General features: G+C 69.4%; 96 protein-coding genes and 1 tRNA gene (1 of these 97 running past the window's edge). 39 read left to right on the top strand and 58 right to left on the bottom strand.

All coding sequences use genetic code 11. From position 1 onward, the window contains the following. From G406_RS0113420 to G406_RS0113435, 4 genes are all read right to left on the bottom strand, one after another. On the bottom strand, nt 1–233 hold the 5' end (the start) of the coding sequence (locus tag G406_RS0113420) for a GntR family transcriptional regulator (protein WP_028934239.1). The gene continues 520 nt to the left of window position 1, outside the view; only the first 233 of its 753 coding nucleotides appear in the window; it begins with the start codon at nt 231–233; the stop codon falls past the left edge of the window. Beyond that, nucleotides 194–1036 carry a tryptophan synthase subunit alpha gene (gene trpA, locus G406_RS46670; protein ID WP_051342047.1) on the bottom strand — a complete coding sequence of 281 codons (843 nt, stop codon included), beginning with the start codon at nt 1034–1036 and terminating at the stop codon, nt 194–196. Before trpA ends, G406_RS0113420 begins: the two co-directional genes overlap by 40 nt. Further along, nucleotides 1033–2208 carry a tryptophan synthase subunit beta gene (gene trpB, locus G406_RS0113430; RefSeq protein ID WP_028934240.1) on the bottom strand — a complete coding sequence of 392 codons (1176 nt, stop codon included), beginning with the start codon at nt 2206–2208 and terminating at the stop codon, nt 1033–1035. The genes trpA and trpB overlap by 4 nt, the downstream gene beginning before the upstream one ends. Before the next feature lie 817 nt (nt 2209–3025). Continuing rightward, nucleotides 3026–4351, bottom strand: a complete 1326-nt coding sequence (locus G406_RS0113435) for a cytochrome P450 (RefSeq protein WP_084216037.1) — start codon at nt 4349–4351, stop codon at nt 3026–3028. A 148-nt stretch (nt 4352–4499) separates the two neighbouring features. Between G406_RS0113435 and G406_RS46675 the strand changes: the two genes are divergently transcribed. Next, nucleotides 4500–5081: a TetR/AcrR family transcriptional regulator gene (locus G406_RS46675; RefSeq protein WP_037076516.1), complete on the top strand. Its 582-nt coding sequence runs from the start codon at nt 4500–4502 to the stop codon at nt 5079–5081. Here the strand turns inward: G406_RS46675 and G406_RS55610 are convergent. The 4 genes from G406_RS55610 to G406_RS0113460 all read right to left on the bottom strand — a co-directional run bounded on the left by G406_RS55610 (nt 5057) and on the right by G406_RS0113460 (nt 8204). After that, a complete protein-coding gene (locus G406_RS55610; RefSeq protein ID WP_211241133.1) occupies nt 5057–5536 on the bottom strand; it encodes a limonene-1,2-epoxide hydrolase family protein in 480 nt (159 codons plus the stop codon). The genes G406_RS46675 and G406_RS55610 overlap by 25 nt on opposite strands. 236 nt (nt 5537–5772) lie before the next feature. Next, the gene (locus G406_RS0113450; protein WP_028934242.1) at nt 5773–6420 is read right to left on the bottom strand and encodes a 2'-5' RNA ligase family protein; all 648 of its coding nucleotides are present in this window, start codon (nt 6418–6420) and stop codon (nt 5773–5775) included. A gap of 8 nt (nt 6421–6428) precedes the next feature. Then, the gene (locus tag G406_RS46685; protein ID WP_245607111.1) at nt 6429–7631 is read right to left on the bottom strand and encodes a helix-turn-helix domain-containing protein; all 1203 of its coding nucleotides are present in this window, start codon (nt 7629–7631) and stop codon (nt 6429–6431) included. Between the two features lie 207 nt (nt 7632–7838). Then, nucleotides 7839–8204: a GntR family transcriptional regulator gene (locus G406_RS0113460; RefSeq protein WP_028934243.1), complete on the bottom strand. Its 366-nt coding sequence runs from the start codon at nt 8202–8204 to the stop codon at nt 7839–7841. 177 nt (nt 8205–8381) lie between these two features. Here G406_RS0113460 and G406_RS0113465 point away from each other — a divergent pair, with 177 nt between their 5' ends. The 8 genes from G406_RS0113465 to G406_RS46695 all read left to right on the top strand — a co-directional run bounded on the left by G406_RS0113465 (nt 8382) and on the right by G406_RS46695 (nt 14335). Then, nucleotides 8382–8645, top strand: coding sequence for a helix-turn-helix domain-containing protein (locus G406_RS0113465; protein ID WP_245607107.1), 264 nt, complete (start codon nt 8382–8384; stop codon nt 8643–8645). After that, nucleotides 8646–9071 (top strand): hypothetical protein, encoded by a 426-nt coding sequence (locus G406_RS0113470; protein WP_028934245.1) that lies wholly within the window; start codon nt 8646–8648, stop codon nt 9069–9071. Beyond that, a complete protein-coding gene (locus tag G406_RS0113475) occupies nt 9068–9517 on the top strand; it encodes a hypothetical protein (RefSeq protein ID WP_156934841.1) in 450 nt (149 codons plus the stop codon). The genes G406_RS0113470 and G406_RS0113475 overlap by 4 nt, the downstream gene beginning before the upstream one ends. Next, on the top strand, nt 9514–9909 hold the full coding sequence (locus G406_RS0113480; protein WP_028934247.1) for a hypothetical protein: 396 nt from the start codon (nt 9514–9516) through the stop codon (nt 9907–9909). The genes G406_RS0113475 and G406_RS0113480 overlap by 4 nt, the downstream gene beginning before the upstream one ends. A gap of 214 nt (nt 9910–10123) precedes the next feature. Further along, the gene (locus G406_RS0113485; protein WP_028934248.1) at nt 10124–10318 is read left to right on the top strand and encodes a hypothetical protein; all 195 of its coding nucleotides are present in this window, start codon (nt 10124–10126) and stop codon (nt 10316–10318) included. A gap of 203 nt (nt 10319–10521) precedes the next feature. Then, nucleotides 10522–12456, top strand: coding sequence for a hypothetical protein (locus G406_RS53940; RefSeq protein WP_051342049.1), 1935 nt, complete (start codon nt 10522–10524; stop codon nt 12454–12456). A gap of 356 nt (nt 12457–12812) precedes the next feature. Beyond that, on the top strand, nt 12813–13022 hold the full coding sequence (locus tag G406_RS0113495) for an excisionase family DNA-binding protein (RefSeq protein WP_028934249.1): 210 nt from the start codon (nt 12813–12815) through the stop codon (nt 13020–13022). 17 nt (nt 13023–13039) lie between these two features. Next, a complete protein-coding gene (locus G406_RS46695; RefSeq protein ID WP_037076458.1) occupies nt 13040–14335 on the top strand; it encodes a tyrosine-type recombinase/integrase in 1296 nt (431 codons plus the stop codon). A gap of 671 nt (nt 14336–15006) precedes the next feature. Here the strand turns inward: G406_RS46695 and G406_RS0113505 are convergent. Then, a tRNA-Ser gene (locus tag G406_RS0113505) sits at nt 15007–15094 on the bottom strand. A gap of 165 nt (nt 15095–15259) precedes the next feature. On the opposite strand from G406_RS0113505, the gene G406_RS53945 reads away from it, so the two are divergent. Beyond that, nucleotides 15260–16039 carry a neutral zinc metallopeptidase gene (locus G406_RS53945; RefSeq protein ID WP_211241134.1) on the top strand — a complete coding sequence of 260 codons (780 nt, stop codon included), beginning with the start codon at nt 15260–15262 and terminating at the stop codon, nt 16037–16039. Nucleotides 16040–16094: 55 nt separating this feature from the next. Further along, nucleotides 16095–17042: a KPN_02809 family neutral zinc metallopeptidase gene (gene ypfJ / locus G406_RS0113515; RefSeq protein ID WP_028934251.1), complete on the top strand. Its 948-nt coding sequence runs from the start codon at nt 16095–16097 to the stop codon at nt 17040–17042. Nucleotides 17043–17535: 493 nt separating this feature from the next. Here the strand turns inward: ypfJ and G406_RS46705 are convergent, their stop codons facing one another. Further along, nucleotides 17536–19551 carry an Hsp70 family protein gene (locus tag G406_RS46705; protein WP_051342051.1) on the bottom strand — a complete coding sequence of 672 codons (2016 nt, stop codon included), beginning with the start codon at nt 19549–19551 and terminating at the stop codon, nt 17536–17538. Between the two features lie 287 nt (nt 19552–19838). On the opposite strand from G406_RS46705, the gene G406_RS0113525 reads away from it, so the two are divergent. The 4 genes from G406_RS0113525 (at nt 19839) to G406_RS0113540 (ending at nt 25569) form a co-directional block, all read left to right on the top strand. Then, entirely contained in the window at nt 19839–20687 is an 849-nt protein-coding gene (locus tag G406_RS0113525) for an IniB N-terminal domain-containing protein (protein WP_156934842.1), read from the top strand. 493 nt (nt 20688–21180) lie between these two features. Next, complete coding sequence (locus G406_RS0113530) at nt 21181–22014, top strand: IniB N-terminal domain-containing protein (protein ID WP_028934253.1); 834 nt, start codon at nt 21181–21183, stop codon at nt 22012–22014. A gap of 208 nt (nt 22015–22222) precedes the next feature. After that, nucleotides 22223–24088: a dynamin family protein gene (locus G406_RS0113535; RefSeq protein ID WP_028934254.1), complete on the top strand. Its 1866-nt coding sequence runs from the start codon at nt 22223–22225 to the stop codon at nt 24086–24088. Next, the gene (locus tag G406_RS0113540; protein ID WP_156934843.1) at nt 24085–25569 is read left to right on the top strand and encodes a dynamin family protein; all 1485 of its coding nucleotides are present in this window, start codon (nt 24085–24087) and stop codon (nt 25567–25569) included. The genes G406_RS0113535 and G406_RS0113540 overlap by 4 nt, the downstream gene beginning before the upstream one ends. 82 nt (nt 25570–25651) lie before the next feature. Here the strand turns inward: G406_RS0113540 and G406_RS0113545 are convergent, their stop codons facing one another. The 4 genes from G406_RS0113545 to G406_RS46710 form a co-directional block, all read right to left on the bottom strand. Next, nucleotides 25652–27241 (bottom strand): ABC transporter substrate-binding protein, encoded by a 1590-nt coding sequence (locus tag G406_RS0113545; protein ID WP_156934844.1) that lies wholly within the window; start codon nt 27239–27241, stop codon nt 25652–25654. Nucleotides 27242–27262: 21 nt separating this feature from the next. Then, nucleotides 27263–29326 carry a hypothetical protein gene (locus tag G406_RS0113550; protein WP_051342052.1) on the bottom strand — a complete coding sequence of 688 codons (2064 nt, stop codon included), beginning with the start codon at nt 29324–29326 and terminating at the stop codon, nt 27263–27265. 142 nt (nt 29327–29468) lie between these two features. Beyond that, on the bottom strand, nt 29469–32093 hold the full coding sequence (locus G406_RS0113555; RefSeq protein ID WP_245607108.1) for a helix-turn-helix transcriptional regulator: 2625 nt from the start codon (nt 32091–32093) through the stop codon (nt 29469–29471). A gap of 206 nt (nt 32094–32299) precedes the next feature. Next, nucleotides 32300–33496 carry a peptidoglycan recognition protein family protein gene (locus G406_RS46710; protein ID WP_051342054.1) on the bottom strand — a complete coding sequence of 399 codons (1197 nt, stop codon included), beginning with the start codon at nt 33494–33496 and terminating at the stop codon, nt 32300–32302. Nucleotides 33497–33712: 216 nt separating this feature from the next. Between G406_RS46710 and G406_RS0113565 the strand changes: the two genes are divergently transcribed. Next, nucleotides 33713–35560 carry an acyl-CoA dehydrogenase gene (locus tag G406_RS0113565; RefSeq protein ID WP_028934259.1) on the top strand — a complete coding sequence of 616 codons (1848 nt, stop codon included), beginning with the start codon at nt 33713–33715 and terminating at the stop codon, nt 35558–35560. Between the two features lie 57 nt (nt 35561–35617). On the opposite strand, the gene G406_RS0113570 is transcribed toward G406_RS0113565, so the two are convergent. After that, nucleotides 35618–36544, bottom strand: coding sequence for an EamA family transporter (locus G406_RS0113570; RefSeq protein WP_156934845.1), 927 nt, complete (start codon nt 36542–36544; stop codon nt 35618–35620). 82 nt (nt 36545–36626) lie between these two features. Here G406_RS0113570 and G406_RS0113575 point away from each other — a divergent pair, with 82 nt between their 5' ends. Both G406_RS0113575 and G406_RS0113580 read left to right on the top strand, forming a co-directional pair. Beyond that, entirely contained in the window at nt 36627–37202 is a 576-nt protein-coding gene (locus G406_RS0113575) for a helix-turn-helix domain-containing protein (protein WP_028934261.1), read from the top strand. A gap of 135 nt (nt 37203–37337) precedes the next feature. Further along, nucleotides 37338–37529 (top strand): DUF397 domain-containing protein, encoded by a 192-nt coding sequence (locus G406_RS0113580; protein ID WP_028934262.1) that lies wholly within the window; start codon nt 37338–37340, stop codon nt 37527–37529. A 2-nt stretch (nt 37530–37531) separates the two neighbouring features. On the opposite strand, the gene G406_RS0113585 is transcribed toward G406_RS0113580, so the two are convergent. Continuing rightward, the gene (locus tag G406_RS0113585; RefSeq protein WP_028934263.1) at nt 37532–37978 is read right to left on the bottom strand and encodes a CBS domain-containing protein; all 447 of its coding nucleotides are present in this window, start codon (nt 37976–37978) and stop codon (nt 37532–37534) included. Between the two features lie 125 nt (nt 37979–38103). Here G406_RS0113585 and G406_RS0113590 point away from each other — a divergent pair, with 125 nt between their 5' ends. Together G406_RS0113590 and G406_RS0113595 are read left to right on the top strand one after the other, a co-directional pair. Further along, nucleotides 38104–38979 (top strand): helix-turn-helix domain-containing protein, encoded by an 876-nt coding sequence (locus tag G406_RS0113590; protein ID WP_028934264.1) that lies wholly within the window; start codon nt 38104–38106, stop codon nt 38977–38979. A 67-nt stretch (nt 38980–39046) separates the two neighbouring features. Further along, nucleotides 39047–39247 (top strand): hypothetical protein, encoded by a 201-nt coding sequence (locus G406_RS0113595; RefSeq protein WP_028934265.1) that lies wholly within the window; start codon nt 39047–39049, stop codon nt 39245–39247. Here G406_RS0113595 and G406_RS46715 read toward each other — a convergent pair whose 3' ends face one another. From G406_RS46715 to G406_RS0113615, 4 genes are all read right to left on the bottom strand, one after another. Next, nucleotides 39248–41170, bottom strand: coding sequence for a VanW family protein (locus G406_RS46715; protein ID WP_156934846.1), 1923 nt, complete (start codon nt 41168–41170; stop codon nt 39248–39250). A 71-nt stretch (nt 41171–41241) separates the two neighbouring features. Then, the gene (locus tag G406_RS0113605) at nt 41242–41538 is read right to left on the bottom strand and encodes a GroES family chaperonin (protein WP_037076532.1); all 297 of its coding nucleotides are present in this window, start codon (nt 41536–41538) and stop codon (nt 41242–41244) included. Between the two features lie 451 nt (nt 41539–41989). After that, entirely contained in the window at nt 41990–43180 is a 1191-nt protein-coding gene (locus G406_RS0113610) for an ATP-binding protein (RefSeq protein ID WP_028934267.1), read from the bottom strand. 110 nt (nt 43181–43290) lie between these two features. Beyond that, nucleotides 43291–43971 (bottom strand): nitroreductase family protein, encoded by a 681-nt coding sequence (locus G406_RS0113615; protein WP_028934268.1) that lies wholly within the window; start codon nt 43969–43971, stop codon nt 43291–43293. Nucleotides 43972–44149: 178 nt separating this feature from the next. Here G406_RS0113615 and G406_RS0113620 point away from each other — a divergent pair, with 178 nt between their 5' ends. Both G406_RS0113620 and G406_RS0113625 read left to right on the top strand, forming a co-directional pair. After that, nucleotides 44150–45490, top strand: coding sequence for a 3' terminal RNA ribose 2'-O-methyltransferase Hen1 (locus G406_RS0113620; RefSeq protein ID WP_028934269.1), 1341 nt, complete (start codon nt 44150–44152; stop codon nt 45488–45490). Further along, nucleotides 45487–47985, top strand: coding sequence for a polynucleotide kinase-phosphatase (locus tag G406_RS0113625; protein WP_028934270.1), 2499 nt, complete (start codon nt 45487–45489; stop codon nt 47983–47985). The genes G406_RS0113620 and G406_RS0113625 overlap by 4 nt, the downstream gene beginning before the upstream one ends. 260 nt (nt 47986–48245) lie before the next feature. Here the strand turns inward: G406_RS0113625 and G406_RS46720 are convergent, their stop codons facing one another. Continuing rightward, nucleotides 48246–48722 carry an FxsA family protein gene (locus G406_RS46720; protein WP_051342070.1) on the bottom strand — a complete coding sequence of 159 codons (477 nt, stop codon included), beginning with the start codon at nt 48720–48722 and terminating at the stop codon, nt 48246–48248. A gap of 95 nt (nt 48723–48817) precedes the next feature. On the opposite strand from G406_RS46720, the gene G406_RS0113635 reads away from it, so the two are divergent. From G406_RS0113635 to G406_RS46725, 3 genes are all read left to right on the top strand, one after another. Further along, nucleotides 48818–49660: an alpha/beta fold hydrolase gene (locus tag G406_RS0113635; RefSeq protein WP_028934271.1), complete on the top strand. Its 843-nt coding sequence runs from the start codon at nt 48818–48820 to the stop codon at nt 49658–49660. A 514-nt stretch (nt 49661–50174) separates the two neighbouring features. Continuing rightward, nucleotides 50175–50762 (top strand): TetR/AcrR family transcriptional regulator, encoded by a 588-nt coding sequence (locus G406_RS0113640; protein ID WP_028934272.1) that lies wholly within the window; start codon nt 50175–50177, stop codon nt 50760–50762. A 16-nt stretch (nt 50763–50778) separates the two neighbouring features. Further along, nucleotides 50779–51249, top strand: coding sequence for a MerR family transcriptional regulator (locus G406_RS46725; RefSeq protein ID WP_051342057.1), 471 nt, complete (start codon nt 50779–50781; stop codon nt 51247–51249). On the opposite strand, the gene G406_RS0113650 is transcribed toward G406_RS46725, so the two are convergent. The 6 genes from G406_RS0113650 to G406_RS46730 form a co-directional block, all read right to left on the bottom strand. Then, nucleotides 51243–52586: a dihydrolipoamide acetyltransferase family protein gene (locus tag G406_RS0113650; RefSeq protein ID WP_028934273.1), complete on the bottom strand. Its 1344-nt coding sequence runs from the start codon at nt 52584–52586 to the stop codon at nt 51243–51245. The two genes, G406_RS46725 and G406_RS0113650, sit on opposite strands and share 7 nt — an antisense overlap. Nucleotides 52587–52591: 5 nt before the next feature. Beyond that, nucleotides 52592–53566: an alpha-ketoacid dehydrogenase subunit beta gene (locus tag G406_RS0113655; protein ID WP_051342058.1), complete on the bottom strand. Its 975-nt coding sequence runs from the start codon at nt 53564–53566 to the stop codon at nt 52592–52594. Nucleotides 53567–53694: 128 nt separating this feature from the next. Further along, the gene (locus G406_RS0113660; protein WP_028934275.1) at nt 53695–53943 is read right to left on the bottom strand and encodes a hypothetical protein; all 249 of its coding nucleotides are present in this window, start codon (nt 53941–53943) and stop codon (nt 53695–53697) included. 5 nt (nt 53944–53948) lie between these two features. Then, nucleotides 53949–54287: a DUF6247 family protein gene (locus G406_RS0113665; protein WP_028934276.1), complete on the bottom strand. Its 339-nt coding sequence runs from the start codon at nt 54285–54287 to the stop codon at nt 53949–53951. A gap of 20 nt (nt 54288–54307) precedes the next feature. After that, the gene (locus G406_RS0113670) at nt 54308–55486 is read right to left on the bottom strand and encodes a thiamine pyrophosphate-dependent dehydrogenase E1 component subunit alpha (protein ID WP_028934277.1); all 1179 of its coding nucleotides are present in this window, start codon (nt 55484–55486) and stop codon (nt 54308–54310) included. 181 nt (nt 55487–55667) lie between these two features. Further along, nucleotides 55668–55952 carry an antitoxin gene (locus tag G406_RS46730; RefSeq protein WP_064742917.1) on the bottom strand — a complete coding sequence of 95 codons (285 nt, stop codon included), beginning with the start codon at nt 55950–55952 and terminating at the stop codon, nt 55668–55670. A gap of 163 nt (nt 55953–56115) precedes the next feature. Here G406_RS46730 and G406_RS0113680 point away from each other — a divergent pair, with 163 nt between their 5' ends. Then, nucleotides 56116–57693 carry an FMN-binding glutamate synthase family protein gene (locus tag G406_RS0113680; protein ID WP_028934278.1) on the top strand — a complete coding sequence of 526 codons (1578 nt, stop codon included), beginning with the start codon at nt 56116–56118 and terminating at the stop codon, nt 57691–57693. 279 nt (nt 57694–57972) lie between these two features. On the opposite strand, the gene G406_RS0113685 is transcribed toward G406_RS0113680, so the two are convergent. Together G406_RS0113685 and G406_RS0113690 are read right to left on the bottom strand one after the other, a co-directional pair. Continuing rightward, complete coding sequence (locus G406_RS0113685) at nt 57973–58761, bottom strand: inositol monophosphatase family protein (protein ID WP_028934279.1); 789 nt, start codon at nt 58759–58761, stop codon at nt 57973–57975. Next, entirely contained in the window at nt 58758–59582 is an 825-nt protein-coding gene (locus tag G406_RS0113690; RefSeq protein WP_028934280.1) for a DUF5919 domain-containing protein, read from the bottom strand. Before G406_RS0113690 ends, G406_RS0113685 begins: the two co-directional genes overlap by 4 nt. 729 nt (nt 59583–60311) lie before the next feature. Between G406_RS0113690 and G406_RS0113695 the strand changes: the two genes are divergently transcribed. The 3 genes from G406_RS0113695 to G406_RS0113705 are packed head-to-tail and all read left to right on the top strand — an operon-like array spanning nt 60312 to nt 62914. Continuing rightward, on the top strand, nt 60312–61214 hold the full coding sequence (locus G406_RS0113695; protein ID WP_245607109.1) for an ABC transporter substrate-binding protein: 903 nt from the start codon (nt 60312–60314) through the stop codon (nt 61212–61214). A gap of 6 nt (nt 61215–61220) precedes the next feature. Further along, nucleotides 61221–62150 carry an amino acid ABC transporter permease gene (locus tag G406_RS0113700; RefSeq protein WP_028934282.1) on the top strand — a complete coding sequence of 310 codons (930 nt, stop codon included), beginning with the start codon at nt 61221–61223 and terminating at the stop codon, nt 62148–62150. Further along, a complete protein-coding gene (locus G406_RS0113705) occupies nt 62147–62914 on the top strand; it encodes an amino acid ABC transporter ATP-binding protein (RefSeq protein ID WP_028934283.1) in 768 nt (255 codons plus the stop codon). The genes G406_RS0113700 and G406_RS0113705 overlap by 4 nt, the downstream gene beginning before the upstream one ends. Before the next feature lie 3 nt (nt 62915–62917). Here the strand turns inward: G406_RS0113705 and G406_RS0113710 are convergent, their stop codons facing one another. Continuing rightward, nucleotides 62918–63517: a peroxidase-related enzyme gene (locus G406_RS0113710; protein ID WP_028934284.1), complete on the bottom strand. Its 600-nt coding sequence runs from the start codon at nt 63515–63517 to the stop codon at nt 62918–62920. Between the two features lie 82 nt (nt 63518–63599). Between G406_RS0113710 and G406_RS0113715 the strand changes: the two genes are divergently transcribed. Continuing rightward, nucleotides 63600–63944 (top strand): DUF3024 domain-containing protein, encoded by a 345-nt coding sequence (locus G406_RS0113715; protein WP_028934285.1) that lies wholly within the window; start codon nt 63600–63602, stop codon nt 63942–63944. 98 nt (nt 63945–64042) lie between these two features. On the opposite strand, the gene G406_RS0113720 is transcribed toward G406_RS0113715, so the two are convergent. From G406_RS0113720 to G406_RS0113745, 6 genes are all read right to left on the bottom strand, one after another. After that, nucleotides 64043–66214, bottom strand: a complete 2172-nt coding sequence (locus G406_RS0113720; RefSeq protein WP_028934286.1) for a hypothetical protein — start codon at nt 66212–66214, stop codon at nt 64043–64045. Nucleotides 66215–66326: 112 nt separating this feature from the next. Then, nucleotides 66327–67991 carry a monocarboxylate uptake permease MctP gene (gene mctP / locus G406_RS0113725; RefSeq protein ID WP_028934287.1) on the bottom strand — a complete coding sequence of 555 codons (1665 nt, stop codon included), beginning with the start codon at nt 67989–67991 and terminating at the stop codon, nt 66327–66329. Beyond that, nucleotides 67988–68233 (bottom strand): DUF3311 domain-containing protein, encoded by a 246-nt coding sequence (locus tag G406_RS0113730; RefSeq protein WP_051342072.1) that lies wholly within the window; start codon nt 68231–68233, stop codon nt 67988–67990. Before G406_RS0113730 ends, mctP begins: the two co-directional genes overlap by 4 nt. A gap of 56 nt (nt 68234–68289) precedes the next feature. After that, nucleotides 68290–69528: a hypothetical protein gene (locus G406_RS0113735; protein WP_028934289.1), complete on the bottom strand. Its 1239-nt coding sequence runs from the start codon at nt 69526–69528 to the stop codon at nt 68290–68292. Then, nucleotides 69525–70418 (bottom strand): hypothetical protein, encoded by an 894-nt coding sequence (locus G406_RS0113740; protein ID WP_156934847.1) that lies wholly within the window; start codon nt 70416–70418, stop codon nt 69525–69527. Before G406_RS0113740 ends, G406_RS0113735 begins: the two co-directional genes overlap by 4 nt. Before the next feature lie 353 nt (nt 70419–70771). Then, nucleotides 70772–72595, bottom strand: a complete 1824-nt coding sequence (locus tag G406_RS0113745; protein ID WP_028934291.1) for a phosphoenolpyruvate carboxykinase (GTP) — start codon at nt 72593–72595, stop codon at nt 70772–70774. A gap of 319 nt (nt 72596–72914) precedes the next feature. On the opposite strand from G406_RS0113745, the gene G406_RS53950 reads away from it, so the two are divergent. Next, complete coding sequence (locus tag G406_RS53950; protein ID WP_169736686.1) at nt 72915–73460, top strand: DoxX family protein; 546 nt, start codon at nt 72915–72917, stop codon at nt 73458–73460. A gap of 42 nt (nt 73461–73502) precedes the next feature. Here the strand turns inward: G406_RS53950 and G406_RS0113755 are convergent, their stop codons facing one another. From G406_RS0113755 to G406_RS0113775, 5 genes are all read right to left on the bottom strand, one after another. After that, complete coding sequence (locus G406_RS0113755; RefSeq protein ID WP_037076465.1) at nt 73503–74912, bottom strand: metallopeptidase TldD-related protein; 1410 nt, start codon at nt 74910–74912, stop codon at nt 73503–73505. Next, nucleotides 74913–76415 carry a TldD/PmbA family protein gene (locus G406_RS0113760; protein ID WP_028934293.1) on the bottom strand — a complete coding sequence of 501 codons (1503 nt, stop codon included), beginning with the start codon at nt 76413–76415 and terminating at the stop codon, nt 74913–74915. 22 nt (nt 76416–76437) lie between these two features. Continuing rightward, entirely contained in the window at nt 76438–76698 is a 261-nt protein-coding gene (locus G406_RS46740; RefSeq protein WP_037076469.1) for a hypothetical protein, read from the bottom strand. Next, on the bottom strand, nt 76698–78110 hold the full coding sequence (locus G406_RS0113770; RefSeq protein ID WP_028934294.1) for a hypothetical protein: 1413 nt from the start codon (nt 78108–78110) through the stop codon (nt 76698–76700). Before G406_RS0113770 ends, G406_RS46740 begins: the two co-directional genes overlap by 1 nt. 118 nt (nt 78111–78228) lie before the next feature. Further along, the gene (locus G406_RS0113775; RefSeq protein ID WP_051342062.1) at nt 78229–80094 is read right to left on the bottom strand and encodes a DUF2339 domain-containing protein; all 1866 of its coding nucleotides are present in this window, start codon (nt 80092–80094) and stop codon (nt 78229–78231) included. A 236-nt stretch (nt 80095–80330) separates the two neighbouring features. On the opposite strand from G406_RS0113775, the gene trmB reads away from it, so the two are divergent. Next, the gene (trmB, locus tag G406_RS0113780) at nt 80331–81017 is read left to right on the top strand and encodes a tRNA (guanosine(46)-N7)-methyltransferase TrmB (RefSeq protein ID WP_028934296.1); all 687 of its coding nucleotides are present in this window, start codon (nt 80331–80333) and stop codon (nt 81015–81017) included. Here the strand turns inward: trmB and paaI are convergent. Beyond that, nucleotides 81007–81402, bottom strand: coding sequence for a hydroxyphenylacetyl-CoA thioesterase PaaI (gene paaI / locus G406_RS0113785; RefSeq protein ID WP_211241141.1), 396 nt, complete (start codon nt 81400–81402; stop codon nt 81007–81009). The two genes, trmB and paaI, sit on opposite strands and share 11 nt — an antisense overlap. Before the next feature lie 136 nt (nt 81403–81538). Here paaI and G406_RS0113790 point away from each other — a divergent pair, with 136 nt between their 5' ends. Together G406_RS0113790 and G406_RS0113795 are read left to right on the top strand one after the other, a co-directional pair. Then, the gene (locus tag G406_RS0113790; RefSeq protein ID WP_028934298.1) at nt 81539–82156 is read left to right on the top strand and encodes an NYN domain-containing protein; all 618 of its coding nucleotides are present in this window, start codon (nt 81539–81541) and stop codon (nt 82154–82156) included. After that, nucleotides 82157–83476: an amidohydrolase family protein gene (locus tag G406_RS0113795; RefSeq protein ID WP_028934299.1), complete on the top strand. Its 1320-nt coding sequence runs from the start codon at nt 82157–82159 to the stop codon at nt 83474–83476. A 110-nt stretch (nt 83477–83586) separates the two neighbouring features. Here the strand turns inward: G406_RS0113795 and G406_RS0113800 are convergent, their stop codons facing one another. The 4 genes from G406_RS0113800 to G406_RS0113815 form a co-directional block, all read right to left on the bottom strand. Then, on the bottom strand, nt 83587–84846 hold the full coding sequence (locus G406_RS0113800; protein WP_028934300.1) for a D-arabinono-1,4-lactone oxidase: 1260 nt from the start codon (nt 84844–84846) through the stop codon (nt 83587–83589). Between the two features lie 49 nt (nt 84847–84895). Next, the gene (locus tag G406_RS0113805; protein ID WP_156934849.1) at nt 84896–86722 is read right to left on the bottom strand and encodes a hypothetical protein; all 1827 of its coding nucleotides are present in this window, start codon (nt 86720–86722) and stop codon (nt 84896–84898) included. Between the two features lie 248 nt (nt 86723–86970). Further along, a complete protein-coding gene (locus tag G406_RS0113810) occupies nt 86971–87321 on the bottom strand; it encodes a hypothetical protein (protein WP_028934302.1) in 351 nt (116 codons plus the stop codon). 200 nt (nt 87322–87521) lie between these two features. Then, on the bottom strand, nt 87522–89768 hold the full coding sequence (locus G406_RS0113815) for a hypothetical protein (RefSeq protein ID WP_028934303.1): 2247 nt from the start codon (nt 89766–89768) through the stop codon (nt 87522–87524). An 86-nt stretch (nt 89769–89854) separates the two neighbouring features. Here G406_RS0113815 and G406_RS46745 point away from each other — a divergent pair, with 86 nt between their 5' ends. Continuing rightward, nucleotides 89855–91072 (top strand): AI-2E family transporter, encoded by a 1218-nt coding sequence (locus G406_RS46745; protein WP_051342064.1) that lies wholly within the window; start codon nt 89855–89857, stop codon nt 91070–91072. Between the two features lie 363 nt (nt 91073–91435). On the opposite strand, the gene G406_RS0113825 is transcribed toward G406_RS46745, so the two are convergent. Beyond that, nucleotides 91436–92317, bottom strand: coding sequence for an aldo/keto reductase (locus G406_RS0113825; protein ID WP_028934304.1), 882 nt, complete (start codon nt 92315–92317; stop codon nt 91436–91438). Nucleotides 92318–92519: 202 nt separating this feature from the next. On the opposite strand from G406_RS0113825, the gene G406_RS0113830 reads away from it, so the two are divergent. The 4 genes from G406_RS0113830 to G406_RS0113845 are packed head-to-tail and all read left to right on the top strand — an operon-like array spanning nt 92520 to nt 98363. Next, entirely contained in the window at nt 92520–94217 is a 1698-nt protein-coding gene (locus G406_RS0113830; RefSeq protein WP_037076472.1) for an acyclic terpene utilization AtuA family protein, read from the top strand. A gap of 50 nt (nt 94218–94267) precedes the next feature. Continuing rightward, complete coding sequence (locus G406_RS0113835) at nt 94268–95803, top strand: acyl-CoA carboxylase subunit beta (RefSeq protein WP_051342065.1); 1536 nt, start codon at nt 94268–94270, stop codon at nt 95801–95803. 8 nt (nt 95804–95811) lie between these two features. Further along, a complete protein-coding gene (locus G406_RS0113840) occupies nt 95812–97752 on the top strand; it encodes an acetyl/propionyl/methylcrotonyl-CoA carboxylase subunit alpha (protein ID WP_028934307.1) in 1941 nt (646 codons plus the stop codon). Beyond that, nucleotides 97749–98363: a TetR/AcrR family transcriptional regulator gene (locus tag G406_RS0113845; protein WP_028934308.1), complete on the top strand. Its 615-nt coding sequence runs from the start codon at nt 97749–97751 to the stop codon at nt 98361–98363. Before G406_RS0113840 ends, G406_RS0113845 begins: the two co-directional genes overlap by 4 nt. Before the next feature lie 262 nt (nt 98364–98625). On the opposite strand, the gene G406_RS0113850 is transcribed toward G406_RS0113845, so the two are convergent. From G406_RS0113850 to G406_RS0113900, 11 genes are all read right to left on the bottom strand, one after another. Further along, a complete protein-coding gene (locus G406_RS0113850; RefSeq protein ID WP_156934851.1) occupies nt 98626–99285 on the bottom strand; it encodes a hypothetical protein in 660 nt (219 codons plus the stop codon). 26 nt (nt 99286–99311) lie between these two features. Next, nucleotides 99312–99935 (bottom strand): hypothetical protein, encoded by a 624-nt coding sequence (locus tag G406_RS0113855; protein ID WP_028934310.1) that lies wholly within the window; start codon nt 99933–99935, stop codon nt 99312–99314. A gap of 27 nt (nt 99936–99962) precedes the next feature. Further along, nucleotides 99963–100556, bottom strand: coding sequence for a hypothetical protein (locus tag G406_RS0113860; RefSeq protein WP_156934852.1), 594 nt, complete (start codon nt 100554–100556; stop codon nt 99963–99965). A 93-nt stretch (nt 100557–100649) separates the two neighbouring features. Beyond that, the gene (locus G406_RS46750; protein ID WP_156934853.1) at nt 100650–101270 is read right to left on the bottom strand and encodes a DUF1707 SHOCT-like domain-containing protein; all 621 of its coding nucleotides are present in this window, start codon (nt 101268–101270) and stop codon (nt 100650–100652) included. Nucleotides 101271–101286: 16 nt separating this feature from the next. Then, a complete protein-coding gene (locus tag G406_RS0113870) occupies nt 101287–102066 on the bottom strand; it encodes an alpha/beta fold hydrolase (RefSeq protein WP_245607110.1) in 780 nt (259 codons plus the stop codon). Beyond that, nucleotides 102063–102836: a CoA-transferase subunit beta gene (locus G406_RS0113875; protein WP_028934313.1), complete on the bottom strand. Its 774-nt coding sequence runs from the start codon at nt 102834–102836 to the stop codon at nt 102063–102065. Before G406_RS0113875 ends, G406_RS0113870 begins: the two co-directional genes overlap by 4 nt. After that, nucleotides 102833–103633 carry a CoA transferase subunit A gene (locus tag G406_RS0113880; protein WP_028934314.1) on the bottom strand — a complete coding sequence of 267 codons (801 nt, stop codon included), beginning with the start codon at nt 103631–103633 and terminating at the stop codon, nt 102833–102835. The genes G406_RS0113875 and G406_RS0113880 overlap by 4 nt, the downstream gene beginning before the upstream one ends. Before the next feature lie 429 nt (nt 103634–104062). Beyond that, the gene (locus G406_RS0113885) at nt 104063–105259 is read right to left on the bottom strand and encodes a PucR family transcriptional regulator (protein WP_211241136.1); all 1197 of its coding nucleotides are present in this window, start codon (nt 105257–105259) and stop codon (nt 104063–104065) included. Between the two features lie 84 nt (nt 105260–105343). Continuing rightward, nucleotides 105344–106171 carry a poly(3-hydroxyalkanoate) depolymerase gene (gene phaZ / locus G406_RS0113890; RefSeq protein ID WP_037076475.1) on the bottom strand — a complete coding sequence of 276 codons (828 nt, stop codon included), beginning with the start codon at nt 106169–106171 and terminating at the stop codon, nt 105344–105346. Further along, nucleotides 106168–107877 carry a PHA/PHB synthase family protein gene (locus tag G406_RS0113895; RefSeq protein ID WP_028934317.1) on the bottom strand — a complete coding sequence of 570 codons (1710 nt, stop codon included), beginning with the start codon at nt 107875–107877 and terminating at the stop codon, nt 106168–106170. Before G406_RS0113895 ends, phaZ begins: the two co-directional genes overlap by 4 nt. Continuing rightward, a complete protein-coding gene (locus G406_RS0113900; protein ID WP_028934318.1) occupies nt 107874–109388 on the bottom strand; it encodes a long-chain-fatty-acid--CoA ligase in 1515 nt (504 codons plus the stop codon). The genes G406_RS0113895 and G406_RS0113900 overlap by 4 nt, the downstream gene beginning before the upstream one ends. Nucleotides 109389–110041: the final 653 nt, after the last annotated feature.

Raw genomic sequence — 110041 nt, forward strand, 5'->3', positions numbered from 1 at the left:
GCTCTCGGCGCGGTGACGAACGTGCCCCTGCCCGCGTGCTGGCTGACGAGCCCGTCGTCGATCAGCACCTGCAGGGCTTGTCGCAGGGTCATCAGGGTGACGCCGTACTCGGTGCTGAGCGTGCGCTGGGCGGGGAGCGCCGCTCCGGGGGCGTACTCGCCGGACCGGATCTTGGCTTCCAGGTCGGCGGCGATCACCGAGTACTTCGTTCGGCGCCGCGCGGGATGCTCCACCCAGCTTCTCCATCGGCCGACGTCCCCTCGGCGGCGTCCAGCGCGTCACGCATCGCGGCCACCTGAGCACCGATTTCCTCCGCACCGGCGCCGGTGAGCACCCTACGCATCAACGCCGACGCCACGACCACGCCATCCGCGTAGTCGGCCGCGGCCGTCACCTGTTCCGGCGTGGACACCCCGAAACCGAGCAGCACCGGAAGGTCGGTGTGCCGTTTCAGGTCCAGGACCAGCTCCCGCCCGGTGTCGGTGAGGTCGCCGCGTTCGCCGGTGGTGCTCATCCGGCTGACCGCGTAGACGAATCCGCGACTGGCCTCGCCGATCTGGCGGCGGCGGGCCGCCCCGGTCGACGGCGCGGCCAGCAGCACCAGGGCGACGTCGTTGTTCCGCGCGGCCTCCCGCAACGGGGCCACCTCGTCGACCGGCACGTCCGGCACGATCAGGCCGCTCACCCCCGCGTCGCGCAGCCGCGAACAGAAGCGCTCCGCGCCGCGGTGGAAGACCAGGTTGGCGTACGTCATGGCGACCAGCGGCACGGCCGATCCGGCCTCGCTCAGCTCGGCGAGGATCGTGTCCACCGTGGAACCTCGGCGTAGTGCCTGGTCCGAGGCCTGCTGGATGGTCGGGCCGTCGAGCATCGGGTCGGAGAACGGCAGCCCGACCTCGATCACGTCGGCGCCGGCGCGTTCCACGGCCCGTACGTACGACGTCCAGTCCTCGGTGATGCCGCCGGTCACGTACGGGACAAGCAGCTTCCGGCCGGCGTCGCGGGTACCTCGCGTGACCGACTCCAGTGTGTTCACGACAGCTCCATCAGTGTCGACATGTCCTTGTCGCCCCGGCCGGACAACGTCAGCAGAACGGTCGAGCCCTTCGGTATCTCGCCGCTCTCGGCGGCGGCGAGCAGCCATGCGACCGCGTGCGCGGACTCCAGCGCGCACAGAATCCCTTCGGCCCGCGCCAACCGGTGGACCGCGGCCACGACCTGCTCGTCGTTGACCGTGACGTACCGCGCGCGCCCCAGCTCGGCCAGGTGTGCGTGCTCGGGCCCGATGCCCGGGTAGTCGAGGCCCGCCGAGATCGAGTGCGCCTCCTGGATCTGGCCGTGCTCGTCCTGCAGCACCATCGAACGGACGCCGTGCAGGACCCCGACCGAGCCGAAGCTGATCGCCGCGCCACCCTCGGCCTCGACCCCGATGAGCGTGGCCGGGGTGTCGAGGAACCCGGCGAACGTGCCGGCGGCGTTGGACCCGCCGCCGACACAGGCGAGGACGTAGTCGGGCGCGCCGGCGCTCAGCTCACGGGCGCACTGCGCCCTGGCTTCCTCACCGATGACCCGCTGGAACTCGCGCACCATCCACGGATAGGGGTGCGGGCCGAGCACTGAGCCCAGGCAGAAGTGGCTGTCGGACACCGAGCTGACCCAGTGCCGCATCGCCTCGCTGGTCGCGTCCTTCAACGTGCGGGTGCCGGAGGTGACCGGTACGACCTCGGCGCCCAACATGCGCATCCGGAAGACGTTGAGCTCCTGGCGCCGCATGTCGACCTCGCCCATGAACACCGTGGCCTCGAGGCCCAGCAGCGCGGCGGCGGTGGCCGTGGCGACGCCGTGCTGTCCGGCGCCGGTCTCCGCGATGAGCCGCCGCTTGCCCATCCGGGACGCGAGCAGCGCCTGACCGACCACGTTATTGATCTTGTGTGATCCGGTGTGGGCCAGGTCCTCGCGCTTGAGCAGGACGTTGACGCCCAGCTCGGCGGAAAGCCGCCACGCCGGGGTCAGCGCCGTCGGGCGCCCGGCGTACACCGCGAGCAGCCGGTCCAGCTCGGCACGGAAGGCCGGGTCGGCCCATGCCGCCCGGAACCCCTGTTCGAGCTGCTCACAGGCGGGGACTAGCGCTTCCGGTACGAACCGGCCCCCGAACTCACCGAAGCGACCGAGCCCTGACGGTTCTCGCTCGACTGTTCTAGAACTCATGCCGCTAGGTATAGCACGACTTGGGGCGAGAGTTCTAGAACAATCTGTCTCGGGCTAGCTGTGGTTGGGGTGAGTGGGGTTGGGCTAGCTGGGGTTGGGTTGGGTGGCTCGGGTTGTGGGCCTGCGGGGGTGATTGGCCTGGGTAGCTCGGGCTGTGGGGCTCTAGCGGTGGGTGGAGGTGCAGGCTGTATTGCTTGGGCCTGTTTCGCGCGCGACTTTTTTCTGTGACCACCCCGGCTCGCGCGAGCGCTCGCTGGGGTACTCCCAGAAAAAAAGGCTCGGGGACTCGCCCGGGCGCGCGCTTGTGGCCACCCTGGGAGCCGCCCTGGCAGCTGGGCGGGTTGTTGCGGACATTCACTGCCCGGCCTTCGCCGGAACTCCTTCGGAGACTTGCGGAGCCGGCTTCACAGACGCATGAGCACGCGCAGCCGAATGGGGGGCCGTGAGTGTTTTGGGTTGCCAGGGCAACCCAAAACACTCACGGCTCCTCGTTGCCTGCGCAGGTGTTCGTCGTGGGATGCGCATCGCCGCTGGGCCCCCTCACCTCGCACCGAGAATGTGGTGAGACACGGTGTGCGGGTGGCCCCGCAGAGGCGCCCGGAGGGGTTCCGCCGCAGGCGGGTAGTGCATGAGTGGCGGCTCCCAAGGTGACCACAAGCGCGCGCGTCGCCGAAGGCGACATTTTTCCGAGTGGCCCTCTCTGCCCGAAGGGTAGAGAGGGCCGCGAGGAAAAACCCCAGGCAGCGAGCCGTTAGGCGAGCCGCCTGGATCGTTCCCGGTCGGCCCGAAGGGCCTTCCGGGAACGATGGCGCGCGGGTCAGGCAATTTTACAAGCCATGCGCTTCACGACGTGGAAGAAGTTGCCGGGGGACAGTTCTGGTTCGCCGGCCACGATGTCGGGGCAGCGGGTCAGCAGCTCGATGAACAGTGCCTTGATCTGGAAGCGGGCGAGCTGGTTGCCGAGGCAGTGGTGGATTCCGCCGCCGCCGAACGAGATGTGCGGGTTCGGGTTGCGGGACAGGTCCAGCTCGTGGGCGTGGTCGATCGCGTCCTCGTCGCGGTTGGCCGAGGAGTAGAACATGACGAGCTTGTCGCCGGCACTGATCTGGACGCCGTCGAGCTCGGTGTCGTGTGCGGCGGTGCGACGGAACGTCATGATCGGCGTGGCCCAGCGCACCAGTTCCTCGACCGAGGTCTGCATGCGACCCTCGAGGTCTTCGAGCAGCCAGGCACGCTGCTCGGGGTTGGTGGTCAGTGCGCGCACGCCGTGCGCGAGTGACTGGCGGGTGGTGTCGTTGCCCGCGACGGTCAGCAGCACGAAGAACGAGCCGATCTCGTGGTCGGTGAGCATCTCGCCGTCGACCTCGGCCTGCGCGAGCGAGGTGAACAGGTCGCCGGTGGGGTTGCTCCGTCGTTCGACGACGGTTTCCTTGGACAGCTCGTGCATGAAGGTCAGTGCATTGAAGATCGCCGCGAACTTCTCTTCCTTGGTCGACCCGGTGATCTCGTCGTCGCCCCACGACATCATGACGGACATCTCGTGCGAGGTCTTCTGCCGGACGCCGTCGGGCACGCCCATCATGTCGTTGAAGTTGTGCATCGGGAGAAGCGCGCCGCATTCCTCGACGAAGTCGACCCAGCCGTCTTCGGATGCGTGGGCCTTCTCGATGAGGTTGTCGACGACCTTGGTGGCGTTGGCCTTGATCTGGTCCTCGATGCGGCGCATCTGCTTCGGGGTGAACGCGGCGGACATGAGCCTGCGCAGCTTGGTGTGCCGGGGCGGGTCCATCGCGATGATCGACTGTGCTGCCTCGAGGAACTCGGTGGGCAGGTTGTCCATCACGATGCCCGGGCCGGACAGGAAGTCCTGCGGACGCTTGGTGACCTCCGCGAGGTGCCGGTGCGTGGTGATCGCCCAGTAGCCGTAGTCGTCGTCGACCGGCATCAGCTGGTCCTCGAAGGGCGGCTGCCAGGTGATCGGCCGCTCGCGGCGCAGCACCGCGAAGCTCTCCTCGCGATCGTCCATGGTCGTGGACCAGAACGCCGTGGTCGACAGATTCACCTCGTCGTACGGCCGGTCCGGGTTGCCGCTGGAGTGCTGGGTCAGTCCGGTGCCTTGGCCTTCGAAGCCTGTGGTGGTCATCGTCGCGTCCTCCCGTAGTGATCAATCTCTCGCCGTTGAGCACCTCACTGCACACAAGGTCTCACAGCATGCCCACTTTGCACAAGTGCCTTTTTTTGTGCAGAACTTGCGTTCGACTCTGGATATGTTCAAGACTGGTGCGGTGGCCGTGACTTTCACCGAGCGAGTCCGCTCCCAGCTGCGCGACGAAGTACTCGACGCGGCCGCGGAGGCGGTGTCCGCCGGCGGCTGGGCCGCGCTTCGCATGCAGGCCGTCGCCGACCAGGTCGGTATCAGCCGCCGCACCCTGTACTACGAGTTCGGCAACAAGACCCGCCTCGCCGAGGCGCTCATCCTGCGCATCACCGGCCGGTTCCTCGACGGCGTCCACGAAGCACTCGTCCAGGCCGATGACCTGGCCACCGGCTGGGAGGCGGCGGTGCTGTCCGCGCTACGCGCCGCCGAGACCGACCCGGTGCTGTCCGCGATCCTGACCGGCACCGCTCGTGAGGACTTCCTGCCGCTGCTGACCAGCGAGGGGACCCAGGTCATCGACTACGGCACGGCGCGCATGAGCGCGGCCGCCCGCGAACGCTGGCCCGACCTGCCGCAGCGAGAGACGTCACTGGCGGCCGAGGCCACCGTGCGGCTCGCGCTCAGTCACATCGTGCGCCCCAGCGGTCCGATCGCGGCGGCGGCGCACGACATCGCCGAGCTGGCCGCCGTCTACCTCACCCGGCCACGCGCCTGAGCCACGACCTGCCGGATCCCGTGTGTGGTGGCCGTGACCAGCACCCGCCCGGCGAAGCTCGCGGAGTCGAAATACTCCCGCCAGTAGGTGATCTCGCCTCCGGTGAAGGTCAGCACCCCCGCGACCGGCGCCGACACGATGAGACCGCCGTCCGCTCGGCGCAGATGATCGACCCGTTCGGTGTGCACGGTGTCGCCCTCCACCGCCAGACCGAGGACGTCCACGTCGATGGTCTCGAGACCGAGTGTCCGGTGCGCGAGGCTCAGGAACCGGCGGGCGCCCACCGGTCCTCGGACCCGAGGTATGGGCCGCTGGTCCCACACGCAGTCCTCGGCGAGCAGGTCGAACGAGCGGAAGAACGCGTCCCGCGACCGGCCCCACTCGGCGAAGAAGTGCCGTACGACCTGCTCACGAGGCAGGCCGACGAGTTCGGCGGCGTGCACATCACTATCCACGTTCGAGCCTCCCGCTGGGCGATCACCAGCAGGCTGACACACACTGAACGTTCTTTCAATGATGGCGGAAGCGGAGGGATTCGAACCCCCGGTACCTTTCGGTACTTTCGCTTTCAAGGTCCATGACTCCCCGTCCGCGCCTGACCGACATGCCATCTACCAGGTGCTGGAGCCACGAGGGAAGCCACGGTGAAGGTGTGGATTGCGCCGGACTGAGACCCAGAATGAGACCCCTCCTACGAACCCATCGGAGCGCGCGCCGAACTGAACTCGACGGAGCCCACCGGCTCCCAGTCCCATCGACGTTCCGGTCCCCACTGGACCACGAGCGTGACCGCCTCGACAACAAATCGGTGCGCCGGGATCGAGGTGCCCAGCGCGTCAATGATCGGGGCTGCCGGTTGGTTCGCTGTGCTGTAACCGACAGTCATGTGCGGCACCCACTTTGCCGTCGCCTCGTCATCTACCTCGCCGCCGGTCAACGAACACGTAGCGCTGTCGATCTGTCTGCGGATTTCGCGCAGTGGTTCGGCGGGTTCGACGGCCAGCAGGATCGCCTCAGGGTGGTACAGCACATGCTGAAGGGCCACAGCTGGCGCTGAGACGTCACCGAGCGCAGAGCGGGTCGCGTCCAGCAGATGCGACAGACGATCGCGCGGCATCTCTTCCGTGGCTCCAGCGACGAGCATCGTCATGTGCAGCCAGTCACACGGGGTGAGGTGGAAGCCATCGAAACCAGCGAGAATCGCCTGCGTAGTACCCGCTGCCTCACGGGCCTTCGGGTATCGAGCCATCAGTGCGTGCCAGTAGACCGTTCCCCGGCCTTCCTGCGGTTCCCAGCGATTGGCCCAGCGGTCACGCATGTGCGCGGGCAGCGGATACACGCAGACTCCTATCGGGGGTCGTTCGGCAGAGCTTCCAGTGTGAAGACGCGAACATCGGACAACAAGTCACGCGCGGACCGGTCGTTGCGGAACCGTCGGTCACGCAGTCGTCGAGTCAGATTAGCCATGTAGGCCGTCACCGTAGATACCCGCAGTTCAGGTGGAAGGTCCAGCACTGGCCGCACTTCGTCGATGCCAGCCGCCAGGTCACCGCAGTCAATGTGCGCAATCCCGGCGCCGATCCGGATCTGTGCCCAGTTCGCCTTGTTCACGTGCGCACCCGTCGCCCAGCTCGCATCCGCGCTAGCAACGGCTTGGAGGGCATCGTCTGGATTTCGAGCCTGCGTGGCTACCGATAGTGCGAAAACTGCCTGCCGAGCGGCCGGGAATGACCACGCCGAGACTCCCGAGTCCTGCTCGCATTGTGACGTTTCTTCTTCGACCCGTCGAAGTACGTCTTGCGCACGACGCACGTCTCCGACGAGAGCGGCTGCGTTGGCCTCGTAGCAGCCAAGTTGCAACCGGATCGGCGCCATCGGGCTCCGGGCATAACCAGCGCGTGCCATGTCTGCGGACTCCATCAACCGGTCTGTCCATCGCAAGGTTTTCGCTAGCGCACTGCGAATAACCGCGTCATTAGCTCCGGCTTCCTCGGCGAAGGTGAGGCCAGCCATACCGTGTCGGATCGCCGCATCGTCCTGCTTGAGATCACTCAGCAAGAGGCAGGAATGAGCGAGCAACTCTGACTCAATCCGGTAGATGTCCCGAGCCTGACTGAGACGAACCGGACCGGCCAGCAACTCGTGTGCGTCGGCTCGTAGACGAAGAACCTGGCGAAGTACCGTCCGTGCCGGTGCGCGAGTGTGCATCTCCGCGAGCGCTGTAGTCGCTCGGTCTATGCGCTCGATGGCGTCCCTCGACGTGCCCGACTCGGTGATCTCTGCGAGCAGGTGTTCAACGTCAACGGTCGCCGACCGAGCAGCACCGACAACGGCCCCAGGGACGAGACCGAGATCGGCCTGACTTGCCCGATACAGCGCGCTGTAGCGCTTCCGGTTGTCCGGTGCTGGCTGATGCTCGCCCTTCTCGTGCCGCCGCACCATCTCGGCAGTGATACCGATCGCGTCGGCGACCTGTTCCTGTGTCAGCCCGCGAGCCTGCCGGTACTCAACGAGGCGTGGTTCGAGCACGGGGCGTCGTGGTCGCGCCATCGTCACCTCCCCCACCCTGTACTTGCCGAGAAGCTACCTCGGCGATGGCGTCATCTGGGGCCGAATGACGGAACTCGTCAACCCCGCACGTCTGCGGTGTTTCGCGGGGGGTTTCGTGAGGGGTTTCGTGACCTGGGGCGACTGCGGCCGAACTGGTGTTCTTGAGGCATGCCAGAAACCACAGTGACGAGGGAAAACAGCGGGGGGTCAGTCCCTAGCCTCACGCTGCTCCAGCGCGGTAACTCGCTCCAGAACCTCGTGCAGCAGGCGAATCACCTCGGCCAGGTCGCCAGTCGGACCATGCGCATCAAGCCTTGCACTCAAGGCCGCAACGTCCAGGTCCTCGCGGACAAAGCTCCCGGTGCCTCGCCTGGTGGACACGACCGCGCTGTCCCGGAGAACGGCCAGCGCGCTCTGGATGGTGCCGCTGGCAACTCCGTAGCGCTCCGCAAGCGCGGTGATGGACGGCAGTCGTTCACCAGGTGCCAGGTCCTGTCTGACGATCGCTTCCATCAGGTCGTTGGCAATCTGCACGTAGGGCGGCCGGGGTCCATTCAAGTCAAGTTTTCCCACGTCGACAGCCTATCCACTACGCCAGTCAGGTTACCAAGTATGGCAGGTAAGTTGACACACTTGACATACCTCGCTAGCGTCTCAGTCGTTGCAGGCACTTCGGAGCTTGCTGAGCAAGAAGCCCCGACCGGTGCGGGAACACCAGCCGGGGCACACATCGAAACCTCTGGAGAAACGATGCAGTCGCAGGTTACGCGCATGTACCGGGTGAAGGCAGTAGCCGAGATGTTCGACGTCTCGGTGGCCACGATCTACCGAGCGATCGAGTCTGGCCAGCTGACCGCGTTGCGGATCGGCGGTGGCACGGGCGCGGTTCGTATCCCGGAGTACGCGCTCAAGCCGTTCGTGGATGCCTGCATGAGTGCGGCCCAGCAGGCTCCGACCGGGAAGGCGGCGGACGCCGGACAGGCCGACGACGTGGTGTCGGGGGAGGTGGCCTGAATGCGTGAGATCAGGACGAACGTGGTGTTCGGTTCGCACGATGTACCGGGTCTGTTGCTGGATCACAGCACCAGCCGCGAGTACTACCCGGCGGTGTTCGTATCGGCACCGGTTCCGTTGAGCGTGGACGATGTCGCGTCGGTCCTCTACATCGTGCTGGAACCGCAGGAGACCGCCGACGTGTCGGCACCCGAGGCGCGCAGCCTGGTCTGTGACATCACGATCAACGCCGGTTTGCAGGGCGTGGCCGACATGGTGGACACCGTGGCCAAGGACCGGCGGATCGGCGATGAGGCGGCGGTTGAGCACTGGGCGGAGTGCAGCCGGTTGGCCGTGGCTGCGATCGCACCGGCCACCCGTCCGGTTTCAGCTGACATTCCGGCCGCGCGGTCCGCGCTGGCCCTGGCCGCCGGGAGCACCCGATGAGGACGATGACGACGGTGCACGCGACGAGCAGCAGGGCACGTGACAGTTTCCGGATCACCTTCAGCCGGGGTCGCCGGTCTGTGGTGTTCCGCAGTATCGCCCCGGTATCGGCGGCGTTGGGTCTGTCCGATGGACGCGTCCGGGCGGACATGGACCCGCAGGAGGCGGCTGAGCTGGTCATGGACGCGGTGGACCGTCACGGTGTCGAGCGGCTGGAACACCTGGAGCGGTGGAACCGGCGGGTGAGCCTGCTCGACCGGTCCGGGCTGGCCGACCCGCACGAGCTGCGCGAGCAGCGCGCGTTGTGGACACATCGGCACTGGCAGGTGTGTGTGGACGTGGCCGACACCCTGGCCACGGCCGCCGGGCGTGGCCGGCTAGCCGGTCCACCGGCGATCCCGGCCGCCCGCTCCGCTCTCGCCCTGGCCGCTGGTGGTGCCCGATGAGCACCGGCCGCGAGAACATCAGCCACGACGCCGACCGGGAGCACGCCCGGCTGGTGGCCAACTCCAAGCGCATCTTCCGGGCCTGGCAAGGCCTGGACGGCTTCGACTGGGCACCGGGCTGGCGGCCGGGACCGCTCAACGAGACACCGGCATCGGTGTTCCCGCCCTACCTCGAGGAACGGGACGCCCCGGATACCCCGATGGACCACGCCGCCGCGCTGGTCGATGCCCTACACGGCCTCGATCTGGGCTTCGTCGACGCCGACGTCATCAGCGCGCTGGCCCGCTACTGCGACACCCCGGTAGTGGCCGGTCTGGTGTCCCTGATTCACCGCGCACGCTTGGCCGGACCGATCCCGGGCCGCGCACGCCCTGGCCACCGACCGCGCTAGCAGCGCGTCTCAGGGCCGCCTGAACGCCTCGTAGACGGCCTTTCCGCCCCGCCTGGACCGGCGGGCACCCCTCCACCACCAACCCACCACGGCCCCGCCGTGTCACTGGGTGTCTTCACCCTGCCCGCCGGTCGGCTCCCAACCACCACCAGCAACCCCGCAGACGTCCAGGACACCCCAGTCCTGGCGCACACCGGAAGAGAAGGAAGCCCTGATGAAGAAAATCAAGCTCAAGGACCTCAAGCCCGGCATGGTCCTGGTCGGCAACCAGATCGGCCCGTTCTTCGACGGCGAGACCAACACCGTCGCCAAGGTCACCAAGACTCCGGGCGGCAAGTACCGGGTCACCGACGTCGACGGCCTGTCCTCACCCGAGTGGCCCGCCACGTTCGTCTTCCACGTCCGCTAGCCCGCACCAGGCCAACGCCAGAGCGCTCGCGAGTCCCGGCCCGGTGGTCCCTCCACCAAGACGTGCCACCGGGCCGGGTCTCCCGACCACCAGCTCAATCCCCCCCATGCTCCAGCCGTCTGTTTCCGCAGTTCAGCGCTACCGCACGCCAGTTCGCGAGGTATGCGGCACCGACCAGTCACCCGACGTTTGGGAGTTCACTCGTGGCAACCCCTCACCGAGCCGGACCCGGCCACCTCACCGCCGTTCACGAGCCCGGCACGAACATCCCGCACGAACCGGCACGAGCAGACGTTCACGACCAGCACGAGCCGGGCGCCGTGCCGACGTTCGAGCCGCCCGAGCTTGAGCATGAGGAGGGCGGCACATCCGGCGCCAAGGTGTCGGTAGCAACCCAGCTCGTACGGCTGGCCGAGGACGGCTACAACCTCGGCTGCACCGCCGACGGCGACACGTTCGCGTTGGCCAAGCACGGACCGCAGATCGTGCGCCAGCTACGCGGCGGCCGCTCGTCGCTGCGCGCGGAGCTGGCGCACGCTCACTACGACCGCACCGGCACCGCCGCATCACAGTCCGCGCTTGCCGACGCGTGCGCGGTACTCGAAGGCAAAGCAGCACGGACCGAACCGGCCGAGCTGAACCTGCGGGTTGCCGAGCATAACGGGGACCTGGTGCTTGACCTCGGTGACGCGACCGGCCGCGCGGTGCTGATCACCCCACACATGTGGAAGCTCACCGACACCCCGCCCGTGCTGTTCCGCCGGACCGCGCTGACCGGGCCGCTACCCGAACCGGTCGGCGGCTGCGGGTTCAGCGGCCTGTGGGAAGCACTGAACGTCGCCGACCGCTACCAGCCCATCGTGCTCGCGGTCCTGATCGCCGCGCTGATCCCGAGCATCCCGCACCCGGTCGTACTGCTCACCGGAGAGCAGGGCACCGGCAAGTCCACCGCCACCGCACGACTCGCCTCGGTCATCGACCCATCCCCCGCACAGCTGCGCAAAGCACCACGTGACGTCGAAGCCTGGACCACCGCCGCCGCCGGATCGTGGATCGTGCCGATAGACAACCTCTCAGCGGTCACTGAGTGGCTCTCTGACGCCCTGTGCCGGGCCTGCACCGGCGACGGGGACGTCCGGCGCACCCTCTACAGCAACGGCGACCTGTACGTCATCTCCTTCCGCCGCATACCGCTCATCAACGGCATCGACGTCGGCGCGCTGCGCGGCGACCTCGCTGACCGCCTGGTCCATCTGGCGTTGGAACGCATCCCGGACACCGCGCGGCGCCGGGAACAGGAAATGGCCCAGCACTGGACCCGCACCCACCCTCGCGTCCTCGGTGCCCTGCTCGATCTCGCCGTCCAGGTCCTGGCGGTGCTGCCCACGATCGAGCTGGACAGCGCACCACGCATGGCCGACTTCGCCCGCGTCCTGGCCGCCGTCGACCACGTGTGCCGAACCGACGGCCTCGCCACCTACCTCGGATTGCGCGACGAGCTCGCCGAGGACGCCGCCGGTTCCGACCCCGTCCTGATGGCCCTCGGCGCGAACGTCACCGGCGAGTTCACCGGCACCGCCGCCGAACTGGTCACGCTGCTGCACCCGGTCGACGGCGACGGCCAGCCGGTCGCAGACAGGGCGCTCGCCAAGGGCTGGCCGACGACCGCCCGGCAACTGACCGCCGTGCTCACCCGGCAAGCACCGACCCTGCGCCAGCTCGGTTGGGACGTGCTCAAGCTCGAACGCGGGTCCGACCCGCACATCAAGGCGGTCCGGTGGCACCTCGTCCCGCCCGCCGACGCCCCGGGCCGGGGCGATGGCGAACCGAGAAGGGCCGTAAACGGTGCCGCTGATGCCGCCGATGCCCCAATCGGCCTGCTTCCGCAGGTCAACGTCGGTATCCGGGTTGCGGCATCAGGTGCGGCATCACTGCGGCATCCCGGCCACGATGCCGCACACCGGCCGGGCGGGCGCGACTCTGCGGCATCAGCACCGGTCCTCAGTCGTGATGCCGCAAGCGATGCCGCAACCCACACACCCATCCTGACCAGCGAAAACGAAGATCATGCGGCATTGGCGGCATCAGCGGCACCGAATACCTACCTTCTCGGTCCATCACCCCGGGCCGCGTCATGACCCTCACCCAACCGCGCCCGGTCGTGGGCCGGGTGGCCGCGCTGCCCCCGGCTTCAGCGTCTCGGCCCCGCCCGACCGCCCTCCCCGTCACGCACGGTAATGACGAGACGGGCAGGGAAGCGCGAGGGAGGCAGGGAGTTCTCCCTCAACCCCTCCCTCGCCTGCCTCCCCGGACTGACCAGCCGCGATGCACCGAGGGAGGCGAGGGAGGCAGCACAAGACAGACCAGCAAGAACCTCGAAACCGGCGGTTTCCGGGACTGTCGAGCGCCTCCCTCCCTCGTCCTGCCCTCGACACCGACCCAACGCAGCGTCACCAACTCGCCAGTCACTCACTGCCAAGGAGAACCGCACCTGATGGACACCACCATCATCAGCGCCCCGCGCGTCCTACTCACCGTCGAGGCGGCAGCCCGACAGCTCTCGATCGGCCGCACTCGCATGTACGAGCTGCTGAAGGCCGGAGAGGTGACCAGTGTCCGTGTCGGCCGACTCCGGCGAATCCCTGCCGATGCCCTGGCCGACTACGTCATGCGGTTGACCGCCGAACAGCCGACCGCCGCCTGAATACGAAAGGACTTCAAATGCCTCGTAAGAAACGACCCGAAGGAACACGCGCACCCAATGGCGCAAGCTCGATTTACTTCAGCGAATATGACGGAAAATGGCACGGCCGCGTCACCATTGGAGTGAAAGACAGCGGAAAGCCGGACCGACGACACGTGAAAAGAGCGTCAGAGGCGGAGGTGATAGACGAAGTGCGCAAACTCGAACGAGCCCGTGACGATGGGAAAGTGCGTAATCCGGGCCGCGCCTGGACAGTGGAGAAGTGGCTGCGGCATTGGGTTGAGAATATCGCCGCGCCAACTGTGCGACGAAATACTCTGGTCGGATATCGAGCAGCCGTATACGGCTACCTCATCCCCGGGGTGGGCGCGCACCGACTCGACAAGTTGCGACCGGAACACCTGGAGAGCCTGTACCGGACACTCGGAACGACGAAGAGCAGGCGAGGAAAGAACCTTCGACCAGCAACGATCCACCAGGCGCACCGAACGATCCGCACCGCGCTCAGCGAAGCGGTGCGCCGCAACCACATCACTGAGAATCCAGCGAAGATCGCCAGGGCGCCACGGATTCCCGAAGAGGAGATAATTCCATTCTCGCAGGCGGAAGCTGCGCAGATTCTGCGAGCATGCAAAGATCGCCACAATGGGACCCGCTTTGTGGTTGCCTTGACGTTGGGCCTCAGGAAGGGAGAAGCACTCGGCCTGCAGTGGCGGGATATCGACCTCACAAAGCGCACTATGAATGTCCGGCGCTCAATTCAGCCGGTTCCCTGGCAGCACGGATGCACCTCAGGTACGTCCACATGTGGCCATCGGTATGCCGGCCATTGTCCGCAACGGCACAGTGGCGGCGCGATCGCGCAGGAGGTCAAGTCGAAAGCTGGCAGGCGGACACTCGGAATTCCGGCACAGCTTGTCACTGCACTGAAAGCGCACCGGAAGGCGCAGGAGAAGCAGCGCGAAGAAACCGGTGACCTATGGCGCGATGAGGGTTGGGTCTTCACCAACTACCGGGGTCAGGTGGTCCATCCCCGAACCGACCACAACGAGTGGAAGGAGCTACTCAAAGCGGCCGGGGTCCGTGACGCCCGGCTGCACGACGCCCGGCACACAGCCGCGACGATGCTGCTCGTCCTCGGCGTGCCGTCGCGCGCCGTCATGGACGTCATGGGCTGGTCTCAGATCGCCATGACCACCCGGTACCAGCACATCACCAGCGAGCTGACGGTCTCGATCGCCGATCAGGTCGGCGGCCACTACTGGCCGGATGAGGAGGAGGACGGCGGCAGCGCCGCCCCTGTTCCAGCCTGACCGGACGTCAGTGGATGGACCAGTGGATCGCGGGTGGCCAAGTGGATTCCCACTTGGCCACCCACTGACCGCATCCACTGGCCGTGAGCTGGCCAGATGTCCGTTAAGTGGGTCAGTGGGTGGTAGCCGGCCAGGCCTGAAAACGCCCTCCAGGAGAGGTTTTGCACCGAGCCCGGCTATCCACTCACTGACCGTCGGCGCTCCTGGCCCGAGGAACCCGCCGCTAGAACCGAGGGTCTAGTTCTAGGGGCAGGGGGCCCTAGGTCTAGGGGCAGCCTCTAGACCCTCAGACTGGCGCTGAGCAGCCCTCTAGTGGCTCTAGGCCCCGTGGGGCCTTCGGTGGCCGGCGCAGCCCTGGCGGCCCTTCACCGGCTCCGGCGCCGGGCTCTAGGAGTCAGTTAGGTGCAGAGTTAGACCGGCCGGGGCGAGTTAGATTTCTAACTGAGGCGCCTAACCCGCGTCTTGGCCGGTTGACCTGCGGGAAGTTAGAAAGTTAGGTGAGTTAGCTCGGGTCCACGGACGGCTGAAACACGCGCCAGAGCGGCCCTCAGGGGGTTCTCGCCGAGCTAACTAACTCGGGCCCGAACGGGTCGAATGAGACCCAAACTGAGACCCAGACGGCCACCGGCAGGCCTCCGCAGACCAGGGCCACGGCATCGTGCCTGGTCAGATGGCGGAAGCGGAGGGATTCGAACCCCCGGTACCTTTCGGTACTTTCGCTTTCAAGGCGAATGCATTCGGCCGCTCTGCCACGCTTCCGTGCACCAGGGTAGCGACTGCCGCCGCCGGGCACTGTGATGGGATCGCAGGGTGGACCCGAGGCCGGAAACCGAACCCGGGACCGACCCCTCGACGGAGCCGATCCCGAAGGTACGCGACGCTGCCCGCCGTGGCTGGTCGAACGGCCAGGTGGCAGTCCTGCTCGTGAGTATCGCCGTGGTCGGAGCGCTGGTGTTCGTGCTGACCACGGTCGCTCCGCCGCACTGGCTGACCCACTTCGGTGGCGGCAGCGGCTTCAGTGACGTCGGTTCGGGCCAGCAGGTGACCGACGACCAGCTGCGTTGGAAGTGTCAGGCCGCCGCAAACCCGGACACCGACGCGCACTGCGAGGCCGTGGCGCTGCTCGACTCGATCCAGACGCTGTGGAAGGGCGAGGCGGGCGCGCGGTACAAGCCGGTTCCGGTGGTCTTCTTCCGGGGCCGTCCGCAGTCGGCCTGCCAGCTCGCCGGGCACAGCGGGCTGCCGTTCTACTGCCACACCGACCGCACGGTGTACATCGACCTCGACTTCTACGACAGCCTCGACAACCGTCTGGCCAGGGGTTACGTGCTGGCCCACGAGTACGCGCACAGCCAGCAGCCCGGCACGCTGAGCGGCGACCGGTCGACCGAGCTGCAAGCCGACTGCGAGGCCGGCGCCTGGGCCAGCCATTCGACGCTGCTCAGCACCGTCTCCGGGCAGCCGCTGCTGGCGAACGTGAGCGAGGAGGACATCGCCGCGGCACTGGCCGCCGCAGGTCGGATCGACGACCACGACAACCTCCCGCCGCTGGAGCAGAAGGCCGTCGGTGACGAGTTCAACCGTCGCATCGAGATCGTGCCGAGGAAGGACTTCTCGCACGGCACCGCGCAGGACCGGGAGAACGCGCTGCGGACCGGCCTGAGCGCCGGCGTGCTGAAGAAATGCCCCACCACCGGCTGGTGACACCCGCCGAGTTACTCCGCTGGATCACCGGCGATCGCTGTGGTGGGATCGCGGCGTGGACTTCAACCGCGATGCTGAGCTGGACACCTCACAGGTCGAGGATCTCCGGGGTTCCGGCGGAGGAGGCGGCGGCCTGGGCGGCCGGGTCGCCATCGGTGGTGGCGGCGTCAGCATCGTCGGCGTCATCCTCTACCTGCTGATGTCGCAGCTCGGCGGGGGCGGCGGGTCGTCACTCCCCGACATGACGCAACTCGGCTCCGGCTTCGACCAGCTCCAGTCGGGCCAGCAGGTCGATGACAACACTCTGAAGAACAGCTGCAAGACCGGCCAGGACGCGAGTGACCGACGGGACTGCGAAGCCGTCGCCGTGATCAACTCACTTCAGTCGTTCTGGTCCGCCAAGCTGGGCCGGCAGTACCGGCCGGCGGACACGCGGTTCTTCAGGGGCAGTGTCCGTACCGACGGCTGCGGAGGCGCTACCTCCGCGAGCGGGCCGTTCTACTGCCCGGCCGACGGCAAGGTGTACATCGACCTCGACTTCTACGACGAGCTCGAGCAGCAGTTCCATGCGGAGGGCGGGCGGTTCGCCAGGGCGTACGTGTTGGCGCACGAGTACGGCCACCACGTCCAGAACCTGATCGGGACGCCGTCCAAGGCGCGCTCCATGGCTGCGGCCACCGGCCCCACGGGCAGCTCGGTACGCCTTGAGCTGCAGGCCGACTGCTACGCGGGAGTGTGGGCGAACCACGCGGCCACCACGACCGACAAGTCCGGTCACACGTTGATCAGCGGGATCAGCCAGGACGACATCAACGCGGCGCTGGACACCGCCGAGAAGATCGGCGACGACAACATCCAGTCGGAGATCGCACACCAGCAGGTCGACCAGAGCCAGTTCACCCACGGCAGTTCGGCGCAGCGACAGAAATGGCTGACCCGAGGACTCAGCACGGGTGACACGAAGCAGTGCGACACGATTTCGCGGGGCGTCAACCTCGGGTGACCCGGGGACGCGGTGTACGAGAAGAAGAATTCCGGTGGTGTCCGGGGCCGGGCGGGGGCTCCCGTTCCACTGCCGGCCCCGGACACTCTGATCTGGTAACGAGACGGCGCCGATAGAGATGCGGCCGGGTGCCCCCCAGTTATCCCCGAATGCCTCCTGAACCGGGGCCATTAGGGGCAGATCATCGGGTTATCGGTCCACTAAGAGATCACGACCGGCTGATCACGTGCGCCGAGCTGCTGGCCACACCATCGTGGCTGGCCGGGCGGTCGTCACACACCGCCACTGGGCTCGTGCGGGGAGCGGTCGAGTGGACACTTCGTTACGCATCAATCACCCGTCCGGAAGTTTCTGACGCTCACCGACGATAAGCAACCATCGGCCGCTGTTATTGCACCCCGGGAGCACTTATCCCAGCTCAGGGCACTAAATGCAGAAATCCCCTAATCACTGCCGGGGCAGCGATTAGGGGATTTCGGTACTTAGGGTGGGCTCAGCTGGCGGGAGTTGTCACCGCGACTTGGCTGTTGCGCCACATGGCGTTCGACTGCGAGCCGGACTGGGTGTAACTGTTCGGCTGCACCCAACCGCCGCCGGACTGCTGCTGACCGGGCTGGCTCCAGCCGGGACCGTCGGCGCCACCGGCGGCGGGCTGCTGCTGCACGTCCGCCGTCGGGGTCGTCTGCTCCTGGTTGAGCGTGCTGTTCCGGCTGTTGCTCGGTGTGTCGGTGCTCGCGCCGTTCGTGTCCCCGGCGCCCGAGTTGGGCCTGTTCGCATCGCTCGGCGACGAGTCGTCGTCCTCGCCGGTGCTCGGCTTGGGCGAGTCGGAGGGCTTCTTCGGCGTCGTCTCGTGCGACGTCGTTGGCTTCGACTCCCTGGTGCTCGTCGTCGGCGGGTTGTTCTTGGTGACCGGCGGCGGGACCGCCTTCGTCGCCTTCGGCGTGGTGTGGTGGGTCGGCGCCGTCGACTTCTCGGTCTCGGCCGGAGCGCTGCTCGTCGTCGGCGCGGACGGCGTCAGGTCGGTGCTGCTCCCGGTGCTACCGGTCGAGCTGCTGTCCCACGGCTTGAACACCAGCGCGAGGATCACCGCGATGGCGATGACACCGCCGATCCCGATGAACATGCCGGTCTGCTTGCGCTTCTCCGGCTCGGCGTAGTAGGCGTCGCCGCCGTACGAGGCCGCCTGCGGACCGGCGTCCGGACGGGGCGGCGGTTCGGCGCGCTGCATCGCGGGCCGGGGCGGACCGCCCATCCCGCCACCGGGTCCACCGGGTCCACCGGGACGACCGGGGCCCGCCGCGTACGCGGCGACACCGGCGGCGCCGGCTCCAGCGGCCGCGGCACCCGGACGGACCGGCGGCATGCCACCGGTGCGGTGCGCGGGCGGCGGACCGCTCGGCGCGGGCGGTGCCTGCTGAGGGGCCTGCTGCTGGGGCTGCGGTGAGATGGCGAGTGCCGCGCCCATCGCGATCGCCGTCTTCGGGTCGGCGTCGACCGCGACCGGTCGGCCCAGCTCGTCGGACACCAGCTGGGACACGAGCGGAATCCGCGACGAGCCACCGACCAGCAGGACCGCGCTCAGGTCGTCGGGCGTGAGACCGGCGGAGCCGACGGCGCGGCGCAGTGCCGTGATCGTCTCCTCCAGCGCGGGCCGGATCATCGCCTCGAACTCGCCACGGACGATGCGGGTCTGGGTGCGCAGGTCGGGCAGCAGCACCGGGATGGTCGCCTCGGTGTCGCTGGACAGCGCTTCCTTGGCGTCGACGCATTCACGGCGCAGCCGGGCGACGGCGCTCAGTACGTCCGGGTCCTCCGGGTCGAGCGAGTCCAGCTTGTCGCCGATGGCCTCCCGCACGTGGGCGAAGACGACCTCGTCGAAGTCGATACCGCCGAGGTGCTCGAGGCCCTCGGGCTGGCCGAGCAGCTCGAACGAGCCTCGGCCGGTGTTGCGGACCACCGCGGCGTCGAACGTGCCGCCACCGAGGTCGTACACGGCGACGGCGGCACCCTGGTCGATGCGCTCGGCGGAGGCGTAGCTGACCGCGGCGGCCTGGGGTTCGGCCAGGAAGGTGACCGACAGCCCGACCGTGCGCAGCGCGTTGTTGAGCAGGTCCTTCTTGTACTGGCCCCAGCTCGCCGGATGGGTGACCGCGATGCGCCGGGGTGGGCCGCCCTCGCGCTCGGAGACCAGGTCGACGACCCAGCGCACCAGGCGGGCACCGAGCTCGTGTGCCTGGTACTGCCTGCCGCCGATCATCAGCGGGACGTCGTCGCCGATGCGCCGCTTGAACTCTCGCACCACCCGGTCTGGGTCGGTCAGCGAACGGCGCTCGGCCGCCTCTCCGACCAGTACCGAACCGTCATCGGCCAGGTACATCACCGAGGCCACGGTCGCGGACCGGGCGCCCAGCGTGACGACATCGACCCCGGCAGGCGCCCGCTCGGTGGCGCGACTGATCGCCGCCGCGGTATAGGTGGTGCCCAGGTCGATCCCGAGCTGGTAGCTCATCCGCTGCTTCTCCCTCACCCTGCGAGCACAGTGTCCTCAATTCCCCTGCCATCTTCCCGCAGGGGATCGCAACCGCCCGCTGACTTGTTAGACCCGCAAGCAAAGGTTGACCGGATCGAGGGACGGATCCCCCAATCCCCCAACGCGCAGACTCCCATACCCCGTATCGACGCCCCCAGGGACCCTGTGCGATCCCCGATGCAGTGTGCCGGTCCAGGACATAGCGTTACGACCAGCGTCGAATGGGCTCACTCGCACGCCGGCCCGCACACCATAGGAGACGACCCATGACCGCTTCGACTTCATTGCTGGACTGGATCCTCAGTTTGCTGCGTGATCCGGACGCTCGGGCCGACTTCCAGGCCGACCCGAGTGGCTACGCGGCGGACCACGGGTTCGACGGACTCACCTCCGCCGACGTTCACGACGCGCTGTGCCTGATCGCGGACAACGGCTCGGCCAGCTACGACCACAAGTCGTTCAACGACCACAACCACGTGCACTACCCGCCGCCACCACCGCACGAGCACAGCCACCACGACGCCCCGCACTACCTCAACCACTACATCACCAACAACTACACAACGGTCGAAGACCACAGCACCGACATCGATAATTCAGTGCACCAGAACATCGACACCCACGGTGGCGACTTCGACCAGGTCATCGACAACGACCCGGTGGTCGCGTCCGGCGACGGCGCGGTGGCCTCCGGTGGCGACATCGACGGCAGCACCGTGACGACCGGCGACCACAACGTCGTGGGTGACGATAATCACGCCGTCACGGGCGACGACAACACGACGTCGTTCGGTTCCGGCGACGCCAACAACACCGACGTCAGCCACTCAAGCTTCGGCGACGGCAGCGCGCTGGCCGCCGGCGGCGACGCGGCGGGCCACAGCACCGACACCGACACCACGACGGCCGTGCACAACTCCGGCTCCGGCGAGACGTCGGTCAACGCGGCGGGTGACCACGGCTACGCGGACACCTACGCCGACCAGAGCGAGCACGACGACAGCGCGAAGAGCAACTACGAGGATCACTCGTCGTCGGACAGCCACGACCAGGTCGCGTCGCACAACGACTCGTCCTACAGCGACAGCAACGACTACGACACCCACCACGCCTGATCCCACCCGTGAGTGGCGAGGGGCCCTACCCCGAAGGGGCGCCGAAGGCGTAGCAACCCGGGGCACTCACGACAGCTTTACCGTCGTGAGTGCCCCGGGTTGCTATAGGACCCCTCGCCACTCACGGGGTAGTAGAGCCGGCACCGCACTACGAGGTGCCGGCTTTTTGCTTTTCTGCTACAGGGTCAATTTGCGCACCTGCTAGCGTGTCTGGCGTCTCCGTTGCGTCGGGTACCGGGTTCACGGCATCAGCCGAGGTCACGAGCACTACAGGGCGCACCGGAACACCGGGTACGGACAGGGCTTGCACCAATCCCCAGTACGACCAAGCCCCCCAACCCCCCAACAGGTCCGGCTCCCCATCCCTAGACCCGGCCCCGAGGGAACCCTGTCCGATCCCCGATGTCCTGGGCCACCCGTGGCCGTAGCTTTTGCCTCAACGCCGGAGCACCCGCCCGGCAGCTGACAGAAGAACCACCGAAGCATCCTGGAGATGAACACCATGGCTACCTCGACCTCGCTGCTGGACTGGCTGCTCGATCTGCTGCGTGACCCGGAGGCCCGCGAGGCCTTCGAGCGTGACCCGCAGGGCTACCTGAACGACTGCGGCTTCCACGACGTGTCGGGTCGGGACATCCACGAGGCACTGACCCTCATCTCGGATGACGACGACCGGCACGGCAGCCACGGCCACCACTACCCGCCGCCCCGCGAGTACCACCACGGCGACGGCCCCGACACGGTTCTGAAGAACTACGTCACGAACAACTACACGACCATCGAGGACCACAGCACCAACATCGACAACTCGGTCCACCAGGACATCGACACCCACGGTGGCGACTTCAGCCAGGTCATCGACAACGACCCGGTGGTCGCGTCCGGTGACGGCTCGGTCGCGGCGGGTGGCGACATCCGGGACAGCACGCTGACCACCGGCAACGGCAACGTGGTCGGTGACAACAACCAGGCCGTGACCGGTGACGGCAACACCAGCTCGTTCGGTTCGGGCGACGCCAACAACACCGACATCAGCCACTCCAGCTTCGGTGACGGCAGCGCGGTGTCCGGCGGCGGCGACGCCTACGGCCACAGCACCGACAACGACACCACCACCGCCGTGCACAACTCCGGTTCGGGTGAGACCTCCGTCAACGCCGCTGGCGACCACGGCTACGCGGACAACTACTCCGACCAGAGCGCGCACGACGACAGCACCCGCAGCAACTACGAGGACCACTCGTCGAGCGACAGCCACGACGACGTCAACTCGCACAACAGCGGTTCCTACGAGGACTCCCACGACGTGGACGTCCACCACGCGTGACGTAGCGTGCGGCGGGCCGTCCACCTAGTCGCGGTAGACAACGTACGAGCCGCGCATGCTTGTAGTGTCACTGTCACAACGGCCGGCTCCACAACCCTCCGGGTCGTGGGGTCGGCTGTTTGCGTGTCGGATGCATGCGACAAGATCCGGACAGGCGCATTGCGCAATGCAGGCCCGAGGGATTTCAACAGCGAGGAGGTAGGTCCGCGTGGCGCTACCCGATGCGGTTGCACTGGTGGACCTCGCCCTGAAGGCGACCACCGCCTACGACCGCCCCGACCTGGGCAAGCGGCTGCGGGCCACGCGTGCCCGTCTCGCGGATCCCGATGTCCGGGTGCTGATCGTCGGTGAGTTCAAGCAGGGCAAGAGCCAGCTGCTGAACGCGCTGGTCAACGCCCCGGTCTGCCCGGTGGACGACGACATCGCGACGTCGCTGCCGACCGTGGTCAAGTACGCGGAGAAGGCCGGCGTGACGCTGGTGCGGGAGAGCGAGTCGGACTCCGGCGAGCCGCAGATGCCGCAGCGCACCGAGGTCGAGGTCGAGCAGCTCGCCCAGTACGTCTCCGAGGCGGGCAACCCGAACAACCGCCGCCAGCTGACCTACGCCGAGGTCGGTATCCCGCGCAGGCTGCTGTCCGACGGTCTGGTGCTGGTCGACACCCCCGGGGTGGGCGGTCTGGGTTCCAAGCACGGCGCGGCGACCATGGGTGCGCTGCCCAGGGCGGACGCGGTGCTGCTGGTCTCCGACGCCGCGCAGGAGTACACCGCGCCGGAGTTGGAGTTCATGGACACCGCGCGCCGGCTGTGCCCGAACGTCGCGTGCGTGATCACCAAGACCGACCTGTACCCGCAGTGGCGCCGGATCGTCGACCTGGACCAGGGGCACCTGTCGCGGGCCGGCGCGAACGCGCGGGTGTTCCCGGTGTCCTCGACGCTGCGGCTGCACGCGCTGCGCACCGAGAACTCCGAGATGGCCACCTCGCTCATGGACGAGTCGGGTTTCGTCGACCTGATCGGGTTCCTGCAGCGCGACGTCGTCGGCCGCGCGGACGACCTGGACCGGCGTTCGACCGGTCAGGACGTGCAGGCGGTCGCCGAGCAGCTCGCCGCGTCGATGGCGTCGGAGCTGTCCGCTCAGGAGGACCCGGAGAAGGCCGCCGCGCTGATCGAGCAGCTCAACGAGGCCAAGAGCAAGGCCGACGCGCTGCGGCAGCGGTCCGCGCGCTGGCAGCAGACGCTCAACGACGGTGTGCAGGACCTGACCTCCGACATCGAGTACGACCTGCGCGACCGGCTGCGCACGGTGTCCAAGGACGCCGAGCACGTCATCGACCAGGAAGACCCGAAGGACACCTGGGACCAGCTGGTCACCTGGGTGGAGCAGCAGGTCTCGCAGGCGCTCACGCAGAACTTCGTGTGGGCCATCCAGCGCGCGCAGTACCTGGCCGAGCAGGTCGCCGAGCACTTCGGCTCCAGCGCGGACCTGCTGCCGAAGCTCAACTACGGTCCGGAGGACTTCCACCAGACGCAGTTGAGCGCGATGGAACGACCCGACCTGGAGGTCGTCGGCATCGGCAACAAGCTGTTCAGCGGAATCCGGGGCGGTTACTCCGGCTTCATGATGGGCGGCATGGCCATGACCCTGGCCGCCGGCGCCTCGATCCTGAACCCGGTCGCCGCCGCCGGTGGTCTGCTGTTCGGTGGCAAGACGCTGCACGACGAGCTGAAGCGCGCGAAGGACCGTCGTCAGTCCGAGGCGAAGCAGGCCGTCCGCAAGCACATCGACGAGGCGACGTTCCAGATGGGCAAGGAGGTGCGGGACATGCTGCGGCAGGTCCAGCGCATCCTGCGGGACCATTTCACCTCCATCGCCGAGGAGATGCACACCTCGCTCACCGAGGCCGCGTCCTCGGCGGCGAAGGCCGTGCAGATGGACGAGTCGCAGCGCTCCAAGCGCATCCGTGACCTGCGCGCCGAGCTGGAGCGGGTCGAGAACCTCGGTCAGCGCGCGAAGGCGCTGGCCACCTCGGCGGCCGGGGTCGGTCTGCCGTCGCTACCCGAGGCGGTCCGGTGAGCGCTCCCCAGATGCAGGTGCCGCTCGGCGCCTCGGTCCGCATGCTGCTGACCAACGCGATCGACGTCTACTCGGACAGCCCGCAGGCGGCCGGCTGGCTGCGCATGTACCTGGCCCGGTTCGACGAGCCGCTGCGCGTGGCGATCGCGGGCAAGGTCAAGGCCGGTAAGTCGACGCTGCTCAACGCCCTGGTCGGTGAGCCGGTCGCGCCGACCGACGCGGGGGAGTGCACCCGGGTCGTCACCTGGTACCAGGACGGTCCGGCGCCGAAGGTGATGCTGTACCCGAAGGGTTCGCAGCCGCACCAGCTGACGATCCACCGCAACGACGGCGCGCTGGCCTTCGACCTGGCGGGCACTCCGGCCGACCGGGTGGACCGGCTGGTCGTCGACTGGCCGTCGCAGAGCCTGCGTGGCCGCACCCTGATCGACACCCCCGGTATCGACTCGCTGTCCACGGACGTCTCGCAGCGCAGCCACACGTTCCTCGCGCCGGACGACGCCCCCAGCGCCGCCGACGCGGTCGTGTACCTGATGCGTCACCTGCACTCCGGTGACGTGCGGTTCCTGGAGTCGTTCCACGACCAGGGCGTCGCGAAGGCAACCTCGGTCAACACGATCGCGGTGCTGTCGCGCGCCGACGAGATCGGCGTGGGCCGGCTGGACGCGCTGATGTCCGCGAAGCGCATCGCCAGCCGCTACCGGGCCGACGAGAAGCTGCGCGACCTGTGCCAGACGGTCGTCGCGGTCGCCGGGCTGCTCGCCCAGACCGGCCGCACGATGCGTCAGGTCGAGTACAACGCGCTCACCGAGCTGTCCACGCTGCCCCGCGAGGACATGGACGACCTGCTGCTGTCCGCCGACCGGTTCGTGAAGTCCGAGACAAAGGCGGCGCTGGACAGCAACGCTCGCGGCCAGCTGCTCGACCGGTTCGGCCTGTTCGGTGTGCGCCTGGGCGTCACGCTGATCCGCCAGGGCGTGGCCGACCCGACCAGACTGTCCGCCGAGCTGGTCCGTCGTTCCGGCCTTGACGACCTGCGCGAGGTCCTGAACATCCAGTTCACCGAGCGGCGTGACCTGCTGAAGTCCCGCTCCGCGTTGCTGGCGCTGGACCTGGTGCTGCGCCGCGAACCGCGGCCGCAGTCCGGTCCGCTCTCGGTGGAGCTGGAACGGATCATGTCCGGCGCGCACGAGTTCGCCGAGCTGCGCCAGCTGACCGCGCTGCGGTCCGGTGCGGTGAAGGTGCCGGAGGACGCCAGGGTGGAGGCGGAACGCCTCCTGGGCGGCGAGGGCGGCGCACCCAACGCCCGCCTGGGCCTGGACCTGAACGCCAACCCCACGGACAGCAGAGGCGCCGCGATGGACGCCCTCTCCAGGTGGCGCCGCAGGGCCGAGAACCCCCTGTCCTCCAGGGGCCTGCAAGACACGGCGAGGATCGTCGTCCGCTCCTGCGAAGGAATCCTGGCAACCCTCCCCCGCTAGCCCGGAGCTCGCACAGAGCTTGTCGACGCCGCACAGAGGCTGGAGCCTCTGTGCGGCGTGTACGCGGTCTGTGCGAGCTGGGCTACCTGCAGCCTCGGGTCGAGACCTCCTGCGGTTTGCCGGTTGGCCACAGGAGTCGCTGCGGGACCGCGCCGCCGGAGGGCGTGATCATGATCAGTGGGACGGGGCGGTGGGTCGCGTTACCGTTGCTCTCCTTGCTGAACGCGATCGGACCGCTCGCGCCGGCCACCGGAGCGTTGCAGTTGATCCCGGTGAACGCGTCCGCAACGGTGCCTGGGTTGTTGACCGCCGAGTCGACGCTCCGGGCCGCGGTGGCCGCGGTGAGCACGGCATCGTGGTTGACCATCGCGTAACCATCCGGCAGGTCGGGCTCCGCGCCGACCTTCGGCGCGCCCAACGTACGGCCGGTGAACGCCGACACGAAGTCCTGGTAGTTGCGCGCGTACGACCGGTACTCGGCTGACTCCTCCGGCGTGCTCCCGTTCCACTGGTTCACCGTGGCCTCGCCCGTGTAGACGACGGTCACCGATGCGGAGCCGATCATCGGGACCGGACTACCGAGGATCGCGGTCGCGTCATCTCCCGTGACGATCGTCATGGGCTTGAGATTGCAGTCGCCACCCTTCGCCAGCGCGGCCAGCAGGGCACTCAGATCGACGCCCCTGCCCGCGAAATAGAGCACATCCGGCTTGTTGAGGCAGATCTGCAGGCGTGGGCTCCCGCCGAGCATGTTCGTCATGTGAGCCCGGCGCTTCGAGTCGTTCAGCGGCTCGTCGGGCGATCGATAGGTCACCGAGTTCGGTGGAGGTTGAGTGGGGAACCTCACTGCGTACGACTTGGTGAAGGCGATCGCGAGAGACCGAGCGTAGTTGTCCGACCTGTTGGTGTCCTCCACCAGAACGACGTTGCCGCCCGGGGGCAGGGTCGACACGGCCGCTTCGGCCTGCTGGGTGTTGTTCGCCGCGATGCGGTGAAAACGCTCGATCGGCTGCCCGTCGAGGCCCAGGTTCATGTCGTCACCGGTCACCAGGGAAGCAACGACGGCGATGTGCGCGTCGGACAGATCGCTCGCGGCCTTTCGGGTGGTCTGCAGACTCTGCCCGAAGTCGGTGACGGCGACGATGTGCTCCGTGTTGCGCGCCTCGATGATCGCATCGACAGCCTGCTGCGCGGAGCTTCCCTGGCTCCCGTAGTTGGCAAGCAGAAGTTTGATCTTGACGGTCGCCTTCTGCGGATCGTCGGAGTGACCACTGCCGTTGGCCACCGGGGTGTGGTTCGCCCGCCACTGGCCGGTGATGGCTCCCGCGACAGCATGCTGAACGGTCTGGACGGCGACGCTGTCCCTCGACGGGTCCGGCGTCAGGTTGTCGAGCAGGACGATCGTGACGTAGTCGCCGGTGATGTCCGCGTTCTGCTTCGCAAGGATCTTCTCCAGCTTCGTGAACTCCTCGCCTGCCCCGAAGCTCGTCGAGTCCAGGTTGAGCCCGACACACCCGTCCGACGATCCGTCCTCTGGGGAGCGCAGCCCGTTTCCGCACCTCGGCCACAGCACCCACACGACCACAGCGACCAGCAGGACGACACACGCGGCGAGGTAGTACCGATAAGGCCACCAACTCGGCCTCGGCATGACGGGTTGCGTCCGGGTCATCGACGTTCACCTTTCTCCGAGTCAGAGAATTCCTCTGGTCGCCTTCGCCGCGGCCGTGTTCAGCGCGGAGACATCCGGACGGCGGGATTTGCCGGGCAGGCGCCGGTATTCCTCCGCTATGGCATGCCACTGCGCGGGATCGGGCATGGTGAACGGGCTCCTCGCCAGCCACAGTCCGGCGACGAGGCGCGTCACGACGTTGCGGACGTCGGTCCGCTCCGGGTGCTGTTCGGCGTCGGAGTTGACCAGCTGGTCGAACAGGACGGCCGTCGGGTGGTCGTGCGGCTGGCTGCTCGGCGCTGTCGCGACAAGACGGAGGCGGTCGATCCACTCCTGGTGCGGACCCCGATCGAAGTGCGCGGTGAAGTACGACACCACGTCGCTGAACCGGCCGAGTGCGAGCCAGCAGTACGCGATGCGCACGAGATCATCCTCGGTTCGCTCGCCGTCATCGCTCTGATCGGCCAGCAACTTGGTGAACTGGGTCGGGTAGTCGTGGGTGAGCGATCTCGGCCGGGCTGCCAGCGCGGACACCAGGGTCTGCGCGACCCAGGGGTGCAGCTCGGCGTGGTTCGCGGTGGCTCCGCCCTCCACCGGGGCGGTGACCCACAGCGCGGCGCGCAGCTCGGTGAGGATCTGCCCGACTCTCGGCGCGGTGATCAGGCTCGGAGCGCTGTCCGGTATGAGCCACGGCGCGGTGGCGAACGGGGCCGCCGAAACGAAGTCGCTGATGCTGAGGCCGTCGAACTGTGTGTGCAGACGAAGTTTGACCAGCCGTTCATGCCACGGATCGGCCTCTCTCGGCTCGTCCCCGGGAAACTGCTGCCGCACGGAGGACGGTCCGAGCAGGGTCCGGGATCCGGGATCGAGCCGCCCGCCCCGCAGCAGCGGCCTGAGCACCTCCACCGCCATCGGCAGGCCTCCGGTGGCTCGCCGTGCCAGAACGCATCGAGGATCAGCGGTCGCGTCGATGTCGAGCAGTCGCGCGGTCTCCTGGAGGTCGAGCGGTTCCAGCAGCACCGGGTAGTACACGGGAGGCACCGGCTGCGCGGTCGAGGCGGCCCAGTGCTGGTATTTGGCGGCGCCGCACCGCGGGATCGTCGCCAGGCCGTCGTGCCCGATCGGCGCGGCCCTCCAGGGCACTCGCCAGTCGGACTCCCAGTCCGCGTTCCATCGGCCGCTGGACGCAACGATCAGCAGCGCGTCGTGGTCGTCGGGATGGTGGTCGGTGTGACGCTGGCGGGCGTTCGCGAGGTCCGCCACGAACTCGGCGCCGCCGGGATGATCGAGGTTGTCCAGCAGCAGCACCCAGGCATGCTGGTGACGGCGCGGTTCCTGACAGGAACAGGGCGCACCGGGCTCGGTTCTCGCCATCCTGGGGTGGCTTTCCCTGGCGTCGGCGAGGAACGCCTGGGTCAGCCACGAGGTCATGGTCGCTACGTCGCGGCGGGCGATGTCGTGCAGAGTGAGCAGGGCGTCCTTCGGTGTTGCGCCCTGGGCCTCCGGGATGTCGGCGTGCCATTGGTGAGCCCCGCGAAGAGGCTTACGGACAACGGTCCTGATCAGTTCCGGCAGCGTCGGCCTCAATGCCCGTACGACCGACTCGGGTACACCGGGAATCGCTTCCGCGGCATCCAGCAGTGCCCCGACCAGGTCGGCGGTGCGGTCCGCGTGTGGAACCCGGGACCAGTCCCGGATCAGGGCGCCCAGCTCGTCACTGGCCTTGCTGTGGTCATTACTCAGCTTCGCCTGCACCGCGAGAAGGCCCAGCGCCAGCCGGGTGAAGCGCGCTGGACCGCGGTTCGCCCATTTCCGGGAGAGTTGGTAGGCCAGGTCGCTCAGCACCTCGACGGTGGTCACCGGTTCGGTGCGCGCGGGCGCCGAGGCGAAGTCGAACCGGGCATGCACGACGCCGGGCCCGCAGTCCTCGGAGATCGCCCGCAGGGACCTGGTCTTTCCCGAACCGGCCGGTCCGAGCAACACCACGACCGGCTGTCTGCGCGGGCGAGGTTCGTCGACGGTGCGACTCACCAGCAGCCGTCGGTAGAGCAGCTCCGCACTCGACAGGGGAACCTGATCCGACATCAGCCCCAGCCTTCGTAGGTCGCCAAGATCGAATCCGGCTTTACTATATTGTCCACAGAGGACTATATAGCAACGATTGGCCGCGTGCTTCCTGATATCGCGGTTCGCCCTGACGCCGGGTGGGGCGCCCGATGCGGTCTACCTAGTTGGACCGGGGAGTAATGATCATCCTGAGGTGGGCCATCAGCTCGCTGCGGCTGTTCGAGCCCAGGCGCTGGCGCATCCGGGCCACGTGGTGTTCCACCGTCTTGGCCGAGATGAACAGGCGTTCGCCGATCTGCTTGTAGGTGAGGCCGCCGAGGACCAGCTCCGCCACCTCCCGCTCGCGGTCGCTCAACGCGCCGGTGGGCTCGTTGTCGGACTGGGGCGCCGCCGAGGACGGCGCCGGAGAGACCGGGGCGACCGGTGTGACCGACTCAGCGGCAGGCTCGGAGCCGTTCGTGGGTGAGGTGCTCTGCAGGCCCCGCGCGCACTGCAGCAGCGCCGACATCGCCTTGCGGTCCGTCGTGCGGATCGCGCCCTGGCCGGCGAGCTTCCCGCCGTCCCAGGACAGTCCCACCGCGTGCAGCCCGCGAGCGGCCGACTCCACCGAGGCCTGGTCGACGTCCCCGTGCAGCACCGCGAGCCAGCTGCGCGCCGCGACGGCCATCGCGGCCGCGTAGCGGCTGCCACCCGACGACGCGGCTTCCAACGCGGCGGCCTGACGCTCCGCCTCGGCCCACTCCTCCGCCTGCAGGGCGGCGTGCAGCTCCGACCAGTACAGCGACGCCGACCACAGGACCGGGTAGTTCAGCTGTTCCAGCAGCGCATGCGCCTCCTGCAGGTGCGGGCGCACCCAGGGCTGTTCACGCAGCCTGGCCGAGGCCACGATGAGCTCGCCGAGCGGCTGCAACACATAGAGGTCGACCGGGTGGCGCACGATCGCCTCGCGGGCCCGTCCCCAGGCGGGCATGAGCGCCGCGAGGTCACCGGCGCGCCGGGCCAGCCCGACCTCCAGCGCGGACGCGACGAGCTCGTCGCGCGGTTCGAGCCTGCCGGTGGCGTCGACCTCGGTGAGCAGGCTCCTGGCCAGGCTCGTCGCGCCTCGGGACATGGCGATCCAGGCCTGCAGCAGGCGGTGGCGGCTCGCCGCCGACCGGCCGCCGAGCCCGGCCGTCACCGCGCGGTCCAGCACCGACTGCGCGACGTCCAGCTCACCGCAGTGCGCGGCGACCAACGCGGCCAGCGCGGCCGGGGTGTCCGGGAGCAGCGCGCCCGCACCGGTCGGTTCCAGCAGTGCGGCGGCTCTGGCCAGCTGGGACAGCGCGGCGGTCGGGGAGCCGACGATCGTGTCGTACACGCCTCGCGCCATGAGCTGCTCGGCACCGGCGAGCAGTGTCGGCGGGCGTCTCGGCGCGGAGGACGGAACGGCCGGCGGCGGTTCCAGGAGGGCTCGCGCCTCGTCCAGCGCCCCGGTACCGAGCAGGGCGGGCACCGCGACCACCGCGTTCGCCCCGAGCGACTCGGCGCCCAGCCAGCGGTACAGCTCGGCACTGCGCGCGAGCAGACCGCGCTGGGCCAGTGCGGCGGCGGCCACGCTGACCGCGCGCGCCCGGTCGGCCTCGGTGAAGCCCTCGGGATCGGCGAGCACCTGGTCGGCCAGCTCCAGCGCGCGGTCGAGATCGCCCGCACGGGCGGCCGCCTCGGCGCCGCGCGCGGCGAGGCTCGCCGCTGAGGCGCCCGCCGCGATCGCCGCGTCCAGCAGCCTGCCCGCCAGCGGTGAGCCGTCCTTCAGCGCTTCGTCGGCCGCGACCTCGAACACCGAGGCGACCCTGCTGCCGGACGCTCCGGTGTCGAGCAGGTTGCGCGCGGCGGTGAGTACCGAACCGCCACGGTCGAGCTGGACCTCGGCGAGCCGCCGCCGGGTCGCGAGCCGGCGCACCGCGGGGGTCCGGCGCAGCACCGAGGTGGCGAGGATCGGGCGCAGCGCACCGCCGTCGGTGAGCAGACCGGCGGCTCGGGCCTGCTCGGACAACGCCACCACGTCCTCGTCGGTCGCGTCGAGCAACGGGGACAGCACCTCGGCGTCCATCGGCGCGCCGACGGCCAGCGCCAGTGCCAGCTCGCGCAGCTGCTCGGGCTGACGGTCCAGCTCGTAGTAGAGCTGTTCGACCAGCCCGGCCGGGATCGCCCCGTCGCCCTTGAGACCGCCGGAGTCGCGCAGTGCGGACAGCAGGCGGTCGACGAGCACCGGAAGGCCGTCGGTCTGCTGGGCGACCAGCTCGACCAACGGCACCGGCGGACGGCCTTCGGTCAGCTGCGCGGCCCGGCCCGCGATGCCGGAGCGGTCCAGGTTGCCCAGCACCAGCGGCGCCCGACCCCTGGTCAGCACGGCTCCCAGTGCGTCGAGCGCGGCGGACCTCGGCCAGGGCCGTTGCGCCACCACCAGGCGCGCGCCCGGTTCGGCGGCCCGCGCGCGCAGCGCGTCCAGCTCGGCGGCGCTCAGCCGGTGGGCGTCGTCCATCAGCAGCACCGAACCCGCGTCGGCCGAGGACACGTCCCGACAGACCGTCACACCGGCCTGGGCGTACAGCTCGGCGAGCGCGTCCAGCAGCACGGTCTTGCCGCAGCCACCGACGCCGACCACGCTGAGCAGTAGCGGCTCCCCGGGCTTCGCGGCGATCTCCCGGTACAGGCGGCGCGCGGCCGGCGAACCGGTCAACCGGGCCTCACCTCGGAGGTCGCCGGTCAGATCGGTCCGCGCCGGCATGCGGGTGCCAACGCTCACACACCTCTCCCCTCGCTGGTGAGCACGTGGGCTATCTCGCGCTCACCCGATAGTGACGAGTTCACTGAGACTACTGCGCCGGGTAATTGCGCTGTGACGGTGTCCACGACACTGTCACGGATCCCGCCGCGCTGTCGCCGCATTACACCCGTGAGTGGCGAGTGGTCTCCGCGGACCACTCGCCACTCACGGGTGGTGAGCTGGGGTTATGTGGGGGTGGCGGCCGACGAGAGCAGCTGCTTCCACTCGGTGGCCGTGATCGTGGACGGCAGCCGGGCACCGGGCCAGGTGCGCTTGCCCCCGCTGGTGAGGGCGTGCACCGCCGCGTCCCGCTCACCGCCCTGCCCGATCCGGACCGGCACCGCGAGCAACGGCCACGACCCGCCGCCGATCATGCCGTTCGCCGCCATGCCGTGCTGCCGCTGGAACGCCATGACGCCGTCCGCGGTGGCGCGGCCGAACTCGCCGTCGGCGGGCACGCTGGTCACTCCGGCGCCGCGCAGCAGATGCTGCGCCGCCAGCACGGTGGAGCCCTTGTCCGCGATCCGCAGCAGCGGCCAGCTGGGCTGGTGGTACGCGGTGGAGGCCAGCTGGTCGCCGCCCCGGTCCTTGCCGGACCCGGGCTTCTCGCCGAGCAGCTGACCGACCTGGCTGCGCAGCGTCGGCAGCAGCGCGTAGAACTTGTCGCCGGGGCAGGCGGTGTCCCAGAAGTCCCGGTGGCCGTACAGGTCGGACGCGGTCAGTCCGTACTGCTTGCAGATGAACACGCACAGGTTGCGCAGCGTGGTGAACTGGCCGACCGGCGGGTTGATCTGGGTGTACGTGCCCTGGTTCTCGATGCCGATCGAGCTCTCGTTCTGGTTGACGCAGTGCGCACCCTCGATGAACTTGTCGCCCTCCAGCAGGGTTTCCAGGCTGCGGTGGCGGCCCTCGGCGATCAGCCCGCCTCGGTTGATGGTGAAGTGCTGGCCGGTGTCGATCCAGCCGTTGGTCTTCATGTGGAAGGTCTGGATGGACCTGGCGAGGATGCCGAGGTCGGGGACGGTCACGTCGTTCGAGTTGGTCGTCGCGGTGTGATGCACGATGATCTTGGACGGCTTGTCGTCCAGTTCCTTGACCGGGGAGGACGGCTTCCGTGCGCCCCAGGACTCGCAGTCGTAGATCGCGGGCTGACCGGCGACCTGCTGTCCGTCGGCGAGCCGGTTCACCGGCTGGGCGGCGAACATCCCGGGTAGTACCGCGCTCCCACCGAGTGCCAGGCCGCCGGCCAGGGTGATGAGCCCCCGCCGCGACATCCGCCCGAAGCCGGGAGGGGGTTCGGGGGGCAGCGGCTCCGGTTCGACCGGGAGACCGTATTCGTCGAGCTCGGTGACTCTCAGCGACGCGCGGTAGGACTCGCTCACACACGCCCCCTGACAGAACGACGAGAGATCGGAATAGTTTCCGGCTCAACGGCCATCACGATCGCTCACCGTTATCCAACATGCCACCACCCACCCCCTAGTGGGTGATCATCGTGGCGTGTCGGGACTCAGCGCATTCACAGCCGCCAAACCCGGCTTGCCATTGTTACTGGTGGGTAATATCCTGGTGTTACTAGCGAGTAGGGAGCCTCGACCATGGGTCACTACAAGACCAATGTCCGTGATCAGGAATTCAACCTCTTCGAGGTTTTCCGCATTCAGGACAGACTGAACGCGGGCGCGTTCGGCGAGGACGGAGCCGACGAGGACACCGCGCGCGGTGTCCTCCACGAGCTCGCGACGCTGGCCACCGGGCCGCTCGGCGAGTCGTTCGTGGACGCCGACCGTAACCCGCCGGTGTTCGACCCGGCCACCCATTCGGTGACCCTGCCGGACTCACTGAAGAAGTCGTTCAAAGCACTGTGGGACGGCGAGTGGTACCGCCTCGGCCTGCCCGCCGAGCTGGGCGGATACGGCATCCCGCCGTCGATCCAGTGGGCCGGAGCCGAGCTGATCCTCGGGTCCAACCCGGCCGCGTTCATGTACATGGCCGGTCCGAGCTTCGCCGCCGTGGTGCACCGCAACGGCACCGAGCAGCAGAAGCACTGGGCCGAGCTGATGATCGAGCGGGCCTGGGGCGCGACCATGGTGCTCACCGAGCCGGACGCCGGTTCGGACGTCGGCGCCGGCGTCACGAAGGCCTACCAGCAGGACGACGGCACCTGGCACATCGACGGCGTCAAGAGGTTCATCACCTCGGCCGACCAGGACATCACCGAGAACATCATGCACCTGGTGCTCGCCCGTCCCCAGGGCGAAGGCCTGAACCGGCCGGGCACCAAGGGCCTGAGCCTGTTCCTGGTGCCGAAGTTCCACTTCGACCCGGAAACCGGTGAGCCCGGCGAGCGCAACGGTGCCTTCGTCACGAACGTCGAGCACAAGATGGGCCTCAAGGCGTCCACCACGTGCGAGCTGACGTTCGGTGCGCACGGTGTGCCCGCGGTCGGCTGGCTGCTCGGCGAGGAGCACAACGGCATCGCGCAGATGTTCGAGGTCATCGAGCACGCGCGGATGATGGTCGGCACGAAGGCCATCGGCACGCTGTCGGCCGGCTACCTGACCGCACTGGACTACGCGAAGTCCCGCGTCCAGGGCGCCGACCTGCCGAAGATGATGGACAAGACCGCGCCGCGCGTCACCATCACCCACCACCCGGACGTGCGCCGCATCCTGATGCTGCAGAAGTCCTACGCCGAGGGCCTGCGCGCGGTGTACACGTACGCGGCGACGTTCCAGGACGAGATCAAGGCGGGCAAGATCAGCGGCGCCGAGACGCAGCTGGCCGAGCGGGTCAACGACCTGCTACTGCCGATCGTCAAGGGTGTCGGTTCGGAACGCGCCTACGAGATGCTGACGCTGTCGCTGCAGACCCTGGGCGGCTCGGGTTACCTCCAGGACTACCCGATCGAGCAGTACATCCGGGACGCCAAGATCGACAGCCTGTACGAGGGCACGACCGCGATCCAGTCGCTCGACTTCTTCTTCCGGAAGATCGTCAAGGACCAGGGCGGCGCGCTGACCCACGTGGCCGGCGAGATTCAACAGTTCCTCGACTCCGAGGCCGGCAACGGCCGGCTCAAGGAGGAGCGGGCGCTGCTGCGGACCGCGCTCGAGGACACCCAGGCGATGCTCGGTTCGCTGTTCGGCTACGCCAGCGCCTCGCTGGAGGAGCCGACGTCGGTGTACAAGGTCGGCCAGCACAGCGTGCGGCTGCTGATGAGCGTCGGCGACCTGCTGATCGGCTGGCTGCTGCTGCGTCAGGCGGAGGTGGCCCAGCAGGCCCTCGACGCCGGTGCGTCCGCGAAGGATGTGCCGTTCTACCAGGGCAAGATCGGTGCGGCCCGCTTCTTCGCGGCGACCGTGCTGCCGGAGCTGACCTCGCGTCGCAAGATCGTCGAGACGGCCGACAACGCCCTGATGGAACTGGACGAAGCAGCCTTCTGATCGAACCTCGTGAGTGTTGAGTATGGCTATGGCCATACTCAACACTCACGAGTCTTTTCAGCCGCCGCTGACCATGATCAGCGCGGGGACCGCAAGGAGCAGGCCCACCCGCTGCAGGGGGCCGATCTTTTCGCCGTGCAGCCAGCGAGCCAGCAGGACCGTCGACGCCGGGTACAGGGCGACGATCGCGCCCACCACGGACAGCTGCCCGCCGCCGTGCACGGACAGCAGGTACACGCCGTTGGACAGCCCGTCCAGGACGCCGCACAGGACCGCGAGCCGCCATCCGGTGCCGGTCCGCTGAAGCCAGCCGCGGCCGGACTCCAACCCTTGCGGCACGCCGAGCGTCAACCCGCCCGCGCGCAGCGCGAACAGCAGACCGACCCCCGCGACGAGGCTGCCGGACACCTTCGCGGTCGCCACCGGCCACAGCCCGGCGCCCGGGGTGGCCTGCGCGAGCAGCACGAAGAACCCGCCGAAACACGTGCCGGCGAACAGTGCGAGCAACACTCCCCGAGCCATCTGCCGTGACGGTGCGAGCGACTCGCCGACCGGCTCACCGGAGCCGATGGTCACACCGACCAGCACCCCGGCGACCACCGCGAGCGCGATGCCGATCCAGGCCACCATCGAGGGCCGCTCGCCCATCGCGGCACCCGCGATGACCGGGACCGCGGCCGATGTCAGCGCGGTCAGCGGAGCGACGACGTTCATCGGCCCCTCGGCCAGGCCCTTGTACATGAGCGGCACGCCGATACCACCGGCGAGACCGGCGAGGATGCCCCAGCCGAGCGCGCTGGGCACCGCGACCGCGGGCATGAGCGAGGCCGGGATCGCGACCAGCACGATCAGCAGCGCGCCGAGGCCGGCGAGCTGCGCCAGCATCGCCACCACGGCGGCCGGCGCTCGTCGGGCTGCTGTACCACCCAGGAAGTCCGCCACTCCGAACGCCGCCGCGGCCACTCCGGCCAGCACAACAGGCACCACACACCCCTCTCGTCAGACAGAAGTCTAGTACATTCTGTTGTACTATCCGTGCCATTAAAGCGACCGAGTGAGAGAGAACATGTCCGAGCACGACACGAGCACCGAGGTCGCCAGGGCGGTCGCCGCGAACCTGCGCGCCTTACGCGCCCGACGCGGCTGGAGCCTGGAGACCCTGGCCCAGCGCTCCGGGGTCAGCAAGGGAGCGCTGGTCGCCCTCGAAGGCGAACGCGGCAACCCCAGCCTCAACACCCTGTGCCGGATCACCGACGCGTTCGCGGTCTCCCTGTCCGACCTGATCGACGCCGGCCGGCCGACCACCCTGCGCCGGATCACGATCGCCGACGCGACGGTGCTGTGGCGCGGCCCCTCCGGTGGCACCGGCCGGCTGATTCTCTCCACCGACCCGCCGAACCCGGTGGAGCTGTGGACCTGGCGCCTGGAACCCGGCGAACGCAGGGACAGCGAGGCGCACGCCGCCGGGACGCAGGAGGTCTACCTGGTGTCCTCAGGCGTGCTGACCGTCCACACCGACGGCCAGACCGTCACCACCCAGCCCGGCATCGCGGTCACCTTCCCCGGCACGACACCACACTCGTACTACAACGAAGGCACCGAGCCGGCCGAGTTCCTGCAGTTCACGACCGTCCCCCAGTAATCAGCCGCTCCAGCACCGGGAGAAACCAGCTCGCACAGACCGAGTACACGCCGCACAAAGGCCCCGGCCTCTGTGCGGCGTAGAGAACCTCTGTGCGAGCGGCTCGGGCTACTTGCGGCGGCTGTCGCGGATGGCGTGAACGCAGCGGCGGCGGAACTACGGCAGTTCCGCAAGTCGACCTACAGCGGACAGAACGGCTCATGCGTCGAGGTCGCCACGGCGCCCGGCTGGGTCGGCGTCCGGGACAGCAAGCTTGGTGTGGACAGCCCCGTCCTGGTGATCAGCGCGCTTGAGTGGCGCGCGCTGATCACCAGGCTCCGGGGTTAGCTCTACGAACCTGCCGCCAGGTACTGGTGCAGGTGATCGCGCTCGTCCTCCAGCTCGCCGATCCGCGCCTTGACCATGTCGCCGATACTGACGATGCCGACGAGTGATCCGTCGACGACCACCGGGAGGTGGCGGATGCGGCGTTCGGTCATGGTGCGCATCAGGTTGTCGACCTCGTCCTCGGGTACACAGCTGACGACGTCGGTGCTCATGATCTCCGAGACCGGTGTGCTGAGCAGCTGACCACCGTGTCCGTGCACGCAGTGCACCACGTCGCGTTCACTGACGATGCCGATCACGGTGCCGTCCCGCGCACCGCCCTCGGTGACGACCACGGCGCCGATATTGCGATCCACCAGCAGCTCGAGCAGTGCGGATACCTGCATGTCCGCGCTGATGGTGACGACCTCGGAACCCTTGTTACGTAGCACATCGGAAATCCGGCTCATCTGCCACCCCGTTCAACTAGGCGTCTCGTTCCGAGAGTAGGTGACGGGCACCACAGATCTGAAGGGCTAGACGTTGCTGATTGGTCACCTATCCGGGCACAGTCGCCAAAACGTAGAATCTACCGGTGCCGTCGTCCCGCTATGACCCCACGGTTCTGCGCTGGTACATCGCCCTGGAGCTGAGCAGGCTGCGCAAGCAGACCGACTTCACGCTCAAGGACGTCGCCGCGCGGCTCGGGTGTTCGGTCGCGCACGTCGGACACCTGGAGACCGGCCGCAACCTGCCGTCGCGCGCCGAGCTCGAGGTCGTGCTGGAGCTCTACCGGGTCGGCGCGCGCATCCCGTCGTTCGTGGAGCTGCTGGACGCGGCGCGGCGCGGCAAGGACTGGTGGCTGCCGTTCCGGGACGTGACACCGAGCTGGTTCGAGCTGATGCTCGGTTTGGAGACCGCGGCGGCGCGGATCGAGTGCTACGACTCGCAGGTGATCAACGGGCTGTTCCAGACCCCGACGTACAGCGAGGCGCTCATCCGCGCCGTCGAGCCCCGGCTGCTCGAGACGGAGATCGCCCGGCGGGTCGAGCTGTGGCAGGCCCGTCAGTCGATCCTGACCCGCGAGATCGATCCGCCCCAGGCGTCGTCGGTGCTCGACGAGTCGGCGCTGTACGGCACGGCGGCCGAGCCCGAGATCCTGTACGAGCAGCTGGAGCACCTGATCGCGCTGTCCGACCTGCCGAACGTCAGCATCCTGGTGCTGCCGATGAGTGCCCGGCCGCACGCGGGAGTGGACGGCTCGTTCCGGATCATGTCCTTCGCCGACCTGCCCGGTGCCCCGTCGGTCGCGTACACCGACGGCATGATCCGGGGCAGCTACCACCAGGGCGCCGCGGAGGTGGCGCGGTTCCGCATGGCGGTGGACTCGCTGTACGCCCTCGCCCGGGACCCGCGGACGTCCCGCGTCACCGTCCACCATCGGGCAACTCAGCTTGCGCAGTCCCAATAACCCCACAAAGCTCACTAGTAACTTTCGTAACAGCGAAGGTCACTGTTGATGGGGAAGGTCTCCTCTCATGGCACTGGGCACACAACTGACCACCGCCACCTGTCTGATCGCCGGCACGCTGCTGCTGGGGCCGGGCCTCGCGCAGGCCGCCCCCGAGTCGAAGGACCCGCACAACGCGGTTGAGGGTTCCCTCCAAGGACCGACCTGCGAGGACCCGGAGGCCTCACTCGTCTCTGTGTGTACGAACCGCCCGGTAGACGGCCGCTGATCAGCCAGGCGGCTCGGCCTCGTCGTGCGAGTCCTCCGAGTGGTCCTCGGGTTCGGGCGCGGCGGCGGGCGGAGGCGCGGCACCGGCGCACACGACCTTCGGCGACGGCTTGTACCGGACCGTGCGGGTCTTGCTGGTGCTCTGCCCGGTGGTGACGTCCTTCATCGTGCGCGTGTCGGTCGTGGTGAAACCGGGACCGCCCGCGCTCGGTGAGCACTTCTCGCCCGCCGGGATGGTCAACGTCTGCTGCGGGACCGGCTTGGTCCTCGGACCGGGTGTCGAGGTGACCTCGAACTTCTTGGTACCCCAGAACTGCACCGTGATGCTCGACGGCGTCCACACGGTCTGGATCAGCACACCGGTCGGCAGGTCGTTGCGGAACTGCAGGTCGATCGCGCCCTCGAACACCGTCGCCTCGCGCGCCGGGGGATAGCGGCTGATGTAGTAGCTGTGCTCGCGGTGTCCCACGTCGGTCATGCCGGCGAAGTACGCCGCGTTGTACAGCGTCGTGGCCAGCTGCGACACGCCACCGCCGACGCCGCGCGCCGGGTGACCGTCCTCGATGATGCCGGCCGGGACGTAGCCCTGCGGGGCTTCACGGGTGCCGGTCGCGTTGTTCAGGCTGAACGTCTCGCCGGGCTGCAGGATCTTGCCGTTGATCGTCTCGGCGGCACGCTTGATGTTCTGCCCGGAGTCGGCCGCGAACCCGCCGGTGCTGAACTTGCTGATCACGCCCTTGATGCCGAGCTTCTCCACCTTGTCGGTGGTGAGCTTGGCCGGTTGGTCGCCGTAGATCGCGGTGACCGTGCGGTTGTCGGTCCGTGCCAACACCTCGGCGAGGTCGGCGAACGTCTTCTCGTAGTCCACGCCCCGGCCGTTGGAGGACGGCGTGACGCTCGGTGTGGCGCCGACGAGCGACACCGAGGCGTCCTTCGCGGGCTGTTCGGTGGAGGCCAGCTGCGGCTTGACCGCGTCGGTGATCGCCGGGATGTCCACGACCGGCTTGAGCCCGCCGCGCCCGTCCGGTGCGAAGCTCAGCGCCCCGGCGATGGTGCGCGGCGTGATCGTGGCTTCCTTGCCCTCGCCGATCACCTTGACGTCGTCGGCCACGGCGGGCTTGGCCAGCTCGGTGACGGCGGTGGCGATCGCGTCATCGGTCACGTGACCTGCGGGTTCGACCTGGATGATCGGCAGCTGGACAGTGTTGCCGCTGGTCCAGTCGCGCAGGATCGCGGTGGTGGCGCCCGCGTTGTCCAGGTTCGTGCCGGGTACGGCCGACACGGCCTTCGGGGTGAGACCGTCGAAGCGGATCGTGCCGTCGGCCGGTTCCTTGCGCACGAGGCTGTTGATGCCGTCGAGTGCGTCGCTCAGCGCCTCGTTGTTCGCCTGCGTGACCACGTCGACCTGGCGCCGGGAGCCGAACAGGGAGGTCACCCGGGTGAACGGGTTGAGCGGCTGGTCGTCGGCGTCCGCGAGGGTCGTGTCCCAGTCGATGTGCAGGCCGGCTGCCTCCGGGGTCAGCGTGGTGCGGACGCTGCCGGCCTGGATCGGGATGCCTTTGCCCTTCTCGGGTTCGAGCCGGGAACGCAGGGTCTGTTCGGCCGCGGACGTGCTCATGCCGCCGACCTCGATACCGCCGACCTCCGTGCCACGCGGCATCTTGCCGCTGCTCAACGCCAGGTCGCCGAGGTAGATCAGGGCGAGCGCACCGGCGGCTGCCGCGGGGATGAGCCACGGCTTGCGGCGGAGGCCCGGCTCGTGCGGCTCCTGAGGCGGTGTGGGCGGCGGGCCCTGCGATGCGCGCGGCCGCGCGGGCGGCGGGCCCTGCGGCGCGATCCGCTCGGTGCGCGGTTCTGGCCGGCCGGGCATGCGCTCGGTGTGCTGGCTACCCCAGTCGGGCCGTCGCTCATGGGGTGGGGGCACGGCTGTTTCTCCTCGTTCGGCGCCCAGGTTGTCATCGGCGCAGCAGTCAGCCGCGCTCCGGCTGCAGCTGGTTACAGGTAGAGACCGGTGCCGTGCTCCGCCGGCTCGGCGGCGGCGACCGCGTGCAGGTCGCGTTCCCGCATCACCAGGAACGTCTGGGCCTGCACCTCGAACTCGAACTGGTCCTCCGGGTTGAACAGCACCCGGTCCCCCACCTTGACCTGACGGACGTGGTTGCCCACGCCGAAGACCTCACCCCAGGTCAGTCTCTTGGCCATCTGGGCGGTCGCCGGGATCACGATCCCCGCGCTGCTGCGCCGCTCACCCGCGCCCGGCACGACCCGCACCATGACTCGGTCGTGCAACATCTGGATCTCGAGCTTCGAGTCCGGGTCCGCCACTCGGTAGATGCTACGGACTCACCCAAGCGCAGTGATGCTGGGGCATGAAAGAACCCCGCGGGGCTGTCAGGTCGGGGGTCCAACAGCGCCACGGGGCTATCCAGCTTGTCGACGGGGGTCCGAATGGCGTTACAACCTCCGACGAAAACATCTTGGCTTCACCCGTCAGAGTGATGTAGCGGCCACGAGCCCGCGTTCCGACGACCGGCTTGGGCTCCTGCCAGTCTCCGATAGGAGTTCCGGCGAAGGCCGGCGCCTTGGATGTCCGCAAGCAGGCTCCCAGACCGGACGGCGGCTCCCGGGCCGCAAGGAAGCGCACGATTGCCCGACGAAGTCGGGCTGTTTTCTGAAGACACCCCCGGAGCGAAGCGGAGCGGGGTGGCGGCAGAAAACTACCGTGCGGAACAGGCCCAAGAAGCTACTCCTGGGCAAGGAGATAGCGACCGAAATGGGGCACGGTGAACGCGATGTGGCCGCGCTGCGCCGAGTAGACCAGGCCTTTCTTCAGCAGGCTGTCCCTGGCCGGTGACAGCGAGGACGGTTTCCGCGCCAGGTGTTCGGCGACCGTCGCGGTGCCGACCGGTTCGTCCTTGCCGCCGGACAGCTCGGCCATCGCGCGCAGGTACTCGCGCTCGCCGGGGGTCGCCCGCTCGTAGCGGGAGCCGAAGAACCCGACGGCCAGCTCGACCTCGGCCTCGGGCGCGGCGACCGTCACGTCGACCGTGGTGATCGGGCTCATCGGCGCGGCGTCCCAGGCGGCCTTGCCGTAGGCCTGCACGAAGTACGGGTAGCCGCCGGACGCGACGTACAGCGCTTCGAGGGCGTCCTCGGAGAACTCGGCATCCTCCCGTTCGGCGGGCGCGATCAGCGCGCGGTCGGCCTCGGTGCGTTCCAGGCGGTCGATGCGCATGTAGCGGAACAGCCGCTCTGAGTAGGACTTCGACGCGGACAGCACCGAGGGCAGGTGCGGCAGGCCGGCGCCGACGACGACCAGCGGCGCGCGGTTCTGGGACAGCTCGTGGCACGCGGCGCACAGCGCGGACACGTCGTCGGGGCGCAGGTCCTGCATCTCGTCGATCAGCAGCGCGACACCGGAACCGACGTCCCCGGCCAGCTCGGCGACCTCGGAGAACAGTTCGACCAGGTCGATCTCCATGTCGCCGGAGTCGGCGCGGCCGGTGACGGTCGGTGCGTCGATGCCCGGCTGCCAGCGGTCGCGCAGCTTCGCGTCGGCCGGGGCGGCACGCAGCGCGAACGCCTTCAGGACGCCGAGCACGTGCTCGACCCGGTCCGGGGCGCGGTGCCGGACCGCGAGGTCCCGCACCGCGCGGTGCAGCGCGGCGGACAGCGGCCTGCGCAGGTCCGCGTCCGGCCGCGCCTCGACCTTGCCTGCGCCCCAGCCGGCGCGCAGGGCCATCGATCGCAGCTCACCGAGCATGACGGTCTTGCCGACGCCACGCAGTCCGGTCAGGACCAGCGAGCGCTCCGGCCGGCCGCGCGCGACGCGTTCGAGCACGACGTCGAACGCGTCCAGCTCGCGATCCCGGCCGGCCAGCTCAGGGGGTCGCTGACCAGCGCCGGGGGCAAACGGGTTCCGCACCGGGTCCATGCCATCGGACTGTATCCGCCCGTATTGCTCCGACCCTAGATTTGGCTAGTTTCCGCTAGCCGTGTCCAAGAGTCGTGAGTGAGTTGGGCTGCCAGGGCAACCCAACTCACTCACGGGGTGAACGGGGTGCCGTCGAAGCGGTCGGTGGTGGTGAACTCCTCGACCTGGGCCCTGCGCAGCTTGGTGATCACCTTCTGGGGGTGGCCCAGCGCCAGGAGGCCGGCCAGACCGTGGCCCTCGGGGATGTTGAGCAGCTCGCGGACCGTCGTCTCCTCGCGGGCCAGTACCGAGGTGAGGACACCGCCGAGGCCCTCGTTGCGGGCGGCGAGCAGCAGGTTGTGGCAGAACGGGTAGATCGAGCCGCCGCCGATGATGCTCTGCCGGTCGAGGCCGTTGTCCACGCACGCGAGCCGCCCCAGCTCGGCGACGATCAGCAGCAGGGCGGGGACGTGCTCCAGGTTGTCGCCGAACTCGTTGGGCGCCGGGGTGTTCCTGGCCTCGGCGAGATCGACGGCGGGGCCGGTCCAGCGGCCGTTGTCCCTCGGCGCGAACGGGACCAGCCCCTCCCGGACGTGGGCGGTGTACTCCCGCCAGCCCACCTGGTACAGCTCGCGGACCCGGCGGCGGATCTCCGGGTCCTTGAGGATGATCACGTGCCAGCCCTGCCGGTTGCCGCCGTTGGGCGCGAACCTCGCGTGGTCCAGCATCCGGTGCAGGACGGCGTCGTCGACTGGCTCGTCGGTGTACGCCCGCGTGGCGGGCGTGGTGCGCATTGCGTCGTAGAGCTCCACGTCCGCGATGATCCGCCCCAGCGCGTTCCCTTGCCAGATATACAGCTTTCTACGTCACACACTAGAGAGCTTGATAAAGGTCTTGTCAGGCTTTTATCAAGCTCTCTACCGGAGTGGCTAGATACGGCTAGAAAGAAATAGGAACCGCTGAGCGGGCGCAGCTGCCAAACTCTTCCGCGTGTTATTGACGATCACCACGACGCACGAACCCGCTGACGAGCTGGGCTATCTGCTGGCCAAGCACCCCGACCGGGTGCATCGCGCCGAGCTGGGATTCGGTACCGCGACCGTGTGCTTCCCCGAGGTCGGTCCGGCGCGGACGACCGCGGCGCTGATCGTCGACGTCGACCCGGTCGGGCTGGTGCGCCGTGCGGCCGGCGTCAGCGGCGCGACACCGGACGGGTTCTCGCTGGGCCAGCACGTCAACGACCGGCCGTACTCGGCGTCCTCGCTGCTGTCCGTGGCGATCTCCCGTTGCCTGGGCAGCGCACTCGGTGGCCGGTCGCGGGAACGTCCCGAGCTCGCCGAGACCCCGATCCCGCTGGAGCTGGGTGTGCCGGCGGTGCGTGACGCCGACGACCTCGCCGCCGCGTTGTTCGAGCCGCTGGGCTGGACGGTCGAGCGCACACCGGTCGGCCCGGTGCACGCGGCGCTGTCGCTGCGCGGCACACATCGGCTGGCGGAGGCGTTGTCGCAGGTCTACGTCCTGCTGCCGGTACTGGACGACACAAAGCACTACCCGGTGGGTGCCGACGAGGCGGAGAAGCTGCTGCGGTCGGGCGGCGACTGGCTGGCCGGGCACCCGGAGCGAGAGCTGATCACCCGGCGCTACCTGCGCTACCGGCGACGGCTGACCTCACCGCTGTTGGAAACGCTCGGAATCGCGGAGGACCAGGAGGTTCCGGCGACGCCGCTGCGCGAGCTGCGCAGGGACGCCGTGCTCGCCCAGCTGCGTCGCGCGGGCGCGCACCGGGTGCTCGACCTGGGCTGTGGTGACGGTGCGCTGCTCGCCGAGCTGGTCAAGGACATCGGGTTCACCGAGATCGTCGGGGTGGACGCGTCGAGCGGATCGCTGACCCGTGCCGAGCGCAGGCTGCGGCTCGACGAGCTGGCGCCGTCCGCGCGCGAGCGGCTCACCCTCCTGCACGGCGCGCTCACCTACGCCGACCAGCGGCTCGCCGGGTACGACGCGGCGGTGCTGATGGAGGTCATCGAGCACGTCGACGAGCCGAGGCTGCCCGCGCTGACCGCGTCGGTCTTCGGTACGGCGGCGCCGACCACCGTGCTGGTGACCACCCCGAACCGGGAGTACAACGTGCGCTACCCCGACCTGCCGGCCGGGGCGTTCCGGCATTCGGACCACCGCTTCGAATGGGACCGAGCGCGGTTCGCGGCCTGGTGCTCGGCGACGGCTCAGGAGTACGGCTACCGGGTCGAACAGCTCGGCATCGGCGAGCACGATGCCGCGCTCGGTTCACCGACCCAGCTCGCGGTGTTCAGCAAGGGGGTGGCGGCATGACCGAACTGCGCATCCCCGAGATGTCCCTCGTGCTGCTCGTCGGGGTCAGCGGCTCCGGCAAGTCGACGTTCGCGGCGCGGCACTTCGCGCCGACCGAGGTGCTGTCCTCGGACGTGTTCCGCGGTCTGGTCAGCGACGATCCGGACAGCCAGGACGCCACCGGCGACGCGTTCGACGCACTGCACCACCTCGCCGGGATCCGGCTGCGGCGCGGACGTCTCACCGTCGTCGACGCGACGAACACGCAGCGCGCCGCGCGGGCGAGCCTGCTCGCGCTGGCCCGTGAGCACGACGTGCTGCCGGTCGCGATCGTGCTGAACCCGCCGGAGAAACTGGCCGCCGCACGGTCCCGGTACGGGCCGAAGGTCGTCGGTCGCCAGTACGGGGAGCTGGCCCGGAGCCTGCGGAAGCTGCGCGCCGAGGGGTTCCGGAGCGTCCACCTGCTGGGCAGCGCCGAGGAGATCGACTCGGCGGTCGTCGAGCGCACGCCGTCCTACAACGACCGGCGTGATCTGCACGGGCCGTTCGACCTGATCGGCGACGTGCACGGCTGCCTGACCGAGCTGACCGCGCTGCTGGAGAAGCTGGGCTGGCAGCTCGTCGGTCCCGACGGCTCGCCGACCTCGGCGCGGCACCCGGCCGGGCGGACCGCGGTGTTCCTCGGCGATCTCGTCGACCGGGGCCCGGACACGCCGGGGGTGCTGCGGCTGGCGATGGGGATGGTCGCCGACGGTGTGGCGTTCGCGATCATGGGCAACCACGAGCAGAAGCTGGTCAGGGCGCTGCGCGGGCGGGACGTGCAGCGTTCGCACGGGGTCGTCGAGTCACTGGAGCAGCTCGCCGCGCGGCCCGAGGAGTTCGTCGCCGCCGCGACCGAGTTCATGGACGGGCTGCGCGCGCACTACGTCCTGGACGACGGAAACCTCGTCGTCGCACACGCGGGGCTGCGGGAACGGTTCCACGGTCGGGCGTCCAAGCGGGTGCGTGCGTTCGCGCTGTACGGCGAGACGACGGGGGAGACCGACGAGTTCGGGCTGCCGGTGCGGTACCCGTGGGCGACGGAGTACCGGGGCGCCGCGCTCGTCGCCTACGGGCACACGCCGGTGCCGGAGACCGAATGGGTCAACAACACGATCTGCCTGGACACCGGCTGCGTGTTCGGTGGTTCGCTGACCGCGCTGCGCTACCCGGAACGGGAGACCGTGGCGGTCGCGGCGCAGAAGACCTGGTTCGAGCCGATCCGCCCGCTGACGGCGCCCACCGCCTCGGCCGAGGAACGTCCGGCCGACCAGCTGGACGTCTCCGACGTCTTGGGCAAACGCGGCGTGACCACCGGTGAGCACGGCAGGATCACCATCCCCGCCGAGAACTCGGCGGCCGCGCTGGAGGTCCTCAGCCGGTACGCCGTGCACCCGCGCTGGCTGGTGTACCTGCCGCCGACCATGGCGCCGGTCGGCGAGCTGCCCGAACACCCGACGCAGGCCTTCGACGCGTTCGCCGGCATGGGCGTGGCGCGGGTCGTCATGCAGGCCAAGCACATGGGGTCCCGCGCGGTCGTACTGGTCTGTCGTAGCGAGGACGCTGCCGCCGCACGCTTCGGCGCGACGTCCGGGGAGACCGGGATCGTGCTGTCCCGTACCGGTCGGCGACTGCTCGACGACCCGTCGCAGCTGTTGACCGCGCTGCGCGGGGCGTGCGAGACGACCGGGCTGTGGGACTCGCTCGGCACGGACTGGCTCGCACTGGACTGCGAGCTGCTGCCCTGGACCGCCGCCGGAACCGGCCTCGTCGGTGACCGGTACGAGCCGATGGCGGCTGCCGCGCTCGCGGACACCTCAGCCGTGGCCGCTGTTCTGTCCGCCGCTGTCTCGCGTGGCGTCGACCTGACGGAGGAGCTGGCGGCGGCGCGCGATCGGTCGCTGGACGCCGTCGGGTTCGACACCGCGTGGCGGCGCTACGCCGGACTGGGCGAGCCGGCTCGGCTCGCGCCGTTCTGCGTGCTCGCCGGCGCGGGGGAGGTCTGCGCGGGCCGACCGGTCAGCTGGCAGCTGGACATCCTGGATCGGCTGGTCGCGGCCGCTCCCGAACACCTGGTGCGCACCGAGCGGTTCACGGTCGACGTCGACGATCCGGCGTCTCGTTCGGCCGGCGCGAACTGGTGGCAGGCGCTGGTGGATTCCGGCGGTGAAGGTGCCGTGGTCAAGCCCGCCGACGGCCTGGTGCGCGGCCCGAGGGGCCTGGTCCAGCCGGGTCTGAAGGTCCGAGGGCCCGACTACCTACGGCTGGTCTACGGGCCGCACTACCGGGAGGACGCGAACCTGACGCGGCTGGCGCGCCGCAACGTCGGCCGTAAACGTTCCCTCGCGCTGCGCGAGTACGCCCTGGGTCTGGAGTCGCTGCACCGCTTCGTCGCGGGCGAACCCCTGTGGCGGGTCCACGAGGCAGCAGCCGCGGTCCTGGCCCTGGAATCCGACCCGGTGGACCCGCGCCTCTAGTTTGGGCCTGTTCCGCGCGGAGTTTTTCCGTGACCACCCCCCTCGCCTTCGGCGTTGGGGGGTGCTCCCGGAAAAACAAGCCTCCTTCGTCGGCCGGGCGCGCGCTTGTTGCCGACCTGGGAGCCGACCTGGTAGCCGACGAGATTGGTCGCTGACATTCACCACGCCGGCCTTCGCCGGAACTCCTTCGGAGACTCGCGGAGCCGACTTAGCTGTTGTCAGGTGAGTCACGGGATTCCGCGGCGCGAGTCGGGGGATTGTCAGCCCTCCAGGGGGCGGCGGGCCGTCGGAGGGCTCGGCGGCTTGGGGCCCGTGTCAACCACGGTTCCCTCTACCACCGTTCCGTCTATCACAGGGCCGCCGGTGCGGATGCGGACGTTGCGCAGCAGCGGCGAGCGCTGCTCGGCCTGACGGACCAACCGGCCGCGCACCAGCGCCCGGACCGGCGGCAACACCAGCAGCAGACCGAGCACGTCGCTGACCACGCCCGGCACCAGGATCAGCAGACCGGCAACACCGATCAGTGCACCGTCGGTCAGCTCGGCGTGCGCCGTCCGGCCACCACGTACGGCCTCGGCCGTCGCCAGCGCGGCACGGGCGCCCTCCCGGCGCACCAACCACATCCCGAGCATCGCCCCGGCCAGCAACAACAGCAACGTCCAGCCGAAACCGAGCCAGGCGACCACGGCGGCAAGCGCCACCACCTCGACCACCGCGTACATCAGGAACCAGCGCATCTCCACGACCTCCTACCCCTCCAACGTTCGATCAAGCGCTTGTGCTCCCGAATGAGGGATTCCGTGCACGATCGGAACATGACAGGGTCGGTGTCATGGTTCAGGCAACGCAGATCACCCGCGACGGGCTGGCATTCAACGTCACCGAATCCGGTCCCGTCGACGGCGAACCGGTGTTGCTGCTGCACGGCTTCCCCCAGCACGCGGACAGCTGGGACGCACTCGTACCGCTGCTCAACGACGCCGGCTACCGCACTCTCGCGATGACCCAGCGCGGCTACTCCCCGGGCGCCCGGCCGAAGAGCAGGCGCGCCTACCGGATCAGCGAGCTGGTCGCCGACGCGGTCGCGGTGATCGACCACTACGGCGGCAAGGTGCACGTCGTCGGCCACGACTGGGGTTCCGCGGTGGCCTGGGGACTCGGCGCGAACAACCCGGAGAAGCTGTACAGCCTGACCGCGGTGTCCGTCCCGCACCCCGGTGCGTTCCTGCGCGCGATGGTGACCAGCGTGCAGGGGCTCAAGTCCTGGTACATGTACTTCTTCCAGCTGCCGTTCCTGCCCGAGTTCGTGCTGCGCCGGCTCATGGTCACCGGTCTGGTGCGCAGCGGCCAGACCGACGAACGGGCCCGCCGCGACGCGGCCGCGTTCACCGGTACCGACGCGCTGACCGGAGCCGTGAACTGGTACCGCGCCATGCCGTTCCTCGACCCGAGGCATGCGGGCGACCCGGTGCGGACGCCGACGCTGTTCATCTGGAGCGACAACGACACGTTCGTCCACCCCACCGGCGTCCAGGGCTGCGCGAAGTACGTGGACGCCCCGTACCAGCTGGAGACCCTGCACGGCGTCAGCCACTGGATCCCCGACGAGGCCCCCGCCGAAACGGCCGCGCTGCTCCTCCCGCACTTCGCGTCTTTTGGGCCTGTTTCGCGCTGAGCGAGTTGTTGCGGACATTCACTGCCCGGCCTTCGCCGGAACTCCTTCGGAGACTCGCGGAGCCGGCTTCACAGACACACGTACACCCGCAGCTGGAAAGGAGCCGTGAGTGTTTTGGGTTGCCAGGGCAACCCAAAACACTCACGGCTCCTTGTGTGCCCGCGCAGGTGTCGTGTGGGATGCGCATCGCATCTGCACCCCTCGCCTCACACCGGGAATGTGACGAGGCCCGGTGCGTAGCAGGCCCCGCAGAGGCGCCCGAAGGGGTTCCGCCGAAGGCGGGTAGTGCATGAGTGGCGGCTCCCAGGGTGACCCCAAGCGCGCGCGTCGCCGAAGGCGACATTTTTCCGAGTGGTCCCCCATGCCCGAAGGGTATGGGGGACCACTCGGAAAAACCTCCATGCAGAGGCCCGCCAGGGCCTCCGCCTGGGATCGTTCCCGGTCGGCCCGGAGGGCCTTCCGGGAACGATGGCGCGCGAAACAGGCAAGTCTAGCAGTGCTAGGGTTTCGCCCCATGGCCGCCCAGGATCGGCGCGAGCGGCAACGCGCCGAGCGACATCAACTGATCATCGACACCGCACGCGGGATCGCCGAGTCGGAAGGGTGGGACGCGGTCACCACGCGCCGCCTCGCGGATCGCATCGAGTACAGCCAGCCGGTCCTCTACAGCCATTTCGCGGGCAAGGACGCGATCGTCGGCGCCGTGGCGCTGCAGGGCTTCGTCGAGTTCGCCGACACCCTGCGTGCCGACGTGTCCGCCGCGCCGGACTCGGCCAGTGCCCTGGGCGCGCTGGCACGGGGCTATCTACGGTTCGCCGAACTGCGCCCCGCTGTCTATGCCGCCATGTTCAGCATGGACACCGACCTGACCTTCGCCAGAGCCGACACACCACCGGCACTGCGCACCGCCTTCGAGGTCATGCGCGACACGCTCGGCGCCGCGACCGGAACAGCTCACCTGGAGACCCGCACCGAACTGGCCTGGGCCACGCTGCACGGCCTCGCCACCCTGACCGCGGGCAACCGGCTACGCCCCGAGCAGGCCCACGAGCGCCTGACCCTGCTGGTCGAGCACTGGCGAGCCGCCGCACCACACAGTTGAAGTACGCTTCAAGCTCATGGGGAAGACCTGGGACATCGGTGAAGTCGCGGAACTGACCGGTCTCGCCCCGTCCGCGCTGCGCCATTACGAGCGTGAAGGCCTGCTCCACCCGGCGGGCCGCGCCGGTGGTCGCCGCTTCTACGACGCGACCGGTCTGCGTCAGCTGGCCACGATCGACCACTGGCAGCGCGCCGGCCTGACCCTGCGCGAGATGTCCGAGCTGTTCCACCGGGACGCGGGCGACGTCGCCAGGATGAAGGAGCTCGCACTCATCCGGATCGCCGAGCTGGACCGGCTCATCGCCCATGCGACGCAGGTCAGGGAGATGCTGTCGCACACGACGGTGTGCACGCACCAGCGAATGGACGAGTGCCCTGAGTACCGCAAGCACATCGATGCCGCCGTCGAGCAGCTGCTCGGCGGCGACCTGCGCGACCAGCCGCCACCGCTGCAGCCGATGCGCCGGCCCACCAGGGCCGATCAGTAGGTGATGGCGACCGCGGGGTTGGCCAGCAGCGCGCCGACGTCGGCCAGGAACCGCGACCCCTGCTCACCGTCGACGAGGCGATGGTCGAAGGACAAGGCGAGCTGACAGACGGTCCGGACCGCGAGCTGCCCGTCCACCACCCAGGGCGCCTGTTTGACCGCGCCGAGCGCCAGGATCGCGGCCTCGCCCGGGTTCAGGATCGGGGTACCGGTGTCCACCCCGAACACCCCGACGTTCGTGATGGTGAACGTGCCGCCCACCATGTCCGACGGTGGTGTCTTGCCCGATCGCGCGGTCGCGGTCAGCTCCGCGAGCGCACCGGCCAGCTCCACCAGCGACAACGTGTCCGCGTCCCGAATCTTCGGCACGACGAGACCACGCGGTGTCGCGGCGGCGATCCCCAGCTGCACGTGGTCGTAGTAGACGATCTCCTGGGCGTCGTCGTCCCAGTGCGCGTTGACCTCCGGGGTGCGCCGCGCGGCGAGACACACGGCCTTGGCCGCGAACACCAGCGGGCTGAGCTTCACGTCGCGAAACGCGGCCGTGGTGCGCAGCTGGTCACGCAGCTCGATCATCGGCGTGACGTCCACCGTCAGGAACTCGGTGACGTGCGGTGCGCTGAACGCACTGTCGACCATCGCCGCCGCGGTGGCCTTGCGGACGCCCTTGATCGGCACCCGACGCTCCCCACCCGAGGCAACCGGCGGCGCCGACGAGGTGCTCTGCCGCACGTCATCCCGGGTGATCGTGCCACCAGGCCCGCTCCCGTCAACCCCCTGAAGATCAACCCCCAGCTCCCGAGCCAGCTTCCGCACCGGCGGCTTGGCCAACGGCACGGTCCGCCGCTCCGATTCCGACGGCACGAATGTGGCTTTAGGGACGTTCACCGTCTCCATAGCCACATTCGTGCCACCGGCTGGGGTGGCTGTAGGGGCTGGGGTGGCTGGCTTGCGGGGGCGGCGGGTGACTGAGCCGGGGCGGGGGCCGTAGCCGACCAGGTTGGCGATGCGGCCGTCCGCGCCGGGTTCGCCGATCTTCGCGCCGGCCGGTTCGTCAGCGGGAGCCGGCGCGGGAGCTGTCTGGGTGCTCGGCTCGTCGGCGCCGTCGCTGATCGCGATGATCGGGGTGCCGACCTCGACCGTCGTCCCAGGTTCGACCAGCAGCTCGGCGACCGTGCCGGCATACGGCGAAGGCAGCTCCACGGCGGCTTTCGCCGTCTCGATCTCCACGATGATCTGGTTGACCGCCACCGTGTCGCCCACCGCGACCTGCCAGGACAGGATCTCGGCCTCGGTCAGTCCCTCACCGGCGTCGGGGAGCCGGAACACCTGGCGCATGCCGCTCACCAGGCCAGCGAGCGGTCGACGGCGTCGAGCACCCGGTCGAGGTCGGGCAGATAGTCCTCTTCGCAGCGCGACGGTGGATAGGGCGTGTCGAAGCCCGTCACCCGCAGCACCGGGGCTTCGAGGGAGTAGAAGCAGTCCTGCTGCACCCTGGCCGCGACCTCGGCGGCAACCGACACCTCGGACGGTGCCTCGGCCACCACGACGAGCCGGCCGGTGCGCCGGACCGACTCGTACACCGGACCGAGGTCGAGCGGGGACAGCGACCGCAGGTCGATCACTTCGAGCTCGCGCCCGTCCTGCGCGGCGGCGACGGCCGCGTCCAGGCAGGTCCGGGCCATCGGCCCGTAGCCAGCCACCGTCACCGCGTCCCCGGAGCGCAGCACGCGTGAGGTGAACAGCGGCGGCGGCTCGGTGTCGAGGTCCAGCTCCGCCTTCTCCCAGTACCGCCGCTTCGGTTCGAAGAAGATCACCGGGTCGTCGCACTCGATCGCCTGCTGGATCATCCAGTAGGCGTCGACCGGGTTGCCGCACGCCACCACCTTCAGGCCCGGGACGTGCGCGAACAGCGACTCCGGCGACTCCGAGTGGTGCTCGACCGCGCCGATCCCGCCGCCGAACGGGATGCGCACGACGACCGGCATCGGCACCCGCCCCTGTGAGCGGTACCGCAGCTTCGCCAGCTGGGAGACGATCTGATCGAACCCGGGGAACACGAACCCGTCGAACTGGATTTCACACACCGGCCGGAACCCTCGGATCGCCAGCCCGATGGCGGTGCCGATGATGCCCGACTCGGCGAGTGGCGTGTCGAGCACGCGCTGCTCACCGAAGTCCTTCTGCAGCCCGTCGGTGATCCGGAAGACGCCGCCGAGCTTGCCGACGTCCTCACCCATCACCAGAACCTTCGGGTCGCGCTCCATCGCCGCGCGTAACCCGTTGTTGAGCGCCTTCGCCATGGTGATCGTCGCCATCGGGCATCCTCCCAGCGCGGCCGCTCGTGACGGCGCGGACGAACTCGGGCCCGGCATCCCGCGTCAGGTGAGACGCGAGCTGACCGTTGCCGCCCATCCTGGCACGGCCGGTGTCGTCCCGCGGGCCGTCAGCCCAGCCACACTACTTCGAGCAGATCGACTCTGTGCTGGTCCTCGAGAATCAAGAAGGTGAGGATGCAGTCGTCGCCGAGCAGGATCGTTCGAACGGCGCCTGACGGGTTGTCCTCGTTGATCGGCGGGCAATTCCACGGCGTCAGTTCAAGCATGGCGATCGCCTCCGCCAGAGCGTTGAGCAGCGAGGCAGGAAGTGCACTGATCTGCGCTTCAAGAGTCGGATCAACATCAACGTGGTACACGACTTCTACAGGCCGAGTCTCGCCTTAATCTCGCTCCATGGCACCGCGCCCTCGGCTCGTTCCCCCGTACGTAGGCGCCGCGCAGCACTTTCCAGCATCGTCCGGTAGGCATCTGGCCCTTTGGCCTGCGTCACTATCGCGGTTCGGCGCCAGGAATCAAGAACCGCGTGCACCTCGGTGAGATCCAGCTCGTGGACCGCACGCATCAGCGCTTCGCGCCAGTCCTCGTCGAACTGGGCGGCCTCTTCTGGAATCAGGCACGCACGCACCTCGGCCGGGGACGCGGTCAGCAGCCAGCGCAGGCCGCCGCGCGGCGAGTGATCATCGACTCTGGCTGCTGTCATCGGGTCATCGTAGCGCGACATCAGCTGGTTTCGAAGGAGGCGTGATATCGGAGGAACGCCTCCCGCTGGGCCTCCAGCGGAGCTGACGACTCGGCGTAGACCTGCGAAAACATCCGTTCCGGGCCGGGCTCGGGCATCGTCGAGCAGTACTCGCGCAGCCTCGCGGCGAGCTCGTCGGACTCGGCGCCGATGCCGTCGAAGTAGGACTGTTCGACCTGGTGTTCACGGACCAGGTTGACCCGGACCCGTTCGATCGGATCCTTCAGCTTCCACAGCTCCAGCTCGTCGGCGAGGCGGTAGCGGGTGGGGTCGTCGGAGCTGGTGTGCGCGTCCATGCGGTAGGTGAACGCCTCGATCAGCACCGGCCCGTTGCCGGAGCGGCACTCGTCCAGGGCCCACCGGGTGACCGCCAGCGTGGCCAGGACATCGTTGCCGTCGACCCGGATGCCGGGGAAGCCGTAGCCGCGGGCGCGTTGGTAGAGCGGAACCCTGGTCTGGCGTTCGAGGGGCTCGGAGATGGCCCACTGGTTGTTCTGGCAGAAGAACACCACGGGCGCGTCGTAGACCGCCGACCAGACGAAACCCTCGTGCACGTCGCCCTGCGAGGTGGCGCCGTCGCCGAAGAAGCAGATGGTGGCTTCGCCGGTCTCGCTGTCCCCGACCTTGCCTTCGAACTTCTGGCCCATCGCATAGCCGGCGGCGTTGAGGCACTGGTTGCCGATGACGATCGTGTACAGGTGGAAACCGGTCTCGGCCGGGTCCCAGCTGCCGTGGTCGGTGCCCCGGAAGATGCCGAGCAGCTGCGTCGGGTCGATACCTCGGCACCACGCGACGCCGTGCTCGCGGTAGCTCGGAAAAGCCATGTCCCGCGCGGCGAGTGCCCGGCCGGCGCCGATCTGCGCGGCCTCTTGGCCGAGCAGCGGCACCCAGATGCCGAGCTGGCCCTGCCGCTGCAACGCGCTGGCTTCCCGGTCGACCCGGCGCACCAGCACCATGTCCCGGTAGAGGTCCTTGAGCTGGTCGACCCCGATGTCGCCCAGGTGCTCGTCCACCCAGGGCACCTGCAGCCGGATGCCTTCCGGGGTGAGGACCTGGACGAGGTCCTCGCTGCCTTCGTCGGTACCGCGCAAACCGGCGATGACCTGCTCGGCGGTCGGCGCGGGCTCAGGAAAACCGGGGAATCCGGGCGGAGTGGACATCGCGGCTCCTCAGCGTCTGGTCCCCGGGCCGCTTGTGGCGGCCCAGGGAGCTTCGGCAGCGATCCGAACCCGGCGCCCAGGTCAGGGCGGAGTCCGAGAGGTCACCCGTCCCGTCAACGCCGACGAGATGATGACCAACTCGCTACCGGCCATCCTGGCACGTGCGCGCCGCCCGGGCGACTCAGCCGCGCTTGTACGGCGTGGGCCTCGGCGCGCCCGACGGGGTGACCGGGTCGATCACCGCGGTCGCCTGTACCGGAGGCGGCTGCTCGGAGAACCCCCCGACGTCGGCGAGCTTGCGCTTGGCCGAGTCGATCTGGTTGCTGTACTTGCCCTTGGTGCGCTGGTCGGCGAACTGGGCGGCCTTGTCGGCGAACTCCCGGGCCTTGTCCGGGTTCTTCTGCGCGTAGCGGCGGGCGGCCTCGGCGGCGGCTCCGAGCACGGCCAGCTTCTTGATCAGCGACATGGCGAAATCCCTTCTGACTGCTCTCCCCTGGGGACAACGTATCGGACGGTGTCTCAGGTTCCGGGCCGGGTCCGTTAGGAGATATAACGAAATAACCTGTGGGTTTATCAATTTCGAGTGGTGGCCGAGCGGGGTCGCGGTGTGAGGAATAGCGTGGTCATCCGTGACGCGCTTCACCACATTCGCGCTGGTCGTGCTGCTTGCCGCCGGCAGTCTGGTTCTGACGGTCGGGGTGAGCCCCTGGTGGGGTTTCGCCGCCGTACCGCTGCTCGCGGTGTGCCTGCTCGGTGTGTACGACGTCGTGCAGCGTGAGCATTCGATTCTGCGGAACTATCCGGTCGCCGGCCATATGCGGTTTCTGATGGAATCGATCCGCCCGGAAATCCAGCAGTACTTCATCGAGAGCAACACCGACGGCGAGCCGTTCGACCGGGAGGCGCGGTCGCTGGTCTACCAGCGGGCGAAGGCCACCGAGGCGGAGGAGCCGTTCGGCACCGAGCGCGAGGTGTACGCGACCGGCTACGAGCACTTCGTGCACGCGATGTGTCCGCTGCCGACGCCGGAGGAGCCACCGAGGGTCCGCATCGGCGGACCGGAGTGCCGCCGGCCGTACGACATGTCGCTGCTCAACGTGTCCGCGATGTCGTTCGGCTCGCTGTCCTCGAACGCGATCCTGGCGCTGAACACCGGCGCCGCGCGCGGCGGGTTCGCGCACGACACCGGCGAGGGCGGGCTGTCCGAGTACCACCTTCGCCCCGGCGGCGACCTGATCTGGGAGATCGGCACCGGCTACTTCGGCTGTCGTACCGAGGGCGGCGACTTCGACCCGGTGATGTTCGCCGCGAAGGCCGCCCAACCGAGCGTCCGCTGCGTGTCGCTGAAGCTGTCCCAGGGCGCCAAACCGGGCCTCGGCGGCGTGCTGCCCGGCCCGAAGGTCAACGCCGAGATCGCCGCCGTGCGTGGGGTGCCGCAGGGCAAGACGGTCATCTCGCCGCCGTCGCACCGGGTGTTCTCCACGCCGGTCGAGCTGATCGCGTTCATGGCGCAGCTGCGTGAGCTGACCGACGGCAAACCGGTCGGTTTCAAGCTGTGCGTGACCTCGCGCCGCGACATGCTGGCGATCTGCAAGGCCATGCTGGAGGTCGGTACCGCGCCCGACTTCATCATCGTCGACGGTTCCGAGGGCGGCACCGGGGCAGCGCCGCTGGAGTTCCTCGACCACATCGGCACGCCGCTCACCGAGGGGCTGATCACGGTGCACAACGCGCTGGTCGGCACGGGGCTGCGCAGCCGCGTCAAGATCGGTGCGTCGGGCAAGGTGTCCAGCGGGTCGGACATCGTGAAGCGCCTCATCCAGGGCGCCGACTACACCAACGCCGCCCGCGCGATGATGTTCGCCGTCGGCTGCATCCAGGCCCAGACCTGCCACACCAACACCTGCCCGGTCGGCGTCGCCACCCAGGACCCGCGCCGCGCCCGCGCGCTCGACGTCGCCGACAAGTCGATGCGGGTCGAGCGATTTCAGCGCGCGACGGTCCGCAGCGCCACCCAGATCATGGCGTCACTGGGCATCCACAACCCCGACGAGCTGCACCCCGGCCTGCTACGCCGCCGCATCGCCCCCACCGAGATGCGCAGCTACGCCGAGCTCTACGACTGGCTGGAGCCCGAAGAGCTGCTCACCGACCCCCCGGCCGCCTGGGCAACGGACTGGAAGGCCGCGACCCCCGACTACTTCTGAGTTCTCTGGCCGGCTCTTCGCGCGTCCAAGTTTCCGGTCGGGACCCCTCATCGGCTTCGCCTCGAGGGGCCCGCGACCGGAAACTTACGGCGGCTTCGCCGGTCGCTTCGCTCCGGCTTCGCTGCCGTCGCTGACGCGCGGCCGACTGTTCGCGTTCTGCTTCGCCCGTTGCGTTTCTTGCAGTGCTCGCACTGAACCCCCTCCGGGGAGACCTGCGGAGCCGACTATGAGCGGCCGGCCTTCACACCGCCCGGCCCCACGGCATCCGCTTCCTGAGCGTCACCCGTCGAGCCTGTCGAACAGCTCGACCAGTCCATCAGCGATTCCCGGCGCCACTGCGACCGTCGCCGTCGATGCCGCCGTGTGCGCCTGACCCGCCAGGTCGATCACGGCCGCACCCGCCTCCCGCGCGATGATCACGCCCGCGTTCACGTCCCAGGGCTTGTTCGACAGCGCGACACACGCGTCGAGCAGCCCCTCGGCGACCCAGACCAGGTCGATCGCGGCGGAACCCAGCATGCGGATGCGCTGCACCCGCTCCACCAGCAGCTGAGTAAGCGCGAACCGCCGAACGTTCTTGCGGGACGCGAGTGGGCCCACCGCGTAGTCCCCGATCGCCACGATGGCGTCCGTGAGCTGATCGGTACCGCTCGCCCGAATCGGTACGCCGTTGCGGTGGGCGCCCTCACCCTGTGCCGCTGAGTAGGTACGACCCAGCATCGGCAGCGAGACGACGCCAACCACCGGTGTACCTCGACGGACCAACGCCAGTGAGACGGCGCAGAGCGGAACTCCGTGGACGAAGTTCGCGGTACCGTCAACGGGGTCGAGCGTCCAGATCCACTCGCTGTCAGCTTCCTCGCCGCCGTCCTCCTCACCCAGAAAGCCGACGTCCGGGGTCTCGTCGCGAAGGAAGGCCCGCAGCGTGCGCTCCACCTCGAAATCGACCTCGCTGGCCATGTCGCGGTCCCCTTTGAGCGCCACCTGTCCGGGGGCGCGGGATGTCACGACGTCCGCACCGACAGCGACCGCGCGCAACGCGACTGAGAGGCCCTCGGCAGGCTTCATGTCCGCCGCCCCGCTTCCCACAGCGCGGTGTAGGTCTGTTGGAAGGTCTCGAAGAGGCCGGTCTCGCTGATCCGGCGGTCGGTGACGAAGGTCGGCGACTCGACACCTCGCGCGAACGGTAGATAGGGCTGTGCGATGCACAACCACTCGTCGACGATCGTGATGTTGAAGCGCAACGGGCCGCCATAGGTCCGCAGCTCCAGCCTGTCCCGAGCCTCATCGGAAAGCTGAGTGCTTAGACGGCGCAACACCTGAATGTTCAGTCTGGTCAGCGAACGCAGATGTCCCTCAGCGTGACCCTCCTCCTGCTCGCGGAGCTCGATCTCCTCGCCTTCCGGGTCCAGGAACAGACACTCGACCGTCGCGCCACCCTCCACGATCGCTCGGAGACCCGCGTCGGAGTACTGCTGGCAGATCAGATTGAGCGACAGACCACAACAGCGCAGCCTGCGTGCGCCGTCGAAGATCACACTCGGTGGCATCGCCTGGGTGAACTCGGCACGTGTCCGGAAAACCCCCGTTAGGTCGAGAGTGCTCGGTACGACGGCACCTGCGGTCGGCTCGACGGCCGAGGGTTCGAACAGTTCGAGAGCCGAACGCCCGGGGAACATCTTCTCCAGGATGAGGCAGTGGTCGGCGTAGGGCAGACCAGCCAGATCACCGGCCAGCCACCGGTAGAACTGAGCTTTGCCCGGCCACTTACCGACCAACGAACGGTCCAGTGACCGCGCTACCCGGTCGTACTCACGGCAGAACGCTCGATGCCCCTGCAGGTGCCTGTGCCGGAGCAACTGTTTGAGAAGGGTCCCGTGCGGCTCCACGGGCGGAACCTAGCAGCCGATGAGACAAAGACGAGACCAATCGAGCACCGGAGGTCCCAGAGGAGACACACAAGTCGCCTCTACGAGACGAATTCGCCCCGACGCTAGCGGTCGACAGTGATCGTTCGATCCGGGGGAAAACCAGTGCAGGCCCGAGACTCACATCCGAGCAACGCCGGCCAGAACGGCGCTACCAGCCGGTTCGTACTGTGGATGACCAGCTCACAGTCCGCCCGCGAACATTGCGTCACCTTGGACGAAATGGCCAAGGAGATCGAGGCACGCAGCGGCTGGTACCTGGCGATCTGCGACACGTGGCTGACGCCTGCTGCCATGACCGCGCCACCAGGCCCTCGATGCGCCCGTTGCAGAGAACTGCGCCGCGGTCCGCCACCAGTACGCGGTTCTTGGACGCGCTTCGCCTTCCAGTTCCGCAGGCGCTGACGAACCCGGCAGCTCCCGACTCCGTCGGGACCGAGCCCGGAGTCCGAGATCATCACCGTCTGAAGGCTGATTCGTTGGGGTGAATCAGCCGTGAGGCGGTGGTGATCTTGAGGATCGTCTCGGCGGGCTAGCCTGGGAGCCCCGATTTCTCCTGCCGGAACCGGGCTCCGACCTCAAATCTTCGTCAAGCCGGTTTCCATTTGGCGACTGATCGGAGCAAACGCTTACCTGAATGGGCGCAGTTTGGCACGATGCGGTGAACTTCACCCCAACTTCGGAGAAGAGGTGGCCGTGATCCGTCGAGGACGTCACAGTCTGCTCGCACTCGGCCTCGCATCGGCCGTCCTTCTGCTCAGCGCCTGCGGTGCCGGTGGCAGCGGTGCCCCGACCAGCGACAGCGCCGCGCCGGCCGCCGCCAAGGACGACGCGCTGGCGAAGCTCGTCCCGGCGGACATCGCGGCCGACGGCAAGATCGTGGTCGGCTCCGACGCGTCGTACCCGCCGAGCGAGTTCGTCGACACCGACGGCCGGACGATCATCGGGCTGGACGCGGACCTCGGCAAGGCCATCGCGCAGAAGCTCGGGCTCACCGCGGAGTTCCAGAACTCCCAGTTCGACGGCATCCTCCCCGGCCTCAACGCCGGCAAGTACGAGTGGGGCATGTCCTCGTTCTTCATCAACCCCGAACGTCTGAAGAGCGTCGACATGGTCAGCTACTTCAACGCGGGGACCAAGCTCGGCTCGCTCAAGGGCAACCCGGAGAACCTCAACGTGGACGACCTGTGCGGCCGCAACATCGGCGTGCAGCTGGGTACCGCCCAGGTCCAGGAGCTGTCCGAACGCAGCGCCAAGTGCACCACCGAAGGCAAGCCGGCCATCAACGTGACGTCACTGCAGCAGCAGACCGACGTGACGCTGGCGCTCACCGCGCACCGGATCTCGGGCATGCTCGCCGACTCGGCGGTGGTGTCCTACGCCGAGACGACCACCGACGGGGCGGTCGCCACGGTCGGGCAGCAGTACGGCACGACCCCGTACGGCATCGCCATCGCCAAGGGCAAGGGTGACTTCGGCAAGGCCATCCAGGGTGCTGTGCAGGCGCTCATCGCGGACGGCACGTACGCCACCATCCTGAAGAAGTGGAACCTGTCCGACGGGGCGCTCGCCACCTCGCAGTGGGAGAAGTGATCCGTCGTGGTCCAGGCATCAGCTCCCGCTCCGGAACAGCCAACCACTGAGCCGATCGAGGCGGTCCCGGTCCGGCACACCGGGCGGTGGATCGCGGCCGCGGTCTTCGTGGTGCTCGCCGCGCAGCTGGTGCACACGCTGTTCACCAACCCCCGGTTCCACTGGGACACCGTCGGTCAGTACCTGTTCTCCGCGCCGATCATGGCGGGGCTGCGCAACACCCTGCTGCTGACCGCGTTGGCGATGCTGATCGCGGTCGTCGGTGGCCTGCTGCTGGCGGTCATGCGGCTGTCCCCGAACCCGGTGCTGAGCAGCGTCTCGTCCACCTACATCTGGTTCTTCCGGGGCGTTCCACCGATCACCCAGCTGATCTTCTGGAACTTCCTGGCCGCGCTGTTCCCGACTCTCGGGCTGGGCATCCCGTTCGGACCGGAGTTCGTCACGTTCGACACGAACAAACTGATCGTGCAGTTCACCGCGTGTCTGCTGGGTCTCGGGCTGTACGAGGCCGCGTACATGGCCGAGATCGTGCGCGGCGGCATCCTGTCGATCGACCCAGGGCAGACCGAGGCGGCCGGCGCGCTGGGCATGAGCAGGGTTCAGACGCTGCGCCGGATCGTCCTGCCGCAGGCCATGCGGGTGATCATCCCGCCGACCGGCAATGAGACGATCTCCATGCTGAAGACCACGTCGCTGGTCGTGGTCATCGGCTACTACGAACTGCAGACCGCGGCGCAGACGATCTACTCGCGCAACCTGCAGACCATCCCGCTGCTGCTCGTGGTCGCACTCTGGTACCTGGTGCTGACCTCGATCCTGACCGTCGGCCAGTCCTACCTGGAGCGGTACTACGGCCGGGGCACCACCCGCACGGAGACGCCGGGGCTGCCGTCCCGGCTGTTCGGGATCGGCCGGACGAAGGGGGACCGGGCATGAGTGATCGACCGATGGTGAAGGCCGAGCAGGTGTGCAAGAGCTTCGGCAGCAACCAGGTGCTGTGCGGCATCGACCTGGAGGTCATGCCGAGGGAGGTCATGTGCATCATCGGCCCGTCCGGATCTGGGAAGTCGACGTTCCTGCGCTGCATCAACCACCTGGACAAGGTCAGCGCGGGCCGGCTGTACGTCGATGGTGAGCTGGTCGGCTACCGCGAGCACGGCGGGAAGCTGCACGAGCTGCGCGAGTCCGAGGTGGCGGTGCGCCGCCGGGACATCGGCATGGTGTTCCAGCGGTTCAACCTGTTCCCGCACCGCACGGCGGCGGAGAACATCATGGAAGCTCCCATGACGGTGCGCCGCGAGTCCCGTGCGACGGCCCGCAAGCGCGCCACCGAGCTGCTCGAACAGGTCGGGTTGGGCGACAAGCTGGACCACTACCCGACGGAGCTGTCCGGCGGGCAGCAGCAGCGGGTGGCGATCGCCCGTGCGCTGGCGATGAAGCCGAAGCTCATGCTGTTCGACGAACCGACCTCGGCGCTCGACCCCGAGCTGGTCGGCGATGTGCTGTCGGTCATGCGTCAGCTCGCCGAGGACGGCATGACCATGATCGTCGTGACGCACGAGATGGGCTTCGCGCGTGAGGTCGGCGACTCGCTGGTCTTCATGGACGGCGGGGTCGTCGTCGAAGCGGGCAAGCCGCGTGACGTGATCACCAATCCGGCCCACCAGCGCACCCAGACGTTCCTGTCGAAGGTGCTGTAGGGCTTATCGGGGGAGCCGGCCCATCAGGTAGAACTCGGGGTTGGGGCGCAGGGCGGTCAGGTGCGCGAGGCGGTTGGACATCGCGAACAGCGCGGTGATCGCCCCGACGTCCCAGATCTCGTCGTCGGTGAGGCCGGCTTCGCGCGCCAGGTCCAGGTCGGGTTCGCCGACGGTCGCGGAGTCGGTCGCCAGGTGCAGCGCCAGGTCGACGATGGCGCGGTGACGGTCGTTCAGCTCGACGCCCCACGGGTTCGCGGCGACCTGGTCGGACAGCTCCGGGTCCTTCGCGCGGATCCGCAGGATCGCGCCGTGCGCCACGATGCAGTACGTGCAGTGGTTCGCGCCGGAGGTGGCCACCACGACCAGCTCACGTTCCGCCGCGCTCAGCGTCGGCTCGGTGTCGCCGGGGGTCATGAGCGCGTCGTGGTAGTCCAGGAATGCGCGCAGCTCGGCGGGACGGCGGCCCAGCGCGCGGAAGATGTTCGGCACGAAGCCGGACTTCTCGGCGATCGCCTCGATCCGTTCCCGCAGGTCGGCCGGCAGATCCGCGGGCTCGACCACACCGAACCGGCTGACCTGACGTTCCTGCTCCTCGGCACTCATACCGTGCACGGTAGTCGGGTGCGTCGCTGTGCAATCTGTTGAGCTGCTCGCATCCTGAGGCCGATACCTGGATTATGAAGTGATGCCCATGCCGAAGGAGTACCAGCCGCTGCTCAGCCGCTGGTGCGCCGAACGTGTGCCCGAGCAGGCCAGAGGGTCTCTGCAAGTCGCCTACACCATCCACGGTGACGAAATCACCATCGTGGAACGCCGGCCCCCCACCTATCCGGAACTGAACTCGGCATGGTCGGCGACCCCGGTCGCCCGGCTGCGCTACAACGCGCCGGAGAAGGGCCTGTGGCGCATCTACCTGCCGACCGGCGGTGACGAGCCAGGCTGGAAGCGCTACGACCACTCCCCGGCCAGCACACTGGAACCGTTGCTGGACGAGATCGCCGCAGACCCAACGTCGATCTTCTGGGGCTAGCCGGGGACGCCATGATCACCACCGCCTCACGGCTGTTTTCCCGCCCGAAACAGCCCTCAGACGGTGATGATCATGATGGGTGTGCTGGGGTGACCGACTCAGTGTGCTGAGCGGCCCGACTCGCCGGTGGATTCGGCTGCCTCGGCTGCCTTGCGGTCGGTCTGCCTGGGGACGATGCCCAGGGGGAGGACCATGAACGCGGCCTCCTCCTCGGTGGGTGTCGCCTCGGGCTCCGGCTTCTTCGCCGGCTCGGGCTCGGACGGCACCGCGACGAGCTTCGGCGGCTTCGGCTCCTCCGGCCGCACCGCTGCCGGCTCGGCCTCGGGCTGCTTCGTGGTCGCCGGTTTGTCCGACCTCATCGCGTGTGCGCCGGTCGAGGTGGCGGTCACGATGACCGGCACACCCGCGCGACGCAGCACCGACAGCACCGTGTCCTCCGATGCGGACACCGGCGTCGTCGCGAAGCCGCTGCCGACGGCCAGCAGCCGGGGTGCCGCCGCGGTGACCAGCAGGTTCGCCGTCGGCAGATGGTCGGCGCCCAGCAGCAGGACCAGGTCGGCGGTGTCCGCGTCCGGTAGGCCGGTGAGCAGCTCCTCCAGTCCGACGAACCGCGCGGTGCCCTGGGTGACCGCGTGTTCCGCCTCGTCCCACGCGCTCGCCAGCTCCGGCGCGGCCTCACGCAGCCTGCCCATGAGCTCGGCGACCCGGTGCTGGTCGGCCCACTGCCGGCGCGCGGCGGACAGCTCGGACAGCGCATCCAGGTAGTCGGGCAGGTTGTGCGCGCGCAGCGGCTCGATCAGCCCCTCGAACTCCGGCGCCGCGCGGTGCTCGGAGTCCACCTCGGCCAGCGATCGCTCCAGGCCGTCCGCGAGGATGCCCAGCTGGGTGCGGGCATCGGCCATCTGGTCCGCGCCGCCGGAGGCGACGATGTTCGCGGCGACCGTCTCCGCCGTCGCCAGGTCGGGGATCGACACCGGGCTCGACGGGTGGATGAACAGCACCTCGTGACGCAGTGCCTCGACGGCGCGCACCGACTCGTCGATGCGGGTCAGCCTGCGGTTCAGCTCGGACACCGCCGGCACGTCGTTCGGCGCCGGCACGTCCAGGTTCTGGCAGGCCTGCCTGAGCTTGCCCATCGCCTCGATCAGCTCGATGAACGCGACCGCCTGGCGCAGCAGCCGGGAGTCCTTCATCGGTACGCCGTCCAGCTGCAGATGCGCCAGCGTCGGTTCGACCGCGCGTTGCTGCTGCGACCGGAAGTAGGTCTTCGCCTTGCCGCCGCCGTCCAGGTAGTCGGCGTAGCGGTTGAGCTGCTCCACGGCGTCGGAGGGCAGGTCGCCGACGACCGCCATCCGGTCCGCCGCCGTGTTCAGGGTCTCGGCGGAGGACACGATGTCGGCCGAGCGCTTCAGCAGCCGTTCGAAACCGGGGCGGGCGGAACCGAACAGGACCCGCTCCAACAGCGGGCGCGCCCAGGATGCGTCCCGGTATCCGGCGGCGCCGGTGCTCGTGGTGCTGTCCACCGAGGCCAGCGCACGTTGGAAGCGCTGAGCCGTCGAGATCAGCCCCTGCAGCCGGGTCGGGGTCAGGCCCCCGAGCAGCTCGGGGATCAGGTCGGCGGCCTCCCGAGGCGGGTAGCCCCGGCCGCCGGCGGCGCGGCACAGCTGCGCGACCCGGTCGACCGTCGGGACCAGCTGCGGCTCCGGCAGTACCTGGCCGAGCCGCTGCTGACGCTGCGGCGTCCCGGTCACCATCAACCACCGCAGCTCACGCAGCTCGGCGTCGGACAGTGGCAGCTCACCGTCGAGGCACAGCCTGCGCATCGGTTCGGGCAGCGCACCACGCACCGCGGCGAGACCGTCGACATCGGCGCCGGTGACCACGACCCTGCGGCCGTCGGTCAGCAGCCCGGCCAGGCCCTGCGCGATCCCGGCGGCGTCCGCCGCGTCCAGCACGGCACACGGGTAGCGGCGGGCCACCTCGACGACGGCATCCGGTTCACCGATCGGGGTCCTGGGCGCGGGAGCCGACCTCGGTGTGATGACCTCGGACAACCGGTACAACCCGACCGGGGTCTCACCGGCCGCGACCCTGCGGCGGATCTCCTCGGCCGCACGTGCCACCGGTGAGCTCTGACCAGCGCTCTTCTCCGCACCGTCCTGCCCGGCCGTCGGGCCGACCAGCCTTTCGACGAGTCCGATCGCGGGATCGATCGGACCGCCGACCGCTGCAGGCCTCTCGGCCTTTTCCGCAGCGCCGAGATCAAGCACTAGGCACCTCCTCTGGCCCCCGTGGCCGCTCGTCACATTCTGTATCGAACAGGGACCCAAAACGTTCCACCTTCTGGTGCAAAAAGATGGAAAAAGTTACTGAGAGCAATCGCTACGTGGTCGTCGGAACACTCTCCGCAATGGGCTTGACCCTGGGGCTGTGCTCGTCGACGTGGTAGTCCTCGGCAGCCGTCTCGTCCGTCCCGTTGGACACCGTCGTCCGCCGGAGGATCAGGCTCACCACGACAGCCACCACCAGGTTGAGCACCAGCGCCACGAACCCGACATAGATCTGCACCTTCGAGCCCGCGAACGGCTGCAGCCCGAGGAAGTCCAGCTTGTCCAGGGTCAGTGCGGACCCGCCGAAGTGCAGGCGTTTCGCCGCCGGGTTCGGAATCTGGTACAGCAGGTACAGGCCGTAGGCGAGGCCGATGAACCAACCCGCCGCCAGCGCCCATCGGTGCAGCCAGCGGGTGTACAGCGCGATCGCCACCGCCGGCAGCGTCTGGAGGATGATCACGCCGCCGATCAGCTGCAGGTCGATCGAGAACTGCGGGTCGACACCGACGATGAACAGCACCGCGCCGACCTTCACCACGAGCGAGGCCAGCTTCGCCTGCTTGGCCTCCTGTTGCGGTGTCGCGTCCCGCTTGAGGTAGGTCTTGTAGATGTTGCGGGTCCACAGGTTCGCCGCCGCGATCGACATGATCGCCGCCGGCACCAGTGCGCCGATGCCGATCGCGGCGAACGCGATCCCGGCGAACCACGAGCTGAACTCGTTCTGGAACAGCACGGCGATGACGGTGTTGGTGTCCGGCCTGCCGGTCGCGTTGTTGGTGATCGGCTTGACGCCCGCCGCGATCGCCACATATCCGAGCAGCGCGAGCAGGCCGAGCAGCAGCGAGTACGCCGGCAGCGCCACCATGTTGCGCTTCAGCACGACCCGGCCCCGGGAGGCGAGCACGCCGGTCAGCGAGTGCGGGTAGAGGAACAACGCCAGCGCCGAACCGAACGCCAGGGTGATGTACTGCAGCTGGTTCGTCGCGGTCAGCAGGACCGAGCCGGTCGGAGCACCGGTGGTCGGGCTCGGCTGGGCCAGCTTCGCGGCCGAGACGTCGAAGATGTGGCTCCAGCCGCCGAACCTCGTCGGCAGGTAGAACACCGCGACCAGGATGACCAGGTAGATCAGGATGTCCTTGACGAACGCGATCAGCGCGGGCGCGCGCAGCCCGGACTGGTAGGTGTAGAGCGCCAGCACCAGGAACGCGATGAACAGCGGAAGGTGCCCGGAGAGGCCGGAGCCGTTGAGACCGATCGTGCGCAGCACCGCTTCGAGGCCGGACAGCTGCAGCGCGATGTAGGGCATCGTCGCGGCGATGCCGGTGACCGCGATCATCAGACCGAGGATCGGGCTGCCGTAGCGGCCGGTGACGAAGTCCGCCGGGGTGACGTAGCCGTGCACGCGCGACACCGACCACAACCGCAGCACAGGTAAGAACACCATCGGATACACCAGCACTGTGTAGGGCAGCGCGTAGAAGCCGAGCGCTCCGGCGCCGAACAGCAACGCGGGCACCGCGACGAACGTGTACGCGGTGTACAGGTCACCGCCGACCAGGAACCAGGTGATCCAGGACCCGAACTTGCGCCCGCCAAGACCCCACTCGTCGAGGTGGTCCATCGTGGCGCCGGAGCGCCAGCGGGAGGCCACGAACCCCATCACCGCGACGACCACGAACAGAATGGTGAACACGGTCAGCTCGACCCAGTGGATCATCGCTGCGCTCCCTCGTCCAGCTCGTCGACACCGCCCGGCGTACCGGGCGCGGGCGGCGTGGTGTCATCCCTGGTCATCCGGAAGACCACCGCGACACAGACCACGCCGATCGGGACGAACGCGAACTGCGACCAGTAGAAGAACGGCAGGCCGAGCAGCCGAGGCTGGTCGAAGTTGAGCCACGGAGTGACCAACATCAGGAACGGAACCAGGAGCAGCAGGTTCCACCCGCTCCGGCGCATGATGTCTCCCTCGATCGGGTGTATGCCGACGCGCAAGTCTGCCTCTTCCGCGCCGGTTACGCGATCACAAGAAGATAAAGCCCGACCATGGTGTACACGATCATGATCAGGACCAGCGGGATTTCGTCCGCGAGACGTCTGCTCTCGGTCACCTGGGGGCCGTCGTGCGCAAGAACCCGGTCGTGCGCGGCGATCACGCCGACCACGTGCCCGACCAGGATCGCGGCGACCTGGATGGCCGCGATCAGCAACGGCGCCGGCAGCAACGTCGACGGACCGGCCGAGGGGTCGACCAGCTGCGCGGCCCCGCGCGGGCCCTCCACCAGCAGCAACGACGCGTAGTGCGCGATGGTGTAGCCGACGGCGATCGGGATGAGCGTGCTGACCAGGTAGGTGGCGAGCACGCCGGTGGCCAGCCGGTAGCTGACCGCGACGAGCGCGATGAGAGCTAGCAGAACAACGGTGGAGATCAGCTCGGCCGGGATGCCCGAGGCCCGCGCGAGTTTCGGGCCGGTCGTCGCCCACCACGGGGTGCCGGACACGCCGTCGAACACCGTCGAGCCCCACCAGACGGCGAGCAGCGCGACGAGCCCCGGGCCGGGTGTCACGGTGTTCAGCCCGACGAACGGGTTTCGTCGCCCCGGCCCCCTTCCCACCGGCGACAGCGACGCGACCAGCGTCGAGTAGGCCTCGAACGGATCACCTCGGTCGAACCAGCGCTGCCCGTAGACCGTGGCAGCGGCGGTGGTCAGCACGACGTAGGCGGCGATGAAGGTGCCCACGACGAACGGCTCGGCGCGGGCGTCCGGGACCAGCTCCAGCCAGACGAAGACGGTGAGCCCGAACGCGGCGGGCCAGTAGCCGGTCCGCCCCGGAAGCTCCCGGGCGCCGTCGACCGGCAACCGCAGCGCGGCCGCGACTGCCCGGTGCAGGGCTCGGAGCGGGTTGAGCGCCCGCCAGACCGGTCCGAACAGCAGCGACGCCGGGACGATGCCCACCCACAGCAGCACGTACAGGGCCCGAGGCGCCGGGTTGTGGTTCGGGTCCTGGTCACCGAGGAACGCCTGGCCCAGCAGGTAGCCGAGCAACGCGACCATGAGCCAGCGCAGGACCCAGACCGCCCTCGGCCCGCTCGCCCACGGGAGCCGAGGCGGCGTCGGGAACCGCGCCTTCCGCCAGGCCAGCCCCACCGCGAGGAACGACACGAGCACCACGAACCCACCGGCCTGCAGCACCAGCTCGCCCGGCAACGGCAGGTCCGCGCGACCCCCGATGCCGTGCGCGAGCACGATCATGCGGCGTCGCCGACCGCGGCGGGCGCGCGGCGCATGAGCAGCCAGGCGGCGAACAGCACGCCGAGGCCACCGCCGACGGTGAGCGCGATGAGCAGCCGGTCCAGATCGGCGCCCCAGGCGAACGGGATCACCGGGTCGTGGAAGCTGAACAGGTCGGCCGGCGCGATGATGATCGCCAGCAGGGCGCCGGACACACAGCACAGCAGCGGTCCGGCCGGTCGGTTCCGCGCGGTCAGCCAGGCGCCCGCCACCCCGATAGGCCAGCCGACCACGGCGAACCCGGACGCGGCGAGGAACACCCAAACCAGCCGCCCCTCGGCCACGACCAGCGCCGACCCGTACATGTGCACGATGTGCGACACCATCACCGCGGCGGTGCACACCGCCAGGCCCCATCGAGCCACCCCCGCGCCCAGCGCGACCAGCACGACCGGGACCGCGCCGACGATCACCAGCAGCAGCCACCACAGCGCGGCGTCGGGAGGTGCGGGCCAACGCTGCTCGCCGAGCACCGCCACCGCACGGTCCCCGACCGTCAGCGGAATCCGCCAGTCCAGCCGCGCATCGGCCGGGCGAGGAGTGGCGGCGGCTGCGACGACCCGGGGATCGCTCCACAGCGCGGTGTCACCGGCGTCGACGCTCGGCAAGGCGTTGATCACCGATCCCGCCGGTGGTGTCACCGCGACCCGCTGGCCGGTGTGGTTGACCAACCGCAGCCGGGCACCGGCTTCGACGACGGTCACGTCAACACCCGGCACCGCGGGCTCCACCCGCAGGACCACCGGTTCGTTGGTCGACGAGCTGAGCCCACCCGCGTGCGCCAGCGCCACCCCGTTGCTGACGACCACCCCCAGCAACCCCAACACCACAACAACAACCGCTCTAACCACGCCACCCCCTCGTGAGTGATGAGGCCGTCTACCCCGAAGGGGCGCGAAGCGTAGCCGGTCTTGCCACTCACGACAGCTTTTCCGTCGTGAGTGGCAAGACCGGCTATAGGCGGCCTCAGCACTCACGAGGGATCCGCAGGCCCGGCGGGCTGCACTCATCCTCCGTGCAGGCCCGTAGCTTCTGATCCCTCTGTGCCCCGGCTCCAAGGCATCTCGGCTTCGCCGTCGACCGTGAGTGGCGAGTGGTCCTATAGCGCCCCTCAGCACTCACGACGGAAAAGCTGTCGAGAGTGCTGAGGGGTGCTACGCCTTCGGCGCCCCTTCGGGGTAGAACCACTCGCCACTCACGGTTGCTAGCCCAGGCGCTGCTTCAGGGACTCGAACTCGTCGCGCATCGAGCTGGGGAGGGAGTCGCCGATCTGGGCGAACCACTCCTCGATCAGCGGAAGCTCTTCCTTCCACTCGTCGACGTCCACCTCGAGCGACGCGGCAACGTCCGAAGCGTCACCCTCGAGGCCGTCCAGGTCGATCTGGTCGGGCGTCGGGACGAAACCGATGGGGGTCTCGACGGCGGCGGCCTTGCCCTCGATGCGTTCGATCATCCACTTGAGGACGCGGCTGTTCTCGCCGAACCCGGGCCACAGGAAGCGGCGGTCGTCGCCACGGCGGAACCAGTTGACGCAGAAGATCTTCGGCAGCTTCGAGGCGTCCGCGCCCTTGCCGACGTCGATCCAGTGCTGGAAGTAGTCACCGACCGCGTAGCCGAGGAACGGCAGCATCGCCATCGGGTCGCGGCGCACCATGCCGACCTTGCCGGCCGCCGCGGCGGTCTTCTCCGAGGACAGCGTGGCGCCGACGAAGACGCCGTGCTGCCAGTCGCGGGACTCCGCGACCAGCGGAACGGTGGTGGCGCGGCGGCCACCGAACACGATCGCCGAGATCGGCACACCGTTCGGGTCCTGCCACTCGGGCGCCACGACCGGGCACTGCGAGATCGGCGTGGTGTAGCGCGAGTTCGGGTGCGCGGCGGCGAAGTCCGAGTCCGGCGTCCACTCCTGGCCGGTCCACGCGGTGAGGTGCTGCGGGTCTCCCTCGAGGCCCTCCCACCACACGTCACCGTCGTCGGTCAGCGCGACGTTGGTGAACAGCGAGTTGCCCTTTTCGATGGTGCGCATCGCGTTCGGGTTGGTGCTCCAGTTGGTGCCGGGCGCGACACCGAAGAAGCCGAACTCCGGGTTGACCGCGTACAGGCGGCCGTCCTTGCCGAAGCGCATCCAGGCGATGTCGTCGCCGACGGTCTGCGCGGTCCAACCGGGAACGGTCGGCTGCAGCATCGCCAGGTTCGTCTTGCCGCAGGCCGAGGGGAACGCGGCCGCGACGTAGTAGTCCTTCTTCTCCGGGCTGGTCAGCTTGAGGATCAGCATGTGCTCGGCGAGCCAGCCCTCGTCGTGCGCCATCGCCGAGGCGATGCGCAGCGCGTAGCACTTCTTGCCGAGCAGCGCGTTGCCGCCGTAGCCGGAGCCGTAGCTCCAGATCTCGCGGGTCTCCGGGAAGTGGCAGATGTACTTGGTCTCGTTGCACGGCCACGCGACGTCGGCCTGGCCGGGCTCGAGCGGCGCGCCGACGGTGTGCAGGCAGGGCACGAACTTGTCACCGGCGGGGCCGTCGAACAGCGGCAGCACGTTCGCGCCCATCCGGGTCATGATCCGCATCGAAGCGACCACGTACTCGGAGTCGGTGATCTCGACACCCAGCATCGGCTGCTCGGCGTCGGTGGGGCCCATGCAGAACGGCACGACGTACATCGTGCGGCCGCGCATCGAGCCGGCGAACAGACCCTTGAGGGTCTCCTTCATCTCCTTCGGGTCGACCCAGTTGTTGGTCGGACCGGCACCCTCAGGAGTCTCGGTACAGATGTAGGTGCGCTCTTCGACGCGCGCAACGTCCTTCGGGTCGGACGCGCACCAGTAGGAGTTCGGCTTCTTCTCCTCGTTCAGCTTCTTGAAGGTTCCGGCCTCGACGAGCGCGCTCGTCATCCGGTCCCACTCGGCCTCGGAGCCGTCGGCCCACACCACTCGCTCCGGCGTGGTGAGCTCCGCGACCTCCCGCACCCAGCTCAGTAGGCGCGGATTCTTGGTCGGGGCATCTGTGATGCCGGGAACCGTGGCTGCCGTCATGTCCAGTCTCCTCGTTGGTGCTGCCGGCCGACTCACGGAACGACTGAAATGACTCAGCGCCCGTTGCCAGCTGTGCGGCCCCGGGCGGTGTTCCGTGCGGAAGGGTGGTTTCGAAGGTTAGTCCCGTAATGCACTTCGCACAGCCCGTACCACCTGTCGGATCACTCACAGGAGCGATAAGGGAAACGATTCAGAAGAGGTAAATCTGACAGGAAGCGATATTGATCACGTGGTAACCGCTTACGTCTGTGGGGTGGACAACAGGTGGCGGGACATGGTGCTCGTCACTCATCAGCACAGGTCCCGTACTGTCGGCCAGGTGAACGCCAGTCGCGCCACCTCGCGCAGCGATGTAGCCGTCGAGTTCTTCCGGAACCGGACCAGGGGCCGGCACACCCTGGTCGCCTCGGTGATTCGAGCGCTCGCCGGTGTCGCATTCTTTTACTTCGGGATCACAAAACTGTTCGACCTGTCAGGAACGACGTCGCAGTTCGCCGCGATGGGATTTCCCGGTAACTCGACCATTCCGTTCCTGGTCGGGATGCTGGAGACGGTCGGCGGTCTGATGCTGATCGTCGGTCTCGGCACCCGGCTCGCCGCGCTCGGGCTGGCGATCAACATGGTCGGCGCGTGCATTGCGACGCTCGGGATCATGGCCGGGCATCCCACGTTCCTGCTGCTGCCGCTGCTGATGCTGGCGCTCATGCTGTACGTCCTGTGGGCGGGTCCCGGCGTCTACTCGTTGGACGAGCGGCTGGCCAACTGGCTGGACGGCAAGTTCGGCATCACCCTGGCCCCGGCGTACGACCCGGAGCTGACCGACCCGAACATCCCGCGCACCCCTCACCACCGCAGAGACCCGTGAGTGATGTGGGCTGCCAGGGCAGCCCACATCACTCACGGGTCTTTAGCTGGCCTGGCTGACCGAGGACATGTTGAAGTCGGGAATGCGCATCGGCGGCATCACCGCGCGGGTGAACCAGTCCTTGAACTCGCGGGGCAGCGTGCGTTCCGAGGCGCCGACCCGGTCGGCGCGGCGCAGCAGCTCCAGCGGCGACTCGTTGAACCGGAAGTTGTTCACCTCGCCGACCACCTCACCGCCCTCGACGAGATAGACACCGTCCCTGGTCAGCCCGGTGTAGAGCAGGTTCGCCGGGTCGACCTCGCGGATGTACCACAGGCAGGTCAGCAGCAGGCCGCGCTCGGTCGCCGTCACCAGGTCGTCGAGGGACTCGGTCGAACCGCCGGTGAGCAGCAGGTTGTCGCCGGGCGCCGCGAACTCGGTGCCGAACTCGGCGGCGGCCGCCCTCGGGTACATCAGCGCGTTGAGCCGGCCTTCGGAGATCCAGTCGACGCGGGACAGCGGAGCGCCGTTGTCGAAGACGCTCACGTCGTCGCTGGAGTGCGAGGTCGCCAGGAACGGCGCGGTCGCCAGCCCCGGCTGTCCGGTCGGGTCGCTGGTCAGCGTCAACGGCAGCTCGGTCAGCTTCTGGCCGACTTTCGTGCCTTCACCGTTCGCGGCGGAGAACGCGCTGCGGCCCTGCTGGGCGTTACGGCCGGACATGTCCCAGGCCATCATCGTGACCAGGTCGGACACGCAGGACGGCGGCAGGATCGTCGGATACCGCCCAGCGGGCAGGTCGACCCGGCGTGACCCCCAGGACAGCCGGGTGGTCAGCTCCGCGTCCAGTACGAGCAGGTCGATGTCGGTGAAATCCGAGGTGGACCGCCCGCCCCAGGCGGATCGGGCCAGGTCGGCGGTCTTCGAGTTCAGCTCGATCGAGCCGGTCGGCTGGGTCCAGCGCCTGCGCACGCCGGTGGACGTACCGAGCCAGGTCGTGGCCACCTCGTGGCTTGCGAACCCGTACAGCACCCTGGCCTGGTCACGTGCCGAACCGAACGCCTCCGCGAGCTGATCGGCCAGGCGGGAGTAGACACCGATCGTGGTCTCGCCGGCCGGATCCTCCCAGCCGTCGTTCACCCCGGCATCGGGCGCGGGCAGGTCGGCGACGTCCCTGGCCGGACCGGACTGGATCGCCGCCGCCTCGCTGGCCCGTACCGCTGCCTCGATCTCGACCACGTCGCTGACCTGCACCGATGAGCTGATCACACCTGCCGCGGTGCCGCCGGACACCCGGATCAGGGAGATCACCGACCAGTCCAGACCGACCGCGTGTCCGTTGGTGGTCATCGTGTTGTTCGCCCAGCGCAGCATCGCCTCGCTGGATTCGGTCACCAGTACGACCCGCCCGACCGCGTCGATGCCGGCACCGGCGGGTACCTCGAGCACCCGCTCGATGAGTTCCTGCGCACGCATCTACTGACCTGCCTCTCGGGCCGTGTTCAACACGTTGACCTGCTCGAACAGTGCCGATGGGCAGCCGTGGCTGACCGCCGCGACCTGCCCGGGCTGTGCCTTGCCGCAGTTCAGCGCACCACCGAGAACCCAGGTCGACGGCCCGCCAAGGCCGCGCAGCGAACCCCAGAAGTCGGTGGTGGTCGCCTGGTAGGCCACGTCGCGCAGCTGGCCGGCGAGCCGGCCGTTCTCGATGCGGTAGAACCGCTGACCGGTGAACTGGAAGTTGTAGCGCTGCATGTCGATCGACCAGGACTTGTCGCCGACCACGTAGATGCCGCGTTCCACCCCGGCGATCAGGTCATCGGTGCTGGTGTCGGCGCTCTGGTTCGGCTGCAACGACACGTTGGCCATGCGCTGGATCGGCACGTGGTGCGGCGAGTCGGCGAACGCGCAGCCGTTGGACCGGTCGAGGCCCAGCTTCGGCGCGAACGACCGGTCCAGCTGGTAGCCGACCAGAACGCCGTCGCGCACCAGATCCCACTGGCCGGTGGCCACGCCATCGTCGTCGTAGCCGACCGTGGCGAGCCCGTGCGGGATCGTGCGGTCGCCGGTGACGTGCATCAGCCCGGAGCCGTAGCGCAGCGTGCCCAACTGGTCCGGCGTGGCGAAGCTGGTACCCGCGTAGGCCGCCTCGTAGCCGATCGCCCGGTCGTACTCGGTGGCGTGCCCTACCGACTCGTGGATGGTCAGCCACAGGTTGCTCGGATCGATGACCAGGTCGTACGTGCCCGGCTCGACCGACGGCGCCTTCATCCGCTCGGCGAGCAGCTCCGGGACCGTCGCCAGCTCGGCGTCGAAGTCCCAGCCGGTGCCCAGCGCGTACTCCCAGCCACGTCCCGCCGGGGGCGCGAGCGTGCGCATCGTCTCGAACCGGCCCTCGGCGCGGTCCACGGCGGTCGCGGTGAACCTCGGCTCCAGCCGGATCCGCTGCTGCACCGTGGACGTGCCCGCGAGGTCGGCGTAGTACTTGTTCTCCTTGACCTGTGGACATGCGGCGTCGACGTGCGCGACCCCGTCGGCGGCGAGCAGCCGTTCGGACCAGTTGGCAAGGAGCGCGATCTTGTCCTGCGTCGGGACGGTGAACGGGTCGATCTCGTACGCGGAGCTCCAGCTGACCTCCGGGTACACCGGTTCGTCTGCGCGCACGACCGGCTCGCTGTTGACCGCGCGCAACGTGCGGGCGACCTCCACGGCGCGGGTCGCCGTCGCGGCGGCCGCCGTGGTGGTCAGCTCGTGCGTCGCGGCGAAACCCCAGGTGCCGTCCACGATCACCCGCACGGCCAGGCCCAGCGTCACGTCGTCCCGTGCGGTGGACACCGATCCGTCGCGCAGCGAGAGGCTCTGTTCGAGGATGCGCTCCACCCGCAGGTCCGCGTGTTCGACGCCCAGCTGTCGGGCCCGGCTCAGCGCGGCATCGGCCAACGCCCCCAGCGGCAGCGCCGCAAAATCCGCATCAACCACGCTGGGAAACTACCTCCCGAGATCACCAGTGATCCCACAGCGGGTCGGTGCACTGGTGGGCGTCGAGCCCGGTCGGCAGCCAGGGAGCGTTCGCGGCGGTGCTGATCGCCGAGTCGTCCTGCCCGATGTGCACGATCCGGTCGGCCAGCTGATCACCGTCGGTGTCGACCGCGAGCAGCACGCCGTCCGGGTCGGACAGCGGCACTGTGTCCGCGAGCCCGTTGTGGTCGGTGTCCACACCGTGAGCGGTGGTGATGCGCTCGTTCGGGTCCGGGGAGAACATCAGGCCACCGCGCGGGAAGACGCGTCCGCGAGCAACCGGTCCAGCTCGGCACCTGCCCGCCGCAGCTCGGTGAGCGGCTCGGAGTGATCGACCCGGCTCCGCTGCAGGACACGATGAGCCACGACCTCGTGCCGGCGTTGCTCGATGTCCAGCGCCACCGAACGTTCTCCGACATAACGCTCGACCAGCGGGGTCAGCCGCTGCTCGGTGAGCCGGACCCGTTCGGTCAACGTCGCCTCCACACCGATGCGCAGGTCGCCGACGACCTCGGCGACCCAGCAGCGCAACCGGGCGCGGTCGCTCATCGCACGTCGGCCCGCCACCACCAGCCAGGCCAGCCCGGCACCGATCCCCACCGCGAGCGGCACGGTCAGCGGACCGAGTGCCACCGGCAGCGCGTGCTCGGACGCCATCGCGGCCCGGCCGAGACCGAGACCGGCGGACGCGCCGAGCACCAGCATCAGCCGCGCCTCCACCACCCCGGTACGCAGGAGCGGTGTCCGCGGCCGGGGCGGTGCCGGTGTGCCCCGGTGTGCCGATGCGGCGACACCGAGACGTCCTTCGATGCCGTCCAGCGCCCGGTCGAACCCGGCGACCAGCTCCTCCGTCAACCGGATGCCTGCCGCGCCGAACCGGTCGGGGAAGGCGAGCCGACCGGCTCCGTCGAGCTGGTAGAGCTGCGCACCCGCGTCATCGCGCAGACGGCGCAACGCCTCGGCCGCGGTCGTCGACGCCACCGCTCTCGCCGCGGCCAGCTCTCCGCGCACCCGCTTGGGCAGCGTCCCCGCCGTCTCGCGACGGGCCGCGCCGAGGTCCTGCCGGTGCCGGCGCAGGGCTCGATCGACCGCGAGCTCGCGCTGCACCGCGTGCTCGCGGCGTGCCTCGCCCCGGTGGAGCTGCTCGTCGACACCGGTGCGCAGGACCCGAAGCGCGTTGCGTCCCGCGTCGGACGTCGCGCTCGCCGACAACGCGTCGACCAGGTCGTGCTGGCTGCCGGCGAGCACGTGCACCGGGTGGCCGGCAAGGCGGGGGACCTCGTGCGCGAGCCGCTCACCGTCACGCCAGCCGGTGTAGCGCGCCACCCCGGCCAATGCGAGATGGACCTCGTCGACCTCACCCGCCAGCTCACGAAACCTCGCCCAGTGCGGAGCGGCCATCGGTACGTCGGTGTGGAACACCCAGACGACCGCGCGGGTGTGGCGCAACAGCTCCTCGGCGGGTGGCGCCTCGACGGGGGCGCACACCGCCCTGCCCGGGACCCGGGCGGCCACGACCATCGCCAGCCGGCCCACCGACGGCACGTCCGGGCCGAGGATCAGCACGCCGTCCGGCGCCGAACCGGACAGTCGAGCCCTGACCCGTTCAGCGCGTTCCGGGTCGTGCCTGTGCAGGAGTTCCACGAGTTCGTCCACGCCGTGATGCTCGCCGACCCCTGCGCGCGGCGTACGGGTTTCGGGCACAAACGTTCACGGTTGCGAACGAACCCGGCCCCCCTGCCCGAAATCCCCCAACTCACACAGCGCGCTCGCGTCACCGGTGGGAACGGACCAGTCTCGCGTAGCCGCTACCGGCCGCCAGCAACAGCAGACCGGCACCGACGAACGCCGCCACCCTGGCCAGGCCGTCCAACGCGACCAGGTCGAACAGGAACAGCTTCGCCACGGCCGCCGCGACCAGCACCAGCCCGGCGACCCGCAACACCGGCCTGCGGATGCCCCGCGCCAGCAACGCGAGCGCGATGAGCGTCCAGGAGATCGTGACCAACGCGTGGCCGCCGACGAAACCGGCCTGACGAGGCACCGCCAGCAACGTGGCGGTCAGTACGACACCGGCCGCGCCGTACAGCCCGATCGCGCCGACCGGCGCCCACAGCCACGCCGACTCGACGTCCGCGCGTACCAGCCGCAGCCGGGAGCCCGCCACCAGCACGGCGATCGCGAGCAGCGTCACCAGCACCGACAGGGTCAATCCGGTCAGCAGCGCCGACGAGTTCGGGACGCCCTGCCAGGACAGGTACGGCTCGCTGGGGAACGTCACCAGCGCGCGGACCGGCGCGTCGTGGAACACCGCCAGCCCGAGGCCGATCACGCCGTAGAGACCGGCAGCCAGCAGCGGGCCGGTCCTGCCCAGGAGCCACGCGAGCACGGCCAGCACCAGCGCCTGGCCCAGCAGCACGCCGGTCAGACCGGCGCCGTGCACCGCGAGCGCGGTCGCCTGGAAGACAGCCACCCCACCGGCGACCGCCCCGGCGACCGCCACCGGCTTCGGCAGCCCGAGACGGCCACCCAGCCCGGCGATCGCCAGCAGCACGCACCCGACCGAACCGGCGAGGACCGCGCCCTGCCAGCCGTACCAGTCCTGCGCCATGCCGAGCGCCGGCAGCGGGGCAGCGACCAGGCGGGCGGCGCTGAAGCCCACCGCCCTGGCCTCGGTCACTCCGCGTGCGCTCAGTACCGCGAGCGCGGCACCGACCGCGAAGACCGCGAGCAACACGGTCGTGCTCGGCGCGCGGTCGTTCGACTCGGACAGCAACGCACCGAACACCGCGACCCAGCCGTACAGCACCGGGAACACCGACGCGACCAGCCCCAGCCACGTCCAGCCCCTGCGCACCACCGACGGCACCGCCGCGACCTGCGGGACCAGCACCAACGCGACCAGCAACGCCAGCGGACCGTCGTTGACGAACGGCAGCATCAGGCCGACTCCGACCACCACACCGCAGGCCAGCAGCTCGGAACGCCACCGGTCGGCCAGCGCGATACCCGCGACCGCGACCAGCAGCCCCAACGCCAGTCCGAGCGCGTGCGGGAGGTAGTCGTACTTCGCGGTCGCCGTGCCGACGTCCAGGTACAGCGCCGCGATGCCGGTCGCGGCCAGGGCGAGCGCCCCCGCCCGCCCGTCCTCGCGCCGGTGCAGCCGCGCCCCGATACCGACCAACGCGAGGCCGAGCGCCCCACCCAGCGCCAGCCGCAGCGGCACACCGAACCAGCCCCGGCTCGCCGCCAACGCCAGGAACAGCACCACCCCGACCAGCGTGATCGCGCCGCCGACCCAGGCGAGGATGTTCACCGCACTTTCTGGCCCGTTCCGCGCGGAGCCTCCGTCGTCGGCCGGGCGCACACTTGTCGTCGCCTCGGCAGCCGCCCTGACCGTCGGCGAGGCTGGTTGCGGACGTTCACCGCGCCGACCTTCGCCGGAACCGCTGTCGGAGACCGGCGGGAGCCCGGGCCGGGAGTGCGGCTGATCCGATTCGGTCACCCGCTCGATCTCCGGTTCGGCTCGCGCCGCCCAGGACGCCACCTCGGCCCGCGCCCGGTCCAGCCTGCCGGTCAGCTCGGCCAGCTCGTTCGCCAGCCCGGCGAGCTCGTGGGTGTCCAGCGGTGTGTGCGCCATAGCGCCCAGGGTGCACCGGGTGGCGCTCGCACGGATCCGTAGAACTACGGGGACGCCAGTATCGTTGCGCCGTGTCCGAAAGCGCCCTGTCCGAAACCGCCGTGCCCGAGACCGCTGTGCCCGAAACCGCTGTGCCCGAAACCGCCGAGCCCGAAACCGCCGAGCCCGAGACCGCCGAGCCCGAGACCGCCGAGCCCGAGACCGTCGAGTCCGACCCGGCCGAGGCCGACAGCGCGTTGGCACCGGGTCGTGGCGTGGTCAGCTTCGTGCACCGGGGCGGCCGGATGACCCACGGCCAGGATCACGCCTGGCGGCAGCACTGGGCCGAGTTCGGAATGGCGCTGACCCGCGAGCCCGGCACACCGCTGGACCTGCCCGGCTGGTTCGGCCGTACCGCGCCGGTCATCCTGGAGATCGGGTCCGGCATGGGGGAGTCCACCGCCGCGCTCGCCGCCGCCGCGCCGGACGTCGACCACCTGGCCGTCGAGGTCTACCAGCCGGGACTGGCGCAGCTGCTGATGCGCATCCGCGACAACGAGCTCGGTAACCTGCGGCTGATCAGGGGAGACGCCGTCCGGGTGCTCCAGGAATGTCTCGGCCCCGAGACGCTGGACGGCATCCGCGTGTACTTCTCCGACCCGTGGCCCAAGCGCAAACACCACAAGCGGCGGCTCATCCAGCCGGAGTTCGTCGCGTTGGCCGCCTCCCGGCTGCGCCCCGGCGGAACACTGCACCTGGCCACCGACTGGGAGAACTACGCCGAGCAGATGCTCGAGGTGTGCCAGGCCGAGCCGGCGCTGCGCAACACGCACACCGACTGGACACCCCGCCCGGACTGGCGTCCGCTGACCAAGTTCGAACAGCGCGCGGTCATCGAGGGCCGGGTCGTCCGTGATCTGATCTACGAGCGCGTCAGTCCGTGACCCCCGGCGGGTGCGACATCGACGGCACCGCGCGGCTGCGGCCCCGGAACTCGGCGATCACCGTGTCACCGCTGCGCACCGTCACGTCGTACACCCCGGAGCGCCCGGACTCGGACCGCAGCGTCGCCTCCGCCAGCAGCCGGTCACCCAGATGACCCGGGCGCAGGAAGACGATGTCGCCACCGGCCGCGACCGTGGGCGTGCCGAAACTGTTGCACGCGTAGGCGAACGCCGCGTCGGCCAGCAGGAACAGATAGCCGCCGTGGCAGATGCGGTGTCCGTTGACGTGCCGCTGCTCGACCGTCAGTGCGGTCACCGCGTGACCGGGTCCGACATCGACGAGCTCGACCCCGGCTCCCTGCGCCGCCGTGTCCGAAGCACGCATCGCCTCCGCGACCCGTCGCGCCAGCTGCTCTCGTTCGGCGGGAGTTCGCACATCGTCGGTCATCACCGCAGTCTGCCGGGGATCGCAATTTCGGGCGCGCCGAAAGGTTCCACACAGCAATGACTAGGGTCTACGCATGATTGAGGCCGAGTCTCCGACGGCTGGACGTGTCCTGTTGGTCTGGGACGCACCGAACATGGACATGAGCCTCGGCTCGCTGCTGGGCGCCCGGCCGACGGCCGCGTTCCGGCCGCGGTTCGACGCGGTCGGCAGATGGCTGCTCGACCTCGCCGACGAGGGCGTGGCCGAGGCGTGCGTGTTCACCAACGTGACCCCGGGCAGCACCGAGGTCGTGCGGCCCTGGGTCGAGGCGCTGCGCAACGTCGGTTTCGCGGTGTTCGCCAAGCCGAAGGTCACCGAGGACAGCGACATCGACTCGGACATGCTCGATCACATCGAGCTGCGCCGCGCCGAGGGTGGGCTGTCCCAGGTCGTCGTCGCCTCCGGCGACGGACGGGCGTTCCGTGGTCCGCTGGAGTCACTCGTGCACTCCGGTATCGGCGTCACGGTCATCGGGTTCCGCGAGTACGCACTGTTCGCGCAGGCGTCCGAGATTCTGCAGTTCCGAGACCTGGAGGACATCGAGGGTGTCTTCCGCGAACCGCTGCCCCGCATGACGCTGGACTCGCTGCCCGACGAGGGCGCCTGGCTGCCGCCGTTCCGTTCCCTGCGGTCACTGTTGGAGAAGCGATAGATGGTCAGGCTCACCGCACCGGTACTGCTGCCCTGCGACCCTGCCTGTTCGGTCATCCGTGACGGTGTGTTGGACATCGGCGCGGACGGCCGGATCCTGTGGTGCGGGCCGAGGTCCGAGGCCCCCGCCGCTCCGGATGCCGAGGTGCGGGAGCTGACCGGGATTCTGCTTCCCGGCCTGGTCAACGCGCATTGCCACACGCCGATGACGGTGCTGCGTGGTCTGGGTGGTGACCTGCCGCTCATGCGCTGGCTGCAGGAGGTGATGTGGCCGGCCGAGGGCCGCATGGACGCCGCCGACGTCCGCGCCGGGATGCTGCTGGGTTGTATCGAGATGCTGCGCGCCGGGGTCACCACGAGCGTGGAGATGTACTTCTACACCGACGCGGTCGCCGACGCTGCCCTGGACGCGGGCAGCAGGCTCGTGCTGACCCCCGGGATCATCGCGGTGCCCGGCTGGGACCGGCTGGGTACCTGGCAGCAGATGGCCGCGGAGGTCTCCGCCCGGATCGACGCGAACGGGCTGCGCTACGGGCCGGGTGAGCGCATCGAGCTGGGCTACGGCCCGCACGGCGCCTACACCTTGCCCGCCGAGGCGCTGCCCTCGGTCGCGGACGCCGCGCGAGAGCGGGGCGCGCTCATGCACATGCACCTGGCGGAGACCACGGTCGAGGACGCCGAGCAGCGCGCCCGGTACGGCTCGGTCCCCCGGATGCTCGAACAGCTGGGCGTCCTGGACCCCGCCCGCCCACTGCGGCTGCTGGCCGCGCACGGCGTGCACCTCGACGACGCCGACATCGCGCTGTTCGCCCGGCACCAGGTCACCGTCGCGCACTGCCCCGGCTCGAACGCGAAGCTGGCCGCCGGTACCGCGCGGGTTCCCGCGCTGCGCCGCGCCGGGGTGCCGCTCGCGCTGGGCACCGACGGTCCCGCCTCCTCGGACGACCTGGACATGTGGTCGGTCGCCAGGCTCACCGGCAGGATGGCACGGCTGGCCAGCGGCGACTCGGCCGAACTGACCGCCACCGACCTGCTGCTGCTGGCCACCCGCCACGGCGCCGCCGCGATCGGCCGCGACGACCTGGGCGCCCTGGAACCGGGCCGCTGGGCCGACGTCGTGCACGTGACCACCGACGATCCCGCGTTCCTGCACCTGGACGACGACACCCGGCTGATCTCCAACCTGGTCTGGGCGGGCGGCGCCCGCCTGGTCCGAGACGTCTGGGTGGCAGGCGAGCAGGTCATCGCCGACACCGAACCGACCAGGACGGACCGAGCTGAGGCCCAGTCCACGGCGCGGGCGGTCGCCGCCCGCCTGTGACCCGCGAGTCGGGGATGTAGGCACACCGAGTCGCGGGTGTCAGCACCCGTGGCCCGGTGTGCTGACATGCCCGACTCGGTGTGCTGAGAACCCCGACTCGCGGAGTTCGGTCAGCCCAGGAGCTTGTGCAGGTAGGGGTTGGTGAAGAGGCGGTTCGGGTCGAGACGGTTACGGACCTGTTGGAAGTCGGTGAGTTTCGGGTACGCCTCGGCGACCTTGGCGGCCGTCCAGGGGTGGCGTTTGCCCCAGTGGGGGCGACCGCCGTGCGCGCCGAGGACGTCGGCGGTCAGCTTCACCAGCGGCTCCGGGTCGGTCCCGGTCGCGGTGTGCACCGCGACCCAACCGGTCGGCCTGTCGTGCGCCGGATGCAGCCAGCCGCTCTCGGCGGGGCCGACGCGTACCTCGAGCGGGAAACCCACGTCCAGCCCACGGTCACTGATCGCGTCGAGAAGCTCGTGCACGCCGTCGGCCAGTGCTTCGCGCGGCAGGGCCCATTCGCTCTCGTCCCAGCGCACGATCGGCCGCGCCACCAGCACCCGGTGCGCCAGATCGGTGACCGAGCCCGAACCGTTGAAACGGGTGGCCGCGCGGTTGATGGTCGGCACGAGCCGGGGCACCGTGCGGCCCAGCGCAACACCGCCGCCGACAGCGGCCGACCGCACGACCCGACGCTCGAACGACCGCATCGCCGAGGGCGGCTGCGGTTGTTCGGTGACCTCGTCGGCCCAGCGGGCGAGCGCGTCCTGTGCGTACGGGAACACCGAGAACTCGGCCCAGCGATGCGCGTCGAGATAGTCCGGCGCCAGCGCCTCGTCGAGCGGCAATCGGGCCTGCGAGGCGCGCAGCACGAACGCGGGCAGCACCGCGAACTCCACCTCGGTGATCACCCCGAGCGCGCCGAGCCCGGTCCGCGCCGCGTCCAGCTCCGCCGAGGACACCTCTACCACGTTGCCCGTACCCTCGACCATCCGCAGGCCGGTGACCTGGGCGGACAGCGATCCGGTCCCGCTCATGCTGCCGTGGGTCCCGGTCGCGATCGCGCCGGCCACGGTCGGCGCGTCGACATCCGCCAGTGCCGCGAGTGCCAGGTCCCGCCCGGCAAGGACCGAGTTCAGCTCACCCAGCGTCGTCCCGGCCCGCACCCGGACACGGTCGCCCAGCACGCGCACGACACCGGTCAGCGCCGACAGATCGAGCGCGACGTCGTCGGTCAGCGCCAGCGGGCTGAACGAGTACCCGGACCCGACCGGACGCACCCGCTGACCACGCTCGGCCGCCCGACGCACCGCCGACCGGACGCCGGCCTCGTCCAACGGCCGAACCGTCGAGCTGGGTCGCCCCTGATAGCCACCCGACCAGTTCGTCCACATTCCGCTGAGTTTAGTGCGCTGTGCGCCCCGGAAGCGTGCTGAACGACTCCTAGGAGCGGAAGTACAGGGTTCCGTCGAGACTGCCGAGCGCCGAGCTGTCCAGCGCCGTGGTGCTCGCCGCGCTGGTGTCCTGTGCGCGGTGACCACCCACCGGCTCGCCGGCGAACTGCTGGCGGCCGACCTGCTGGCCGCCGCCGCGCGGACCGACGTTCTGACGGTTCACCGACATCGGCTCCGAGCGCTGCTGCGCGGGCTGCTCGGGGCGGTCCGACGCGAACTGCTGGCTCGCCACGGCGGCGGTACCCAGCGAGGACTCCACCGACCGGTCCTTGTACAGACCGCTGGTCGCGCGGCGCGCCGCGGCACCCAGCTCGACCTCCGGTGCGGCCTCGCCGTACGCGTAGAAGCCGGTGCCCCTGCTGCCCTCGGCCGGGCCGAGCGCGCCGATCGGTGGTCCATCGGACGGGCCCGTCGGTGCCGCGAGGGCAGCGACGTTTCCGGCGAGGAAGCCGTCCGAACCAGCGCTGTGCTGCTGGGCGCCGAACGTGGCGGGCTGGTTCACCGCCTGCTGGGGCGCCCCGAGCGGGTCGGTGCGCGGTGCCGCGCTGGTGGGGTTGATGTTGGCGCCGAACGCGAGAGCGTCCGCGTCCCGGGCCGGAGCGTCGAAGCTCGGCGCGCCGTGCCTGCCGCCGCTGGCGTCGCCGAAGGTCGACACCGCCCGCAACGGGCCCGAGGAGTCCGGCGCGGATCCGACCTGGAACCCGCCGTGGGTTCCGACGGGCTCCGGTTCCGCCCGGTAGCCGCCCGATCCGAGGACGTCCGGAACGGCCTGGTAGCCGCCGGTCCCGGTCATCTCAGCGACCAGCTGGTAGCCGTCGGTCCCGGTCATTTCGCCGGTCAGGCCCGGCCGGTACTCGGTCGCGGACTGCCGGCTCATCTCCGGGACGACCCGCAGACCGGAGCCCTGCTCGTTGTCGGGGCGACGCCTGCGACCACCGCCGCGCGGTCCGTCCTGAACCGGACGCTGGCCGATGCTGCCGATGATCTCCTCGACGCCCCGGTAACCACCGGGCTCACCGAGCGAGGAGGACTGCTCGGGTTCCGGCGCGGCGCGACGGCCGCCCGTGCTGGTGGCCGCGGCGTTCAGCGGGTCGAGTCCGGCCGGCTCCAACCGGGTCTGCTCCAGCTGGGCCGAGCCCAGGTTGGGCTGACCGAGATCCGACCGTCCCAGGTCCGACCGTCCCTGGCCCGTCGGCTCCGAGACGACACGCAGACCGACCGTGCCCTCCGAGTCCGCCGCGCTGACCGATCCCGGTGCGCCGATCGGGCCGGACGAGCTGACGGGGTTGAACCCCCCGCTGCCCAGGCTGTCGCCGAAACCGGAATCCTGCGCCGGGCGCGACGGCGCGTTCAGCGCGTCGAGCGACCCGCCGCTCCTCGGGAAACCGTCCATCGGGCCCGCCTGCGGACCGAGCGGCTGCGCGGGCGGCGGGAAGGGCTGCCGGTGTCCGCCGGACTGCTGGTTCAGCGGCGGCTGACCACCTCTCGGCTGACCCGGCTGCTGGCCGAACTGCATGGAGGAACCCGGCTGCGCCGGACGCGCGTGTCCGTTCAGCGGGGACTGGGCCGGCGGGGCCTGACCCAACGGCGACTGCCCCAGGGACGCCTGGTTCAGCGGACCGGCGGGCGGTGTGCGCGGGAAGTCACCCGAGAAGCCACCCAGGTCGGAGCCACGGTCCCGGCCGTCCGGTTTCGGCTCCGCGGACACCGGGACGAACGGTGGCACCGGACGCAACGCGGCGGCGGTACCGCTCACACCGATCAGACCTCCGGTGATCACTGCCGCGGCGAAACCCCGGTTCCCCGTGTTGTACATCCGGTCCTCCATTGCTGCCCAGACACCACTCGCCCGATCGTGCGTGCCCGACCAGTGGGAATTCGCGGCAGTGCACAGGGCGATGGACGCTCACCGAGTTCAACGCGTGGCCGCCAACCGAGTGATGGGCTCGACGGAGTGAGCCCGCGGCGCAGTTTGGTAACGATCCGTGACCGGTCCGTCCAATGCGTCGCATGTGTGTGAGAGAAGTCGGGAGTTCCGGACAGCCCACGGAACCGACGGGAGGATCAGCCGAGAGCCGTCGGCCAGTCACCGGCGCCCTCGACCGAACGCAGAACCCGGTGCCGTCCACCCGCGGGCTGGTGCACGGCGCGGTGCCCACCCCGATAGCCGGGCTCGGGCATGCGGTCGGGCCGCCTCAACGGGTCGGGGAGACGATCCTGCCGCGAGTGTGCGGCACGCCCGGCCGTTGATTCGGTACGCCCATTTGCCACCGGCCGCAGCATCATCCGGTTCGCGGACGGAGCCGGCACCGCCGCGGCGGGCAGCGGCGCGGCCAACGGGTCGCGATGGAAGTGCTCCAGCGGATCCGGCGAGGTCCGCTGCGGCTCCCGCTGCGCGGACGCCCATCGGCTCAACGCGTGAAAAATAGGGGTTAGCTCTGCTTCTTCGTTATGTAGTCCGTAATGCTGACCCAAGCCCGACTCAAACACAGGCGCGCGTACCTCCACCACTTCTCAGCTTCTGCCCCGAGCAACGGCCAGGGAGCGCGGAAGTTGCGGCCGTTCTCGGTAAGGTGTGCCGAACCAACGAAGGACCGCTCGATAGAGTGGCCTCTTTAGGATCGCTTCAGTACGCGTGCGGCCCCGCTGGCCGCCGTCGAGGCCAGGATCCACCCGACAACGACCAGGCTGCTGCTGATCCACTGAGACGCTCCCTGGGCACGCCAGTAGCCGTCCGCGCCCAGGTTGATGATCGGGATCAGGGTGTCGGCCGCGTACAGCCACGGGTTCCACACCGGGTTCTGACCGGAGTCGATCGGGGTCAGCGGATGCCCGGTGAACCACACACCGCCGAGTACCCAGAACAGGGACAGCCAACAGACCGCCAACCACGGACGGTAACCGAAGCCCACTGTCCACCGCTGCAGCTCGCCCCACACCCGGCCCGCTACCCCCAACGAGGCGTAGCGCCGCCGCTGCCGGACCATCTGCACCCGCTCGGCCTTCTCCTCCTCGCCGTCACCCCGGTAGGCGGCGGCGAGCTGCTCGTACGGCCCTGGCGCGTACACCGGCAACGCCCTGGTCAGCCAGCCCAGCCGGGTCGCCACGTCGATCTCGGTGCCCAGCGACTGGAACTCGAAGCCCTCCAGCTCCAGGCCGCCGGCGGCCTGCCACAGCTCCTCGTTGTCGGTGAACGAGCCGACGACGGCCTTGCTCAGCCGGACCCGGCCCGGCGGCGCCGAGCTGGGCCGAAGCGTCAGCTCGGGGGTGACCAGGCCGTACCCGTTGAACGCGAACTGCTCCGGTCTGCCGTCCGCCCCCACCGACACGTCGGAGATCACCACCGACTTCAGTACCTCGGCCGACCGCAGGCGGACGCCTCCCTCGGCTCGGAAGCCGTCGTTGCAGAACAGGTCCTTGCCGATCGTCGCGGCACGCAGGTCGAGCGACGGCTTGGCGCTGCCGTCCGGGCGCAACCTCGGCCGGACCAGCTGCGCCCCGGAACAGTCCAGCGACGACCCGATCCGCGCGCCCTGCAGCCGCACGGTGCCGGTGAAGCGTGCCTTGCGCAGGAACAGCATGCTGCCGACGGTCAGTGCATCGGCGAACAACGCATCGCCGCCGGGTGCGTTCAGCTCGATGCGCGACAGGCTGGCGCTGCCCCGGACCCTGGCGCCGGCCAGTCGTAGCTGACCGGTCACCCGCAGCGCACCGACACCGTCGTTGCGGCACTCCAGGTCGCCGCCGATCTCCATGCCGTCGCCGAGCAACGCCACCGCCGTCGAGGCCGGTGCGCCCTCCGGTACCCCTTCCGCGTAGCCCAGCTCGGCACCGGACAGCCGCACGTAGCCGCCGACCGCCGCGTTCGGCAGCCGCACCGTGCCGGACGAATGGAAACCGTCGTCCAGCTCCAGGTTCCCCTCCACCCGGATCCGGTCCGCGACCAGGCAGGCGGCGGCATCGATGATGCCGCGCGGCACCAGCCGCATGCTCTGCTCCACGGTGTCCGCGCGGTCCTCGGCTCCGCCGTCCGCCACTGACCCGTCGTCACCTGGTGGCCGCTCCGGTCCCAGGACAGGCAGCTCACGGCGAATCTGGGCGCCGGACAGCACGAGGTCGCCGCTGATCCGCGCGCCGGCGAGCAACATGCGGCCCTCGCTGACGAACCGGTCCTCCGGATCCGAGCTGACCACACTCGCCCGCCTACCGAACCGGTCGGCGAGGAAAGTGCCGGACACGTCTATGCCGTTGGCGTCCAACGTGTCGCCGCCCGAGTTCACCAGGCGGGAGCCGCCCAGGTTCACGTTGCCGATCACCCGCGCACCCGGAATGCGAATCTCACCCTCGGTGCGCATCTGCCTGGCGTAGAGCGCCCCCCGCACCTCCAGACGTTCACCGAACAGCGCGTAACCGCCGGGCACGCGCAACGTCGCGCGGTCGAGACGCAGGGTGCCGCCGACCTGCGCGTCGTTGAGCCGGACGGTGCCGTCGCTGACCAGACCGGTGAGCCGCAGGTTCGCCGCGACGCGCAGGTTCGCCCCGTTGAGCCCCGGCAGCCGGCAGTCCAGCAGCGACAGGCCCTCCAGGTGGGCCATCTCCAGATCCGGTGCCTCGTCGAACTCGCACGCGGTGAGCCACAGCGGTGTGCTGACCATCGCGCCGGCCAGGCGCAGCTCGCCGACGATCCGTACTCCGGCCAGCCAGGCGGCGGGGACCGCGCGGCGCGCGGCCCGGTCCTCGGTGAGGAGTTCGGCAAGCGTGTCGGCGCGCAGCTCCGGCAGTGCACCGCCCCGGGTGCCCCGCAGATCGAGCGGCTCACCGGCCCTGAACCTCTTGCGCACGGCGTCGTCCACCCGAGTCATGGCCTGGTCCTATCACGATCACGGTCGACACCGGGTCGTTATCCGAAATCCCAGGCCGAATCGATCAACCGACTACCCTTCGGGACGTGGACCCCAACGGCACCAACTCCGAGGAAGTTCCGCCGCCCGGCAAACCGCACCTCGTGGTGCCCACGGGCCTGCGGGTGGCATCGGAGATCTGCGCCCGGTTCCTGGTGATCGCCGTCGCGTTGGCGGCGGTGATCTTCATCCTGATCGAGCTGCGGATCGTCGTGATCCCGGTGGCCATCGCGCTGCTGATCGCCGCGTTGCTCGCGCCGCTGGTCAACTCCGCGATGACGCACGCGAAGCTGCCCAGGGGCATCGCCACCGGGCTGGTGCTGGTCGGGGGCATGGCGCTGTTCGGCGCGGTCATGTCGTTCGTGATCAACGCGTTCATCGCGGGTCTGCCGGACCTGCAGGCCAAGCTGGTCCAGAGCTACGAGATCACCATCAAGCCGCTGCTGGCCGGGAAGCCGCTGCGGATTCCGCTCGCCAAGCTCAACGACCTGCCCGGTGAGCTGCAGCGGTCACTGGCCGCCAACGCGGACGCGATCACCACCGGGGCGCTGACCACGGCCGCGACGCTGTCCGAGGTCGTGTCCGCGCTGCTGCTCGGGCTGTTCGTGCTGATCTTCTTCCTGTACGACGGCAGCCAGATCTGGCACTTCCTGCTGCGCGGCATCCCCCTGGCACAGCGCAACCGGGTGGACATCGCCGGGCAGCGTGGTTTCGCGTCGCTCGTCGGCTACACGCGCGCCACGGCGGTCGTCGCGGTGGTGGACGCGCTCGCCATCGGTGTCGGGCTGTGGATCATCGGGGTGCCGCTCGTGGTCCCGCTGGCCGCGTTGGTGTTCCTCGGCGCGTTCATCCCGGTGGTCGGGGCGGTGCTGTCCGGTTTCGTCGCGGTCGCCGTGGCGCTCGTGGCGAACGGACCGATCCCAGCACTGATCGTGCTCGCCGTGATCATCGGGGTGGTGCAGCTGGAGAGCCACGTGCTGCAGCCGCTCCTCATGGGGCGCGCCGTGCAGCTGCATCCCTTGGCCGTCGTGCTGTCGGTGGCCGGCGGGGTCGTGGTGGCCGGGGTGATCGGGGCGTTGCTGGCGGTGCCGCTGGCCGCCGTCATCGCCGCCGCCGTGCGGTCGCTGGCCTCGCCGGACGAACCGCAGCCCCGGGACGTCAACCCGTTGGACCCGGACTTCGCCAAGGCCGGGCCCGGGGACCCCGCCGCTCGGCGGCGGCTGTTGCGAATCGCCACCGGAATAGTCCGCCGCCCCCGCAAGTAGCCCTCGTGAGTGATGAGGGCGTCTACCCCGAAGGGGCGCGAAGCGTAGCCGGTCTACGCACTCACGACACGCTTTTCGTCGTGAGTGCGTAGACCGGCTATAGGCGGCCTCAGCACTCACGAGGACCCCGAGGCAGTGCACTCTCTGCACGCGGTCGGGACCACAGACCCCGAGGCAGTGCACTCTCCCGAGGCGCAACCCCGTACCCGACTCCAAGGCATCTCGGCTTCGCCGTCGACTCGTGAGTGGCAAGGGCGCCTATAGGCGCCCGGAACACTCACGACGAAAAGCGTGTCGTGAGTGCTCCGAGCGCCTACGCCTTCGGCGCCCCTCCGGGGTAGACACCCTTGCCACTCACGGTTGTCAGAGGGCTTCGTCTAGGGCTTCCACTGTTTTGAGGTCGAGCTTCAGGGGGGCTGCCGCGCAGTTCTCCTCCAGGTGGGCGACCGTGGAGGTGCCGGGGATCGGCAGCATGCGGGACGAGCGCTGCAGCAGCCAGGCCAGGGCGATCTGGGCGGAGGTCGCGCCGAGACGCTCGGCCGCCTCGTAGGCGGCGCCGCCCGGCTTGGCCAGGTCACCGGCGTCGATCGGGGCCCACGGGATGAACGCGATGTTGCGCTCGGTGCAGTAGCGCAGCACGTCGTCGGACTTGCGGTCGATGAGGTTGTAGCGGTTCTGCACCGACGCGATGTCGACGATCTCGGCGGCCTCGGTGATCGTGTCGACGCACACCTCGGACAGCCCGACCAGGCGAATCTTGCCTTCCTTCTGCAGGTCGGCGAGCACGCCGAACTGGTCGGCGGCGGGCACCGTCGGGTCGACGCGGTGCAGCTGGAACAGGTCGATCCGCTCGACGCCGAGGCGGCGCAGGCTCATCTCGCACTGCTGGCGCAGGTAGTCGGGGCGGCCGAAGGCGTGGAACTCGTCCGGTCCGGTGCGCAGCAACCCGGCCTTCGTGGCCAGCACGAGCTCCTCCGGATACGGGTACAGCGCTTCCCGGATCAGCTCCTCGCTGATGTTCGGGCCGTAGGAGTCGGCGGTGTCGATCAGGTTGACGCCGAGCTCGACAGCGCGCCGCAGCACCCGGATGGCCTCGTCGTGATCGGCGGGCGGCCCCCAGACGCCGGGCCCGGTGATCCGCATGGCGCCGAACCCGAGACGGTTGACCGACAGGGCGTCGCCCAGCCGAAGTTGACCGCTCTGTACAGCTGGGCGGTCGTCCACGGCGGTAGCTGAGGTGCTCACAAATATCTCCCCCGGAGACAGGTCGAACGTTGGTTGAATTAACAAGCGTGGCAGGTGGTGCGAGGGCCCGGCTCGCGTTCGTGACGAGTCAGACACGCCTAGTGCTGTGAAAGGGGTCGCATGACCCGCTGGGGGTTTCCGCACGGTAAAAACAAGCAAGCGTGCTTGATTGTTCTAGGTACCACTGGCACTCTTTCCTCCCGTGGGAACAACACTGCGCATCGGTAACGCATCCGGTTTCTACGGTGATCGCTTCGCCGCGGTGCGGGAGATGCTGACCGGCGGGCCACTCGATGTGCTCACCGGCGACTATCTCGCCGAGCTGACGATGCTGATCCTCGGCAGGGACCGGCTGAAGAACCCGGACGCCGGCTACGCGCGCACCTTCCTGCGCCAGATGGAGGAAGGTCTCGGGCTCGCCGTCGACAACGGCGTCCGGATCGTCACGAACGCGGGCGGTCTCAACCCCGCGGGGCTGGCGGACGCACTGCGCGCACTGGCCGACAAGCTCGGCATCACGGTCCGGATCGCGCACGTCGAAGGTGACGACCTCGGTCCGAGGGCCGCCGAGCTGGGTCTCGGCCGGCCGCTGACCGCCAACGCCTACCTCGGCGCGTGGGGTGTCGCGGACTGTCTGCTCGCCGGCGCCGACGTCGTGGTGACCGGGCGGGTGACCGACGCGTCGCTCGTCGTCGGACCGGCCGCCGCGCACCACGGCTGGCGGCGCACCGACCACGACGCGTTGGCCGGCGCGGTCGTCGCGGGCCACGTCCTGGAGTGCGGCGCGCAGGCGACCGGCGGCAACTACTCGTTCTTCACCGAGCACGACCTGGGCGTTCCCGGTTTCCCGATCGCCGAGATCGACGCCGACGGCAGCAGCGTCATCACCAAGCACGAGGGAACCGGCGGTGTCGTCACGACCGAGACGGTCACCGCGCAGCTGCTCTATGAGATCGGCGGCGCCCGCTATGCGGGACCGGACGTGACCACCCGGTTCGACTCGTTCGAGCTGGAGCAGCAGGGGCCGGACCGGGTCCGGATCAGCGGTGTTCGTGGTGAGGCGCCGCCGCCGACGCTCAAGGTCTGCCTCAACGCACTCGGCGGCCACCGCAACGAGATGACCTTCGTGCTGACCGGCCCGGACATCGACGCGAAGGCCGCGCTGGTCCGGTCGCAGCTGGAGGCCGGCATGCCGAAACGGCCGGAGGAGGTGCGCTGGACGCTCGCTCGCACCGATCACCCGGAGCGCGCGGACAGCTCCGAGCAGGAGGCCAGCGCCCTGCTGCACTGCGCGGTGCGGGACAGCGACCCGAACGTGGCGGGCCGGGGGTTCAGTGCGGCCGCGATCGAGCTGGCGCTGGCCAGCTACCCCGGCTTCCACACCACCGCGCCGCCGTCGAACGGTTCCCCGTACGGCGTCTACACCGCCGCCTACGTGCCCGCGGACGACGTTGCGCACATCGCGGTGCTGCCCGACGGGAGCCGGACCGACATCGCGGTGGCCGAGGACACCTCGGCACTGCGACCGGTGGACAACCCGCCGTTGCCGCCTCCGCTGCCGGACGGGCCGACGAAGCGCGCGCAGCTGGGCGCGGTGCTCGGCGCGCGGTCCGGCGACAAGGGCGGCGACGCGAACCTGGGCGTCTGGGCGCGCTCCGACCAGGGCTGGCGGTGGCTGGCGAACTCGCTGACCGTCGAGCGGTTCCAGGAGCTGCTGCCGGAGACCGCCCCGCTCACCGTCACCCGACACCTGCTGCCGAACCTGCGCGCGGTCAACTTCGTGGTCGAGGGGCTGCTGGACGCCGGCGTGGCGTCGCAGGCCCGGTTCGACCCGCAGGCCAAGGGCCTGGGTGAGTGGCTGCGCGGCCGAGTCGTCGACATCCCGGAGGTACTGCTGTGACTGATTCTGCTGGGACCCTCGAAGCCGCGCCACCCGACAACCGCGACTCGATGCTGACCAAGCTCGCCGAGCTGCGTACCGAGCAGGAGAAAGCGGTCGCGGGCGGCGGTCCGAAGTACACCGAGCGGCACCGCAAGCGCGGCAAGCTACTGGCCCGCGAACGCATCGAGCTGCTGATCGACGAGGACTCGCCGTTCCTGGAGCTGTCCCCGCTCGCCGCGTACGGCACGAGCTACCCGGTCGGCGGCAGTGTGGTCACCGGCATCGGGGTCATCGAAGGCGTCGAGTGCATGCTCATCGCCAGCGACCCGACGGTGAAGGGCGGCTCGATCAACCCGTCCGGGATGAAGAAGGGCCTGCGCGCCGCCGAGATCGCCGAGCAGAACCGGCTGCCGCTGATCAACCTGGTCGAGTCGGGCGGCGCGGACCTGCCGACGCAGAAGGACATCTTCATCCCCGGCGGGAAGACCTTCCGGAACCTGACCCGCTCCAGCGCGGCGCGGGTTCCGACGATCGCGCTGGTGTTCGGCAGCTCGACGGCCGGCGGTGCGTACCTGCCCGGCATGTCCGACTACGTCGTGATGGTCGCCGAGCGCGCCAAGGTGTTCCTCGGCGGTCCGCCGCTGGTCAAGATGGCGACCGGCGAGGAGGCCGACGACGAGGAGCTGGGCGGCGCCGAGATGCACGCCCGCACCTCCGGGCTCGCCGACTACCTGGCGGTCGACGAGCAGGACGCGATCCGGCTCGGGCGACGCATCGTGGCACGGCTGAACTGGCGCAAGCACGGCCCGAGCCCTCGTTCCGACTACGCCGAGCCGGTGCTGGACGGCGAGGAGCTGCTGGACATCGTGCCGTCCGACCTGAAGGTCCCGTTCGATCCGCGTGACGTGATCCGGCGGATCGTCGACGGCTCCGAGTTCGACGAGTTCAAGCCGCTGTACGGATCGTCGCTGGTCACCGGATGGGCGCAGCTGCACGGCTACCCGATCGGCATCCTCGCCAACGCCCAGGGTGTGCTGTTCAGCTCCGAGTCGCAGAAGGCCGCGCAGTTCATCCAGCTGGCCAACCAGATCGACACACCGCTGCTGTTCCTGCACAACACGACCGGCTACATGGTCGGGCGCGACTACGAGCGCGGCGGCATCATCAAGCACGGCTCGATGATGATCAACGCGGTGTCCAACTCGACGGTCCCGCACCTGTCGGTGCTGATGGGCGCGTCCTACGGCGCCGGGCACTACGGCATGTGCGGACGGGCCTACGACCCCCGGTTCCTGTTCGCGTGGCCGAGCGCGAAGTCGGCGGTCATGGGACCGGCGCAGCTCGCCGGCGTGCTGTCCATCGTGGCGCGGGCCGCGGCGGCCGCACGGGGCGCCGAGTACAGCGAGGAGAACGACGCGGCCATGCGCGCGATGGTCGAAGGTCAGATCGAGGCGGAGTCGATGCCGATGTTCCTGTCCGGAATGCTCTACGACGACGGCATCATCGATCCGCGCGATACCCGAACCGTGCTGGGACTGTGCCTATCGGTTGTGCACAACGCCCCGGTACGCGGCACCGACGCCTTCGGCGTCTTCCGGATGTGAGTGCACTGATGATCACTAGCCTGCTGGTCGCCAACCGGGGCGAGATCGCCCGCCGAATCTTCCGCACCTGCCGTGAGCTGGGCATTTCGACGGTGGCCGTGTACTCGGACGCCGACGCCGACGCGCCGCACGTGCACGAGGCCGACGCGGCGGTGCGCCTGCCCGGCAATGCACCCGGCGACACCTACCTGCGCGCCGACCTGCTGATCGCCGCGGCTCGGGAAGCCGGCGCGGACGCGGTGCACCCCGGATACGGGTTCCTGTCCGAGAACGCCGCGTTCGCCCGCGCGGTCACCGACGCCGGGCTGACCTGGGTAGGGCCACCCGCGCCGGCGATCGAGACGATGGGCTCGAAGGTCGAGTCGAAACGGCTGATGGCGGCGTCCGGGGTGCCGGTGCTGCCCGAGCTGGACGTCGACTCGGTGACCGAGAAGGACCTTCCGGTGCTGGTGAAGGCGTCCGCCGGCGGTGGGGGCCGGGGCATGCGGATCGTGCGGACCCTCGCCGAGCTGCCCGACGCGGTGTCCGGCGCGTCCGCCGAGGCCGGCTCCGCGTTCGGCGACCCGACGGTGTTCTGCGAGCGCTACCTGGAGACCGGACGGCACATCGAGGTGCAGGTCCTCGCCGACACGCACGGCACCGTGTGGGCGTTGGGGGAGCGGGAATGCTCGATCCAGCGCCGCCACCAGAAGGTCATCGAAGAGGCGCCGTCGCCGTTGGTCACGCCCGCGATGCGGGAGCGGCTGTGCGACGCGGCGGTGGCCGCGTCGAAGGCCGTCGACTACGTGGGTGCCGGAACGGTCGAGTTCCTCGCCGACGGAGCCGGTGAGTTCCACTTCCTGGAGATGAACACCCGGCTGCAGGTCGAGCACCCGGTGACCGAGCTGGTCACCGGCCTCGACCTGGTGGCGCTGCAGCTCTCGGTCGCCGAGGGCGCCCCGCTGCCGCCGGACGGTCCGCCCGACTTCGACGGGCACGCGATCGAGGTCCGCCTCTACGCCGAGGACCCGGCGCAGAACTGGCAGCCCCAGACCGGCACCCTGCACCGCTTCACCGTGCCCGGCTCGGTGCGCTGCGACAGCGGTGTCGAGAGCGGTTCTGTGATCGGGGTGCACTACGACCCGATGCTGGCCAAGGTCATCGCGTGGGCGCCGGACCGGACCAGCGCCGCCCGCACGCTCGCCGGCGCGCTCGCCCGCGCCGAGATCCACGGCATGCGCACCAACCGGGACCTGCTGGTCAACGTGCTGCGGCACCCGGCGTTCGTGGCCGGTGACATCGACACGGCGTTCTTCGACCGGCACGGCCTGGGCACCCTCGCCGCACCGCTCGCCGGTGACTCGGGTGTCCGGTTGTCCGCACTGGCGGCGGCGCTCGCCGGGGCGGAGGCGAACCGGCGGGCCGCCACGGTGCTGCGGCGATTGCCCGGCGGCTGGCGCAACGTGCCGTCGCAGCCGCGCCGCGTCCGCTTCCTCGCCGACGGGCAGGAGCTGGAGATCGCCTACCGCCTCGACCGTGACAGCCTCGCCGCGGAGGGTTTCGACGGCGTCACGCTGACCGGCGCGACGCCGGACGAGGTCGTGCTGGGTGTCCGAGGCACCCGGCGGTCGTTCACCGTGGCCCGGTACGACGACCTGGTCGTGGTGGACTCGAGCCTCGGTTCGGTGGCACTGCGCGTCGTGCCGAGGTTCACCGACCCCCGGGACGCGCTGGCCAGCGGTTCGCTCGTGGCGCCCATGCCGGGCACCGTGCTGCGGGTCGGTGTCTCGCTGGGCGACGAGGTCGACGCGGGTCAGCCGGTCGCCTGGCTGGAGGCGATGAAGATGGAACACCAGATCACCGCGCCCGCCGCCGGTGTGGTGACCGAGCTGCCGATCAGCGTCGGACAGCAGGTCGAGGTCGGCGCGGTGCTCGCGGTGGTCGAACCGGCTCCGTCGTCCACCCCATGACCGGCAACCTCGGCGGGTCGACCCGTGCGCCGCAGCAACAGCGCAGCCGCTCCACCAGGGCCGCACTGATCGACGCCGCGGTCGCCTGCATCGTCGAGCTCGGCTGGAACGGCGCGACGGTGGCGGTCATCGCCGAACGCGCCGGGGTGTCCAGGGGCGCGGCGCAGCACCACTTCCCGACCAGGGAGGACCTGGTGACCGCGACCGTCGAGTACATCGGCGAGCAGCAGGTCGAACAGCTGAGGGAACAGGCGCGGGAGCTGCCACACGCCTCGGTCGACCGGGTCGTGGAGATGCTGCTGGAGCTGTACACCGGGCCGGCGTTCCGCGCGGCGCTGCACATGTGGGTGGCCGCGTCGACCGACGAGTCCTGGCGCGCCGTCGTGGTGCCCCTGGAAGCCAGGGTCGGCCGGGAGGCGCACCGGCTGGCGGTGGAGCTGCTCGGAGTCGACGAGTCCCGGCCGGGCGCCCGCGAGCTGGTCCAGGCGACCCTGGATCTGGCCCGCGGCCTGGGTCTGGCCACGCTGCTGACCGACGACACCGCACGCCGCCGTCAGATCGCGAAGCAGTGGGCTCGTGTTGTTGGGCCTGTCTCGCGCTCAAAATCCTGAAGAGGGTTTTCTTGTTGGGCCTGTTCCGCGCTCAAAATCCCAAAGAGGCCCCTCCGGGGGCCGTCTTTAGGATTTTCGGCCTTCGGCCCAGGCGCGCGCTTGTGGCCGACCTGGGAGCCGCCCTGGTCGTCGGCGACAGTGGTCGCTGACATTCACTGCGCCGGCCTTCGCCGGAACTCCTTCGGAGACTCGCGGAGCCGACTTAGCTGTGGCCGACTTAGCTGTGGCCGAGTTCGGTGCGGCCGACTTCGGTGCGGCCGGGTTAGGGGATTTGGAGGCTTTCGGCTGCCTGGTCGTGCAGCGGGGCGTCGGTTGTCTCGTCGGCGGCGGGGCCGGTGGTGATGACCTGGATGAGGCCGGTGGGGGTGAAGACGACCCGGCCGAGCATGAAGCCCTTCGCGCCTCCCGGGGCGAGATCCATGCGGAAGTCGGCGCCCGGGTGCCCGTTGACGGTGACCGCCTGGTTCTTCGTCACCGTGCCCTTGTTCTCCGTGGCGAGCTGCTTCACGTACGCCGCCGGGTCGCCCTTCGGCGGGCTCTTGAGCTCGCCGACCGCGAGGGTCTGCACCGCGCCGTGCTCCAGCGTCGCGGTGTACTCACGCAGCGCGCCGCCGCTGTCGGTCTTGCCGTTCTTGAGCTTCGACGGACCGGACAGCCGGGCGCTCGCCCTGCTCGCCGGGTCGGTCGCCACGACGCCGGGTGCCGGCTCGGGCGCGGCCGCGGCGGGCGGAGGCGCCTCCTGCGGCTTGTTCCACAGGCCGCTGATCGTCGAGCAGCCGGTGGCGCCGCAAGCCACGCTGAGCGCGATCGCGGTGACACCGAGAACCCGCACCACACCCCGCGAGTGGCGCGACCGGCTATAGGCGGCCGCGCCACTCACGGGGTGTGGTGCGGCGGACGTGGAATCGGGGATGCGGCTCATGATGCCTTCGACCGTATAGCGGCTACTCAGGGGATTCGGATGGTGTCCGCTGCGTAGTCGTGCATCGGCGTCACAGCGGCCTCGTCGGCCAGCGGCACGACCGTGGTGATCTCGATGACCTTGGTCGGGTTGAACACCATCCGACCGAGCATGACCTGCGGTTTCCCGCTCCGCACGAGCACCATCCGGAAGTCCGCGCCGTACCGCCCCCGGACGGTGATCGGGACGTTCCTGGTCAGCGTGCCGTTCGCGCCGCGCGCCATGTTGATCGTCGCGATGAGCGGGTCGGCATCCGCGCCACCGAGCAGGTCACCCACGCTCAGCTGCTGCGACCCTCCGTCGACGAGCGCCACGACGTAGACGTGCAGGGTTCCGCCGCCGCTCGCCGGCTGGCTGATGGCCCCGGGCAGGCCGGCGAGCGCCGTGTTGATCCCCGTCTCCGGGTCGGTGGCGATGGTCCACGATCCGCTCTGCAGCTCGTTCCTCGGCGCCTTCGCCACGCGGGGATCGACCGGGATCGCCTGGACCGGCGCGGGCGGCGGAGGCGGTTCCTCCGCCGCACACCCGGTTAACGTCGCCAGGACCACGAGGGTCGCGGTGAGGGTGCGAATGCCCCGCTGACGGGCAGGAGACGACGGTTCCGCGGTCATGATGCAAGGACGATAGCGACGGTCGGGTCAGGTGTGCGCGGACACGCGCAGAGTGCTTGCGGCTTGCGTATGCAAGGGCAACGCCGACATCTCGTTACCGGTCTCCACCAGCGTCAGCACCTGGACCGAGTAGGTGTGGGTGTACACCGCCCTGCCGAACATCACACCGGTGTGACTGCCGCTGGTGAACCTGATCTGGAAATCGGCGCCCGGGTTCCCGTCGACCGTGACCGGCTGGTTACTCAGCACCGTTCCGTTCACGCCCCGAGCAAGCACCTCGGTCGCCGCGACCGCGTCGGTGACCGGCATGATCAGCTGCGTGACGTTGAGCCGCTGCTCACCGACGCCCGCCGGGAGCTGGACAACGTACTTGTGCACCATCGGTTTGCCATCCGGGCCGTCGATGACACTAGCCAGTGCAGGCCCGGAAGCGAGCCGGACGTTGGCTCCGCTGTCGGGGTCGGTCACCGTGTCGATGTCGGGGACCGCCATGCTCGTCGCCGCGCTCGGGCTCGAGGGCGCAGGCAACGGCTGCTCCGAAGGCTTCGCACACGCGGAGACGCCGACCACCGTTGCTGAGCCGATCAGCGCCGCGACCGCGATCCGAAGTCCACCTGACATCGCCATGACACCCTCCACATGTTTGCCGGAACAACCTCTTCGACCCGGTCGTCGTCTCAGCGGTTGGGTGGCATCGATATGACCTGAGTCACATCACCGGCGGCGGCCGGTGCGAGGACGGGTGAGGGTCACCGAACACAGAGCGGCCCGGCCACGCAGCACGAACCGGATCGACGGCGCGGACTCGGTGTCCCTGGCACCCCGCAGCAGCCGACGTAGCCCGCGCGGTCGTTCCCTGGGCAGCGTCGCGCGCACGGTCCGGTGCCGGACGGAACCGGCGATCAGCTCCAGGCCGTCGGTGTCGACCTGGGCGTCGAACGGCAGCAACACCCGCGTCGCGCTCATCGCCGCGGTGATCTCGATGAGCACCTCGGGGCGGCGGATGACCGCGTCGGTGAAGTCCAGCGTGGTGCGCTGCCCCAGACCGGTGATCCGGACGATCTCTGGCACCAGCCACTCACCGGTGCGTCTGACCTGCCCGAACGGCACGTCCAGCACCAGCGGCGCCAGCTCCGGCGGCGGCCCGCCGGGCAGGTCGGACAGCACCACCAGCAGTTCGGCCCTGGTCCGCGCGGCCCACGCGACGTCGCAGCGGTCGCTGAACTCGGTCGGGGTGATCCGCCCCTGTTCCATCGCGGTCATGAGCGCGGCGACGGCCCGTTCCCGATCGAGATCGGAGATCCGCAACTCTGTCGGATCGAGGTCGCCGGACACGTCGGTCACACTAACCTCAGCGCAGGCTGAAGTGCTCACCCAGCAGCGCGTTGACCTCGTCGGCGCATTCGACGCTGAGCAGGTGCGCACCGTCGACCCGCTCGAACCGGACCCCCGGGATGCCGGCCGCGATCGTCGCGCCGTGCGGGTCCTCCGGGGTGGACGGATCGGCGGTGCCGCAGATCATCAGGGACGGCGCGGTGATGTCACCCAGCCTGCGCTCGTGGTCCCAGTCGCGCAGCGCCTGACAACACGCCAGGTAGCCCGCGTCCGGGGTGTTCTCGATCATCTCGCGCAGCCAGGCCGCCGTGTCCGGGTGAGCGGCCGCGTAGTCGGGGGTGAGCCAGTTGACGATCGAACCGGCCGCGGTCGCCTCGGTGCCACCGGTGGACACCGCCTCGATGCGGGCCAGCCACGGCGCCTTGTCCGGGTAGCCGGCCGAGGTGGCCATCAGCGCGAGCCGGTTGATCCGCTCCGGCCATTCCGCCGCGATGAACATGCCGACCATGCCGCCCATGGACAGCCCGACGTAGTCGACCTTGTCCAAGCCGAGCTTGTCCAGCAGCGCGACGACGTCCCCGGCCAGCTCGGAGATCGTGTACGGCCCGGCGGGCACCGGCGACTCGCCGTGCCCCCGGTGGTCCACCCGGATGACCCGCCGCCCGGTGAGCACCGGCAGCTGCGGCCGCCACATGTCGAGCGTGCTGCCCAGCGATCCGACCAGCACGATCGGTTCCCCGGCGGGGTTTCCGTCTTCCACATAGTGCAGTCCCACCGGACTGCGATCACCCATCATGATCCGACGGTACGCAATGAACGCAGCACCGTCAGCTCCTGAACCGTCGGCGGCGGTGTGTACTGCAGATCGTCGGTGCCGACCTGCAGGTCCCAACCGGTCTCCGCGCGTACCTGCGCGAGGGTGATGCCCGGGTGCAGCGCGGTGAGCACCAGCTCGCGGGTGTCCGGATCGGGTTCGAGCACGCCGAGGTCGGTGATCACCCGCAGCGGCCCTGCGCCGGTCAGGCCGAGACGTTCCCGGTCGCCGGGACCGTTGCCGTGGCCGAGCGAGGTCACGAAGTCCACACCGGAGACGAACGCCCGCAGCCGGTGCCGCATCACGATCATCACCTCACCGCAGGACGCGGCGATCTCCGGCGCGCCACCGGAGCCGGGCAGCCGGACGGACGGCTCGTCGTAGTCGCCGATCACCGTGGTGTTGATGTTGCCGAACCGGTCCAGCTGGGCGCCGGACAGGAACCCGACGTCGATGCGCCCCGGCTGCAACCAGTAGTTGAACACCTCCGGCACGCTGACCACGGTCAACGCGGACTCCGCGAGGATCCCGTCGCCGATGGACAGCGGCAGCTCGGCCGGTGTGGTGTCCAGCGTGCCGGACTCGTAGATCAGCACCAGCTTCGGTGCGTGCAGCCGCCGCGCCAGGTTCGCCGCGGTCGACGGCAGCCCGATGCCCACGAAGCACACCGCTCCGTCGCGCAGTGCGCGCGCGGCGGCGACCGTCATCATCTCGTCGGCGGTGTAGCTGGTCAGCTCGTCCAGCGCCGTCATGCCGTCAGCTCCTTCAACCACGCGATGAACCGCTGCCGGTCCCGACTGATCGCATCCCACGCCTTGTAGGCCGCGTTGTCCCGGTCGTAGTAGCCGTGGGCGTAGGACGGCTTCGCGCCACCGGGCGCCACCGCGACCGCGTTGACCACCCAGGACGGCAGCAGGACCGCTCCCGGCACCGGGTCGAGCCTGTCCACGACCTCCTCGACGGTGACCAGCGACCGCTTCGCCGCCAGCACGGCCTCCTTCTGCACGCCGGTGATGCCCCAGAGCTGCACGTTGCCTGCCCGGTCGGCCCGCTGCGCGTGGACGATCGACACGTCCGGGTTGAGCGCCTTCACCGCGGCCAGCTGCTGGCCGGTGAACGGACAGGTGACCGTGCTGATCGTGTCGGTGTGCTCCGGCAGGTCGGTGCCCGCGTAGCCGCGCAGCACCCCGAAGGGCAGGCCCGACGCGCCCGCGACGTACCGGTTCGCCATGCCGGCGTGGCTGTGTTCCTCGATCTCCAGCGGCACCGGCCAGCCGTGGCTCAGTGCGTCCCGCATGCGGTGCAGCGAACCGACACCCGGGTTGCCGCCCCAGGAGAACACCAGCTTCGACGCGCAACCCGCGCCGATCATCCGGTCGTAGATCAGGTCCGGGGTCATGCGGATCAGCGTCAGGTCCTTGCGTCCCTGCCGGATGATCTCGTGGCCGGCGGCGAACGGGATCAGGTGGGTGAATCCTTCGAGCGCCACCGAGTCACCGTCGTGCACCAGCTCCGCGATCGCCTCGGTCAGCGTAATGATCTCCGCCATCGGCTCCGTCCGTGCTCAGGGGCCGTCCTCAGCAGCGTCGCGAGTATGCGGCCCGTCCTCAGGAACGGTATCTGCCGCCCCTCCCCCTCGCCAACGCACCTTCCCCCCACCGGAACCCCTCGTGAGTGATGAGGGCGTCTACCCCGAAGGGGCGCGAAGCGTAGCCGCTCTACGCACTCACGACACGCTTTTCGTCGTGAGTGCGTAGAGCGGCTATAGGCGCCCTCAGCACTCACGAGGACCCCGGGACTGTGCAGCTCCTACTGCGTGCAGCCCTGACGTGCTGATCCGCTCGTACCCGGCTTTCGTGAGTGGCAAGTGGTCCTATAGCAACCTTGGGTACTCACGACGGAAAAGCTGTCGTGAGTGCCCAAGGTTGCTACGCCTTCGGCGCCCCTTCGGGGTAGGACCACTTGCCACTCACGGTTGTCAGTACATGGGGTCCAGGTGTAGGGCCTGGAGGGCTGCTGCCAGGTCGGCGATGCCGTAGGGCTCGGCCAGGGAGCGGCCGGTCAGCTCCTGCACGCGGCGCAGGCGGTAGCGCACCGTGTTGGGGTGGCAGTACAGCTGCTCGGCCGCGTGTTCGGCGCTGCCGGCGTGGTCGAACCAGGCGCGCAGAGTGTCCAGCAGGACCTCGCGGTCGTCGGCGGGCAGCTCGAGCACCGCGCCGAGCACCCGGGACACGATGCGTTTGCCCTCGTCCATGTCCTGCGCGACCAGCGCGGCCAGCGGCGAGGCCTCGAAGACCCGTACCTCGGCCCGTCCCGGCCGGACACCGGTCAGCGCGACCCGGGCCAGGTGCAGTGCACGCGGGGTGTCCTTCAGCAGCTGGTACACCGGGCTCACCCCGACTCGTGCCCGCGCTTTGTCCTCCAGCAGCGCGATGAGCTCGTCGCGCTCCCCGGTACGCAGCGACACCACACCCATCTGCAGCGCGGGTGTGAGCCGCCACGCCGAGTTGATACCCCGTTCGGACAGACGCGTCTCGATACGCGGCAGACCCTCCTCCGCGGTGCTGGAGTTCTCCGAGGCGACGACGATGAGGTCGCCGTCGGCGGGCAGACCGAGCAGCTTCGACAGCTCCCACGGGCCGGCGCCTTCGCCCGGCGAGCCGGTGAACAGCGCCTCGGCCAGCGCGGACCGGCGCTGGTGCTGGCTGACCAGCAGGTCGGCGGTGGTCGCGCGGTAGGACTCGGTCAGCTCGATCGAGTACTCGTCGCCGAGCTGCCACAGGAACTTCCCGACCGAGATCAATGTGTCCAGCATCGAGCTGTCCCTGGCGTCGCGGGCCGGCTCACTGAACAGGTCCCACAGCGCGCTGATGCCGGTGCGGTAGGCGCGCAGCACCTCGGGGAGCGGCACACCCTGGTGTGCGCGTCTACGACCGGTCTCCCGAGGGGCAGACAGGTCACGGGGAGCCGCCGGGTCGCGGACCGCGCTCACCAGGTAACGCATGTTGTGCTCGACCGAGCGGCGCACGTCGTCCCGGGAGACCGCCTCGCTCCGATAGACGTCGATCTCGGTGATCATGTAGGTGGTGTGCTGGTCGATCAGCCGGGACAGGTTGTGCTCGGCGTGCTCGACAAGGAGCGCCAGCCGGGACTCCTGCCCCAAGCCGGTCGACACGGAACTCCGCACTAATCGGCCGTCACGCTGCTGTGCCATCACAGAATTGTCTCCCCCCGCCCCCAGGCGAAATTTCATCTGAGGTCAGCTAGGCGAACCCCGGTCCAGGAACTCGTCGATCACCGGGGCGAGTTTCTCAGGCTCGGTGAGCAACGCGAGGTGCCCACCCGAGTATCTGTGCAACTCGCCGCGCGGCAACAACCGCGCCATGATCGTTCCGTTGATCGAGGGAATGATCGGGTCATCGTCACCCGCGAGCACGAGCGTCGGCTGCCGGATCATCGGCAGCCACGGCAGGCTGGTCCAGCTGCCGATCGCGGCGAGCTGGTACAGGTAGCCGCGAACCGGCGTCGCACGCATCGAGCTGTGCAACACGTTCACTGTGCCCTCCGGGTCGCGGCGGGCGCTGCCACCATAAATACTTCCGGCGATGTCGCGGGCATACTCCGGGTCCCGGTGTCGTCTCGGCGTCATCATGCGCCCCAGGACTTTCGGCGCCGCCGGAACCATCCACAACCCAGTCGCTGTCGCTACCAGGACGGATTTACGACAGTAGAGGGGGTATTGGAAGGCGAACTGTTGCGCAAGACCGCCTCCCCAAGAAATTCCCAACACGTCCGCACGCGGATAACCCAGGTTCTTCAACAGTCGCCGCATCGCAAGCGCGAGCTGCTGATAGATGTACGGCAGCTTCGGGGTGTCCGAACCGCCGATACCCGGGACATCGAACCGCACGACCGGACGGCCCGGGTCGAGCTGCGCGACGAGCGGGTCGAACAGCTCCATGCTGGAGCCGATGCCATTGCACATCACGAGCGGGACGCGCCCTGGCACACCCGGATCATGGGTGTAGGCCAGGCGGCGTCCGCGCACCGTCATGACGTCGGACGCGGGGTTCGGACGTGGCGTCATCGGGTGAGCACGTAGCTACCCGGTGCCGCGCCGAGCGGCGGGTGCTCCCTGCTGCCGCCCTGGGTCAGCTGCTCCGTCACCGGAATCTCCTCGCCCGTTCGGGCGTGCAGCCAGGTACTGAAGTCCGGCCACCAGGAACCCTCGACGGTCTGCGCCTCGGCGAGCCAGGCCGACGGGTCCGGCGGATTGTGCTCGGCGGTGCGGAAGTTCGCCTTCTTGTTGCCGGGTGGGTTGACGATGGACGCGATGTGCCCGCTGGTGGACAGCACGAACCGGCTCTTGCCGCCGAACAGCTGGGTGCTCTGGTAGCAGTTCTGCCACGGGCACAGGTGGTCGGCGATACCGGCGGTGATGTAGGTGTCCAGGTGCACCTTCGCCAGGTCGACCGGTGAGCCGAGCATCGTCGCGTCGCCCGGCTTGGTCAGCGCGTTGCGTTGCGACAGGTGGATGAAGTCGCGGTGCAGCCGCGCGGTCATGCGGGTCGTGTCGGCGTTCCAGAACAGCACGTCGAACGGCTTGGGCGAGTTGCCGAGCAGGTAGCTGTCGACCCAGTAGTTCCAGATCAGGTCGTTGGGCCGCAGCCAGGCGAACACCTCGGCCAGCGCCCTGCCGTCGAGGTAGCCGCGCGCGGCGGACGCCCGGACGGCGACATCGGCGGCCTCCTTGGTGAGCAGCGCGCCCGTCACGCCCGCGTCGCCCTGGTCGAGCACCGCGACCGACAACGCGGCGGCGGCGACCCGGTCCAACTCGCCGATCGCCGCGAGGTGGCCGAGCACCATCGAGGACAGCACCCCGCCGGAGCACAGCGACAGCAGCGCGACACTCGGCGCGCCGGCTACCTCGCGTGCCGCGTCGATCGCGTCCAGGATCGCGCCGCCGTAGGTGTCGAATCCCCAGCGGGCGTGCCGGACGTCCGGGTTGCGCCAGGAGATCGTGAACACCTGGTGGCCCTGCCCGACCAGGTACTCGATGAGGCTGCGGCCGGGGGAGATGTCCGTGACGTAGTACTTGTTGATCGTCGGCGGCACGATCAGGAGCGGGATCTCCCGGACCTTCTCGGTCGTCGGGGTGAACTGCAGTACCTCGAGCACCTGGGTGCGCAGCACGACCGTGCCCGGTGTCGCGGCAGCCGTCCGGCCGACCTCGAACGCGTCCGGTTCGACCATGCTCGGCACCCGGGGCGGCGAGGACATGTCGTTGGCGAGGCGCCGTGCGCCGCGCAGGAAGTTCGCGCCGCCGGTGTCCACGACCGCCTTCAGCGCACGCGGGTTGAGCAGCGGGTTGTTGCTCGGCGCGAGTGCGTCCGACAGGTTGGACACGGTGGTCTGCACGCGTAGCCGGTCCGGCTCGGACAGCCGCGCGTCCTCCACGAGTGCCTCGGCGACGCGGCTGGTCACCAGGTGGGCTTGCAGCGCGCGCCGCAGCAGCGGGTTCTGCGACCAGGCCGGGTCGGAGAACCTGCGGTCACGCGGTTCCGGTTCGATCGCGGAGCTTCCGGTGGCGATCCGCCCCAGCTCGCCGGCGAGCCCACCGAGCCTGCCGACGACCTTGCGTGGCCGGTTCGCCAGACCCCTGACCAGGCGCAACGCGGTCGCGTCCGGCAGCAGCCGTTGCCAGCTGCCCTTCGCCGCGTCAGTGAGCAGCAGGTCCAGTGGAGCGCCAGCAAGCTCGGCGGCGTCCGGTGCGTGGCTGTCCTGGGTGCTCATTCGACCGTCACCTCCGGCGGTGCGACAACGTCCCGGTGCAGGATCTTCCCGGTCGGCCCCTTCGGCAGCGCGTCCACGATCCAGATGTGCCGGGGGTACTTGTAGGCGGCGACCCGTTCCTTGGCGAAGGCGCGCAGCTCGTCGGGCGTCGCCTCGGCACCCGGCGCGAGCGCGACCGCGGCCCCGACCTCCTCGCCGAGGCTGGAGTGCTTCAGCCCGACGACCGCGACCTCCGCGATGGCCGGATGCTCGTGCATCGCTTCCTCGACCTCGCGCGGGTACACGTTGTAGCCGCCCCGGATGATCAGCTGCTTCTTGCGGTCGACGATGTAGAAGTAGCCGTCGTCGTCGACCCGGCCGAGGTCACCGGTGCGGAACCAGCCGTCCTGGATCGCCTCGGCGGTCGCCTCGGGCTTGTTCCAGTAGCCGCGCATGACGCACTCACCGCGCACCGCGAGCTCACCGACCTCACCGACCGGCACCTCGACACCCTCGTCGTTCTGGATCCGGACCTCGACGCCGTCGATCGGCGTCCCGATCGAACCGGGCTTGCGCACCGCGTTCGGATGGTTGAACGACACCACCGGCGAGGTCTCGGACAGGCCGTAGCCCTCCAGGACCATCGCGTCGAAACGCTTCTCGAACGCGTGCAGCACCTCGACCGGCAGCGCGGCGCCACCTGAGGCGCAGATCCGCAGGCTGGAGGTGTCGTAGTTCTCGGCGTCCGGCGCGTGCAGCAGCGCCGAGTACATCGTCGGGACGCCCTGGAACACCGTCACCTTGTGCGCGGCGACCAGCTCGAGGGCCTTGACCGGGTCGAACCTCGGCAGCAGCGCCAGGCACGCACCGGTCAGCACCGACACGTTCAGCCCGCAGGTCAGCCCGAAGACGTGGAACAGCGGCAGGCAACCCATCACGACGTCACCGGTCTCGGTGCCGAACAGCTCGCCCGCCGCCGTGGCCGCGTTGCTGGCCAGGTTGTGGTGGGTGAGCTCGGCGCCCTTGGGCCGCCCGGTGGTACCGGACGTGTAGAGCAGGACGGCGAGGTCACCGTCGGCACGGGTCTCCGGTTCGGCGACCGGCTCGGTGCCGTCGAGCTCCGCGCTCGACAGACCGACAGGCCCGACGACCAGCACCTCGATGTCGTTCGCCTCGCCGGCCGCCGTCGCGGCGCGACCGCCGTCCGGCAGCGACTCGAAGGCGAACGCGATCCGCACACCGGCGTCGGTGAAGTAGTAGCCGATCTCGCGCTCGGTGAGCAGCGGGTTCATCGGCACCACGGTCGCGCCCGCGAACAGCGCGCCGTAGAACAGGATGGGGAAAGCGGGCACGTTCGGCAGGATCAGCCCGATCCGGTCACCCGGCTCGACACCGCGCTCCCGTAACCAGCCGGCGGTGACCCTGGCACCGTCGAGGAACTGTTGATAACTCAGTACGTCGTCGCCCACCCGCAGCGCGGCTGCGTCGGGCTGTCGCGCGGCGGTCGCCACCAGATTTCCCGCCAGGTTCATGCCTGGGCCAGCTCCCTCGGGTCAGAAGTGTCCATTTATATCAACGGCACCAACCAGTGTGGCCCAGCTCACGAGCGATTGTCGATGTTGTCGCAACCAGAGCTGACTGTTTTCACCCACAAATGCGGTTGGAGGTGCTCACAGGCCTGTTCCGCGCGCCATCACTTGCCGGCCTGTTTCGCGCGCCATCGTTCCCGGAAGGCCCTCCGGGCCGACCGGGAACGATCCAGGCGGCTCGCCTAACGGCTCGCTGCCTGGGTTTTTTCCTCGCGGGCCCCTCAACCCTTCGGGCTGAGGGGCCCACTCGGAAAAATGTCGCCTTCGGCGACGCGCGCGCTTGGTGCCCCGGCTTGGGAGCCGCCACTCAGGCACTACCCGCCTGCGGCGGAACCCCTTCGGGCGCCTTGCGGGGCCCACCTGTGAAACGTGCGTCGCCCCATTCCCGGTGCGGGGTGAGGGGGCTCTAGACATGACCCGCATCCCACAACGAACACCTGCACCCCACCAGGAACGCCGTGCACCCGCACCAGGACCGTCTGCGCATGTACAGGTGTCTGTAAAAGCCGGCTCCGCGAGTCTCCGAAGGAGTTCCGGCGAAGGCCGGCGTAGTGAATGTCAGCGACCACATCGCCCAGCTGCCAGGGCGGCTCCCA

The organism is Actinospineispora spinosispora DSM 44797, from assembly GCF_000429025.1.
Lineage (GTDB): Bacteria > Actinomycetota > Actinomycetes > Mycobacteriales > Pseudonocardiaceae > Pseudonocardia > Pseudonocardia spinosispora.

Coding starts and splice junctions, on each gene's coding strand:
- G406_RS0113650 (WP_028934273.1), bottom strand. CDS start 52,586: ATGCGCCAGGTGTTCCGGCTCCCCGACGCCGGTGAGGGACTGACCGAG.
- G406_RS0113715 (WP_028934285.1), top strand. CDS start 63,600: ATGCCCATGCCGAAGGAGTACCAGCCGCTGCTCAGCCGCTGGTGCGCC.
- G406_RS0113635 (WP_028934271.1), top strand. CDS start 48,818: ATGGTTCAGGCAACGCAGATCACCCGCGACGGGCTGGCATTCAACGTC.
- G406_RS0113880 (WP_028934314.1), bottom strand. CDS start 103,633: ATGGCGGAGATCATTACGCTGACCGAGGCGATCGCGGAGCTGGTGCAC.
- G406_RS0113550 (WP_051342052.1), bottom strand. CDS start 29,326: ATGTCGGATCAGGTTCCCCTGTCGAGTGCGGAGCTGCTCTACCGACGG.
- G406_RS0113745 (WP_028934291.1), bottom strand. CDS start 72,595: ATGACGGCAGCCACGGTTCCCGGCATCACAGATGCCCCGACCAAGAAT.
- G406_RS0113845 (WP_028934308.1), top strand. CDS start 97,749: ATGACCGGCAACCTCGGCGGGTCGACCCGTGCGCCGCAGCAACAGCGC.
- G406_RS46705 (WP_051342051.1), bottom strand. CDS start 19,551: ATGAGCTACCAGCTCGGGATCGACCTGGGCACCACCTATACCGCGGCG.
- G406_RS0113735 (WP_028934289.1), bottom strand. CDS start 69,528: ATGATCGTGCTCGCGCACGGCATCGGGGGTCGCGCGGACCTGCCGTTG.
- G406_RS0113815 (WP_028934303.1), bottom strand. CDS start 89,768: ATGACTCGGGTGGACGACGCCGTGCGCAAGAGGTTCAGGGCCGGTGAG.
- G406_RS46740 (WP_037076469.1), bottom strand. CDS start 76,698: ATGTTCTCCCCGGACCCGAACGAGCGCATCACCACCGCTCACGGTGTG.
- G406_RS0113475 (WP_156934841.1), top strand. CDS start 9,068: ATGAGGACGATGACGACGGTGCACGCGACGAGCAGCAGGGCACGTGAC.
- G406_RS46725 (WP_051342057.1), top strand. CDS start 50,779: ATGGGGAAGACCTGGGACATCGGTGAAGTCGCGGAACTGACCGGTCTC.
- G406_RS0113755 (WP_037076465.1), bottom strand. CDS start 74,912: ATGCGTGCGCAGGAACTCATCGAGCGGGTGCTCGAGGTACCCGCCGGT.
- G406_RS0113860 (WP_156934852.1), bottom strand. CDS start 100,556: ATGTCAGGTGGACTTCGGATCGCGGTCGCGGCGCTGATCGGCTCAGCA.
- G406_RS0113685 (WP_028934279.1), bottom strand. CDS start 58,761: ATGAAGCCTGCCGAGGGCCTCTCAGTCGCGTTGCGCGCGGTCGCTGTC.
- G406_RS0113790 (WP_028934298.1), top strand. CDS start 81,539: ATGATTGAGGCCGAGTCTCCGACGGCTGGACGTGTCCTGTTGGTCTGG.
- G406_RS0113525 (WP_156934842.1), top strand. CDS start 19,839: ATGACCGCTTCGACTTCATTGCTGGACTGGATCCTCAGTTTGCTGCGT.
- G406_RS0113730 (WP_051342072.1), bottom strand. CDS start 68,233: ATGCGCCGGAGCGGGTGGAACCTGCTGCTCCTGGTTCCGTTCCTGATG.
- G406_RS0113795 (WP_028934299.1), top strand. CDS start 82,157: ATGGTCAGGCTCACCGCACCGGTACTGCTGCCCTGCGACCCTGCCTGT.
- G406_RS0113655 (WP_051342058.1), bottom strand. CDS start 53,566: ATGGCGACGATCACCATGGCGAAGGCGCTCAACAACGGGTTACGCGCG.
- G406_RS46685 (WP_245607111.1), bottom strand. CDS start 7,631: ATGGCGCGACCACGACGCCCCGTGCTCGAACCACGCCTCGTTGAGTAC.
- G406_RS46730 (WP_064742917.1), bottom strand. CDS start 55,952: ATGTCGCTGATCAAGAAGCTGGCCGTGCTCGGAGCCGCCGCCGAGGCC.
- mctP (WP_028934287.1), bottom strand. CDS start 67,991: ATGATCCACTGGGTCGAGCTGACCGTGTTCACCATTCTGTTCGTGGTC.
- G406_RS0113875 (WP_028934313.1), bottom strand. CDS start 102,836: ATGACGGCGCTGGACGAGCTGACCAGCTACACCGCCGACGAGATGATG.
- G406_RS0113595 (WP_028934265.1), top strand. CDS start 39,047: ATGGCACTGGGCACACAACTGACCACCGCCACCTGTCTGATCGCCGGC.
- G406_RS0113670 (WP_028934277.1), bottom strand. CDS start 55,486: ATGTCCACTCCGCCCGGATTCCCCGGTTTTCCTGAGCCCGCGCCGACC.
- G406_RS0113530 (WP_028934253.1), top strand. CDS start 21,181: ATGAACACCATGGCTACCTCGACCTCGCTGCTGGACTGGCTGCTCGAT.
- G406_RS0113855 (WP_028934310.1), bottom strand. CDS start 99,935: ATGACCGCGGAACCGTCGTCTCCTGCCCGTCAGCGGGGCATTCGCACC.
- G406_RS0113705 (WP_028934283.1), top strand. CDS start 62,147: ATGAGTGATCGACCGATGGTGAAGGCCGAGCAGGTGTGCAAGAGCTTC.
- G406_RS46720 (WP_051342070.1), bottom strand. CDS start 48,722: ATGCGCTGGTTCCTGATGTACGCGGTGGTCGAGGTGGTGGCGCTTGCC.
- G406_RS0113495 (WP_028934249.1), top strand. CDS start 12,813: ATGGACACCACCATCATCAGCGCCCCGCGCGTCCTACTCACCGTCGAG.
- G406_RS0113840 (WP_028934307.1), top strand. CDS start 95,812: ATGATCACTAGCCTGCTGGTCGCCAACCGGGGCGAGATCGCCCGCCGA.
- G406_RS0113585 (WP_028934263.1), bottom strand. CDS start 37,978: ATGAGCCGGATTTCCGATGTGCTACGTAACAAGGGTTCCGAGGTCGTC.
- G406_RS0113605 (WP_037076532.1), bottom strand. CDS start 41,538: ATGTTGCACGACCGAGTCATGGTGCGGGTCGTGCCGGGCGCGGGTGAG.
- G406_RS0113850 (WP_156934851.1), bottom strand. CDS start 99,285: ATGAGCCGCATCCCCGATTCCACGTCCGCCGCACCACACCCCGTGAGT.
- G406_RS0113640 (WP_028934272.1), top strand. CDS start 50,175: ATGGCCGCCCAGGATCGGCGCGAGCGGCAACGCGCCGAGCGACATCAA.
- trpB (WP_028934240.1), bottom strand. CDS start 2,208: ATGAGTTCTAGAACAGTCGAGCGAGAACCGTCAGGGCTCGGTCGCTTC.
- G406_RS0113665 (WP_028934276.1), bottom strand. CDS start 54,287: ATGACAGCAGCCAGAGTCGATGATCACTCGCCGCGCGGCGGCCTGCGC.
- G406_RS0113565 (WP_028934259.1), top strand. CDS start 33,713: ATGGGTCACTACAAGACCAATGTCCGTGATCAGGAATTCAACCTCTTC.
- G406_RS0113870 (WP_245607110.1), bottom strand. CDS start 102,066: ATGATGGGTGATCGCAGTCCGGTGGGACTGCACTATGTGGAAGACGGA.
- G406_RS0113805 (WP_156934849.1), bottom strand. CDS start 86,722: ATGTACAACACGGGGAACCGGGGTTTCGCCGCGGCAGTGATCACCGGA.
- G406_RS46695 (WP_037076458.1), top strand. CDS start 13,040: ATGCCTCGTAAGAAACGACCCGAAGGAACACGCGCACCCAATGGCGCA.
- G406_RS0113465 (WP_245607107.1), top strand. CDS start 8,382: ATGCAGTCGCAGGTTACGCGCATGTACCGGGTGAAGGCAGTAGCCGAG.
- paaI (WP_211241141.1), bottom strand. CDS start 81,402: ATGCGTGCTTCGGACACGGCGGCGCAGGGAGCCGGGGTCGAGCTCGTC.
- G406_RS0113835 (WP_051342065.1), top strand. CDS start 94,268: ATGCTGACCAAGCTCGCCGAGCTGCGTACCGAGCAGGAGAAAGCGGTC.
- G406_RS0113480 (WP_028934247.1), top strand. CDS start 9,514: ATGAGCACCGGCCGCGAGAACATCAGCCACGACGCCGACCGGGAGCAC.
- G406_RS0113470 (WP_028934245.1), top strand. CDS start 8,646: ATGCGTGAGATCAGGACGAACGTGGTGTTCGGTTCGCACGATGTACCG.
- G406_RS0113800 (WP_028934300.1), bottom strand. CDS start 84,846: ATGTGGACGAACTGGTCGGGTGGCTATCAGGGGCGACCCAGCTCGACG.
- G406_RS0113610 (WP_028934267.1), bottom strand. CDS start 43,180: ATGGACCCGGTGCGGAACCCGTTTGCCCCCGGCGCTGGTCAGCGACCC.
- G406_RS0113435 (WP_084216037.1), bottom strand. CDS start 4,351: ATGACCACCACAGGCTTCGAAGGCCAAGGCACCGGACTGACCCAGCAC.
- G406_RS0113710 (WP_028934284.1), bottom strand. CDS start 63,517: ATGAGTGCCGAGGAGCAGGAACGTCAGGTCAGCCGGTTCGGTGTGGTC.
- G406_RS0113485 (WP_028934248.1), top strand. CDS start 10,124: ATGAAGAAAATCAAGCTCAAGGACCTCAAGCCCGGCATGGTCCTGGTC.
- G406_RS0113900 (WP_028934318.1), bottom strand. CDS start 109,388: ATGAACCTGGCGGGAAATCTGGTGGCGACCGCCGCGCGACAGCCCGAC.
- G406_RS0113895 (WP_028934317.1), bottom strand. CDS start 107,877: ATGAGCACCCAGGACAGCCACGCACCGGACGCCGCCGAGCTTGCTGGC.
- phaZ (WP_037076475.1), bottom strand. CDS start 106,171: ATGACGCCACGTCCGAACCCCGCGTCCGACGTCATGACGGTGCGCGGA.
- G406_RS0113545 (WP_156934844.1), bottom strand. CDS start 27,241: ATGACCCGGACGCAACCCGTCATGCCGAGGCCGAGTTGGTGGCCTTAT.
- G406_RS0113625 (WP_028934270.1), top strand. CDS start 45,487: ATGACCGAACTGCGCATCCCCGAGATGTCCCTCGTGCTGCTCGTCGGG.
- G406_RS0113575 (WP_028934261.1), top strand. CDS start 36,627: ATGTCCGAGCACGACACGAGCACCGAGGTCGCCAGGGCGGTCGCCGCG.
- G406_RS0113775 (WP_051342062.1), bottom strand. CDS start 80,094: ATGGCGCACACACCGCTGGACACCCACGAGCTCGCCGGGCTGGCGAAC.